99 protein-coding genes, 2 tRNA genes and 1 riboswitch (1 of these 102 running past the window's edge) are annotated in these 115,343 nt (G+C 62.9%); of the genes, 60 read left to right on the top strand and 41 right to left on the bottom strand.

What is annotated here, in order from left to right; translation table 11 throughout:
* Positions 1 to 276 carry the 3' portion of a diguanylate cyclase gene (locus tag PXK01_RS12425; RefSeq protein ID WP_274860290.1) on the top strand. It extends 1,122 nt beyond the left edge of the window, so 276 of the gene's 1,398 nt are visible here — the last part of the coding sequence; its start codon lies beyond the left edge, outside the window; it ends in the stop codon at positions 274 to 276.
* Positions 277 to 382: 106 nt separating this feature from the next.
* Here the strand turns inward: PXK01_RS12425 and PXK01_RS12420 are convergent, their stop codons facing one another.
* The 4 genes from PXK01_RS12420 to PXK01_RS12405 all read right to left on the bottom strand — a co-directional run bounded on the left by PXK01_RS12420 (position 383) and on the right by PXK01_RS12405 (position 2,459).
* Positions 383 to 925, bottom strand: coding sequence for a periplasmic heavy metal sensor (locus PXK01_RS12420; protein ID WP_274848578.1), 543 nt, complete (start codon positions 923 to 925; stop codon positions 383 to 385).
* Entirely contained in the window at positions 922 to 1,326 is a 405-nt protein-coding gene (locus tag PXK01_RS12415; RefSeq protein ID WP_274848576.1) for a hypothetical protein, read from the bottom strand. Before PXK01_RS12415 ends, PXK01_RS12420 begins: the two co-directional genes overlap by 4 nt.
* Positions 1,319 to 1,900, bottom strand: coding sequence for an RNA polymerase sigma factor (locus PXK01_RS12410; protein WP_274848575.1), 582 nt, complete (start codon positions 1,898 to 1,900; stop codon positions 1,319 to 1,321). The genes PXK01_RS12415 and PXK01_RS12410 overlap by 8 nt, the downstream gene beginning before the upstream one ends.
* 67 nt (positions 1,901 to 1,967) lie before the next feature.
* Positions 1,968 to 2,459 (bottom strand): EF-hand domain-containing protein, encoded by a 492-nt coding sequence (locus PXK01_RS12405; protein WP_274860289.1) that lies wholly within the window; start codon positions 2,457 to 2,459, stop codon positions 1,968 to 1,970.
* Between the two features lie 197 nt (positions 2,460 to 2,656).
* Here PXK01_RS12405 and PXK01_RS12400 point away from each other — a divergent pair, with 197 nt between their 5' ends.
* Positions 2,657 to 3,076 carry a DUF983 domain-containing protein gene (locus PXK01_RS12400; RefSeq protein WP_274860287.1) on the top strand — a complete coding sequence of 140 codons (420 nt, stop codon included), beginning with the start codon at positions 2,657 to 2,659 and terminating at the stop codon, positions 3,074 to 3,076.
* A gap of 30 nt (positions 3,077 to 3,106) precedes the next feature.
* Positions 3,107 to 3,838 carry an NUDIX hydrolase gene (locus PXK01_RS12395; protein ID WP_274848572.1) on the top strand — a complete coding sequence of 244 codons (732 nt, stop codon included), beginning with the start codon at positions 3,107 to 3,109 and terminating at the stop codon, positions 3,836 to 3,838.
* Positions 3,839 to 3,848: 10 nt separating this feature from the next.
* Here PXK01_RS12395 and PXK01_RS12390 read toward each other — a convergent pair whose 3' ends face one another.
* Genes PXK01_RS12390 through PXK01_RS12380 form a run of 3 tightly spaced genes read right to left on the bottom strand, consistent with a single transcriptional unit; the run spans position 3,849 to position 5,892 of the window.
* Positions 3,849 to 4,751 carry a DMT family transporter gene (locus tag PXK01_RS12390; RefSeq protein ID WP_274860285.1) on the bottom strand — a complete coding sequence of 301 codons (903 nt, stop codon included), beginning with the start codon at positions 4,749 to 4,751 and terminating at the stop codon, positions 3,849 to 3,851.
* Between the two features lie 18 nt (positions 4,752 to 4,769).
* Positions 4,770 to 5,693, bottom strand: coding sequence for a fatty acid desaturase (locus PXK01_RS12385; RefSeq protein WP_274860284.1), 924 nt, complete (start codon positions 5,691 to 5,693; stop codon positions 4,770 to 4,772).
* Positions 5,686 to 5,892 carry a DUF2061 domain-containing protein gene (locus tag PXK01_RS12380; RefSeq protein ID WP_274860283.1) on the bottom strand — a complete coding sequence of 69 codons (207 nt, stop codon included), beginning with the start codon at positions 5,890 to 5,892 and terminating at the stop codon, positions 5,686 to 5,688. The genes PXK01_RS12385 and PXK01_RS12380 overlap by 8 nt, the downstream gene beginning before the upstream one ends.
* 147 nt (positions 5,893 to 6,039) lie before the next feature.
* Here PXK01_RS12380 and PXK01_RS12375 point away from each other — a divergent pair, with 147 nt between their 5' ends.
* Positions 6,040 to 6,900, top strand: a complete 861-nt coding sequence (locus PXK01_RS12375; RefSeq protein ID WP_274860282.1) for a helix-turn-helix domain-containing protein — start codon at positions 6,040 to 6,042, stop codon at positions 6,898 to 6,900.
* Here the strand turns inward: PXK01_RS12375 and PXK01_RS12370 are convergent.
* The 4 genes from PXK01_RS12370 to PXK01_RS12355 are packed head-to-tail and all read right to left on the bottom strand — an operon-like array spanning position 6,897 to position 10,423.
* Positions 6,897 to 7,604, bottom strand: a complete 708-nt coding sequence (locus PXK01_RS12370) for an SDR family oxidoreductase (RefSeq protein ID WP_446728449.1) — start codon at positions 7,602 to 7,604, stop codon at positions 6,897 to 6,899. The two genes, PXK01_RS12375 and PXK01_RS12370, sit on opposite strands and share 4 nt — an antisense overlap.
* 55 nt (positions 7,605 to 7,659) lie before the next feature.
* Positions 7,660 to 9,132: a carnitine 3-dehydrogenase gene (locus tag PXK01_RS12365; protein WP_274848566.1), complete on the bottom strand. Its 1,473-nt coding sequence runs from the start codon at positions 9,130 to 9,132 to the stop codon at positions 7,660 to 7,662.
* A complete protein-coding gene (locus PXK01_RS12360; RefSeq protein ID WP_274860280.1) occupies positions 9,129 to 9,509 on the bottom strand; it encodes a hypothetical protein in 381 nt (126 codons plus the stop codon). Before PXK01_RS12360 ends, PXK01_RS12365 begins: the two co-directional genes overlap by 4 nt.
* On the bottom strand, positions 9,506 to 10,423 hold the full coding sequence (locus PXK01_RS12355) for a 3-keto-5-aminohexanoate cleavage protein (protein ID WP_274848563.1): 918 nt from the start codon (positions 10,421 to 10,423) through the stop codon (positions 9,506 to 9,508). Before PXK01_RS12355 ends, PXK01_RS12360 begins: the two co-directional genes overlap by 4 nt.
* Positions 10,424 to 10,558: 135 nt before the next feature.
* Here PXK01_RS12355 and PXK01_RS12350 point away from each other — a divergent pair, with 135 nt between their 5' ends.
* Entirely contained in the window at positions 10,559 to 11,593 is a 1,035-nt protein-coding gene (locus PXK01_RS12350) for a GlxA family transcriptional regulator (RefSeq protein WP_274860279.1), read from the top strand.
* A gap of 228 nt (positions 11,594 to 11,821) precedes the next feature.
* Here PXK01_RS12350 and PXK01_RS12345 read toward each other — a convergent pair whose 3' ends face one another.
* On the bottom strand, positions 11,822 to 12,865 hold the full coding sequence (locus PXK01_RS12345) for an aldo/keto reductase (protein ID WP_274860278.1): 1,044 nt from the start codon (positions 12,863 to 12,865) through the stop codon (positions 11,822 to 11,824).
* A gap of 207 nt (positions 12,866 to 13,072) precedes the next feature.
* Between PXK01_RS12345 and PXK01_RS12340 the strand changes: the two genes are divergently transcribed.
* The 4 genes from PXK01_RS12340 (at position 13,073) to PXK01_RS12325 (ending at position 16,310) form a co-directional block, all read left to right on the top strand.
* Complete coding sequence (locus tag PXK01_RS12340; protein ID WP_274860276.1) at positions 13,073 to 13,474, top strand: rhodanese-like domain-containing protein; 402 nt, start codon at positions 13,073 to 13,075, stop codon at positions 13,472 to 13,474.
* 178 nt (positions 13,475 to 13,652) lie between these two features.
* A complete protein-coding gene (locus tag PXK01_RS12335) occupies positions 13,653 to 14,054 on the top strand; it encodes a rhodanese-like domain-containing protein (RefSeq protein ID WP_274860275.1) in 402 nt (133 codons plus the stop codon).
* 104 nt (positions 14,055 to 14,158) lie between these two features.
* Entirely contained in the window at positions 14,159 to 15,022 is an 864-nt protein-coding gene (locus PXK01_RS12330; protein ID WP_274860273.1) for an ImuA family protein, read from the top strand.
* Positions 15,023 to 15,086: 64 nt separating this feature from the next.
* A complete protein-coding gene (locus tag PXK01_RS12325; protein ID WP_274848555.1) occupies positions 15,087 to 16,310 on the top strand; it encodes an MFS transporter in 1,224 nt (407 codons plus the stop codon).
* Positions 16,311 to 16,371: 61 nt separating this feature from the next.
* Here the strand turns inward: PXK01_RS12325 and PXK01_RS12320 are convergent, their stop codons facing one another.
* Positions 16,372 to 18,084 (bottom strand): flotillin family protein, encoded by a 1,713-nt coding sequence (locus tag PXK01_RS12320; RefSeq protein ID WP_274848554.1) that lies wholly within the window; start codon positions 18,082 to 18,084, stop codon positions 16,372 to 16,374.
* Positions 18,085 to 18,130: 46 nt separating this feature from the next.
* Positions 18,131 to 18,889, bottom strand: coding sequence for an OB-fold-containig protein (locus tag PXK01_RS12315; protein WP_274860271.1), 759 nt, complete (start codon positions 18,887 to 18,889; stop codon positions 18,131 to 18,133).
* Between the two features lie 255 nt (positions 18,890 to 19,144).
* Between PXK01_RS12315 and metG the strand changes: the two genes are divergently transcribed.
* Positions 19,145 to 20,863, top strand: a complete 1,719-nt coding sequence (gene metG, locus PXK01_RS12310) for a methionine--tRNA ligase (RefSeq protein ID WP_274860270.1) — start codon at positions 19,145 to 19,147, stop codon at positions 20,861 to 20,863.
* A 20-nt stretch (positions 20,864 to 20,883) separates the two neighbouring features.
* On the opposite strand, the gene PXK01_RS12305 is transcribed toward metG, so the two are convergent.
* On the bottom strand, positions 20,884 to 21,246 hold the full coding sequence (locus PXK01_RS12305; RefSeq protein WP_274848550.1) for a hypothetical protein: 363 nt from the start codon (positions 21,244 to 21,246) through the stop codon (positions 20,884 to 20,886).
* 188 nt (positions 21,247 to 21,434) lie between these two features.
* Here PXK01_RS12305 and hemP point away from each other — a divergent pair, with 188 nt between their 5' ends.
* The 10 genes from hemP to glpD all read left to right on the top strand — a co-directional run bounded on the left by hemP (position 21,435) and on the right by glpD (position 31,352).
* Positions 21,435 to 21,605 (top strand): hemin uptake protein HemP, encoded by a 171-nt coding sequence (gene hemP, locus PXK01_RS12300; RefSeq protein WP_274848549.1) that lies wholly within the window; start codon positions 21,435 to 21,437, stop codon positions 21,603 to 21,605.
* A gap of 98 nt (positions 21,606 to 21,703) precedes the next feature.
* Positions 21,704 to 22,984: an imelysin family protein gene (locus PXK01_RS12295; protein WP_274848547.1), complete on the top strand. Its 1,281-nt coding sequence runs from the start codon at positions 21,704 to 21,706 to the stop codon at positions 22,982 to 22,984.
* Between the two features lie 89 nt (positions 22,985 to 23,073).
* Complete coding sequence (locus PXK01_RS12290; protein ID WP_274848546.1) at positions 23,074 to 24,084, top strand: porin; 1,011 nt, start codon at positions 23,074 to 23,076, stop codon at positions 24,082 to 24,084.
* A gap of 262 nt (positions 24,085 to 24,346) precedes the next feature.
* Positions 24,347 to 24,640 (top strand): (2Fe-2S)-binding protein, encoded by a 294-nt coding sequence (locus PXK01_RS12285; protein ID WP_274860268.1) that lies wholly within the window; start codon positions 24,347 to 24,349, stop codon positions 24,638 to 24,640.
* A complete protein-coding gene (gene bfr, locus PXK01_RS12280) occupies positions 24,588 to 25,076 on the top strand; it encodes a bacterioferritin (RefSeq protein ID WP_274848543.1) in 489 nt (162 codons plus the stop codon). Before PXK01_RS12285 ends, bfr begins: the two co-directional genes overlap by 53 nt.
* 55 nt (positions 25,077 to 25,131) lie before the next feature.
* Positions 25,132 to 26,604: a di-heme oxidoreductase family protein gene (locus PXK01_RS12275; protein WP_274848541.1), complete on the top strand. Its 1,473-nt coding sequence runs from the start codon at positions 25,132 to 25,134 to the stop codon at positions 26,602 to 26,604.
* A complete protein-coding gene (locus tag PXK01_RS12270; protein ID WP_274848540.1) occupies positions 26,601 to 27,653 on the top strand; it encodes an imelysin family protein in 1,053 nt (350 codons plus the stop codon). Before PXK01_RS12275 ends, PXK01_RS12270 begins: the two co-directional genes overlap by 4 nt.
* A gap of 17 nt (positions 27,654 to 27,670) precedes the next feature.
* Complete coding sequence (locus PXK01_RS12265; RefSeq protein ID WP_274860267.1) at positions 27,671 to 28,750, top strand: DUF1513 domain-containing protein; 1,080 nt, start codon at positions 27,671 to 27,673, stop codon at positions 28,748 to 28,750.
* Between the two features lie 186 nt (positions 28,751 to 28,936).
* The gene (locus PXK01_RS12260) at positions 28,937 to 29,734 is read left to right on the top strand and encodes a DeoR/GlpR family DNA-binding transcription regulator (RefSeq protein ID WP_274860266.1); all 798 of its coding nucleotides are present in this window, start codon (positions 28,937 to 28,939) and stop codon (positions 29,732 to 29,734) included.
* Entirely contained in the window at positions 29,727 to 31,352 is a 1,626-nt protein-coding gene (gene glpD / locus PXK01_RS12255) for a glycerol-3-phosphate dehydrogenase (RefSeq protein ID WP_274860264.1), read from the top strand. The genes PXK01_RS12260 and glpD overlap by 8 nt, the downstream gene beginning before the upstream one ends.
* Positions 31,353 to 31,398: 46 nt before the next feature.
* Here glpD and cobO read toward each other — a convergent pair whose 3' ends face one another.
* Positions 31,399 to 32,034, bottom strand: a complete 636-nt coding sequence (gene cobO, locus PXK01_RS12250) for a cob(I)yrinic acid a,c-diamide adenosyltransferase (RefSeq protein ID WP_274848535.1) — start codon at positions 32,032 to 32,034, stop codon at positions 31,399 to 31,401.
* Between the two features lie 52 nt (positions 32,035 to 32,086).
* A riboswitch (cobalamin riboswitch) is annotated at positions 32,087 to 32,302 on the top strand.
* 105 nt (positions 32,303 to 32,407) lie between these two features.
* On the opposite strand from cobO, the gene PXK01_RS12245 reads away from it, so the two are divergent.
* The 7 genes from PXK01_RS12245 (at position 32,408) to cobJ (ending at position 40,528) form a co-directional block, all read left to right on the top strand.
* On the top strand, positions 32,408 to 32,830 hold the full coding sequence (locus PXK01_RS12245) for a DUF1636 domain-containing protein (RefSeq protein WP_274848533.1): 423 nt from the start codon (positions 32,408 to 32,410) through the stop codon (positions 32,828 to 32,830).
* Positions 32,831 to 32,833: 3 nt separating this feature from the next.
* On the top strand, positions 32,834 to 33,868 hold the full coding sequence (gene cobW, locus PXK01_RS12240; protein ID WP_274860262.1) for a cobalamin biosynthesis protein CobW: 1,035 nt from the start codon (positions 32,834 to 32,836) through the stop codon (positions 33,866 to 33,868).
* Positions 33,869 to 34,011: 143 nt separating this feature from the next.
* The gene (gene cobN, locus PXK01_RS12235; protein WP_274860261.1) at positions 34,012 to 37,260 is read left to right on the top strand and encodes a cobaltochelatase subunit CobN; all 3,249 of its coding nucleotides are present in this window, start codon (positions 34,012 to 34,014) and stop codon (positions 37,258 to 37,260) included.
* A complete protein-coding gene (gene cobG / locus PXK01_RS12230) occupies positions 37,257 to 38,417 on the top strand; it encodes a precorrin-3B synthase (protein WP_274860260.1) in 1,161 nt (386 codons plus the stop codon). The genes cobN and cobG overlap by 4 nt, the downstream gene beginning before the upstream one ends.
* Before the next feature lies 1 nt (position 38,418).
* On the top strand, positions 38,419 to 39,048 hold the full coding sequence (locus tag PXK01_RS12225; RefSeq protein ID WP_274860259.1) for a precorrin-8X methylmutase: 630 nt from the start codon (positions 38,419 to 38,421) through the stop codon (positions 39,046 to 39,048).
* A 2-nt stretch (positions 39,049 to 39,050) separates the two neighbouring features.
* Positions 39,051 to 39,767, top strand: a complete 717-nt coding sequence (gene cobI / locus PXK01_RS12220) for a precorrin-2 C(20)-methyltransferase (protein ID WP_274860257.1) — start codon at positions 39,051 to 39,053, stop codon at positions 39,765 to 39,767.
* Positions 39,764 to 40,528 (top strand): precorrin-3B C(17)-methyltransferase, encoded by a 765-nt coding sequence (gene cobJ / locus PXK01_RS12215; protein ID WP_274860255.1) that lies wholly within the window; start codon positions 39,764 to 39,766, stop codon positions 40,526 to 40,528. Before cobI ends, cobJ begins: the two co-directional genes overlap by 4 nt.
* Here the strand turns inward: cobJ and PXK01_RS12210 are convergent.
* Entirely contained in the window at positions 40,492 to 41,265 is a 774-nt protein-coding gene (locus tag PXK01_RS12210; RefSeq protein WP_274860253.1) for a cobalt-precorrin-6A reductase, read from the bottom strand. The genes cobJ and PXK01_RS12210 overlap by 37 nt on opposite strands.
* On the opposite strand from PXK01_RS12210, the gene cbiE reads away from it, so the two are divergent.
* From cbiE to PXK01_RS12175, 7 genes are all read left to right on the top strand, one after another.
* Positions 41,264 to 42,463, top strand: a complete 1,200-nt coding sequence (gene cbiE / locus PXK01_RS12205) for a precorrin-6y C5,15-methyltransferase (decarboxylating) subunit CbiE (protein WP_274860251.1) — start codon at positions 41,264 to 41,266, stop codon at positions 42,461 to 42,463. The genes PXK01_RS12210 and cbiE overlap by 2 nt on opposite strands.
* Positions 42,460 to 42,837 carry a cobalamin biosynthesis protein gene (locus PXK01_RS12200; RefSeq protein ID WP_274860250.1) on the top strand — a complete coding sequence of 126 codons (378 nt, stop codon included), beginning with the start codon at positions 42,460 to 42,462 and terminating at the stop codon, positions 42,835 to 42,837. The genes cbiE and PXK01_RS12200 overlap by 4 nt, the downstream gene beginning before the upstream one ends.
* Positions 42,834 to 43,628: a precorrin-4 C(11)-methyltransferase gene (gene cobM / locus PXK01_RS12195; protein WP_274848522.1), complete on the top strand. Its 795-nt coding sequence runs from the start codon at positions 42,834 to 42,836 to the stop codon at positions 43,626 to 43,628. The genes PXK01_RS12200 and cobM overlap by 4 nt, the downstream gene beginning before the upstream one ends.
* Positions 43,621 to 44,955: a cobyrinate a,c-diamide synthase gene (locus PXK01_RS12190; protein WP_274860248.1), complete on the top strand. Its 1,335-nt coding sequence runs from the start codon at positions 43,621 to 43,623 to the stop codon at positions 44,953 to 44,955. The genes cobM and PXK01_RS12190 overlap by 8 nt, the downstream gene beginning before the upstream one ends.
* A complete protein-coding gene (gene cobA, locus PXK01_RS12185; protein ID WP_274860247.1) occupies positions 44,952 to 45,683 on the top strand; it encodes a uroporphyrinogen-III C-methyltransferase in 732 nt (243 codons plus the stop codon). Before PXK01_RS12190 ends, cobA (PXK01_RS12185) begins: the two co-directional genes overlap by 4 nt.
* Before the next feature lie 52 nt (positions 45,684 to 45,735).
* Positions 45,736 to 46,494, top strand: coding sequence for a precorrin-6A synthase (deacetylating) (gene cobF / locus PXK01_RS12180; RefSeq protein WP_274860246.1), 759 nt, complete (start codon positions 45,736 to 45,738; stop codon positions 46,492 to 46,494).
* Between the two features lie 195 nt (positions 46,495 to 46,689).
* A tRNA-Leu gene (locus tag PXK01_RS12175) sits at positions 46,690 to 46,775 on the top strand.
* A 1,067-nt stretch (positions 46,776 to 47,842) separates the two neighbouring features.
* On the opposite strand, the gene PXK01_RS21985 is transcribed toward PXK01_RS12175, so the two are convergent.
* The 7 genes from PXK01_RS21985 to PXK01_RS12145 all read right to left on the bottom strand — a co-directional run bounded on the left by PXK01_RS21985 (position 47,843) and on the right by PXK01_RS12145 (position 52,147).
* Complete coding sequence (locus PXK01_RS21985) at positions 47,843 to 48,364, bottom strand: HGGxSTG domain-containing protein (RefSeq protein WP_446728448.1); 522 nt, start codon at positions 48,362 to 48,364, stop codon at positions 47,843 to 47,845.
* Positions 48,365 to 48,437: 73 nt separating this feature from the next.
* The gene (locus PXK01_RS12170) at positions 48,438 to 48,929 is read right to left on the bottom strand and encodes a hypothetical protein (RefSeq protein WP_274860245.1); all 492 of its coding nucleotides are present in this window, start codon (positions 48,927 to 48,929) and stop codon (positions 48,438 to 48,440) included.
* On the bottom strand, positions 48,926 to 49,090 hold the full coding sequence (locus tag PXK01_RS12165; RefSeq protein ID WP_274860244.1) for a hypothetical protein: 165 nt from the start codon (positions 49,088 to 49,090) through the stop codon (positions 48,926 to 48,928). Before PXK01_RS12165 ends, PXK01_RS12170 begins: the two co-directional genes overlap by 4 nt.
* A 123-nt stretch (positions 49,091 to 49,213) precedes the next feature.
* Complete coding sequence (locus PXK01_RS12160) at positions 49,214 to 49,498, bottom strand: hypothetical protein (protein WP_274860243.1); 285 nt, start codon at positions 49,496 to 49,498, stop codon at positions 49,214 to 49,216.
* 108 nt (positions 49,499 to 49,606) lie between these two features.
* Positions 49,607 to 49,786, bottom strand: coding sequence for a helix-turn-helix transcriptional regulator (locus tag PXK01_RS12155; protein WP_274860242.1), 180 nt, complete (start codon positions 49,784 to 49,786; stop codon positions 49,607 to 49,609).
* Positions 49,787 to 49,922: 136 nt separating this feature from the next.
* On the bottom strand, positions 49,923 to 50,963 hold the full coding sequence (locus PXK01_RS12150; RefSeq protein WP_274860241.1) for a hypothetical protein: 1,041 nt from the start codon (positions 50,961 to 50,963) through the stop codon (positions 49,923 to 49,925).
* Positions 50,963 to 52,147: a tyrosine-type recombinase/integrase gene (locus PXK01_RS12145; RefSeq protein WP_274860240.1), complete on the bottom strand. Its 1,185-nt coding sequence runs from the start codon at positions 52,145 to 52,147 to the stop codon at positions 50,963 to 50,965. Before PXK01_RS12145 ends, PXK01_RS12150 begins: the two co-directional genes overlap by 1 nt.
* A gap of 719 nt (positions 52,148 to 52,866) precedes the next feature.
* Between PXK01_RS12145 and PXK01_RS12140 the strand changes: the two genes are divergently transcribed.
* Both PXK01_RS12140 and PXK01_RS12135 read left to right on the top strand, forming a co-directional pair.
* Positions 52,867 to 54,291 (top strand): alginate export family protein, encoded by a 1,425-nt coding sequence (locus PXK01_RS12140; RefSeq protein ID WP_274860238.1) that lies wholly within the window; start codon positions 52,867 to 52,869, stop codon positions 54,289 to 54,291.
* Complete coding sequence (locus PXK01_RS12135; RefSeq protein WP_274860236.1) at positions 54,272 to 55,612, top strand: serine hydrolase domain-containing protein; 1,341 nt, start codon at positions 54,272 to 54,274, stop codon at positions 55,610 to 55,612. Before PXK01_RS12140 ends, PXK01_RS12135 begins: the two co-directional genes overlap by 20 nt.
* Positions 55,613 to 55,823: 211 nt before the next feature.
* On the opposite strand, the gene PXK01_RS12130 is transcribed toward PXK01_RS12135, so the two are convergent.
* The 4 genes from PXK01_RS12130 to PXK01_RS12115 form a co-directional block, all read right to left on the bottom strand.
* Positions 55,824 to 57,923 carry a TonB-dependent siderophore receptor gene (locus PXK01_RS12130; protein WP_274860235.1) on the bottom strand — a complete coding sequence of 700 codons (2,100 nt, stop codon included), beginning with the start codon at positions 57,921 to 57,923 and terminating at the stop codon, positions 55,824 to 55,826.
* A 237-nt stretch (positions 57,924 to 58,160) separates the two neighbouring features.
* Positions 58,161 to 59,354: a 50S ribosomal protein L11 methyltransferase gene (locus PXK01_RS12125; RefSeq protein WP_274860234.1), complete on the bottom strand. Its 1,194-nt coding sequence runs from the start codon at positions 59,352 to 59,354 to the stop codon at positions 58,161 to 58,163.
* Between the two features lie 373 nt (positions 59,355 to 59,727).
* Positions 59,728 to 59,814, bottom strand: a tRNA-Leu gene (locus tag PXK01_RS12120).
* 171 nt (positions 59,815 to 59,985) lie between these two features.
* Positions 59,986 to 61,611, bottom strand: coding sequence for a peptidoglycan-binding domain-containing protein (locus tag PXK01_RS12115; protein ID WP_274860233.1), 1,626 nt, complete (start codon positions 61,609 to 61,611; stop codon positions 59,986 to 59,988).
* Positions 61,612 to 61,745: 134 nt separating this feature from the next.
* Between PXK01_RS12115 and lipB the strand changes: the two genes are divergently transcribed.
* Positions 61,746 to 62,417: a lipoyl(octanoyl) transferase LipB gene (gene lipB / locus PXK01_RS12110; protein WP_274848511.1), complete on the top strand. Its 672-nt coding sequence runs from the start codon at positions 61,746 to 61,748 to the stop codon at positions 62,415 to 62,417.
* On the opposite strand, the gene PXK01_RS12105 is transcribed toward lipB, so the two are convergent.
* On the bottom strand, positions 62,378 to 63,448 hold the full coding sequence (locus PXK01_RS12105) for an alpha/beta hydrolase (protein ID WP_274860232.1): 1,071 nt from the start codon (positions 63,446 to 63,448) through the stop codon (positions 62,378 to 62,380). The genes lipB and PXK01_RS12105 overlap by 40 nt on opposite strands.
* 1,030 nt (positions 63,449 to 64,478) lie before the next feature.
* The gene (locus tag PXK01_RS12100; RefSeq protein ID WP_274860231.1) at positions 64,479 to 64,901 is read right to left on the bottom strand and encodes an HIT family protein; all 423 of its coding nucleotides are present in this window, start codon (positions 64,899 to 64,901) and stop codon (positions 64,479 to 64,481) included.
* A gap of 255 nt (positions 64,902 to 65,156) precedes the next feature.
* Here PXK01_RS12100 and ctaD point away from each other — a divergent pair, with 255 nt between their 5' ends.
* From ctaD to PXK01_RS12080, 4 genes are all read left to right on the top strand, one after another.
* Entirely contained in the window at positions 65,157 to 66,860 is a 1,704-nt protein-coding gene (gene ctaD, locus PXK01_RS12095) for a cytochrome c oxidase subunit I (protein WP_274848507.1), read from the top strand.
* Between the two features lie 207 nt (positions 66,861 to 67,067).
* Entirely contained in the window at positions 67,068 to 69,122 is a 2,055-nt protein-coding gene (locus PXK01_RS12090; RefSeq protein ID WP_274860230.1) for a choice-of-anchor I family protein, read from the top strand.
* Positions 69,123 to 69,267: 145 nt separating this feature from the next.
* Complete coding sequence (locus PXK01_RS12085) at positions 69,268 to 69,762, top strand: DUF2244 domain-containing protein (protein WP_274860228.1); 495 nt, start codon at positions 69,268 to 69,270, stop codon at positions 69,760 to 69,762.
* 208 nt (positions 69,763 to 69,970) lie between these two features.
* Positions 69,971 to 70,717: a prephenate dehydrogenase gene (locus tag PXK01_RS12080; protein WP_274848503.1), complete on the top strand. Its 747-nt coding sequence runs from the start codon at positions 69,971 to 69,973 to the stop codon at positions 70,715 to 70,717.
* 76 nt (positions 70,718 to 70,793) lie between these two features.
* On the opposite strand, the gene PXK01_RS12075 is transcribed toward PXK01_RS12080, so the two are convergent.
* Positions 70,794 to 71,267: a GatB/YqeY domain-containing protein gene (locus PXK01_RS12075; RefSeq protein WP_274848502.1), complete on the bottom strand. Its 474-nt coding sequence runs from the start codon at positions 71,265 to 71,267 to the stop codon at positions 70,794 to 70,796.
* Between the two features lie 183 nt (positions 71,268 to 71,450).
* Here PXK01_RS12075 and carA point away from each other — a divergent pair, with 183 nt between their 5' ends.
* Both carA and PXK01_RS12065 read left to right on the top strand, forming a co-directional pair.
* Positions 71,451 to 72,614 carry a glutamine-hydrolyzing carbamoyl-phosphate synthase small subunit gene (gene carA / locus PXK01_RS12070; protein WP_274848501.1) on the top strand — a complete coding sequence of 388 codons (1,164 nt, stop codon included), beginning with the start codon at positions 71,451 to 71,453 and terminating at the stop codon, positions 72,612 to 72,614.
* Between the two features lie 98 nt (positions 72,615 to 72,712).
* Positions 72,713 to 74,758 carry a glycosyltransferase gene (locus tag PXK01_RS12065; RefSeq protein ID WP_274860226.1) on the top strand — a complete coding sequence of 682 codons (2,046 nt, stop codon included), beginning with the start codon at positions 72,713 to 72,715 and terminating at the stop codon, positions 74,756 to 74,758.
* A 25-nt stretch (positions 74,759 to 74,783) separates the two neighbouring features.
* Here PXK01_RS12065 and PXK01_RS12060 read toward each other — a convergent pair whose 3' ends face one another.
* On the bottom strand, positions 74,784 to 75,434 hold the full coding sequence (locus PXK01_RS12060) for a GntR family transcriptional regulator (protein WP_274860225.1): 651 nt from the start codon (positions 75,432 to 75,434) through the stop codon (positions 74,784 to 74,786).
* 157 nt (positions 75,435 to 75,591) lie between these two features.
* Here PXK01_RS12060 and PXK01_RS12055 point away from each other — a divergent pair, with 157 nt between their 5' ends.
* The 5 genes from PXK01_RS12055 to PXK01_RS12035 all read left to right on the top strand — a co-directional run bounded on the left by PXK01_RS12055 (position 75,592) and on the right by PXK01_RS12035 (position 79,717).
* The gene (locus PXK01_RS12055) at positions 75,592 to 76,236 is read left to right on the top strand and encodes a pyrimidine 5'-nucleotidase (protein ID WP_274848497.1); all 645 of its coding nucleotides are present in this window, start codon (positions 75,592 to 75,594) and stop codon (positions 76,234 to 76,236) included.
* 120 nt (positions 76,237 to 76,356) lie between these two features.
* Positions 76,357 to 76,605, top strand: a complete 249-nt coding sequence (locus tag PXK01_RS12050; RefSeq protein WP_274860224.1) for a hypothetical protein — start codon at positions 76,357 to 76,359, stop codon at positions 76,603 to 76,605.
* Positions 76,606 to 76,679: 74 nt separating this feature from the next.
* Complete coding sequence (locus tag PXK01_RS12045) at positions 76,680 to 77,879, top strand: UbiH/UbiF family hydroxylase (protein WP_274860223.1); 1,200 nt, start codon at positions 76,680 to 76,682, stop codon at positions 77,877 to 77,879.
* Positions 77,880 to 78,395: 516 nt separating this feature from the next.
* The gene (locus PXK01_RS12040) at positions 78,396 to 79,406 is read left to right on the top strand and encodes an AraC family transcriptional regulator (RefSeq protein WP_274860222.1); all 1,011 of its coding nucleotides are present in this window, start codon (positions 78,396 to 78,398) and stop codon (positions 79,404 to 79,406) included.
* A 185-nt stretch (positions 79,407 to 79,591) separates the two neighbouring features.
* Positions 79,592 to 79,717, top strand: coding sequence for a hypothetical protein (locus PXK01_RS12035; RefSeq protein WP_274848493.1), 126 nt, complete (start codon positions 79,592 to 79,594; stop codon positions 79,715 to 79,717).
* Between the two features lie 86 nt (positions 79,718 to 79,803).
* Here the strand turns inward: PXK01_RS12035 and PXK01_RS12030 are convergent, their stop codons facing one another.
* Positions 79,804 to 80,658 (bottom strand): DMT family transporter, encoded by an 855-nt coding sequence (locus PXK01_RS12030; RefSeq protein ID WP_274860221.1) that lies wholly within the window; start codon positions 80,656 to 80,658, stop codon positions 79,804 to 79,806.
* 494 nt (positions 80,659 to 81,152) lie between these two features.
* Here PXK01_RS12030 and PXK01_RS12025 point away from each other — a divergent pair, with 494 nt between their 5' ends.
* The 10 genes from PXK01_RS12025 to cobA (PXK01_RS11980) all read left to right on the top strand — a co-directional run bounded on the left by PXK01_RS12025 (position 81,153) and on the right by cobA (PXK01_RS11980) (position 94,738).
* Positions 81,153 to 81,737 (top strand): ANTAR domain-containing response regulator, encoded by a 585-nt coding sequence (locus PXK01_RS12025; RefSeq protein WP_274860219.1) that lies wholly within the window; start codon positions 81,153 to 81,155, stop codon positions 81,735 to 81,737.
* Positions 81,734 to 82,909: an ABC transporter substrate-binding protein gene (locus PXK01_RS12020; protein ID WP_274860218.1), complete on the top strand. Its 1,176-nt coding sequence runs from the start codon at positions 81,734 to 81,736 to the stop codon at positions 82,907 to 82,909. Before PXK01_RS12025 ends, PXK01_RS12020 begins: the two co-directional genes overlap by 4 nt.
* 297 nt (positions 82,910 to 83,206) lie before the next feature.
* Positions 83,207 to 84,574: a CmpA/NrtA family ABC transporter substrate-binding protein gene (locus tag PXK01_RS12015; RefSeq protein ID WP_274860217.1), complete on the top strand. Its 1,368-nt coding sequence runs from the start codon at positions 83,207 to 83,209 to the stop codon at positions 84,572 to 84,574.
* A gap of 84 nt (positions 84,575 to 84,658) precedes the next feature.
* Positions 84,659 to 85,741: an ABC transporter permease gene (locus PXK01_RS12010; protein ID WP_274848488.1), complete on the top strand. Its 1,083-nt coding sequence runs from the start codon at positions 84,659 to 84,661 to the stop codon at positions 85,739 to 85,741.
* Positions 85,742 to 85,746: 5 nt separating this feature from the next.
* A complete protein-coding gene (locus tag PXK01_RS12005; protein WP_274860216.1) occupies positions 85,747 to 87,426 on the top strand; it encodes an ABC transporter ATP-binding protein in 1,680 nt (559 codons plus the stop codon).
* Between the two features lie 5 nt (positions 87,427 to 87,431).
* The gene (nirB, locus tag PXK01_RS12000; RefSeq protein WP_274860215.1) at positions 87,432 to 89,876 is read left to right on the top strand and encodes a nitrite reductase large subunit NirB; all 2,445 of its coding nucleotides are present in this window, start codon (positions 87,432 to 87,434) and stop codon (positions 89,874 to 89,876) included.
* Positions 89,873 to 90,205: a nitrite reductase small subunit NirD gene (gene nirD, locus PXK01_RS11995; protein WP_274848485.1), complete on the top strand. Its 333-nt coding sequence runs from the start codon at positions 89,873 to 89,875 to the stop codon at positions 90,203 to 90,205. The genes nirB and nirD overlap by 4 nt, the downstream gene beginning before the upstream one ends.
* Complete coding sequence (locus PXK01_RS11990) at positions 90,202 to 92,826, top strand: nitrate reductase (RefSeq protein ID WP_274848484.1); 2,625 nt, start codon at positions 90,202 to 90,204, stop codon at positions 92,824 to 92,826. The genes nirD and PXK01_RS11990 overlap by 4 nt, the downstream gene beginning before the upstream one ends.
* Positions 92,823 to 93,782 carry a glycosyl transferase family protein gene (locus PXK01_RS11985; RefSeq protein ID WP_274860213.1) on the top strand — a complete coding sequence of 320 codons (960 nt, stop codon included), beginning with the start codon at positions 92,823 to 92,825 and terminating at the stop codon, positions 93,780 to 93,782. The genes PXK01_RS11990 and PXK01_RS11985 overlap by 4 nt, the downstream gene beginning before the upstream one ends.
* Before the next feature lie 11 nt (positions 93,783 to 93,793).
* Entirely contained in the window at positions 93,794 to 94,738 is a 945-nt protein-coding gene (cobA, locus tag PXK01_RS11980) for a uroporphyrinogen-III C-methyltransferase (protein ID WP_274860211.1), read from the top strand.
* 12 nt (positions 94,739 to 94,750) lie between these two features.
* Here the strand turns inward: cobA (PXK01_RS11980) and PXK01_RS11975 are convergent, their stop codons facing one another.
* The 5 genes from PXK01_RS11975 to PXK01_RS11955 all read right to left on the bottom strand — a co-directional run bounded on the left by PXK01_RS11975 (position 94,751) and on the right by PXK01_RS11955 (position 100,380).
* Positions 94,751 to 95,599, bottom strand: coding sequence for an SAM-dependent methyltransferase (locus tag PXK01_RS11975; protein WP_274860209.1), 849 nt, complete (start codon positions 95,597 to 95,599; stop codon positions 94,751 to 94,753).
* Between the two features lie 9 nt (positions 95,600 to 95,608).
* Complete coding sequence (locus PXK01_RS11970; protein WP_274860208.1) at positions 95,609 to 96,943, bottom strand: aromatic ring-hydroxylating dioxygenase subunit alpha; 1,335 nt, start codon at positions 96,941 to 96,943, stop codon at positions 95,609 to 95,611.
* A 67-nt stretch (positions 96,944 to 97,010) separates the two neighbouring features.
* Positions 97,011 to 98,069 (bottom strand): hypothetical protein, encoded by a 1,059-nt coding sequence (locus PXK01_RS11965; protein ID WP_274848478.1) that lies wholly within the window; start codon positions 98,067 to 98,069, stop codon positions 97,011 to 97,013.
* 16 nt (positions 98,070 to 98,085) lie between these two features.
* A complete protein-coding gene (locus PXK01_RS11960; protein ID WP_274860206.1) occupies positions 98,086 to 99,921 on the bottom strand; it encodes a carbamoyltransferase family protein in 1,836 nt (611 codons plus the stop codon).
* Between the two features lie 276 nt (positions 99,922 to 100,197).
* Entirely contained in the window at positions 100,198 to 100,380 is a 183-nt protein-coding gene (locus tag PXK01_RS11955) for a hypothetical protein (protein WP_274860205.1), read from the bottom strand.
* A gap of 673 nt (positions 100,381 to 101,053) precedes the next feature.
* On the opposite strand from PXK01_RS11955, the gene PXK01_RS11950 reads away from it, so the two are divergent.
* On the top strand, positions 101,054 to 103,918 hold the full coding sequence (locus PXK01_RS11950) for a LamG-like jellyroll fold domain-containing protein (RefSeq protein ID WP_274860203.1): 2,865 nt from the start codon (positions 101,054 to 101,056) through the stop codon (positions 103,916 to 103,918).
* A gap of 90 nt (positions 103,919 to 104,008) precedes the next feature.
* Here the strand turns inward: PXK01_RS11950 and PXK01_RS11945 are convergent, their stop codons facing one another.
* The 3 genes from PXK01_RS11945 to PXK01_RS11935 all read right to left on the bottom strand — a co-directional run bounded on the left by PXK01_RS11945 (position 104,009) and on the right by PXK01_RS11935 (position 106,361).
* A complete protein-coding gene (locus tag PXK01_RS11945) occupies positions 104,009 to 105,136 on the bottom strand; it encodes a S8 family serine peptidase (RefSeq protein ID WP_274860202.1) in 1,128 nt (375 codons plus the stop codon).
* A gap of 3 nt (positions 105,137 to 105,139) precedes the next feature.
* Positions 105,140 to 105,718 (bottom strand): hypothetical protein, encoded by a 579-nt coding sequence (locus PXK01_RS11940; RefSeq protein ID WP_274860201.1) that lies wholly within the window; start codon positions 105,716 to 105,718, stop codon positions 105,140 to 105,142.
* A 67-nt stretch (positions 105,719 to 105,785) separates the two neighbouring features.
* Positions 105,786 to 106,361, bottom strand: coding sequence for an RNA polymerase sigma factor (locus tag PXK01_RS11935; protein ID WP_274860199.1), 576 nt, complete (start codon positions 106,359 to 106,361; stop codon positions 105,786 to 105,788).
* Positions 106,362 to 106,675: 314 nt separating this feature from the next.
* Between PXK01_RS11935 and PXK01_RS11930 the strand changes: the two genes are divergently transcribed.
* Positions 106,676 to 115,048, top strand: a complete 8,373-nt coding sequence (locus PXK01_RS11930) for a PA14 domain-containing protein (RefSeq protein WP_274860197.1) — start codon at positions 106,676 to 106,678, stop codon at positions 115,046 to 115,048.
* Positions 115,049 to 115,343: the final 295 nt, after the last annotated feature.

The raw sequence follows: 115,343 nt of genomic DNA, 5'->3' as shown, positions 1-115,343 counted from the left end.
GAATTCATGATCGTCCTGCCCGGCGCCAGCGAGTTCGAAGCGGGCCTTGCCGCCGTCGAGCTCTGCAATGCCATCAACAGCAAGCCCTTTCATGTGCCGGGCATCGATCAGCCGATTTCGGTGACCATCAGCATCGGCGCGGTGATTGGCGGCGGCACGACCGAGAGCATCAAGGTCACCGAGCTGATCGCCAAGGCCGACCAGGCGCTCTATGACGCCAAGAATGCCGGCCGCAATCAGGTGACCATGTCCCCGGCCAGCGCCGCGGTCGCCTGACCCCGCCCCCAATTGCAAAGGCAAGATCTAACCAGGCAAAGACGGCTGAACAAAGCCGTCATCTGCCCTGGCGTTCTGTGACCACGGGGATCAAAATCCGGAGGGGTCAGTGACCGGGCGGTCTGGGCGGGCCGTCGTCGCCATGTCTCTTGAACCGCTCCTGCATCTTCTGCGCATAGCGTTTGCGATCCTCCGCTGCCATGGCCTCAAGCTGCGCAACCCAGGCCTCCTGGACCGAGATATAGAAGGCATGTCGGCTTTCCGCCTGCTGCCTGAGCAACGTGGCCAAGGCCTCTGCCTGGAACGGATCACCCATCAGGATCGCGATGACGGCGTCTCCTTCGGCGCGGCGGCGCGCGATGTGGCTGCCGTGTTCCCCTTCGGCACGATTGTGCAGGGCGCGCCGGGTGTCGCGGTCCAGATCGCGAAAGATCATCGCCCCAACCGAGGGCGGCCGCCGTCCCGGATGATCTCCGTCGCGCCAGCGCACCGCGGCCCCGACAGCCAGGCCCGCAACCGCCAGGTTCGCCGCGAGAGAGACCGCCAGCAGCGCCTTCAACCAGGGCCGCATGCCGCTGCGGGTTTTCAGCTCATCGCCGTCCGGCGCTGTTTTCGGCGCCTGATCCGGGTTTTGTCCTTCGGTGGTCATTGCGTCTCCTCGTCCAGCAGCATCGCCAGATCGTAGTTTTCATATGGCAGGTTCGTCGACTCGCTTGTGCCCTGAACCAGTGCAACCGGGTCGGGCAGGAAACTGGGAGGCGCCAGACCGATCCAAAGCCCCGCCGCCGTGGCCGCAACCATGCCGCCCATCGCAGGCCAGCCGCCAACCGCGCGCCGGAACTGCTGCCACAGGCCAAAGGCTACGTCGGCAAGGCGATCCGGTGGTGTCCCGTTTGCTTGGGCCTGAAGCGTGGCCCGGTGGTCTGCCTGGCAGCTGGCCGCATCGGCAAGGATGCGCGCGGTCAAAGCCTCGGGCATGGCCGGGCGGGCCTGCCGGGCATCGTCGAACAGGCTGTCCAGCCGTTTCAGATCGTCTTCGGTCTCAGCCATCGTCATACCCCAATTCTTCGCGTCGCTTGGCCAGGATCCCGGCCAGTGCCCTTTTGCCCCGGGCGGTCAGGCTTTCAACCGCCTCGACGCTGATATCCATGATCGCGGCAATCTCCGGGTTTGCCAGCTCTTCCAGGTGACGCAGCACGACCGCCTGACGCTGCCGCTCCGGCAGATGCATCAATGCGGCCTGCAGCGCATCCTGGCGGGCCGCCTCCTGCAACTGCTCTGGCGCGCCCTTTGCCGGGTCGGGCGGCTCGGGCACCGCATCCAGATCCAGATGCCCGCCACGCTGACGCCGCTTCAGATCGATGCAGAGGTTCATCACCACCCGATAGAGCCAGGTCGAGACCTGCGCCTCGCCCGGGCGCCAGTCGGGCGCCATGCGCCACAGACGCAACATCGCCTCCTGGGTCACATCCTCGGCCTCGGCCCGGTTGCCGAGAACACGCATCGCCACCCCAAAGGCACGCGGCCCCAACCGGTCGGTCAAGAGGGTCGCCGCACGCCCGTCACCGGCCACGAAACGCGCAAGCAGCGCATCGTCTTCCAACGACTGAGGTTGCGCGCTCACCTTGGGCGGGCCTTCCTTGGAAGCCCCGCCCGGCGGTATGTCGGTTTTCTGCAGCACGCCTGAGAGATCAGTTCTGCTCCATTCCCTGGCCCGGCTTCTGGCCACAGTCGCGGCCCTTGTGATGCTTGCCACGCTTGTGCATGCGCATCTCTTCGAACTCCGCCTTGGAGATGGCGCCGCTGCCATCGCTGTCCAAGCGTGAGAACATATCACCATGCTTGCCTGGCATGGGCAACTCTTCCTGGCTCAGGGCACCATCGCCATCGCTGTCGTGCCGCTCGATCATCTGGGCGGCGCGTTTCTCAGCGCGTTTGTGGCCCTCGGCAATGATCTCTTCTGCCGACAGCTTGCCATCGCCATCGGTATCCGTCGCGGCAAAGCGGGCGGTGCGGTGGGCGTCCATTTCGGCCTTGCTCACCTCGCCATTGCCATCGGCGTCCAGCTCTTCGAAGGTCACGCGCGGTCCGTGATGACCCGCTCCCGGCTGGGCCAATGCAGCCGATGCCCCGGCAAGACCGGCAACAGCAACGATCGCGGCCATGAAGTGCGAGTGTTTCATATCATCTTTCCTTCTGTTCGCAGCAGCCCCGTGCTGCTTGATGCATGGAAGAAACGCAGGGGACCCGGCTTTCCGTCGCAAAAAAGTGAATTAGCTAAACCCCGCAATTCTTGCGGCATCGGGCCGCAGAGCTTGTATCGCCCCCTTTTCCTCGGGCAAGAAGCAGGCAAACATGGCTACGCAACACAGGATTTTCCATGACCGAGTCTCACGCCGCGCCGACGCCCGAAGCACTGGCCGCTGACATTGAAGCCGACCGCCCCACCATGCCCGCACTGCTGAAGGGCTGGCGTCGCAAATGCCCCGACTGCGGCAAGGGCGACATTCTGCATTCCTATCTCAAGGTGAACGACAGCTGCGGCAACTGCGGCTTGGATCTGTCCGGGCATCGCGCCGACGATGGGCCCGCCTATCTGACCATTCTGATCGTCGGCCACCTGATGGCACCGATCCTGCATGTGGTCTATTTCGCCTACCGACCGGAACCTCTTGTCACCTTTACGGTTTTCTCGATTGGATGTCTGGCCTCGTCGCTGTATCTTCTGCCCAGACTGAAGGGTGTCGTCGTGGCCTATCAATGGGCGCGACGCATGCACGGGTTCGACAACAAGAACTGATCCCTTCGCAATACCTTTAGGGAGGGGTAGATGAGCACAGCAGAAGTACAGGGCGTCACCAGCCAGGATAAATCGGCGATCCGCAATGCAGCGACGGTAATCGCCGTGCGTGACCGGATGGCCGAAGACCCGCAGGTCCTGATGGGGCAGCGCGGCGCCAAGGCGGCCTTCATGCCCAACAAGTTCGTCTTCCCCGGCGGTGCGGTCGATCCCGCCGATGCCGCCGTTCCCCTGGCCGATCCCCTGCCCGAGGTCTGCCGCAACCGGCTGGCCGAACAGGCGCCCGAGGATCTGCATCACGCGCTTGCCGCCGCCGCCATCCGCGAATTGTGGGAAGAAACCGGACTGCTGCTTGGCACCCCCGGGGAATGGTCCGGCGCGGTGCCGGATGATTGGCAGGCCTTTGCCGACAGCGGGCACCTGCCCTCGGCGCGCGCGCTGCAATTCGTGTTCCGTGCCCTCACCCCTCCGGGTCGGCCGCGCCGGTTTGATGCGCGTTTCTTCCTGATCGATGCCGATGAGATCCTGGGCGATCTCGACGATTTCTCGCAGGCCTCGGACGAGCTGTCGCATCTGCAGTGGATCCCGCTGAGCGAGGTGCGCACCTTCGACCTGCCCTTCATCACCGAGGTGGTGCTGGCCGAGGTCACCGGCCGCATCCGCGATACCAGCCCGCCGGGCAGCGTGCCCTATTTCCGCAACGATGATGAAACCAGCCTGTTCCTGCGCCTCAAGGGCTATCCGATGCCGGACAGCCATTAAGGCGCCCTAGTCAGAGCGCCAGCACCAGCGCCAGGATCGACAGGCCCAAGAGCCCCATGCCAAGGATCTCGCGCCCGGTGATCTTTTCGCGGAAGAACAGGACCGAGGCCAGCAGCGACAGCACCAGTTCGATCTGGCCCAGCGCCTTTACGTAGGCGGCGTTTTGCAGGGTAAAGGCCCAGAACCAGCAAAACGAGCCTGCCATGCTGGTCAGCCCCACCCAGACCGCGACCCGGCGCGCCTGCCAGACGCGGGTGATCTCGCCCTTTTCGCGTGAAGCCAGCCAGACCAGCATGAACAGGGTCTGCAAGGACACCACCGCCGCCAGGGTGATCCCGGCCCGGAACATCGGATCCAGATCCGCCAGTTGCAAAGACGCGCCGCGGTAGCTGACGGCGGAAAAGGCAAAGAGAACGCCCGATCCCAGCCCCAGCAGCGAGGCCTTGTTGGTCAGGTGCTGCCACCAGGCGCCCTGCACATCAGGGGTTTTCGACAGCACCATCACCGCCGACAGGCCGATCAGGATCGCGGCCCAGCCCCAGGGGCTGATCCCATCCCCCAGCACCACAAGCCCGACGATGGCGGTCTGGATGACTTCGGTCTTCTTGAAGGTGATGCCCACGGCAAAATTGCGCTGCTTGAACAGCGCCACGACGCAGACGGTCGCCAGGATCTGCGCGGTGCCACCGATGGCCGCAAAGCCCCAGAACCGCGCGCTCAGCTCGGGCAGGCTTTGCCCGGTCACCGCCAGATAGCTCGCCAGCGCCGCCAGGATGATCGGCGCCGAATAGGCAAAGCGTGCAAAGGTCGCCCCACCCGGTGACAGGGTGACGCTGCTCAATACCTTTTGCAGCATGAAGCGCACGGTCTGAAAGCTCGCGGCGGCGATGGAGACGGGAATCCAGGTCAACATGCCTTCGCTTATGGGCGCTTATCCGTTCTTTTGCCAGAGCGGATGCGGCACCGGATCCTTGGTTCGCAATAGATAGTGCCAGAAAACCTGCAAGTAGGAGCGATAGACATAGGCCTCATTCGCCTCTTTGTAGGCCGGTTCGTGAAGGCGATAGAGACGCGGCAGCGCATGCCAGGGCACGCCCGGATGCATGTGATGTACGATATGCAGGTTGTTGTTCAGGAACAGAAACGCCAGCGGGCCGCGATCCTCGACCAGAACGGTACGGGCATGGGGATCCTCATGGGCGCGATGTTCCAGAAAGGTGCGGATTTTGAGCAGAGCAAGGCCGAGGTACACCGCCAGCGCATAGGCCCAAAGCGGCATAGGAGACAGCCAGACCAGCCAGATCACCACCACCACGCCCGCGACATGCAGCAGCCAGTCGAGGATCACCTGCCGTTCCCCTTCCCGGATCATTCGCCAGTCTCCGTGCATGAAACAGACCTGGGAGATCAGCGGCCCCAGCAGCATCCGCCCCAGCAGCGTGTTATTTGCCCGCAACAGCAGTTGTTGCCATTTGGGCAGCCCGCCCCAGACCTTGGGACACAGGTAATTGCTTTCGGGATCGTCAAAAGGATCGGTCAGCCGTTCATCCCGATGGTGCGCCAGATGGGTATCTCGGAAGCGGCCGTAGGGGATCACCAGGTTCAAGGGCAGCGCCATCAGCGCCTCATTCAGGGCCCGGGTCCGAAAGGGATGCCCATGCAGCGCCTCGTGGCAGAGCGACGCATGAAGCGCAATCAGCAGCGCGCTCACCACGATCGCGAGCCAGATGCCGATCTCCGGCAGCCAGACAATACCCGCCAGCCATGCGCCATAGCAGGCCAGGATCAGCGCAAGCGTTCCCCATTCCACCCCGCGCGGCATGCATTCCGCGGGCACCTTCGGCATCTCAGACATGCACCCGCCCCCAGGAAATACCCGCCCAGACCCGCTCGTAGATCAGATAGGTCACGAACCCGAGCCCGGTATTCACCAGCGCCATCACGCCTCCGACGCTGGCTGAACCAGTGGCGAGGAAACCGACCAGCGTCATCACCGAAAAGCCGATTGCGTTCCATATCACGGCCTTTACGACCGACCGCCTGCGCGTCTCCATTCCGCCTCCTTTTCAAGGGCATGCTGACCCTTTTTGGTTGCTGCCCATGGGGATGGCAGCCGTTCACGGACAGATTACGAGCGCCTTCTGATGTGCGGAATTCCGAATATGATTAACAAATCTCAGCGACTGTGATATTTATCACCAATGGAGATAGATATCGACAAGCGCCTGCGCGCCAAACAGTTCCGCGAGCGCCTGAGCCGGGCCATGAGCAGCCGCGGGATCAGCCAAAGCGCCCTTGCCCGCCAGACCGGCGTGGATCGCTCCACCATTTCGCAGCTTCTGACCGACCAAGGCGCGCGGTTGCCCAATGCCCATGTGGTGGGCTCCTGTGCCTCGGCGCTGGGAGTTTCGGCGGATTGGCTCCTGAGCCTGTCGGAACGTCCCGAAAATGCGGCCGAACTTCTGGCCTCCAGCATGGCGGTGAGCGCAGCACCGCGCGCCCTGGTGGATGAGCAGATCTTTGACTGGCACCGGGAGGCTGCGGGCTACAAGATCCGCCATGTTCCTGCGGCCCTGCCCGACATGCTGAAGACCCGCGCGCTTCTGGAATGGGAATATGCGCCGCACCTGGGCCGCTCGGCCGACCAGGCCATCGGCGCATCAGAGGACCGCCTCGCCTGGATGCGGCAGGCGCAGTCCGACTATGAAATCGCCATGCCCACCTATGAACTCGAAAGCTTTGCCCAGGCCACAGGCTATTACGAAGGCCTGCCGCTGGAGATCCGCCTGGAGCAGCTGGACCATTTCGAACAGATCTGCACCCAGCTCTATCCGCGACTCCGGGTCTATCTCTTTGATGCCAAACGGTTGTTTTCCTCACCGCTGACGATCTTCGGCCCGCTCCTGTGCGTCTTTTATGCAGGCAGCCACTACATGGCCTTCCGCGACCGCGAGCGGGTAGAGACCTTCACCACTCACTTCGACCGGCTGGTACGCGAGGCCGACCTGACCGCCCGCCAGTTCCCCGAGAAACTGCGCGCCTACAAGGAGTATCCGCTTTAGACCTTGGGGTCTGGATTCTCGGTGTGGCCATCCACCGCAATCACCTGGCCTGACACCAGCCGCGCCCCATCTGAGCCGAGGAACACCGCCATATTGGCCACATCCTCGGCCCGAACCCAGGAGCGCATGGAGGTGCCCGCGGCATAGCCCTGATAGACCGCATCGCGGCTCATGCCCTTGAGCGCCGCTTCGCGTTCCAGCACGCCCTCCATGCGCGGCCCCTCGACGGCGCCGGGACAGATCGCATTGGCGCGGATCCCGTGCGGCCCCAACTCCATCGCCAGCGTCTTCATCAGCCCGATGACCGCCCATTTCGCCGCCGAATAGGGCGCGCGGTTGGGGTAGCCATAGATCCCGGCGGTAGATGAGGTCAGGATGATCGCCCCCCGCCCTGCGGATTTCATCAGGGGCGTCGCGTATTTCGCCGCCAGAAAGGCGCCCTCCAGATTGACGCTGACGCAAGCGCGCCAGTCCTCAAGGTTGATGTCCTCGACCTGTGCGGTTGGCCCGGCGATCCCGGCATTGGCGCAAAGCACATCCAGCCCGCCCGCTGCGGCGATCTCATCAAAGACCGCGTGCATCTGGACCTCATCCGCCGCATTGGCCAGGTGGGTCTGCCATGTGTGCGGCAGCTTCCCCAGCGCCGAGGCATCCAGATCGGTGACCCAGACCTCGGCGCCCGCAGCGGCAAAGGCTTCACCCATGGCCCGCCCGATGCCGGAGGCGCCCGCCGTGATCAGAACCCGCACAGCGCCGGACCTAACGCGGTGCGCCGATGGCTCGGCCCAGCCCCTCGGGCGCGGGCAGTTCCGCATGGGCGCGTGCCAGCGTGGCAAGGTTTTCGGCCAGATGCGGCGCAGGCGGGGCAGAGCGGCGGGTGCTCAGGTCCACATGCAACAACATATGCTCCCCGGTCGCCAAAAGGCGCTCGCCCTCGTACATCTCATGCCACAGGTGCATCTTCTTGCCCTCGGCCATGATGACGCGGGTCTTCACCTGAATGGGATGGCCTGCGTGCACCTCGTCGATATGGCGAATGTGCGTCTCGGCAGTGAAGAAACTGCCACCCGAGGCGATATAGTCCGCATCGCAGCCGATGATCGCCATCAGCCGGTCGGTGGACTGGGCAAAGGCATCCAGGTAGCGGCTTTCGGTCATATGGCCGTTGTAGTCGGTCCAATCCAGCGGCACGACACGATTGAGCGTCAGCACCGGCTGCGAGGGATCGCTGATCTCTGCCACGGTATTGGCAAGACCCATGGCGCCTTCGCGCGCCTTGTCATGGGCGTTCTGAAGCGCGCCCGCCCCCCAGTTGGTATTGCCCAGCGCCCGCATCATGCCGACCAGGTTGTCATCGCGGATCCGTTCCAGCTCGCGAATGGAGTGCTTGCCCGACTGCGCATCGGACTGGCCCGCGATCAGATCGACAAGCTCGTCATTGAATTCGGGCACATCCATCAGCTTGGTCCAGGGCCAGGTGAGGCACGGCCCGAACTGGGCCAGGAAGTGCTTCATGCCCGCTTCGCCGCCCGCCACCCGGTAGGTCTCGAACAGGCCCATCTGCGCCCAGCGGATGCCAAAGCCATAGCGGATCGCGTTGTCGATTTCCTCGGTGGTGGCGATGCCGTCCTTGACCAGCCACAGCGCCTCGCGCCAAACGGCTTCAAGGAAGCGATCCGCCACATGGGCGTCGATTTCCTTTTTCAGATGCAGGGGATACATGCCGATGCCAGAGATGATCTCCTTGGCCTTGTCGATCACCTCGGGGGTGTTCGCCTCAGTGGTGACCACCTCGACCAGCGGCAGCAGGTAGACCGGGTTGAAGGGATGCGCGACAACGATCTGCGCGGCGTTCGTGAAACCGTCCTGCAATTGCGAGGGCTTGTAGCCCGAGGTGGAGGATCCGATCACCGCGCCGCGCGCCACGTGATCCTGCAGCTCGGCGTAGACCTTCTGCTTCAAATCCAGGCGTTCCGGCACGCTTTCCTGCACCCAAGATGCGCCCGCCACCGCCTCGGCAATGGTGGGGTGGAAAGACAGCGCGCCTTCGGCGGGCAGTGCGACATTCCCCAGCCCCGGCAGAGACCGGCGCGCGTTACCCAGAACCTCGGCAATCTTGCGCTCAGCCTCGGGATCGGGATCAAAGACCCGTACGTTCCAGCCGTTCAACAAGAACCGCGCGGCCCATCCGCCACCGATGACGCCACCGCCGATGATTGCTGCTGTTTTCATTCTGTTTTCTCCAATTTCATACAGCGCACCAGGTTCGCCATGACACCGGTCTCACCGATCACCAGCAGGCGATCCTCCGGTGTCACCAGAAATATCTGCGCGTCACTGTACGCATATCCGGCACCCAGACACTGCAACTGCAAGGACCAGCTGTTGCCCACGCCCACTGCCTCGACCGCCTTGATGTCACAGCTCCACTCCAATCCGAACAGCCCATCGCGGCCATACCAATCGGGGGTGCCCTCCCCGACCTCTCCGGCCTTGGCGCACCAGGCGGCATTGCGCGCCCAATAGCCCTCCCAGAGGGGGGCTTCCTGCGCATTTACTGCGAAGGGGGCGCCGATCAGAGCGGCTATGGCCAGGGCTTTGCGGATCACTTCGCCACCGGTGCGCGTTTCACCAGGCCGAGCTGCTCACGCACCTCGGCGGCGCCGATCACCCGGGCGCCCATATTTTCGATGATGGTGCCTGCGCGTTCCACCAGCTGCCAGTTTTCGGCCAGAACGCCTTTTTCCAGCCAGAGGTTATCCTCAAGGCCGACGCGCACATTGCCGCCCGCCAGGACCGAGGCCGCCACATAGGCCATCTGATCGCGCCCGAGCGAGAAGGCCGACCAGTCCCAATCACCGGGCACGTTGTTCACCATCGCCATGAAGGTGTTGAGATCATTGGGCGCGCCCCAGGGCACCCCCATGCAGAGCTGCACCAGTGCGGGGCTGGTCAGGATGCCTTCTTTTACCAGCTCTTTGGCGAACCAAAGATGGCCGGTGTCAAAGGCTTCGATCTCGGGCTTCACGCCCAGGTCCGTCATCATCTGCCCCATGGCGCGCAGCATGCCGGGGGTGTTGGTCATCACGTAATCGGCCTCGGCAAAGTTCATGGTGCCACAGTCGAGCGTACAGATCTCGGGCAGGCACTCGGCCACATGGGCCATGCGGGCGGTGGCGCCGATCATGTCGGTCCCGGCCTCCTTGACCGGCAGCGGGTTTTCCACGTCGCCGAAGACGATATCGCCGCCCATGCCTGCAGTCAGGTTCAGGACCACATCGGTGTCGCTGTCGCGGATCCGGTCGGTGACTTCTCGGTAAAGCCCCAGATCGCGGCTGGGCGCGCCGGTTTCGGGATCGCGCACATGGCAGTGCACCACGGCAGCGCCCGCCTTGGCCGCCGCGATGGCGCTTTCGGCGATCTGCTCAGGCGAGCGGGGCACATGCGGACTGCGGTCCTGGGTGCCGCCCGATCCGGTGACGGCGCAGGTGATGAAGACGTCGCGGTTCATGGTCAGAGGCATGTTTTTGTTTTCCCCTCGATGTACAGGGTTTTGCCTTGGGTTATCCCCAGACTCCCCCCCAGATTCCTGTTTGCCTTGGCCTCTACTGTGCCTCAGCCTGTGAGCCAACAGTTGACGCAAAGCGAATCCCACTTGATGAAATCCGCGAAAAACATCCTACAGCCCGAGCATCGCCCGCTGAAATGCGCGGTCGTGGTGCTGGACGAATGCAACACGCTCTCCTTCGCGGCGGCGGTCGATCCGATGCGGGCGGCCAACCGGCTGGCCGGGCGCTGCGCCTTTGACTGGGACTATATCAGCGCAACCGGCGAGGCGCCGATGCTGACCAGCGGCCTGACAGTGCCGACGACGCCGCTGTCGCGCCTTGAGGGCTGCGATCTGTTGATCGTTGTGGCGGGCTTCCAGCTGGCGCGCCACGCCACCCCCAGCCTGCTGGCGGGGCTGCGCCGGATCGCGGCCACCGGCGCCACCATTGCGGGCATTGACGGTGGCCCCTGGCTGATGGCCGAGGCAGGGCTGCTGGACGATCACCCCGCCACCACCCATTGGGAGGATCTGGAGAATTTCTCGGCCCGTTTTCCCGATGTGGATTGCCGCAGCGATCGCTTCACCGTCTCTGACGGGCGGCTCACCTCGGGCGGCGCCACCCCTGCGATCGAGATGATGCTGCATATCATCAGCGCCCGCCACGGCGCCGGATTTGCCGCCCGCGTGGCCGGGCTGTTCCTCTATGATGGTCCGAGCAGCGCGCCACGTCCGCAAAGCCGCCTGGGCGGGCACAAGCACAATGCGATCACCGCCAAGGCCAATGCCCTGATGGAGGCGGCCCTCGACGAGCCGATGCCCCTGGCCCGGATCGCCGAAACCCTTGGCACCAGCCCGCGCAGCCTGCAGCAACAGTTCCGCTTGCGCCTCAACACGACGCCACAGGATCACTACCTGCAGTTGCGTCTGGCCGAAGCGCGCCGCCTGGTGACAGATACGGATCTGCCGCTGATGGATGTGGCCATGGCAACGGGCTTCACCTCGCAGTCAAGCTTTGCCCGCGCGTTCCGGCTGGCCCATGGCACCTCTGCCCGCGATCTGCGCATGGCGCGCAATGACGCGCAGTCGGCCAGCTATTCTGCACAAGGCACTGGCAGTGAAAGCCACCGTCCAATCGCGCATTGAGGCAGATCCGCTCCGTCAAGCGTGACGGATGTATCGCCCGGCGAAATGTAGCTCCAGCCATGAGCCGTCGCGCTCCCGCGCAGCCTTGTCACATGTGTCATGCGACATCGGCCCCTTGGGCCAGGCTCGGCGCCTGGGCGCCGAGCCTGGCCCAAGGCCGCCAAGGGGTATCGGCATCAGCCGATGCACCTGCGGGCGCGGGAGCACTCGCCTGCTGGTTCCGGCACGTCAGTAAGGCATCGGATGCGCCCGGTGGGCTGCGTCGATCTCTTCCAGGATGTCCGGGGTCAGCGTGACCTCAACCGAGCGCAACGCATGTTCCAGCTGCGGCACGGTGGTCGCCCCGAAAATGGCAGAGGCCATGAAGGGGCGCGTGCGGCACCAGGCCAGCGCCATGTGCACCGGATCCAGCCCGTGTTTGCGCGCGATCGCAAGGTAGGCATCCACAGCCGTATAGACGCGCGGCGAATGGCGCCCGCCCAGGTCCGGGTTCAGCGTCTTGCGCGATCCCTCAGGCACTGCGCCGTTCTGATACTTGCCGGTGAGCAAGCCCGTCGCCAGGGGCGAAAACGCCATCAGCCCCACATTCTCGTTCACGCTGAGTTCGGCCAGATCCGTGTCATACATCCGGCACAGGAGCGAATACTCGTTCTGGATCGAGGCCACCCGCGGATGGCCCTTTTCCTCGGAAAGCCGCAGCCATTGCGCAGTGCCCCAGGCGCTTTCGTTGCTAAGGCCAAAAGCGCGGATATTGCCCTTGTCCACCTGGGCCTGCAGCGCCTCCAGGCAGTCCTCCATATTGGCTAGGGTCTCTTCCCGGTTCTGCCCGGAAGGGTCATAGGTCCAGTTCTTGCGGAACATGTAGCTGCCGCGGTTGGGCCAGTGGAACTGGTAAAGGTCGATGTAGTCGGTCTTGAGACGCTTCAGTGAGCCTTCAATCGTCGGCGCGATGGTCTTTGACGAGATCGCCTCCCCGTCACGCACCGCCGCCAGCCCCTCGCCTGAATGTTTGGTGGCCAGGATGTAGTCGCTGCGCCGCCCGGTCTTTTCGTTCCAGTTGCCGATGATCGCCTCGCTGTCGCCCACCGTCTCCTTGCTGACCGGGTTTACCGGGTACATTTCGGCGGTATCGACAAAATTGACGCCTGCCGCCAGCGCCATGTCGATCTGGGCATGGGCATCGGCCTCACTGGTCTGGGTGCCAAAGGTCATGGTACCCAGACACAATTCGGAGACCATCATACCGGTACGGCCCAAAGGGTTCATTTTCATATCGCGCAATCCCTGTTTGTCATTTCCCGAAAGAACCTACTCCTGACCCAAAGGAGTGCAACCCTATGCCAAGGTGTCCTTTACGCATCGCCATGCGTGCCGCCATGATGATGACGCGAACACAGATCCAAGTCCAAGACCGAAGTCACAGAAAGGACACGTTTAAGGACCCCGACAACTGCAACATCAGCACGGAAGGAGCCCGTTATGACATTCACTACCAAAAAGAGTTTCAAGGTTCTTGTCGCCGAATCCAATGCCGTGGTTCAACATGTCGATATCGAGGAAGCGCAGGCGCTTCTGAGCCAGAGCCACACGCAATTCGTCGATCTGCGCGACATTCGTGAGCTTTACCGGACTGGTGTCATCCCCGGCGCATTCTCCTGCCCGCGCGGCATGCTGGAATTCTGGATCGACCCCGAGAGCCCCTATTACAAGGAGGTCTTCGGCAGCGAAAAACTGTTCGTCTTCTATTGCGACAACGGTTGGCGTTCTGCCCTGGCGGCCAAGGCAGCACTCGACATGGGCCTGCCCGAAGTGCGCCACCTGGAGGGTGGACTGGATGCCTGGATGCAAGGCGGCGGTGCACTTTCTCCGGTGAAATGGTGAACCCGCCCGCAAGGCGCACCTAGCGCCCCTGATCCATCGGTCTTCCGCCCCGGCCTTCCTTGGACAGCCGGGGCTTTTTGCTGCAACCGACCAGCCCTGCGCCATCTTCCCCTTCGTGGCCTTGCCGAAGCCGCAAAAATAGAAGAGCCTCCCGCAAAACCGATACCGGGAGAGCCTCATGCCGCAGACCATCACCAAGGGCATCAAAGCCCTGCTCGCCGAAGCCAATGCCGTGGTTGACACCATGTCCGTGGCAGAGGCCAAGGAAAAGGCCCAGGACGAGGCCTATGTCTTCGTGGACCTGCGCGACATCCGTGAGCTGCAACGCTCCGGCATGATCCCCGGCGCCTTCTCCTGCCCGCGTGGCATGCTGGAGTTCTGGATCGACCCCGAAAGCCCCTACCACAAACCGGTCTTCAATCAGGACAAGACCTATGTCTTCTACTGCGCCAGCGCCTGGCGGTCGGCGCTGAGCGCCCGCGCAGCCACGGAGATGGGGCTGGCCCCGGTCCTGCATCTGGAAGGCGGCTTCACCAAATGGGTCGAAGAGGGCGGCCCCGTGGTGCCCCGCGACAGCTAATTTGCATTTCGGACTGGGCAGCAGAGCCGGTCAGGTGCAGCTGCCCACCCCAAGCAACACTCAAGCATCATTGAGAACAAATAGCGAATATGCTAACTTGCCTCATGTCGATTCATCCCAATTCCTCCCGCCTTCTGGCAGCCGGTCACCCCCTATCCCTGCCCCGCCAACGGCAGCACTCGGGCAGCCTGACCCTGCTGAAATCCATCTCCCTGCTGCGGGGACGGGCGCATGAAGCCTGCGGGCGGGCGCGGTGCAGTTTTGCCCTATGGCTCGCTGGTGTGACACAGGGACCCGTGGTGTGGATCGCCTCCCCGCAGGAGCGCGCCCATCTGAACCCCGACGGGATCTGCGACTTCGCAGATCCGGCCCGGTTCCTGTGGATTACCCCGTCCCGAGGCGACGATGTCCTATGGGTCATGGAAGAGGCCCTGCGCAGCGGCGGCGCGCCGCTTGTGGTGGCCGAACTCCCTGCCCCTCCAGCGATCACCCCGGTCCGCCGCCTGCATCTGGCCGCAGCGGCAGGTGCTGCCCCGGCCCTGGACGGGTTGCCGCCACTGGGTCTCTTGCTGACACCGGGCGACGGCGGCGCCCAGGGGATCGAAAGCCGCTGGTCCATGCAGCCTGCCCATCATGGAGGCCATCGGTGTTGGCAGCTAGGACGATTGCGCGCCCGCGCCCAGCCGCCGCGCCAGTGGCAGATCACGCAGCCCGCGCCGCGCGCACCCTTGGTCGAGGGTTCGGCACAGAATGCCGACCGCCACAGGGTCGGCGCAGCCCCCGACAACATGCCGCGAGGGCTCCCGCGCCTGCGGGATGCAGCGGCTGCGCCCCTGCCCCCTGACAGCCTTGGGCCCAGCGCCGGGCAAAGCCCGGCGCTGGGCCCAAGGGGCGAAGGCCATCGCAAGAGGATCGCCGCCGCGCGGGAGCGCCCGGTTTCTGACACAGAAACCCAGTTCATGGTTTGAATACGACCATAAATGGCGCTAAGCGCTAGGCATCCTGCGCCATTGCCGCCAAGGTCACCCCATCATGCGCCTGATCCTATCCTTTGCCGCCCTGTTTCTATCCGTCATTCTGCTGCAACTTTCGGCAGGCGGTGTCGGCCCGCTTGATGCGATCTCGGGCCTCACGATGGGATTTGACAAACAGGAAATCGGCCTTCTTGGCTCGGCGCATTTCCTGGGCTTTTTCATCGGCTGCTGGTGGGCACCCCGATTGATGGGAACAGTGGGACATTCGCGCGCCTTTGCCGTCTGCACCGCCCTTGGCGCCATGGGATTGCTCGGACATACATTGACCGAGGCCCCCCTGGCCTGGGCCACCATGCGCATCGCCTCGGGCCTATCGGTGGCCGGCTGCTATACGGTGATCGAGGCCTGGATGAACGCCAAGGTCACCAATGAAAGCCGCGGGCGGGCGATGGGCAGCTACCGGCTGGCCGACCTCACGGCCTCTCTCGCCGCGCAGCTGATGATCGCCGTTCTGCCGCCTGCCTCCTATGTCTCCTACAACCTCTTGGCCCTTCTGTGCTGCGCCGCCCTGCTGCCGCTCACCCTGACCCGCAACAGCCAGCCCGCGACCCCCGCCGCACCGCGCCTGCGGCCCGGCCTTGCCTGGCGCTGTTCGCCGCTGGCGGTCGTGGGCGTCATCGTTTCCGCCGTCGGCTCCGCCTCTTTCCGCATGGTTGGCCCGATCTACGGCACCGAAGTGGGGCTGCATTTGAACCAGATCGCCTTTTTCCTTGCCGCTTTCGTGCTGGGCGGGGCGCTGGCGCAATACCCGGTGGGCTGGCTTGCGGACAAAATCGACCGCCGCTGGGTGCTGATCTGGCTCTCGGTCGCCGCCATCCTGTCCTGCGCCTTGACCATCATGATCTCTGGCCTCAGCACCGAAGCCACCATGCTGATGGCCTGCCTGTTCGGCCTCTCCGCCTTTCCGGTTTTCTCCGTCTCTTCCGCCCATGCCAATGATTTTGCCACATCGGAAGAACGGGTCGAGCTGGCCGCCGCCTTGATGTTCTTTTATGCCCTTGGCGCGATTGCGGCCCCCTATGTCGCCTCCACTCTGATCGAAGGCTTCGGACCAAAAGCCCTGTTCGTCTTCATCGCGCTTGGACACCTGGCCTTGATCCTTTTCGGCCTGTCACGCATGCGCTCGCGCCCGACCCCGGAAGAGCGCACCAATTACGTCTATGCGCCGCGGACCTCCTTCACCATCGGGCGCCTGACCAAAGGCTCGCGCGAGAATCGCTAGAGCCCAAAGAAAAGGGCCGGAGGAAACCGGCCCTTTCATCCCTCATCCTGTCACCCCCGGCTTATGCCTTGGAGGTATCGACCTCCTCCACTTCTTCAAGGACCGGGGGCTCGATCCGTCCCGCATCCTCGATGACTTCAGGAGAGACCCCCAAGGCACCGCTGGTGATCCCGGCAACACCGTCCTCCATCGACAGGCCCAGTTCTTCGCCCAGTTTCTTGAGCGCGGGCATCTGCACCGCCATGCCCATGATGGAATCCAGCGCCTGGTTGACGACGGGCTTTTCTCCGCCGCCCGCAGAGGCCGCAACAGTCCCCGCGCCGCCCGCGCCAGCCCCCATGCCGCCGACCTGATGGATCTTGATCGAATCGATCTTTTCCGCAGGTTTCACCATTTCGGCGACGATGGAGGGCATCGCCTCGATCCGGGCCAGATCCACCTTGAAACGGATCTGTGCCTCCGAAAGGACATTGTCCGCCTCGACGATGGCGCGTTTACCTTCGGCTTCGGCCAGCATGTCATTCTTCTTGGCCTCGGCGCGGATGTTGAGCGCGTCGGCCTCGGCCTGCGCCTCTTCGCGGCGGGCTTCGGCGCGGTCGGCGGCGGCTTCCTTCTCGGCCTGGGCTGCCAGTCGAATGCCAGTGGCCTGACGCTCCGCTTCGCGCGTGGCTTCGATCAGCACGATCTGCTTCTGACGCTCGGCCTCGGCCACCTGGCGGGCGGTTGCCACCGCTTCGGTCGCCTTGGTGGCTTCGGCGCGGGCCAGATCGGCCGAGGCACGGGCGCGGCTTTCCTCTTCGGATTTCTGCGCGATGATGATCTGCCGTTCCTGTTCGGCCACTTCCAGCTCGCGCTCTTTCGAGATTTCGGCCTCGCGAATCTTGCGCTCCCGCTCGATATCGGCGGCGCGAATGGCCTCTTCCCGCGCGATCCGGGCGCGTTCGGTCTCGCGCACGCTATCCTCGGTACGGGCGGCGATCTCGGCCTCTTGTGCCACGCGCAGGGTTTCCACCTTCTGTTTCTGCTCGATCCGGGCCTGTTCCTCGTCCTGTTCGATCAACAGCTTCTGACGCTCGGCCTCCATCGCGGCGCGGCGCACGGCGACATCCGCCTCCGCATCGATCTGGGCGCGTTCCTTCTTTGAAACCGCGATCACCTCGGCCAGCCTGCGCATACCCACCGCGTTAAAGGCGTTGTTTTCATCCAGCGCCTCAAACGGGGTCTGATCCAGCGCCGTCAAAGAGACGGATTCCAGCGACAGACCGTTCTTCAACAGATCCTCGGAGACCGCATTCTGCACCTCCTGAACAAAGTCGGCGCGGTTCTCATGCAGCCCGTCCATGGTCATCTGGGCGGCCACGGCACGCAGACCGTCGATCAGCTTGCCTTCGATCATCTCGCGCAGCTGCTCCACATCGAAGGTGCGGCTGCCCAGGGTCTGGGCCGCGCGGGCGATCCCCTCGGCCGTGGCCATGACCGAGACATAGAATTCGACCCCCACATCGACGCGCATGCGGTCCTGGGTGATCAGCGCCGCCTCGCCGTCGCGCTTTACCTCAAGGCGCAGGGTCTTCATGTTGACCGGGCTGACCTCATGCAGCAGCGGCACCACGATCGTGCCCCCATCCATGATCACGCGTTTGCCGCCAGCCCCTGTCTTAACAAGGCTGATCTCGCGAGTGGAGCGCCGGTAAAGTCGGCCAAGAACAAGCCCGAACAGCGCCAAGAAAACCAGAATACCAACTACAACAATCAACAGAAACTCAAACTCCATTGAGAAACCTCCCTTTGGGTGAAAAGTTAGAATTTTATCGTCAAGCTTATTCGGAGACGGCAACAAGCACGTAACTCCCCTTGCGCCGATCCCGGATCACCAGAACCTCGGTGCCCTGGGCGATGGTCTCGCCCTCTGTCAGGGGTTCGGCGCGCAGGTAGTGGGCATTGCCGTAGCCATCGATGACGCGCACTTCGGCCGGGCGGCCCCTGGCGGCGGTGCCTTGGGTGACCACGCCGCGGCGGCGACCCAGGTTGCGTTCTGACAGAACCTCGGTCTCGGTCTGGGGCAGGAGCCGTGCAAAACCCGCGCCAAAGATGCGCGCGAACCAGAAGGCAAACGCGCCAGCAGGAAGGACCGCGACCCAGGCCGGAGCCGTCAGGCCGAAGGAAGAGGACAGTGCCACCTGCAGCCCCATGCCCGACAGGCCAAAGCCCAGCAGCACAGCGCCGAGCCAGATCACCATCGGCATGCGGCCCAGCCCGAGCCAACCAGCCAAGCCCGCCGGTGCCGAAACACCTGCGTCCACTGGCGTATCCGGGCCAAGCTCCAGATCCAGGTCCACATCCGGCAGCTCCAGGTCGGCAGCGTCAATGCCCTCAACCCCGCCAAGATCCGCGCCATCAAGGTCAAGATCGAAATCACCGACCTCTCCTGCGCCGACATCCAGATCCGCATCTCCATCAGCGCCGATCAGACTGCCCCCAAGCAGCAAGGCCACCAGTTCCAGCACCATCAGGCCGGTCAGCAGCGCAAGCGCAAGGGTAAAGGGGGCAAAGGCGCCCTCAAGCAGAAATTGCAGCATCTAGATACGGACCTCTCAACTCGGATTCGAATAGGTATGCGATAGTATACAATTCATATGGGAAGGCTTTGCGCCCGTTTCAACCCCCGCACCTGTACAACCCTAGGGCAAGATGGCCGGGAGAGCATTGATAGACAAGAGAAAACTCCGCCCCGTGATGGAAAGACCGGTTTTCCAAGGAAAGCCACGGGCGGGGTTCCCGCCGCCCCCGCCATGCGTTAGACGGTCAGGCAAAGCGACATGTGGATGGATGGTATGGAACGCATTCTGATTACCTCGGCGATCCCTTACATCAACGGGATCAAACATCTGGGCAACCTCGTGGGCAGCCAGCTGCCTGCCGACCTTTACGCGCGCTATCAGCGTGGCCGCGGCAATGAGGTGATGTTCCTCTGCGCCACAGATGAACACGGCACCCCGGCCGAGCTGGCCGCCGCCAAGGCGGGCAAGCCGGTCGCAGAATACTGCGCCGAGATGCACGAGGTCCAGGCCGGGATCGCCAAGGGATTCTGCCTCAGCTTTGACCACTTCGGGCGCTCCTCCAGCCCGCAGAACCACGCGCTGACACAGCATTTCGCAGGCAAACTGGCCGAGGCCGGGCTGATCCGAGAAGTGGTGGAGAAACAGGTCTATTCCAATGCCGACGGCCGCTTCCTGCCGGACCGCTATATCGAGGGCACCTGCCCCAACTGCGGCTTCGAGAAGGCACGCGGCGACCAGTGCGAGGAATGCACCAAGCAGCTGGATCCCACCGACCTGATCAACCCGCGCTCGGCCATCTCCGGCTCGACCGATCTGGAAGTGCGCGAGACCAAGCACCTGTACCTGTGCCAGTCCGCCATGAAGGATCAGCTGGATGCCTGGATCGACAGCAAGGCCGACTGGCCCGTCCTGACCACCTCGATTGCCAAGAAATGGCTGCACGATGGTGACGGCTTGCAGGATCGCGGCATCACCCGCGATCTGGACTGGGGCATCCCGGTCAAGAAGGGCGCGGACGACTGGCCCGGCATGGAAGGCAAGGTCTTCTACGTCTGGTTCGACGCGCCCATCGAATACATCGCCTGCGCCAAGGAATGGGCCGATGCCAACGGCAAGGCGGATGCCGACTGGGAGCGCTGGTGGCGCACCGACAAGGGCGCCGAGGATGTGAAATACGTGCAGTTCATGGGCAAGGACAACGTGCCCTTTCACACCCTGTCCTTCCCGGCGACCATTCTGGGATCAGGCGAGCCGTGGAAGCTGGTCGATCACCTGAAGTCGTTCAACTACCTGAACTATGACGGCGGCCAGTTCTCCACCAGCCAGGGGCGCGGCGTCTTCATGGATCAGGCGCTGGAGATCCTGCCCGCCGATTACTGGCGCTGGTGGCTGCTGAGCCATGCGCCCGAAAGCAGCGATTCTGAATTCACCTGGGAGAATTTCCAGCAATCGGTGAACAAGGATCTGGCCGATGTCCTGGGCAACTTCGTATCCCGCATCACCAAGTTCTGTCGCTCCAAGTTCGGCGAAGAGGTGCCCACGGGCGGCGCCAACGGCGAACAGGAAACGGCCCTGATCGAAGAGCTGACCACCCGCCTGCGCGCCTATGAGCAGCACATGGAGGCGATGGAGGTGCGGAAATCGGCGCAGGAGCTGCGCGCGATCTGGGTTGCCGGCAACGAATATCTGCAATCGGCCGCGCCCTGGTCGGTCTTCAAGGAAGACCCGGAACGGGCCGCCGCGCAGGTGCGCCTGGGTCTGAACCTGATCCGCTTCTACGCGGTGCTGAGCGCGCCCTTCATCCCACAGGCCAGCGCCAAGCTGATGGAGGCGCTGAACAGCAGCGACGACAGCTGGCCCTCGGACGTGGCGGCAGCCCTTTCCGCCCTGCCAGCAGGCCATGGCTTCACCGTGCCGGAGGTGCTGTTTGCCAAGATCACCGACGAGCAGCGCGAAGACTGGCAGACGCGTTTTTCCGGCACCCGCGACTGATCAAAAACCATGCACACCGTTCAAAGGCCGCCCATTGGGCGGCCTTTTCTGTTTTTGGCCTTCATGGCCAGCCAACATATCCGGGCCCCTTGCCGCCTGTTGATCCGCCGCGCGCCTGCGTCCGCTGCGCCCGTGCTACAATAGCCTTTGATTGCAGAGCCTTGCACGCGCTCCGCCGCCCCTTCGATCACTGTTGCGACCCAATGAACAATTGCGCCGAAATGTGGCGTTTCTCCGCGACCGAGCAGACAATTCTCTACGGAAAACCTTATTCCGACTAAAAAAGTCAGATTGACTTTGCTGAGTAAATAAATCAGGTATAGCCCAATCCAGCCAGCCTGACGGATTTCAGGTGAGCCCGAGAGAATCGAGACACTCAACATTGCGTCATCATGTCGAACCCCGCAGCCAGCCCCCGTCAGCGCTCCAGTGAGCCACAGCTTCAGGATGCCCTGAGCCCGATACTGCCCGGGATCTTTGCGCGCTCCGGCACATTGAGCGGCTTTTGCCTGGAATGGCTTCTGGACCGGGCCGAGTTCGACAGGGCGGATTACAGAAATGGGCACCCCTTATGAACCAGATCGCATCAGAACCGGTGGCGACCACCGCCACGACCGAAGTATTCCCGACCTACAACGCTGAAGACCTGACACGGGGCGGCATCCAGGCCCGCATCCTGCTGAACGGCCAGATCTACAGCCTGCGCATCACCCGCGCCGGGAAGCTGATCCTCACCAAATAGGGCATGGCGCGACAGTGCTGCCAGACTTGCCAGGTGCCGGACCCTCTACCCCGTTTTCAATTCAGACCTACAACCAACCCAAGCAAGGATACTCCCTGATGAAGTCTCTGTTTCTCTCCGGAACCGCCCTGGCGGGCATGATCCTGAGCGGCACCGCAGCCCTGGCCGCGGGCGCAGCACCCGAAAAGGGCGCCGTGCTGACCACCTATGCCAATATCGCTCAGGCCAAATACGAAGACAGCCTGGCCACCGCACAAGAGCTGCAAAGCGCCGTCGAGGCCCTGATTGCCTCCCCCTCGGCCGAAGCGCTGCAGGCCGCCCGCGCCGCCTGGCTGGCCGCCCGCGTGCCTTATCAGCAGTCCGAGGTGTTCCGGTTCGGCAATGCCATCGTCGATGACTGGGAAGGCAAGGTGAATGCCTGGCCGCTGGATGAAGGCCTGATCGATTATGTGGACGCCTCCTATGGTGGCCCGTCGGATGAAAACGCCCTGGCCGCGCTGAACGTCATCGCCAATCCTTCGTTCGAACTTTCCGGCAAGACCATCGACACCAGCGACATCACACCCGCGCTGCTGGAAGAGACCCTGCACGAGGCGGACGGCATCGAAGCCAATGTGGCAACCGGCTATCACGCCATCGAATTCCTGCTGTGGGGTCAGGATCTGAACGGCACCGATCACGGCGCAGGCAACCGTCCCTGGACCGACTACGCCGCGGGCGACGCCTGCACCGGCGGCAACTGCGACCGTCGCGGCGCCTATTTGAAGGCCGCAACCGACCTCCTGGTCTCCGACCTGGAATGGATGAGCGCGCAATGGGCCGAAGGCGGTGAGGCACGCGGAACTCTGATGGCCGATGAAGGCGCAGGCATCGTCGCCATGCTGACCGGCATGGGATCGCTGTCCTACGGCGAACAGGCCGGTGAGCGGATGCGCCTGGGCCTGATGCTGAACGATCCGGAGGAAGAGCACGATTGCTTCTCCGACAACACCCACAACAGCCATTACTATGACGGCTTGGGCGTTCAGAACGTCTACCTTGGCGAATATGTGCGCGTGAACGGTGAACTGGTCTCCGGTCCGTCCCTCTCCGATCTGGTGGCAGCCGCTGATGCGGAACTTGACACCGAGCTGCGCGGCAAGCTGTCCACCACCATGCTGGCCCTTGGCCGCATCAAGACCGCAGCCGAAGCAGGCTTCTCCTATGACCAGATGCTGGAGCAGGGAAATGCCGCGGGCGAAGTGCTGGTCATGGGCGGCGTCAACGGGCTGATCGACCAGACCCGCTCGATCGAGCGCGCTGTTACAGCCCTGAAACTGAGCAGCATCGCATTCGAAGGATCCGACAGCCTTGACAATCCCTCGGCTGTCTTCGAATAAGTCACAGTGACGTAATAACATAACATCACAAGCCTGTGGTCTGGCCTGTCCGCCCTTGGCGGTCAGGCTGTTCTGAAGAAAGAAAACCTATGAAAATCAACTCCTCCCTCGCGCCTGTCCTGGGCGTACCCGCCCTTCTATGCGCAACCGCTGCACATGCCGAATTCTCCTGGGAAGGCGAAATCGAACTTGGCAATGAACAGGTCGTCTCCTCGGATGTGGCGGCCAACGAAATCCGCGACACCTACCTGGTTGTCACCGCCACCGGCACCTATTCCTTCGGCAACGGCGTTGAGTTCTTCTCGACCCTGACCGCCGAAAGCGTGATCGATCCGGTTGCAGACCGTACCTTCGAAGACATCGGTCTTTATGTCGAAGAGATCGGCTTCAGCTTTGGCATCGGCGAGGCGACCACCGTCACCATTGGTAAACTGCACCCGGTCTTCGGCACCGCCTGGGACGATGCTGCGGGCTTCTTCGGCAGCAGCCTGGCCGAAGACTATGAGCTGGCGGAACAGATCGGTGTCCTGGCCGATGTGGAACTGGAGGGCGCAGGCACCCTGTCCTTTGGCCTGTTCTATGCAGATGACACCGGCCTCAGCCGCTCCTGGGGCGAGGACCGCGGTCGCAATCGTGCCTCCGCTGGCGGCGCCGGCAACACCGGCGAGCTGGACAACTTCGCAATCCAATGGGCCTACAACGTCGGCGAGACCCGTTTCCACATCGGTGCGCGCCACCTCAGCGCCAGCGTTGGCGACGTGGATGACGAGCAGGGCATCGTGGCTGGTATCGGCCATTCCTTCGCAGGCGGTGTCGACGTCTTTGCAGAGGTCGCCTCGTTCTCGAACTTCGGCGGTGGCGTCGATGACGCGACCTTCGTCACCCTGAATGCCGCCTATGGCACCGGCCCCTGGAGCTTCTCCGGCACCCTGGCCCAGCGCGATCTGGAAACCGCTGGCGAAACCGATCTGGTCTCCATCGGCGTGGACTATGAGTTCCAAAGCGGCGTCGCCCTTTCCGGCGCCCTGGCCCGGGTCGAAGACACCGGCGTGGAAGACACCATTCTGGGTCTGAGCGTGGTCATCCCCCTGGGTGGCTGACTGGGTGGCTGACAAGCCCATGAATTTCCCTCGGTTTTGAATGGAGACATCCAGATAGACCGAACTGGGCCGCAGGTTCTGCGGCCCTTTTTTATGGCGGAAACCTCTGGCTGAACGCTCAAAATCCGGTGATCGACGCAAATTCCGATAGAAACACTCAGCATTTTGACTTGCTTGATGACTGTTTTTGTCGGATATTTACACCCACCACCGAAGCCGCTCTGACCGGCCTCTCTGTCTGCCCCCTGCATGGACTGCGCGCATGATTGTCTGCCACTGCACCCAGATCACCGATCACGACATTCATGCCGCCATTGACTGGATGCGCACCAGCGATCCACAGACCATCATCACGCCTGGCAAGATCTATCACGCCCTTGGAAAAGCCGCCGACTGCGGCGGCTGCATGCCACTCTTCCTCGACACCATGCGTGGCAATGCTAAGGTGAATGTGCCTGCGCAGCTGCAGAATCTACGCACGCCACATAGACAGGAGAAAAGCCATGAAGGGCGACCCAACAGTCATCGAATATCTCAACAAGGCCTTGCGCCATGAACTGACCGCAGTCAGCCAGTATTGGCTGCATTACCGGATGCAAGACGACTGGGGTCTTGGCAGCATGGCCAAGAAAAGCCGCGAAGAAAGCATCGAAGAGATGGAACACGCGGACAAGCTGATCGAGCGGATCCTGTTCCTGGGCGGTCATCCCAACCTGCAAAAGCTCGACCCGCTGCGCATCGGCCAGACGCCCAAGGAAACCCTGGAATGCGATCTGGCGGCGGAAATCAGCGCCCGCGCGCTTTACAAGGAAGCCCGCGAAGCCTGCGATAAGGCGGGCGACTATGTCACCATGAAGCTGTTTGAGGCATTGATGGCCGATGAAGAAGGTCATATCGATTTCCTCGAAACCCAGCTGGAACTCCACGACCGCATCGGCGCCGAAAACTATGCACAACTCAACGCCACCAAGATGGAAGAGGCGGACGAATAACCTCTGTCTGGCTGCGATCCTGTTCGCAGCCAGCATCGCCGCCCCTGCCGGGGCGATGGACCTTGATCCGCTTTCCCTGGGCGATCCGCATCTGGACGTGATCCCCCGTACCGACGCCGAAACCGCCCGTATCCGGGAGGCCATTGCACCGCCAAGGGATTTCACCGCAGCAGAACCCTACGAAGACCGCCCTGCCGGGGCCGCAACCGTGCGCGCCCGCGGCGATGACGAGGCCTTTTCCCAACACTCCGCCAACCTCTCTTTCGAGCAGGAGCTCGAGTTCAAACTCGGCAATGGTCTGTTCAAGAAGATCTGGGTGTTCTCTCCGGCCTCCACCCGCGCCTCGGACGGGCTCGGCCCGCTCTATAATGCCCGGTCCTGCCAACGCTGCCATATCAAGGACGGGCGCGGCCATGTGCCAGAGGGACCGGAATATCGCTCTGCCGCCATGTTCCTGCGCATCTCGGTGCCGGGGCCGGTCCCCTCCGAACTGCAGGCGATCCGGGACTATATCGGCACCGCTCCCGATCCCACCTATGGCCGCCAGTTGCAGGATTTCTCTGCCCCCGGCATCGCTCCGGAATACCGGCTGGCCATCCAATACGAGGAGATCCCGGTCACGCTGAACGGCGGTGACACCGTGACCCTGCGCAAGCCCAGCTATCAGGCCACGCAATTGGGCTATGGCCCGCTGCACCCTCAGGCAAGACTGTCGCCACGGCTGGCGCCATCGATGATCGGCCTGGGCCTGTTGGAGGCCATCCCCACGGCCGATATCCTCGCCGCTGCCGACCCCGAGGACGCGGACGGCGACGGTATTTCCGGCCGCGCCAATCTGGTCTGGTCGCGGGAGTTTCAGCAGATCATGTTGGGGCGCTTTGGTCTCAAAGCCGGCATGGCCACGGTGCACGAACAATCCGCCGCCGCCTTTTCCGGCGATATCGGGATTTCGACGCCGCTTTTTCCCGCGGCCTGGGGCGACTGCACCGACCAGCAACACGACTGCCGCAGCGCTCCGCACGGAGATGGCGATGCGCGCGGCAGCGAGATCGACCAGCCGAACATGGATCTGGTCACCTTCTATGCCCGCAACCTGGCCGTGCCTGCCCGCCGCGCGCCTGAGGATCCACAGGTGCTGCGCGGAAAGTGGATCTTCCACGACAGCGGTTGCGCCAGCTGTCACAGACCGAAATTCGTCACCCATCGCCTGAACGACCGCCCCGAGCACAGTTTCCAGCTGATCTGGCCCTATAGCGATCTGCTGCTGCATGACATGGGCGATGGTCTGGCCGATCACAGCCCCGAGGCGCGCGCCACAGGGCGGGAATGGCGCACGCCGCCACTCTGGGGGATCGGGCTGACGCAGCAGGTCTCTGCCCGCGCCACCTTCCTGCACGATGGGCGTGCCCGCACCCTGCTGGAGGCGATCCTCTGGCATGGTGGCGAGGCCGAAGCCGCACGCGACCGCGTGATATCCCTAGCGCCCGATGCCCGGGCCGATCTTTTGCGTTTCCTGGAGAGCCTATGATGCGTCCCCCCCTGCCCCAGATCTCCCTGCCTCGGATGCCCGTGGCCCGCCTGCTCGTTGCGGCCCTGTCTGCTGCTCTGCTGCTGCCGCCCTCGATCTTGCGCGCCGACGTGGTCGCACAGGCGATCGATCAGCATATCCTGCCCGGATATGGCGCCCTGGTGGACACATCGGAGCAGTTGAGCGAAAGCGCAGCGCAAGACTGCGATCCGAACTCGGAACCGCTGCGCGCGGCCTATGGCGCCGCCTTTGATGCCTGGGTCCGCGTCAGCCACCTGCGCTTCGGCCCCAGCGAGACGGACAACCGTGCCTTTGCCCTGGCCTTCTGGCCCGACAGCCGTGGCAAGACCCCCAAGGCGCTTTATGCCCTGATCCGCGCAAACGACCCGATTGTGGCCGACCCCGATGCCTATTCCACCGTCTCGATCGCGGCGCGCGGCTTTTACGCGCTGGAGTTTCTTCTGTTCGACGCGGACATGCAGCAAACCGAAAGCGCCGCGTTCCGCTGCCAGCTGACCCGCGCCATCGCCCAAGACATCGCCGCAACCAGCCGCGCCATCCAGGAGGGTTGGATCGCTGACTATGCCGACAAGATGCGCAGCCCCCAGGATCGCTACCGCAGCGAGATCGAAGTCAAACAGGAGCTTTTCAAGGCCGTGAACACCGGCCTGGAGATCCTAATCGACATGCGCCTGGGCCGCCCGCTGGGCAGCTTTGACAAACCCCGCCCCAAACGCGCCGAGGCCTATCGCTCGGGCCGGTCCCTGCGCCATGTCCAGCTGTCCCTGCAGGCGCTGGAGGAATTGACGCTGATCCTGGCCCAGGAGGATCCGGAGCTGCAGGCGCAGCTTGCGACGAGCTTCACCAAGGTCCGCGCCCAGGCCGACCGGCTGGAGGATCCGGTCTTTGCCGGGGTGACGCAACCGGGGCCCAGACTGCGTATCGAGGCCCTGCAGCAAAGCATCCGCAACCTGCGCGAAACCGTCGGGCTGGAGCTTGGCCCGGCGCTGGGTGTCGAGGCGGGCTTCAATTCGCTCGACGGCGACTAAGCACAGGAGTACCCGCAATGCCTTCACGACGTGGATTTCTGGCAGGACTTCTGGCGGCGGGCATGGCACCTGCGGCCAGTTGGGCCGATCTTGGCTCACCAGCCTATCTTTCGGCCGGGAAAACTGCCGATGGACGCCACCTTCTGGCAGGCCTCGCCGAGGACGGAGAGATCCTGTTCACCCGCCCGCTGCCCGCCCGCGGCCATGCGGCGACAGCCCATCCCCACCGCCCCGAAGCGGTCGGCTTTGCCCGCCGTCCCGGTCGCTTTGCCGATGTGATCGACTGCCGCACCGGTGAACAGCTGTCGCGGCTGGAACCTCCGGCAGGTCATCATTTCTATGGGCACGGGGTGTTTACCGCCGATGGCAGCCTGCTGATGACCACCGAAAACGACTATGAGGCCGGGCGGGGCATCATCGGCATTTGGGACGCCACCGATAACTATCGGCGCATCGGCAGTTTTGCCTCTGGCGGCACCGGGCCGCATGACATGCTGCTCAAGGCAGATGGCAGCGGGCTGGTGGTGGCCAATGGCGGCATCGAGACCCACCCCGACAGCGGAAGGGCCAAGCTGAACATTCCCACCATGCGCCCCAACCTCAGCTATCTGGATTTCGACGGAGAGATCACCGAGCAGGTCGAACTGGAACCGGAGCTGCACAAGAATTCGATCCGTCACCTGGCCATTCGGGCGGATGGCACGGTGGGGTTTGCCATGCAGTGGCAGGGGGATCTGGGCGCGGATGTGCCCATCGTCGGCCTGCATCGCCCGGGCACCCCCCCCCGCCTGATGGCCGAAGATGATCCGCGCCTGCGCAATCTCAACGGCTATGGCGGCTCGATCGCCTTTACCCCGGACGGGCGCCAGGTGGCGGTGACCTCGCCACGGGGCAGCGTGATGCAGGTGTTCGACTGCGAAAGCGGCGAGATGAACGGCGAATACGGGCTGGCGGATGTCTGTGGCTTGGCGCAATCACGCGCGGGCCTGATTGCCAGTTCCGGCACCGGAAAGGTTGTCGAGCTTGTCCAGGGCCAGCTCAGACCGTTGCGCAGCGCCGCCCTGCGCTGGGACAATCACCTGATCCGGCTCAACTGACACGGCCACACTCCGATCACGCCAATCCTTGCCGCGCCGCTCCAAAACACCTTTGGGGCGGCGCCTTCCCCTTGCGTCGGCAAAATGGGAAAAACGCATAGCAATCATCAAAACGAAGTTTTTCGAAAATAAAGTGATGACATTTCGAAAGTGAATCACTAAGTGGCACCCATGAAAGGAAAGCCCATGGATGCCACAACGCGCCAAAGTGAAATTGTCGACCTGTTGAACGAACAAGATCGCGTCGAGGTCGATGACCTTGCCCGGCGCTTTGGCGTCTCGGCGCAGACCGTGCGCGCGGATCTGCGGGATCTTTCGACCCGCGGAGCGCTGTCCCGCATCCACGGCGGCGCGGTTCGGATCAGCGCCGCCGCCAACCGTGCCTATGGTGACCGGCGCAAGCTCAATGCCGAGGGAAAGCAGGCCATGGCCGCCATCGCCGCAGAGGTAATCCCGGAAAACTGCTCGGTAACGCTGAATATCGGCACCTCCACAGAACAGGTGGCGCGCGCCCTGTCCGGCCATCGCGGCCTTACGGTTATATCCAACAATATCAATATTATAAACATGATGATGGGCGGCGAAAGCCGGGAGTTGATCCTGGTCGGCGGGGCGGTGCGGCAAAGCGATGGCGCCATCGTGGGCGAAGACGCGGTGGAATTCATCTCCCGCTACAAGGTGGATTTCGCGGTGATCGGCGCCTCGGCCATGGACGAGGACGGTGCCATCCTCGACCACGACGCCCGCGAGGTCTCCGTGGCCCGCGCAATCCTGAAAAATGCCCGCACCCGCGTCTTGGTCTGCGATCACGGCAAGTTCCAGCGCTCTGCCCCGGTGCGGATCTGCGATGTGGCGGATCTGGACCTCGTCATCACCGACGCCCCGGTCCCCGATGCCTTTGCCGAGGCCGCGCGCATGGCGGGAACCCGCATCCTGATCGCCGGCCAAAGCGAAACCGAAAACGAAAGCGACGAAAATGACTGATGACAAGATCACCGACCTGTTCATCATCGGCGGCGGCATCAACGGCTGCGGCATCGCGCGCGATGCGGCCGGTCGCGGGCTCACGGTCAGCCTTGCGGAAATGAACGACCTGGCCTCGGCCACCTCCTCGGCCTCGACCAAGCTGTTTCACGGGGGCTTGCGCTATCTTGAGTATTTCGAGTTTCGCCTGGTGCGCGAAGCCCTGATCGAACGCGAAGTCCTGTTGAAGGCGATGCCGCATATCTCCTGGCCGATGCGCTTTGTCCTGCCGTTTCACAGGGATATGCGCTTTGACAGCGAAACCCCCACTTCGCGGCTGCTGACCCTGGCGATGCCCTGGATGAAGGGCCGCCGCCCGGCCTGGCTGATCCGGCTGGGCCTGTTTCTCTATGATTCCTTGGGCAAGCGCGGCATCCTGCCGGGTACGGCCAAGCTGGACCTGACCCGCGACGCGGCGGGCCTGCCGCTGAAGGACAAGTTCAAAACCGCTTTTGAATATTCCGATTGCTGGGTGGAGGACACCCGTCTGGTGGTGCTGAACGCCCGTGATGCCCTGACGCGCGGCGCCGAGATCATGACCCGCACCGAGGTTCTGGTGGCCGAACGCGCCGAAGATCACTGGGTCATCCATCTGAAGAACCACACCACCGGCGAGGTCTTCATCCGGCGCGCCAAGATGCTGGTCAATGCGGCAGGGCCCTGGGTTGCCGATGTGCTGAAACAGAAACTGGGACAGAACAGCCGCGAAGGGGTGCGCCTGGTGCGCGGCAGCCATATCGTGGTGCCAAAGCTTTATGAGCACAATCGCTGCTACTTCTTCCAGGGCACCGACGGGCGGATCATCTTTGCCATCCCCTATGAAGAGGATTTCACCCTGATCGGCACCACCGACGCCGATCACCCCGATCCCTGCACCGCGCCCAGCTGCACCCCCGAGGAACAGGACTACCTGATCGACTTTGCCTCGCAGTACTTCGAAAAACCGCTGCAGCGCGCGGATATCGTCTGGACCTATTCCGGCGTGCGCCCCCTTTATGATGATGGCGCCAGCTCGGCGACGGCGGCCACGCGGGAATATGTGCTGACGCTGGAAAAGGGCGCTGCACCGCTGCTGAACGTCTTTGGCGGCAAGATCACCACCTATCGCAAACTGGCCGAATCCGCGCTGAAAAAGATCGGTGAAGCCCTGCCCGGCGTGGGCCACAACTGGACGGCGGGGATCCCGCTGCCGGGCGGCGATTTCCCGGTTGGCGATGTTGTGAAACTGCAGGACCAGCTGAAAGCGGATTACCCCTTCCTGACCGCATATTGGGCGCGCCGCCTGATCCGTGCCTATGGCACCGAGGCGCGGCTGATCCTCGGCAATGCCAAGACGGCCGCCGCCCTGGGGCAGGATTTCGGCGCCACCATCACCGCGCGGGAGTTGGACTGGTCCATCGCCAACGAATGGACCCGAAGCGGCGAGGATTTCCTCTGGCGCCGCACCAAACTGGGCCTGCGCCTGGGCGAGTCCCAGCGCGCCGCAGTGGACGCCTACATCAAAGAGAAAACCGCGCCGCAGACAGACCCCGCACAGGCGGCAGATCCGGCGCGCGGGGACAGAACCGCTCTTGCATAGGCATCCGGGGCCGCGGCGACCAAGCTATTGAAACAGCTTACTTCTGTCAGAACTCCACCCCCTTCTGCGCCTTGATCCCGGCGCGGAAGGGGTGCTTGACCTGGCCCATCTCGGTGACCAGATCGGCGATCTCTATCAGCGCATCCTTGGCGTTGCGCCCGGTCAGCACCACATGGGTCATCGGCGGCTTCTGCTCGACCAGGAATGTCAGCACCTCGTCGAGGTCCAGATACTCATAGCGCAGCGCGATGTTAATCTCATCCAGCAGCACCATGGTATTGCGCTCATCCAGGATCATCTCCTTGGCCTTGTCCCAGCCTGCGCGGGCGGCGGCGATATCACGCGCCTTGTCCTGGGTTTCCCAGGTAAAGCCCTCACCCATGGCGTAGAACTGGCAGAGATCACCGAAATGCTCTTCGATCAATGTGCGCTCGCCGGTCTGCCAGCCCCCCTTGATGAACTGCACCACGGCGCAGGGCATCTGATGGGCGATGCACCGCATGATCATGCCGAATCCCGAGCTGGATTTGCCTTTTCCGGGGCCGGTATGGACGATGATCAGCCCCTTTTCGCCCTCCTTGGTGGCCATCATGCGGTCGCGGGCCGCCTTGATCTTGGCCATCTTTGACGCGTGCCGTGCCGCTTCCTCTTCGGAAATGCCGTTATCGGACTTTTGGCTCACCGGGTGCCCTCCTGCTCTGTGGCCCCATGTCTTGACAAGGAAGCCCCCAATAGCGCAAGGGGATTTTGTTGGTTCCTGCGCAAGCAGGCGAAGAGGGAATGTGACACGGCCATCTGGCCCAAGCACAGCCGCCCCCGCGACCGTGACCGGAGAGGTCTCCATGCCACTGGGTAAAACCGGGAAGGCCGGAGCACCGAAAAGGCCCCGCACATCTGTGTCGGCCTTGAGATCCGCAAGCCGGGAGACCTGCCAACGAATTTGATCAACGGGCGGACGGGGTGTTTCCGCGACCGGTTGAGAGCCGATGCAGCAGTGCGGCTCCCTTCTGGCCCTTCCCCGTCTGTCGAACGGACCGCGAAGGAGCCGCCGGACCATGGCCAAGGATACTTCAGACTGCCCCTCCCCGGCACAGGCACCGGTGCTCTTGACCGTCTGCACCACCTGCAGGCGCGACGGCGTCGATCCGGAAGCCCCCCGCCCCGGCGCCCTGTTGCTGCAGGCCCTGAGCGGCACCGACCTGCCCCAGGGTGTTTCGGTGCGCGGCGTCGAATGCCTGTCGGCCTGCAAGCGCGGCTGCGCGATGATCCTGAGCGGCGGCGCGACCCGCTGGAGCTACATCTACGGCGATCTGGACCCCGATCAGCATCTTGCCGAAATCCTTGAAGGCGCTGCCGCCTATGCCGCGACCGAGGATGGCCTGGTGCCCTGGCGTGAGCGCCCGCAGGTCTTTCGCAAACAATCCATTGCCCGCATTCCCCCGGCGCCCCTGCCGGACGACAGCCCCTCGCAGGAGTAACCGATGAGCGATCTGAGCAAAATTCCCGTCACCGTGATCACCGGCTTTCTGGGCGCAGGCAAGACCACGCTGATCCGCCACCTGATGCAGAACCCGCAGGGCAAGCGTCTGGCGGTGCTGGTCAATGAATTCGGCACCGCCGGGGTGGATGGCGAGATCCTGAAATCCTGCGCCGATGAAAACTGTCCCGAAAACAACATCGTGGAACTGGCCAACGGCTGCATCTGCTGCACCGTGGCCGATGATTTCATCCCCACCATCGAGGCGCTGATGGCCCTGCCGGAAACGCCCGAGCATATCCTCATCGAAACCTCCGGTCTCGCGCTGCCGAAACCTCTGCTCAAGGCCTTTGACTGGCCCGCGATCCGCTCCCGCATCACCGTGGACGGGGTGATTGCCCTCGCGGATGCCGAGGCCGTCGCCGCAGGCCTGTTCGCCCCGGATCTGGCCGCGGTGCAGGCCCAGCGCGAGGCGGACGACAGCCTCGATCACGAAACGCCCCTGTCGGAGGTCTTCGAGGATCAGATTGCCTGTGCCGATATCGTGCTGCTCTCCAAGGCGGATCTGGCCGGAGAAGTCGGCCTGGCCAAGGCCCGCGCCGTGATCGAGGCCGAAGCCCCCCGCAGCCTGCCGATCCTGCCGATGAGCGAAGGGGTGATCGATCCCCGCGTCATTCTGGGGCTCGGCGCCGCCGCCGAGGATGATCTTGATGCCCGCCCCAGCCACCACGACGGGCACCATGACCACGAACATGACGATTTTCACTCCATCGTGGTTGAACTGGGTGAAGTCTCCGATCCCCAGGACCTGCAGGATCGCATCGTCAACATGGCCCGCAGCCGAAAGATCCTGCGCGTGAAGGGCTATGTCGCGGTAGAGGGAAAGCCGATGCGCATGCTGGTGCAGGCCGTGGGCGAACGCCTGCGCGCCCAATACGATCAGCCCTGGGGCGCCCAGCCGCGCAAGACCCAGCTGGTGGTCATCGCCGAACACGACGCTATCGACGTCGCGGGCATCCATGCAGATCTCGGAGCCTGACCACTATGCGAGAGAGCTCCGGCATTCACAGGGACATGTCCCGGCTGACAGGCCGGGACACGCCCGACCTCCCCCCCGGGAGGGCGCATGACGCCCCCCCGAGGCCGGTCGCGCCCCCTAGTGCTTTGGCACGGAGCTGACCCATGCATGTCGTCTTTCGCGAAAGCCACGGGCTGGAGGAAACCGATACACCCTTTGATGTCGGGCAGGATCCGGCGGATCTGATCGTCCTGTCTTTTTCCGACAGCGACCTTGGCGCCTTTGCCGCAGGCTGGCACCGGGCCAAGGGCAAACTGCCCTCCTGCCGCCTGGCCAATCTGGTGGCGCTGAAACACCCCCTTTCGGTGGACACCTACACCGAGAAAACGCTGCAAGGCGCCAAGGGCATTCTGGTGCGCCTCATCGGTGGCGAAAGCTACTGGTCCTACGGTCTAGCCACCCTGCAGGATCTGGCCCGGCGCAAGGGCATCGCGCTTGCCATCCTGCCCGCCGATGGGCGCGAAGATCCGCGCCTGGACGAGCTGTCGACCCTGCCGGTTTCCACGCTGCGGCGGTTGCAGGCGCTATGTGATGCCGGTGGCGCCGTCGCCGCCCAGGCCGCCCTGGCGCAGCTCGCGCTGGCGGCGGGGCTTTATGCGGCTCCAGTTCCCGGTCTCAAGACCACACCGGAATATGGATATTACGACCCCGCGCGCGGGGTGATCGCAGAGCTGCCGCAAGACGACAAACCATTGGTCCTTGTCAGCTTCTACCGCTCCTACCTGACGGCCGCAGACACTGCGCCAGTCGATGCGCTGCTCACCGAGCTGCGCAAGCGCGGCTATGCCGCTTACGGCGCCTTTGCCACCAGCCTCAAGACCGCAGCGGCAGCGGATTGGCTGCGTGAGGCACTCCCCCGCCTCTCTCCTGCTGCCATCCTCAACGCCACCGCCTTTTCGGCGCAAGGGTCCGATGGCCGCCCCTCGCCGCTCAGCGTGACGGGCTGCCCGGTGTTCCAGGTGGCGCTGTCCACCGCCCGGCGCAAGGACTGGGCCGAGGCCGCCCGCGGTCTCTCGCCTGCCGACCTTGCGATGCATGTGGTCTTGCCCGAGGTGGATGGCCGCGTCATGGCCGGTGTCATCAGCTTCAAGGCCCCGGCCAAGAAGGATCCTGACCTCCAGTATTCCCGCTTTGCCCATCGCGCCGATCCCGATCGCATCCGCGCCGCCGTGGATCGGGTCGACGGCTGGCTGCGCCTTTCACGCTTGCCGGATCAGGACAAACGGCTGGCGCTGGTGCTCTCCACCTATCCGGGCCGCGACTACAATATCGCCCATGCCGTCGGCCTTGATGCGCTGGCCTCGTGCGAGACACTGCTGGGCGCGCTGGCCGATCAGGGCTACGATGTGACGCCCCAACGAAACCTTGGTGCCCGCCTCGGGGTAGAGCGGCTTTCCCTGCCGCTGGAAGACTACCAGGCTGCGCTGCGGGCGCTTCCCGAAGAGCTGCAAGACGATCTTTTGTCCGCCTGGGGCGCCCCCGAGGAGGATCCGGATTTCAGCGGCAATGCCTTCCATTTCAAGGCCCTCACCGCAGGCAAGGCGATCGTCGCCCTGCAGCCCGAACGGGGCGAGGTCAGGACCCGCGTCGATGACTACCACGATCTGGACCGCACGCCGCGCCATGCTTATGTGGCCTTCTATCTCTGGCTTCAGCAGCAGGCGGATGCCCTGGTCCATATCGGCGCCCATGGCACGCTGGAATGGCTGCCCGGCAAGGCGGTTGCGCTTTCGGGTACCTGCTGGCCCGAGGCCCTGACCGGTGCCCTTCCAGTGATCTACCCCTTCATCGTCAACGACCCCGGTGAGGCAGCACAGGCCAAGCGGCGCATCAGCGGCGTGACCATCGGCCACCTGCCTCCGCCGCTGGCTGAGACCACCCTGCCCGCAGGCATGGCGCGGCTCGAAAGCCTGCTTGATGAATACTCCACCGCCGACGGGCTCGATCCCGCCCGCCGCGACCGGCTGATCGAGGATATCCGCGCCGAGGCGCAAGGCACCGGCGTCGAGGCCGACCTTGGCCTCACGCCCGATTGTTCCGCTGCCGAGGCGATTACCCGCATCGACGCCTTCGTCTGTGACATCAAGGAAAGCCAGTACGGCGAGGGCCTGCATGTCTTTGGCACCGGCCAATGCGGCCCGCAGGAAATTGCCGGGGTGATGGGCGCGCTCTCGGGGCGGCTGGTGGCGCCCGGTCCCTCTGGCTCTCCGTTTCGCGGGCGCTCGGACGTGATCCCCACGGGGCGCAACCTCTTTACCACCGATCCACGGGCGGTGCCCTCGCGGGCGGCGCATGCGCAAGGGGTCAAGCTGGCGGAAGAGCTGCTGCGCCGCCATCTTCAGGACCACGGCGACTGGCCAAAGGGGCTGGTGATCGATCTCTGGGGGTCGGCCACCATGCGCACCGCGGGCGAGGAATTCGCCATGGCACTGCACCTGGCGGGATTGGCGCCGAAATGGGACGAAGGATCGGACCGGATCTCGGGGTTTGAGGTGCTGCCGCTCTCACTGCTGAACCGCCCGCGCATCGATGTGACCTTACGCGTCTCGGGCCTGTTCCGCGACGTGTTTCCCGGCCTTGCACAGATGTTCGAAGCCGCTGCCGCCGCCCTGGCCAAGCGGGAGGAGACTGCCGCCGACAACCCCTACCTGGCCGCTACCCCGCGCGTCTTCGGACCCAAGCCCGGCCAATATGGCCTCTCCATGGGCGCGCATCTGGATGACTATTCGCAAGATGCCCGCATGGCGGCAGGCGAGGCTTGGCTCAATGCCTCCTCCCATGCCATCGACGCCAAGGGCGAGATTGCCGAGGCCCGCGAGGCCCTTGAACACCGCCTGAAGGGCGCCGACAGTTTTGTGCATCTTCAGGATCTGCCGGAAACCGATCTTCTGATCGCATCAGATTACGCCGCGCATGAGGCGGGCTTTGCCGCCGCCATGGCAAGGCTCGGCCAGACGGCGCCTGCCCTCTATCATCTGGACGCCACCCGCCCCGATGCGCCCAAGGCGCGCTCGCTTGGTGAGGAAATCGCCCGCGTCACCCGTGCCCGCGCCGCCAACCCGGATTGGGCCACGTCGATGATGCGCCATGGCTTTCGCGGCGGTGCCGAGATTGCCGCAACGCTGGATCACATGGCCGCCTTTGCCCATCTGGCACAGGCGGTTCCTCCGCATCTGTTTGACCTCTACTTCGAGGCCACTCTGGGCCGTGAAGATCTCGTGGAGTTTCTGCGGCGCGAAAACCCGGCGGCCCTTGTCGCCCTGCAGGACCGCTTCCGCGCCCTGGCAGAGACCGGCCTCTGGCTCACCCGCCGCAACTCGATCCTCGCCGCGCTGGAGAGTGGCGTGACATGAGCGGTGCGCCCAAAACATACGGGTGGTGCCCCGGTGCCCTGCGCCCGATGATGTCGGGCGATGGGTTGGTGGTCCGCCTGCGTGCCCCCATGGGACGCCTCAGCCCCGAACAGGCACGCGGCGTGGCCGACCTCTCCGAAAGCCACGGCAACGGGCTCTTGGATCTGTCGACCCGCGCCAATCTGCAGATGCGCGGCATCCGGGAGGAAGGCCACGCGGCCCTGCTTGACGGCCTGCGCGATCTGAAGCTGCTGGACCGGGACGAGGCGGCAGAGTCGCGGCGCAATATCATGCTCACGCCCTTCTGGAGCGGGGGCGACAGCAGCGCGCGCATTGCCCGTGATCTGGAAAAGGCACTGACCCGGGCAACAGATCTGAAACTGCCCGGAAAATTCGGCTTCGCCGTGGACTGCGGCCCCACTCCGGTCCTGCGTGACGCTGCCGCCGACATCCGCATCGAACGAGGGCCGTCCGGACTGTTCCTGCGCCCGGATGGTGCCGCATCCGGCCTGCCGGTGTGCCAGGAGACAGCCGCAACCGAAGCCCTGAAACTGGCGCACTGGTTCCTGGAGACGGGCGGCGCCCCGAATGGGCGCGGGCGCATGAAGGCGCATCTGGCCAAGGGCACAGCACTGCCACAGGGCTACCGGGAAAGCCCCCTGGGCACCGGGCCTCACCCAGCCCCCGGAGCAACGTCCCGAGGATATATGGTCGCCTTTGAGTTCGGTCAGATCTCGGCATCCAGCTTGAAACAGCTGGCCGACCAGGGCGCCCTGCGCCTCACCCCCTGGCGTATGCTGCTGGTGGAAGGCGCCTCTCAGATGGCGCCCCTGCCCGGCCTGATCCTGGAGGCCACGGATCCGCGCCTGCGGGTCTCTGCCTGCACCGGCGCGCCCGGGTGCCTGCAGGCGCTCTCCGCCACCCGCGATCTGGCCCGCGATCTGGCGCCGCATGTGCCGGAAGGCGCACACCTCCATGTCTCGGGTTGTGCCAAGGGCTGCGCCCATCCCGGCCCTGCGCCCCTCACCCTCACCGCAACCGGCCGTGACGCATTCACCCTGATCCGCAACGGCACCGCCGCGGATCAACCGCTAGAACCCCCACTGAGCGCCCGCAGCCTGCGCACCGCTCCCGAACGTCTGACAGAGGGCAACTGACATGCTCCACGCTTACGAAACCGACGGCGCCAAGATCTATGCCGAAAGCTTTGCCACCATCCGCGCCGAGGCCGATCTCGACCGGTTCACCCGCGATGAGGAAAGCGTCGCAGTGCGCATGATCCACGCCGCCGGTATGGTCGGCCTCGAAGAGCATATCCGCTTTTCCCCCGGCATGGCCGAAACCGCCCGTGCGGCGCTGGCAGCAGGGGCACCGATCCTCTGTGATGCCTATATGGTCAGCGAGGGCATCACCCGCCCGCGCCTGCCCGCAAACAACGCGGTGATCTGCACCCTGCGCGACCCCAAGGTGCCGGACATGGCCAGGGAGATGGGCAACACCCGCTCCGCCGCCGCGCTGGAACTGTGGCGGCCGAGCCTTGACGGCGCGCTGGTCGCCATCGGCAATGCCCCGACCGCGCTGTTTCACCTTCTCAACATGCTGAAGGATCCCGCCTGCCCCCGCCCTGCCGCCATCATCGGCTGCCCGGTGGGGTTTGTCGGGGCCATGGAATCGAAGGAGGCGCTGATGCAGGACCTGCCGGTGCCATCGATGATCGTGCGGGGGCGGCTTGGCGGCTCTGCCATCACCGTGGCCGCGGTCAACGCGCTTGCCAGCTGGAAAGAGTGATCATGGGCAAGGTTATCTGCGCAGGGCTGGGCCCCGGCGATCCCGATCTGATGAGCGTGAAATCGCTCCGGGCCATCTCAGGCGCCCGCCACATCGCCTATTTCCGCAAGGCTGGCCGCAGGGGCCAGGCTCGCGCCATCGTCGATGACCTGCTGCCCGATGGTGTGCAGGAACACGCGATGGAATATCCGGTCACGACTGAAATCCATTTCTCCGACCCCGAATACAACCGCATCCTCTCCGCTTTCTACGATGACTGGGCCGACCGGCTGGAAGAGATCACCCGCAGCGATGACGTGGTCGTGCTCTGCGAGGGCGACCCCTTCCTATACGGCTCTTTCATGCACCTGCACAGCCGCCTTCAGACCCGCGCCGAGGTGGAGATCATTCCCGGCATCACCGGCATGTCCGGCTGTTGGACCGCCACCGATCAGCCGATCACCTGGGGTGATGACGTGCTGACCGTCGCCATGGCCACCCTCAGCGAAGAAGAGCTGACGGAACGCGCCCGCGGAACCGATGCGCTGGTGGTGATGAAGATAGGTCGCAACCTGCCGAAACTGCGCCGCGCGCTGGCAGCGGCGGGCAAGCTCGACGCCGCCTGGCTGGTGGAACGCGGCACCATGGTCGGCCAAAGCGTGCAGAAGCTGACGGATGTGACCGGTGATGTTCCCTATTTCTCCATCGTTCTGGTGCACGGACAGGGGCGCCGCCCATGACCGATCAAGCGAAGACCGGATGGGTGGTGATTGCAGGCCTTGGCCCCGGTGACGAGGCTCTGGTCACGCAGGAAGTGCGGGACGCCATCAACGGCGCGACAGATATCGTCGGCTACATCCCGTACGTGAAACGCATCGCACCGCGCGAGGGCCTCACCCTTCATGCTTCCGATAACCGGGTCGAATTGGACCGCGCCTCCCATGCGCTGGAGATGGCCGCTGCGGGGCGGCGCGTTGTTGTGGTCTCCTCGGGCGATCCCGGCGTCTTTGCCATGGCCTCGGCCGTGTTCGAGGCGCTGGAGGCGGGACCCAAGGATTACCTGGATCTGGATATCCGCGTCCTGCCCGGCATCACCGCCATGCTGGCCGCCGCGGCCCAGATCGGCGCGCCCCTTGGGCATGATTTCGCGGCGATCAACCTTTCCGACAACCTCAAACCCTGGTCGCTGATCGAAACCCGCCTGCGCGCGGCAGGCGAAGCGGGCTTTGCCATGGCGTTCTACAATCCGCGCTCCAAATCGCGCCCGCATCAGTTCGCCCGCGCGCTGGACATCCTGCGCGAGGCCTGCGGCGGCGACACGCTGATCAGCTTTGCCCGCGACGTGACCAAGCCGACGCAGGAGATCACCACCGTGGCCCTGAAGGAGGCAACGCCCGAGATGGCAGATATGCGCACCATGGTGATCGTCGGCAATCGCGACACACGCGCCATCGGGCGGTTTGTCTACACGCCCCGTTCCGCAGCAGGGGCCACCTCGTGATGAGCACCGCCCCGAAGCCAGCTCATGACCTCGGCCACCGTGGCCAGCACCCGGCGCTGCGGCACCTCGGGGCGTGCGATCATGATCACCGGCAGGCCAAGGTCGCGGGCCGCCTCCACCTTGGCGGCCGCACCGCTGCCGCCGGCGTTCTTGGACACCACATGGGTGATGCCATGGGCCTGCATCAGCGCCCTGTCGCCCGCCGCATCAAAAGGTCCGCGCGCGATCTCCACGCTTGTATCCGGCAGGGGCAGCGCAGCCTCGGGCGGGTCCACCAGCCGCAGCAAATAGTGGTTTTCGGGTTTCCCGGCAAAGGCCGCCAGGTTCTGCTTGCCGATCGCCAGGAACACCCGCGCGCCTGCATCCGGCAGCGCCGCGGCGGCCTCGGCCAGGCTGTCCACATGGCGCCAGTCATCGCCCGCCTGCGCCTGCCAAGCGGGGCGTTCCAGCGCACAGAGATCCACCCCGGCCAGATCACAGGCGTAGACCGCATTGGCGCTCATCTGCGCGGCAAAGGGATGGGTTGCATCGATCACATGGGTGATCCCCTCGGATTGAAGATAGCCCGCCAGGCCCTCCGCCCCGCCGAAGCCGCCAACGCGCAGGGGCAGTGGCTGGGCAATGGGCCGCGCCGTGCGCCCCGCGTAGGAAAACACCGCCTCGAGGTCAGCCTCGGCAAGAGCCATGGCAAGCCGCGAGGCTTCGGTTGTGCCGCCCAGCAGCAGGATGCGCATCATGTCTGATCCCCAAATGATCCCCTGGCTGACGCTTGTCGGCCTTGGGGAAGATGGCCCGGCCGGGCTGAGGGATGCAAGCCGGAAAGCCTTGGCAGAGGCGGAGGTGATCTTTGGCGGTCCCCGCCATCTGGAACTGGTTCAGGCGCGGGCACGCGGAGCGCCCTGGCCGGTGCCGTTTTCGGTTGAACCTGTGCTGGCGGCGCGCGGGCGGCGCGTGGTGGTTCTCGCCTCGGGCGATCCTTTCTGGCATGGCGCGGGCGGATCGCTGGTGGCGCATCTGCGCCCCGGTGAATGGGTCTCTCACCCCGCGCCTTCGTGCTTTGCCCTTGCCGCCAATATCCTTGGCTGGAAGCTGGAAGAGACGCTTTGCCTTGGCCTGCATGCGGCGCCCTTCGAAAGGCTCACACCGGTTCTGTCCAAAGACGCCCGCATCATCTGCACCCTGCGCGATGGCGCGGCCCCGGCTGCCCTGGCCGAATGGCTCACAGGCCAGGGGTTCGGCGCATCAGAGATCACGGTGATGGAGGCCCTGGGCGGCCCCCGGCAGCGCATCCGCAGTCATCGCGCCGAGGCCTTTGATCTGAGTGACATCTCGGCTCCGGTGGTTGCTGCGCTGACGGTTGCAGGCACCAAGGGCCTGCCCCGCGCCAGCGGCTTGCCCGACGATCTGTTCCACAGCGACGGGCAGATCACCAAACGCCCCATCCGCGCCCTGACCCTGTCGGCTCTGGCCCCGCGTGCGGGGGAGCTGCTCTGGGACATCGGCGGCGGCTCCGGCTCCGTCTCTGTCGAATGGTGCCTTGCCGCGCCCGGCACCCGCGCCCTCACCTTTGAGCCCCGCGCGGACCGGATCGCCAATATCCGCGCCAATGCCGAGTGTTTCGGGATCGAGCATCGGTTGAAACCGGTTCCGGGCCGCGCGCCGGATGTGCTGGATGGGTGTGACCTGCCCGATTGCGTCTTCATTGGCGGTGGTGGCTCGCAAGCGTTGCTGGATCACCTCTGGGCCTTGCTGCCGAAGGGCACGCGCATCGTCGCCAATGGCGTGACGCTGGAAACCGAGGCGCTGTTGATGCAAGCCCATGCCACACGCGGCGGCCATCTTCTGAAGTCCGAAATCGCCGAGGCCGCGCCGCTTGGGTCCATGCGCGGCTGGGAGCGCGCCCGCCCGGTCATCCAGTGGAGCGTGACGCGATGAAGGTGGTCGGCTTCGGATTTCGCCAAGAGGCCACCGTCGCAAACCTGCGCGCTGCGCTGGCATTGACCGGCCAGCGCCCCGATGCGCTCGCCTCGATCACCGCCAAGGCCAATGCGCCTGCCCTGCGCACCCTGGCTGCCGAGATGAACCTGCCCGTGATCGCCCTGCCCGAAGTGGCCCTGCACGGCACTCCGACCCTCACCCACTCCCCCCGCATCCAGGACCGTTTTGGCACCGGATCGCTGGCCGAAGCCGCCGCCCTTCAGGGCGCATGCCACGGCAGCGAAAGTGCTACCGCGCGCCTATTGGCCCCCCGTGTTGTCACCGCAGATGGGATCGCCACTGCGGCCATAGCTGAAAGACTGACCCCATGACCGTTCACTTCATTGGCGCAGGCCCCGGTGCCGCCGATCTCATTACCCTGCGCGGGCGCGACCTGATCGCCGCCTGTCCCGTCTGCCTCTATGCCGGCTCGCTGGTGCCCGAGGCGCTGCTGCAGCACTGCCCGGAGGGCGCCAGGATCGTCAACACCGCCTCCCTGTCGCTGGACGAGATCATGGCCGAGATCAAAGCCGCCCATGCGGCCGGTCACGATGTGGCGCGGCTCCATTCCGGCGACCTGTCGGTCTGGTCCGCCATGGGGGAGCAGCTGCGCCGCCTGCGCGATATGGGCATTCCCTATGATGTGACTCCGGGCGTGCCCGCCTTTGCCGCCAGCGCCGCCGCCCTTGGCGCCGAGCTGACCCTGCCGGGGGTTGCGCAATCGCTGGTGCTGACGCGCACCTCGGGGCGGGCGTCTTCGATGCCCGAGGGGGAAACGCTGGAGAATTTCGCCCGTACCGGGGCAACCCTGGCCATTCACCTGTCGGTGCATGTGCTCGACGACGTGGTGGCCCGGCTGACCCCTGCCTATGGTGCTGATTGCCCGGTGGCCGTGGTTTGGCGCGCGTCATGGCCGGATCAGAAGATCATCAAGGCGACCCTTGGCACATTGATCGACGCCACCGATGGCGCGCGCGGGCGCACCGCACTGATCCTTGTGGGGCACGCCCTTGGCGCCGAGGATTTTGACGAAAGCTGCCTCTATGCGCAGGATTATGATCGGCGTTACCGCCCCCAAAGTGCCGACAGCCAATGGGCCGGATGGAGCGAAGGCGATGACTGAAACAGGCCAGACCGGATCCTATCCGCCGGGATTGATGATTTCGGCGCCCGCCTCTGGCACCGGCAAGACCACTGTGATGCTGGGTCTGTTGCGCGCATTGGCCGAGGATGGCCTTGCGGTGCAACCCTTCAAGAGCGGCCCGGACTACATCGATCCCGCCTTTCATCGGGCCGCCGCCGGGCGCGCCTCTTTCAACCTCGATACATGGGCGATGGACGGCGGCCTTTTGGATGCCGTGGCCGGGCAGGCAAGCGATGCGCAGATCTGCATCGGTGAAGGGTCCATGGGGCTTTACGATGGTGTGGCGACAGGCGGGCAAAGCGGCTTTGGCTCCTCCGCCGAAACCGCAAAACGCATGGGCTGGCCGGTGGTGCTGGTTGTCGATGTGGGCGGTCAGGCGCAATCGGCAGCGGCCACCGCGCTGGGGTTTCGCGCCTACGATCCCGATCTGCCCTTTGCCGGTGTGATCCTGAACCGCGTTGCCAGCCCGCGCCACGAAAGGCTCACCCGGCTGGGGATGGAGCGCGCAGGGATACCGGTTCTCGGCTGCCTGCCTCGGCGTGGCGACCTGATCCTGCCCGAGCGCCATCTGGGTCTCATTCAGGCGGTGGAACACCCTGATCTGGAAGCCGCGATTGCAGGCTATGCCGCCTTCCTGCGCGAAAACGTCGATCTTGAGGCGATCAAATCCGCCGCCCACGCGGGGGCTGCGCCCGCCCCGGCGAACCTGCCGAAACCGCCGACCCAGCGCATTGCGCTCGCACGGGATGCGGCGTTCTCCTTTGCCTATCCGCATCTTCTGGAAGGCTGGCGCAGGGCGGGGGCCGAGATCCTGCCGTTTTCGCCGCTCGCCGATGAAGCCCCTGCGGCGGATGCCGATCTGGTCTGGCTGCCGGGTGGCTACCCCGAGCTGCACGGCGGCACACTGGCCGCGGCTGAGACCTTCCGTGCGGCCCTGCGCAAACACGCCGAGACCCGCCCCGTGCATGGGGAGTGCGGCGGCTACATGGCCCTGGGTGAGGCGCTGATCGACAAGGACGGCACCCGTCACCAGATGGCGGGGCTGCTGGGGCTGGTGACGTCTTATGAGACGCGCAAGTTCCACCTCGGCTATCGCCGCGCCATTCTTCAGGCGCCGATGCCGGGGTTTGCGACCGGAACCGCCCTGCGCGGGCACGAGTTCCACTACTCCACCATCTTAGAGGATCCCGACGCGCCGCTGGCCAATGTGATGGATGCCGATGGCAATGCGGTGGCGGAAACCGGATCGGTGCGCGGTCATGTGACCGGCACCTTCTTCCACCTGATCACCGGAGAACAGCCATGAGCGGATTTGTCAGTTTCGTCTCCTCCGGCCCCGGCGACCCCGAGCTGCTGACCGTCAAGGCGGTGAACCGCTTGCAGGCGGCGGATGCGGTGTTGTTCGACGATCTCTCCTCGGGGCCGATCCTGACCCATGCCCGCAAGGACGCCGATCTGGTGGGCGTCGGCAAGCGCGCCGGGCGCCCCTCCCCGCGGCAGGACCATGTGAGCCAGCTTCTGGTGGACTATGCCTCCACCGGTGCCCATGTGGTGCGGCTGAAATCCGGAGATTGCGGCATCTTTGGACGGCTGGAGGAGGAGATCACCGCCCTGCGGCAGGCCGGTATCGGCTTTGAGATCGTGCCCGGCGTGACCGCTGCCTCGGCTGCGGCAGCCGCTGCCAGCATCCCCCTGACCCGGCGCCTGACCGCGCGGCGCCTGCAGTTCATCACCGGCCATGACGTGACAGGCGGCCTGCCCGAAGACCTGAACATGGCTGCCCTCGCCGACCCCGAAGCGACCACGGTGGTCTATATGGGCAAACGCACCTTCGCCGCCCTGGCCGAACGCCTGCTGGAGGCCGGGCTGCCGCCGGACACCCATGCATTGGTGGCGCTTGGCGTCTCCACGCCCGAGCAATACCTGGCCTGTCATACCTTGGGTGAACTGCCCGAAGCCCTGCGCAAGATGGACACGAAGGCCCCCGTTCTGATCCTCTACGGGCCGCTTGCGGATGAGGATCTATCCCGATGACAACCGCCTGCCTCCCCTTCGGCGCGGCGATCACATCTTCCGAGGTCCCAGAATGATTGATCTGACCCTTGTCGGCATCGGCACCGGCAATCCCAAGCACCTGACCATCGAGGCGATTGAGGCGCTGAATGGGCTGGACCTGATCCTGATCCCCAACAAGGGGGCGGGAAAGGACGATCTGGCCGCGCTGCGCCATGCGATCTGCGATCAGATGATCCGCCAACCGGGACCACGCCTTGCCGAATTCGATCTGCCCCGTCGCGACGCGCAGAATCCGGATTATCGGCAGGGTGTGGAGGACTGGCACGATGCCATAGCCCGGGTCTGGGAAGAGAGTATTCGCAGCCAGCTGCCACGGGGCGGAAAGGCCGGCTTCCTGGTCTGGGGCGATCCCTCGCTTTACGACAGCACCATGCGCATCGCGGGCCGATTGCAAGCCCGCACCCAGGTTGCCCTGCGTATCATTCCAGGCATCACCTCGATCCAGGCGCTGACCGCGGCCCATGGCATTCCGCTGAACCAGATCGGCGCCCCGGTCAGCATCACCACCGGACGACAACTGCGCGCCACAGGCTGGCCGGACAGCGCCGATACGCTGGTGATCATGCTGGACGGAGACTGCAGCTTCCAGAGCATCGACCCCAAGGGCGTACACATCTGGTGGTCCGCCTATGTCGGCATGGAGAATGAAATCTCCATGTCGGGTGAACTGGAGGAAATCGCCGGGCAGATCATCGAGACCCGCGCCAAGGCCCGTGCCGCTCATGGCTGGATCATGGACATCTACATCCTGCGGCGACCCGCGCGTTAGCACCCCCCTTTGAGCGAGCGCAGGCGGTTTACCTCTGGCACCAATCCCTTTTACCTCAACAAAGAGCCGCTGATTGGCTGCTCTTTGCCCGCCAATGCCCTTGTGTCTGCGCGAAATTCTTTCTACCACTCAATGTGTTGCAACCCGCCGCAACTTCCAGTTTGACGGAAATGCGGCTGCGCGACAACGCCGGATGCGGGCGTGATGGAATGGTAGACATATCAGACTTAAAATCTGAAGGGCCTATGCCCGTGTGGGTTCGAGTCCCACCGCCCGCACCAATTTTAAAAATAAAATTCATTAAAATCATATGCTTAAGGGCAATCAGCAGCTTTCAGCCCCACTAAACGCCCCACTTCCGATTTTCGATACCTTGGCATTCCGTTACTTCCCGGGGTGGCCCGCCTCCGGTTTCCTACCGCCCCATGAAAGAGAAAGCCCCGCGCTGGGCGAGGCGTCTTTCAGCGCTTGGGATACCCCCCGGTTTGCTGACAGGATATTGCACACACAAGGCTAACTATTGCTTGCCGGAGAACCTGATAAAACCTGACATTGAGGCCGGAGCAGGACGTTGGCAAATGCTGACATCGGCACCGCGTTTCTGGCGGTTATGGTCGGCTTCCTGTTGAAAAATGTTGAAACCGGACGGCGGCACAGTGGCGAGCGGGGCATTGAGGTTTGTTAAGGTTGGCGCGACCTATGGACAGGCCCTGCACCCTCCAGCAAACTTGAAAAACAATCAACGGAAATCAAGCCGCAGAAGGTTTTCTCGGGGTCATCACGCGCGGAGGGAAAGGGCTGCCCTAAGATTACCCTAAGCTCAACGGGATTGAGTGATGAGCATTCAAAACTCCGCCGCTCAGAAGTAATGGCCGTGCCCGCGCTCACAGAGCTTCCCAGAACCGGGCAGCAAAGCAGAAACGCTCCCCCACCCCGGTTTGTAAATCGGTGCCTGTGAAAGTGAAGCAGGGGCGCGGGTCTACTGTTGCCCCGCCTACAGGGTTTCAGCCTGCCCCTGTGATGGATTAGGCCTAATCCTGAATCGTCCTAGCGGCTCTGCGCGCGCGAGCTGATTTCTTGCGGCAGCTCGCACAGCAATACCGGGCGTCGGCTCTGCGCCAGTCTGGCAGGTCGTCGCCGCACCAGCGGCAAAACCAGTCCCGCCGTTGCCATCGCCTCAGAATGGCTATGGCGCGTGCTTGCCGGTGTCCGGCGTTCCCAGTCCAGAAATAGGCCTCAAAGGTTGCAGTAACCCTGCGTTCGTGCCGTTCTAGCCATACGGCGTTTGGATCTGGTCCAGGCATCCCGGTATCCTCGCAACTTTCTTGCCACCCATAGGCGGGTTAACTCATTCATTTGAGGTCGCTTTTGCCTGGCGCCCCAAATCTGCAGGTGCGTCCGAAGCGACAAATCGCTTGCCACGACAGAGCGCCCAGCGCTTCCTCTGCGCCTCCGCGATTCTGTTTCGTCCCGCCTGCGTCTTCGGGCCGGAGGAAAGCCCCCCATGAAACCGGCAGCGCCTCTTGCCAGGGATGGGCCTGGAGCGGCAAGCCGTGCCCTTGCGGGTACGTGCTCCGCATTGCTTAGAAAAGGTTTGGGCGCCAGCGGAGCCTAAGACCCCACCCCGCGCGCGTGTAGTGGTCGCAAAATGGTCCCATCTCATTCCCGGCCTTTTAAAGATTTGGGGCCGTTTGGGCACCTCTAACCCCATTGCCAGGAGCAGCCGCGCAGGCGCGTGGCCGCAAATGCGAGTCTCCCCTTTCCGTTCCCAGTATTTGACCGACGACGGATGCAGCCCGGCCAAAGCCGCCAAGGCGGGGCGCGACAAGCCGCTGCGCAAGCGGTGCTGTTTCAGTTCATCTCCTGTCATTCGCTTTGTTCCTGCCTCATGGCTAGATGTAGATATGTCCTACTTTCTGTGACGCGGCATTTCGCAATCCCGTTCAGCCCGACACAATTTTCAGGACGGGAGACTTGGCAGGCAGCGTGGTTTCGTCCTCCCCGTCAGCCTTACTGTGACGCCGATGCACTGTTTTTGTGCGGGGGTTCTCCGTTTCATGCCAGCGCATGAAAGCCTTTCGGGCCGGTTTCCCGTCTTGGGTCGGCAATTCATCAAGCGCCCAGTGCGCGGCCTCTCCGATACCGGAAGGGCCAAGGCAATGCCCACGCGTGGCATGGATGAAGCCGCGCTCTTCCAGGGCATCAAACCAGCCGCCTACGGTGTTGCGGTGCGCGCTCAATGCCTTGGCGGCGTCCCGGTAGCTGAGAATGATTGCGCCATTATTGGAGCCATTAAATCGCCGCTTCAGTTCGATGTAGAGGGCGCGGGGGCCGGGTTTGAGGCTCCCCCATGCGGGGGAAGCCTGTAACCATTCGTGAAGCTGCACATGGCGGCCAGCGCCCCGCTTGTGTCTCTTGTACGGTTTGCGGCTCATGGGGCGACCTCCTGCTGCGCTATCGCCTCTGCCACCCGGCCCGCAATCCGCAGGCTCTTGCAGGTGCCCAGGTGCAGCCAAACGCGCTGGGTGTCCGGCGCCTGCCGCTGCGCCCAGACAATCCACAGGCCGCCGCAGGGCGTGAGTTTAGCCTTTGACATGGATACACCCTCCAAAGTGAAGCTCTGCGTACAAGGCGGCGCGTGCGCGGCTCAAACCAAACCGGGTTTGCAAGCGCCGGATCTGCGTTTCGCGCGGGACGGGGCGGTTGATGCGGGCGCTTGTCATGCCGCGTCCTCATCCAGGAGGTGCGCGGCGCTGGGCGGGTAACGGAGTTTCTGCGGATCTGTGCCGGGGCGCAGCCAATAGTGTTTGATATTGTCCTTGCCCCGGTATTGGTCCTCGATGGGCCAATGATAATCCGCCCGCAGCTTGTGGATGACGGCGGCCAGTCGCCAGCCGTTCACTTCGCGAATTTCGGTTTTATGGGTCAGGGTCCGACCTGCCACTAGGTTCTTGCACACCCAGAAAACCTGACTGGGGTTGCTGTGCCAGTGATTGCTGCTCATGTGATTGCCTTTGCTGTTGTGGGGCAAAGGGCGTATGCTGTCCGGGCCTCCAAGCCTCAGAGCCAAATACATACAGCCCGCTCCCCGATGCCTTCGGGGGCGGGTTTCTTATGCGGCCTCGCGGCTGCTCAGCCATTCGGTGATTGCGCTTTCCGGCCATGCCACGGCCTTGCGGGTCAGGCGCACGGGGCGTGGAAACTCCCCCTTGCTCATCATCGCGTAAATCGTGGTGCGGCTCAGGCCGGTGATTTCTTCAACTTCGGGGCGGCGGTAATGCTTCTCTACCATCGTGGCTTGCTCCTGCATCTGTGGGTCGATGCAGGAACGTTCAGAGATACTCCCCTTTATTTCAAATACATGCTAGCCCATCGAAAGGCGAAAGCAGCCCATTTCTTTGCCCATTTACACCCCGGCTGTTGGGCGGTTACTTCTGGGCAAGAGCAGATTCAATTTGGGCGTTTAACGGCTCAAGGTATCTCTGCGCTGTTGAGCGAGAAATCTCTTCCTCGAAGGTTTTCGAAACCCAGCCTATGCAGTCCTGAACTAGGCTTTCGCGGTTTTGCGGCCTGTGGCCGCCTTTCAATCGGCGCTGGAACTCGTTCCTAACAGCCGTTCGAATGGCGTTCCCGGCCTTTGCGGATCTTCTTGCAGCGCCTTTGGAGGTCGGCGGGGTGGCCTCAAGTGCGGCATCCCCATCGGAAACCAAACAGCCGCCGTAGTTCTTCACGGATGCAGCTTGTATTTCGATGTTGGGAGAAGGAAACAGGGTCACAAGCTCTTTGAAGGGAACCTGCACGCCTACCCAGGCTTCCATTCTGCCCCTCAGTTCATCATCATCCGCCAGTTCGCCAAGGTTGGCGTTGTCCCAGTCTACGTCACTCATCCTCCAAGCCGTGTGCGGGATGCTTTCGAATTCACCAGTGATGATGTCGCCTTCAAGCCTAGGGTTGATACCCCTTGATGTGATTGCCCCCTCTGCAAGGGCGGCGAATAGTTTAGAGCGTGCAATTTCCACTAGGTGGTTTAGGGCGTCTATAGTGGGAGAAATAGCACGAGCGGCTTCTAGTTCAGCTTGATATTCGGCAACCTCTTGTCGGTGACGCCTATCCTCGCGCTCCCAGTGTTCTGCGCCTAGTTCGTCTTTGGCGGGAACTACATACTTCCTGTGAATATCTTCCAGCCGTTGCATGCCATCAAGAATTTCCGCTTCTGCCCTCCCGAGGCACGCATTCAGCTTTTCCGAAAATTCGCGCGATGGCGCGCCATCGACAAATTGGCCTACCACTGGCGCAATTGCAAAGAAGTGAGGCTCTTGCGGCGCGCACATGTGGTCCAAATGTGCGCTGATGCTCTCTTGGGTGTCAAAGCTATCGAATCCCACTGGCGGTATTGCAAAGGCAATCCAGTGGGTGGCCTCATGTATGTAGCAGAATTCCGGGACTTCCGCTCTTACATAGATTTCCATCACCCAATCCTCACAATATCGGCCTGTTTCTTGGTCACGAAATCCGCCCATCGCGCCATGAGAACCCGGCGCTGTTCCAGGTGGTCCGTGCGGCGGTAGGCACGCTCAACGCTGCCCCCGACAACGTGGCCCAGCGCGGTTTCTGAAACTTCAAAGGGCGTGCTGGTGGTTTCAGCCACCCAATCGCGAAAGCTGGACCGGAACCCGTGCGGGCGGGCTTCCATCTGCCTGCGCTCCATCAGCCGGGCCATGGTGGCATCACTGATGACGCCCTTGCGCACGCTGGGGAAAAGAAAGCCGTCGCGCTGATGCTCCTTCGCCGCCTCGATGACTGCCAGCGCCTCCTGGCTGAGAGGGACGCGAAATTCTGACGTTGCATTCCTGCGGCCCTTCACGGTCTCTGCCGGGATGGTCCAAACGTCACCGTCGATCTGGTCAACATGCATGAAGCGCAGAGGCCTGGACCGAACCGCCGTTAGGATAAGCAGGCGCAGGGCGTTGTGTGTTACGGTGCCTTCGTCCAAGCTATCATAGAAGGCGGGCACCTCGGCCCATGGCAGCGCGGGAATGTGCTTTGTTTTGTGGCGCTGCTTGCCCAGCAAAGCATGGGCCTTTTCGACCGCCTGCAAATCCACATCCAACCCCAGCGCGGCGGCATGTTTAAGGCAGATCCCCAGTCGGCTCATCGCTTTGCGGGCCGTTTCGGCTTTGTCATGCCAGATGGGTGCCAGCGTGTCCCGAATGTCGATCTGGTCAATGTCGGCTACGGGCACAGCGCCCAGGCGGGGCAGGATGTGAATTTCCAATGGGGAGAACCAGCGGCCCGCCTTGCCGTCGCCTTTCAGTTCGGCCTTGCGTGCCTCGAAAGCATCAGCGGCAATGTCTCGCAGCAGGTGCATGTTGCGCTCTGCCTGCCTGCGCTCCTTCTGGCGTTCCTTGATGGGGTCCAGCCCCTGCCGGGCTACGGTGCGCCATTTGGCGGCTTCCTCGCGGGCCTCTTTGAGGGAAACTTCAGGGTAGCTGCCCAGCCCCATTTCCCGGCGACGGCCATGCACGGTTACAAAAAGCAGCCACTTGCCACGCTCCGGGCTGCGCTTGTGAAGCCAGAGATTGCCGCCATCACCATGCTTGCCAGCTTCAGCGGCCTTGACCTTGGCTGCGCTGAGCTTGTTGGTTTCTCTCATTGGCCCTGAGCATCCATGATTTATCAGCCCCACTTACAGCCCCATCTCTATATCTTGTACACATAGGAGCGTAGCGGAACAAGACGGAACAACACAGCGCCGTTAATCCATTGAAATTACGCGATATTGATACTTCTGCGGAATATCTGGGAACTACTCAGAATGACGGCTCAATGCCCACCGCCCGCACCAACTATCGACCGATTTCCCAATGAAAACAACGATCGAATAAATCTGAGTATTCTCTGTCCCCCCAATGTGTCCCCCAAGCGTATCACATACCCCGGATTCGGTTTCCCAAAGGAGTTTCCAGACCCGGGACAGCATGATCCCCCCCTGCGTCCATGGCATGTGTTCTGATCGACAGTGTTTTCAGGCACGGCCAAATCACCAATTTTGAGATCGTTGAAATGCGAGACCCAATCGGTCAGCAGAAGGCCACTCCCCAGCCCAAGGCGGACACACAGTTCTTGGTTCGAGCAGCATCCGATGCCGAACCTTCCCTCCTTGCGTTGCGGATTCGAAGTCAATGGACATCCTGTTCAATCTCTGAACGTGCAGCGATAGCGGTTTTGAATGTTTGAGACCTAAACTGATCTCGATACCGACCGTGGCAGAGGCGTTTCACGAAGCATTCGAGGGTCGATCATAAATGCTGGCCATGGACGTATTCCGCACTATCGTTTGACTAGGGGATTTCTTCTCAAGGGGGGGGGCTTATGAGATCCTATTGCAAGGTTTGCATCACTGCTGCCACTTTCTGCGTTGCGATGGCGGCATCAGCGGAAGAACGTGATCCACTGCTGCTCTACGATAACGGAACTCTCAAGGCGCGCGGGCACATGCAATTCGGTCTCAACGCAGTCGCCGAAAACAACCTGTTTTGGGATCTCGCTGCGACCACCGCTCCGGGCAGTGGCTTCAACCCCGACACTGACTGGCTTGAAGGCTACATCAAGCCCGGTCTCAGCTTCGCGTACCAAACCGACAGTGGCGCGGTTTTCTACGGCAAGCTGTCGGCGGTGGCGTCTTACACTTGGGGAACCGATGCCTTTGACAGGGGCAACATCGGTGCCACGACACTTGAGGAAGCATACCTCGCCTTTCGAGGAAGCTTCGGGACGGGGGGAAGCTATGATCTGTCTCTTGGAGCACGTGAGCTGACCCTTGGCACGGGGATGTTGATCGCAAATGGCGCGACGAGCGGATTTGAACGGGGGGCGCTGAAGTTCGGTCCACGCAAGGCCTGGGAAAGGGCCGCAATCGGACGGCTCTCCAATGGCCGCATGACCGGGATACTGTTCTTTCTCGATCCGAACGAACTTCCGTCGACAGATGGGGACAACGCACTGGCGGGTTTCGACCTGCGCTACGATGATCCGGCGGGCGGCTTTATCGGCGCGACATATGTTGATGTGCTGCGCTCCAACTCCCCATACCCGCAGGCCGCCCCGGGTGGCATAGGGCCACCGAGCGTGACACCCGGTGCTCGCGAGGGAACCCGAACCCTCGGCTTCTACGGGAAAACGAATCCATTCACCGGCGGTTTTGAAAACTGGAATTTCACCGGTGACGTCGCATACCAATGGAACGAAAGGATAGACCTGAACGCCTGGGCAGGACGCGTAACGGCCGGATATAGTTTTAAAAACCTGCCATGGTCACCGTCCCTTACCTTGGGCTACCAGAGCTTTTCTGGCGACGATCCGAACACGACAAAACTCGAGCGGTTCGATCCGCTCTACTATCAAGGCAGCCCAAGCGCCTGGGCAACGGGATCGAAGTCCGCATCAACCTTTATCAATTCGAACGTGAATGCTGTCACAGTAACGTTTCAGGTCAAGCCGAGGCAGCAGGATACCTGGACGTTTCGATATGCGCATATTCGGGCAAATGAGTTGAATAGCCCCATCCAGTTTGGGCAAGCCACGCGAGTGGATGTAAACGGAAACGTTGTGTCCGGTGTCACTGACAGTCACCTCGCCGATGACCTGTTTGTCGAATACAGCCGCATCATCAACCGCAACACGTTTTTAACAGCAGGGGTATCGGTGTCATTCCCCGGCGCAGGGATCGACAAGGTCATCGGCGCCAGCGCAGGCCCATGGACAGGAGGTTTTATCAATGTCGTCGTCAATTTCTAAACTCTTGGCAGCGGTTACACGGGGAGCCATCGTCCTTGGAATGGCAACAGGCGCGCAGGCACAATCCGCGCCGCTTTCAGCACAGGAGACAGACCCAAATGTGATGGGGTGGATGCAAGGCTTCCCACCGCCCGCCGAGAAAGTGATCACCCAGCCTGATAGCGTCTATTTCAGTTTCCCGCGGCTGCGCTGGTCGGTTTGCCATTTGCGGGAATTTCTGCCCACCGAAGAGATTAGCCGCGGCATCGGGGCACCTGCCCCCCTGGACTATCCGTCCCCGTCCAGTTTCGCCGAGCTCAGGGAGCAGATTGACGCGATTACCTTCACTCCACAAAACAGCGACGCCAAGATGACCTGGGAAGAGTCGCTTTATGCCAACTACACTGACGGCATGTTGATTCTACACAGGGGCAAGGTCGTTTACGAACGCTACTTCGGCTGTCTCAAGGAGGACGGCAAGCATGCGATCATGTCGATGACCAAGTCTTTCACGGGCCTCTTGGCAGAGATCATGGTGGTCGAAGGAACGCTCGACGACACCGCTTTGGTGCGCGACATCATTCCCGAAATCGGCGATAGCGCCTTTGCGACGGCCACCGTTCGGCAGGTCATGGACATGACCACGGGCGTGAAATACTCCGAGAACTACTCTGATCCCAACGCCGATATCTGGCTCTATTCCGCCGCCGCCAGCCCCCTGCCCAAGCCTGCCGACTACCAGGGCCCGAACGGGTATTGGGAGTATCTTCAGCAGGTCAAGCCAGAGGGTATCCACGGCGAGGCGTTCCACTACAAGACCATCAATTCAGACATGCTCGGGTGGATCATCAGCCGTGTGTCGGGGAAGTCGGTGACCGAGCTTGCCTCCGATCGCCTGTGGCGCCGCATGGGGGCGGAACAGGATGCATACCAAACTGTCGACGGCAAGGGAGTGCCGTTCGCGGGGGGAGGCATCACCGCAGGCCTTCGCGATCTTGCGCGTTTGGGGCAACTGATGCTGAACGAAGGCGAACTGAATGGGCAACGTCTGTTCCCGGCCGAAGTTGTCGAGAGGATCAGCGCCGGAGGAGACCGATCCAAGTTCGGCGATGGTTTCCCCACCTTTGGAGCGGGCAGCTACACGAGCCAATGGTGGGTTCTTCACAATGACCACGGTGCCTATGCGGCCCGAGGGGTCCATGGTCAGACGATATATGTCGATCCGACTGCCGAAATGGTGCTGGTGCGACTGGCGTCCTTCCCCAAGGCACAGAACGGCTTTATCGATCCGACATCGCTGCCCGCCTATCAAGCAGTGGCGGAGTACCTGTTGGCAAGATAGTCGCCACCGCGCGTCCAGATCACAGCGAAACGTGTCGCCATCCACCAATCGCTTCAAGGAGCAAATCCGGTGGCCGGATATCGATGGGCCCTGGTTCACTCCGGGCTTGGCTCCCATGGGCCAGTCCCCGAACGAAGACCCCCAGGACAATGCTGCCCTGGGGGATGTGACCTCAACCTCTTGGCGAAGTTGAGGACAAAGGCCGTATCACTCAGAAGCGATAGGAGATGTTGAAGGTGCCCGTACGACCGTCGGAGCGGTAGCAGTAGCCCGCGCTGCAGGTCTGGTCAGTGTTGTCAAAGGCGTTCCTTACATTCATCTGCAGGCTCAGGCCGTCAAAGCCGACCTGCCCCAGGTCATAGGAGACGGCCAGATCTGTGTAGGTTTGTGCGTCGTTTCGGAAGGTGTTCTGATCGTCCCCCCAGCTTTTTCCGACATAGCGCACACCGGCACCGAAGCCCCAGCCCTTGAGCGGGCCGGATTGGGGTTCGTAAAAGCCCCAGATCGCCGCCGTATGCTCGGGCGTTGACGACAGCTGCTTGCCAATGGTGCCCGCTGCCCCGCGTTCGATCTCCATATCGACATAGGTATATGAGCTCGTCAGCCGCAGGTCGTTGGCAAAGTTGAACTGGCCCTCGACCTCGACCCCGCGCGAGCGCAGATCGTAGGGAACCTGCACCTGATAGAGCCCCCCAAAGACCGCCGGATCCACCGTCTGGAACACCACGCCGTCCTTTTGCCGAATATCAAACAGCGATGCGGTGATCAGGCTTTCGGTGCCAGGTAACTGGTACTTGAGGCCAATTTCCTTCTGGAAGGCCACGGTGGGATCCGCCGCGCGGCTGCTGGCCGGGTTGGTCGGATCGTCATAGACAAGCCCCGTGGTCGGCACGAAGCTGCTGGAGAGGTTGCCATAGACCGACAGGTCGGCATTGACCGCATAGCTCAGGCCGATCCGGCCGGAGAAGCTGTCATGCGATGTATCGCTGCCCAGCCGTGCGGCGTCAAAGGTGGTGATGTCGACCCAATCGTAGCGGCCGCTCAGGAAGGTGGTCCAGCGTCCGCTGGTCAGCTGATCATGCAGGAACACGCCATATTGGTCGATCTCCTGCCCGCCGGAATAGGGCTGCGCCGCCGCATCCACAGCCGCTGCAGAGACATAGCCAACACCCCCATAGAAGGCATCATAGGAGGATTTGCCGAAATCGACGCCTGCAACCAGAGTATGGTCGACGGTGCCAGTGGCGAAATTCGCCTCCAGCGTGGCATCCATCATCAGGTTCTCGGCGTCCTCAAGATAGTGCCCCCAGTAGCGGCCAAAGCCTGCACCCGAGGCATAGATGCCGCTGAATTCAAGATCGGCATCCACCTTTGAATATCGCAGATTGTGCCGCAGGGTGATGGCGCCGGTGAGTTCATGCTCGACCTCGTACCCGATGCGCCACTGGTCGTTGACAAAGTCGTTATACTCCGGATCGCCAACGTAGGTTTCCGAGGCCACCCCATAGGATGAGTTGAAATAGGACGCGGTGCCGCCGCGCGTGGCAGAGGCGTATTCACCAAGAACGGTGACCTTTGTCCGGTCGGTCAGCTGGTAGGTCAGCGACGGTGCGATCATGCTCAGATCATTGCTATAGCCGGGCAGCGGCGTATCGGCGTCCCGCGCCACCCCGGTCAGGCGATAGCTGAGGCGCCCATCTCCCACCGGGCCGGTGAAGTCAAACGCCAGTTCCTTGTGGTTGTCGGTGCCAAATGTCAGCTGCAGCTCGTTGAAGGCCTCGTCCTTGGGACGCTTGGAGACCACGTTGACAATACCGCCTGCGCCGCTGACGCCATACAGGGAGGAGGACGGCCCCTTGAGCAGCGACACTGCCTCGAAACTGTAGGGGTGGTTCTGATACCATGCCGAGGGCCCGTTTACCTGACGCAGATCGTCCCGGAACAAGCCATTGTAATAAGATGCAAAACCGCGCAGGTAGATCGCATCGTAGCGGCTGTCATAACCGAAATTGTTGACGCTGGCGCCGGATGTGTAGCTCAAGGCCTCCAACAGGGTACGAGGCTGCTGATCCTCGATCTGGTCCTGACCGACCGTGCTGATCGCCTGCGGGATATCGCGGATCGCCGTATCAACGCGGGTCGTCTGACGACCGCTTTCGGCGACATATCCGTTTTGCACCAGGGTTTCGTCGCTTTCCGATTCAAGGATCAGCGTGCCGAGATCGACGGCATCAATGTTCTGAGCATGGGCTGCCGACAGGGCTGCAACAGAGGTGAGCCCTGCAAGCAGGGCGAGGCGAGAAACGTGCATTTGGGTCTCCGGGTGTTAGCCCCGGCTACCCATCGTTGGCTCAGGCATTGTCTTGTGGTTCGCGGTATCCGAGTTCTTTTGTCGGATTTCGAATCTGCCGTTAAGGCCGAGTTACAGTCTCGCTTAAGGTGTGTTGCAAAAATACATCGCCTCACTCACCCAGGCGAGAGATCACGCCTTTGTGTAGCCTGCAGCCCGGTACCGGTTCGCGCGCCCGGGCTGCAAGCAAGGGGGGCCTTACAGGCCGACCGCGTCGGCACCGCGCCAGGCGGGTTGTGCGATTGCCGCCGGATGCCCGTTGCCCTGCAGGTGCGCGCGGGCCTGCTGCGCACGCTCCATCCAGACGGCAGCCAGATCGGCATCCTCCTGTGAGGACGGCAGATCATGCACCGAAAGGCTCAGCTGCGAGGAGTCATGCTGGGCAGTTACCCGCATGAAGTCGCCAGCCCTGGCGATCATCGGACTGTCCAGCAAGAAGGCCGTGCGCCCCCAATGCCCCTCCGACGTCAGGTCATTGGTCACCCGAATGCCTGCGGCCAGCTCCATCTCAAAGCTGACAAAGACCGCGTGAACGGTACCGGCAGCGGTACAGAACAGATCTTCGGTGGCCCGCGCCGGGTTGAGGTTCGGCCGGGTGAAGTCAAACTGGAACAGCTCTGTCGTTGGCCCCAGCGGTTTCATCCCGCAGGCGGCAAAATCGTTGGGGGTGATCTGCGCGATCCGCGCGAAGTGGTGAAACGCGCTCAGGTCAAAGCCCTCGGCCTGTTGCGGGCGCCAGAGATCAACCAGCTTGTCGCTTTCCACCAGTTGCGCCATCAGCGTTCCGCGCTCGGGCACGGCGCGGGCGTCCGGCTTGGCCAGTGCGGCCATGGCATGGGTGAGCGTCGCCAGCGCGCCCTCGCCCAGGAGAACCGTATCGACGATTTCGGAAATCACCACATCCGCCGGTTCGGGAATATCCACGCCCACCACCACATCATGCGACCATTTCGGGATCACCGTGATCCGGTCACTGAGTCCATTGTCCGCGATCACCCGGGTCGCGGCCTCGGCGATCATCGGTTGCTGCTCGCAGGTATAGACGTGTTTGGCCCCGGCCCGCGCCGCCAGCATCGCCGTCAAACCCGCCCCGCAGCCGATATCCAGCACCACATCGCCGGGCTTCACTTTCGCTGCGATCGCCTTGGCATAGGCCTGATTGCGCGCCGTGTCCGCCAGCATCGGGAAATGCCAACGCGGGACAAACATCTGATGCAACCGGTCCTGCAACACCTGTGCTTCGTGATTGTGAGGATCAATTGCAAGCGCCTGCGTCAGAATCTGCGCTGTGCGCAGCCCGCCATCGGTCAAGGGTGCGGTTTTTGCCAGCTCCAGAAGTGTTCCTGCATCTTGCACATCTTCGAGGCTGCCCTGCTGCGAGGCCTCAGACATCTGATTTTCAAGCAATTCTTGTTTTTCCCTTATTTGAAGAAAATGCCACTCTTCGCCATATTCACCCTGTCCGGATAAGATTTGGTAAAGGCACAAGCAGAGCGCCGACATGCCCACTCAGCGGGCACTCCGCAGGAACAAGGCGGTCTGCCTGTGTCAGATCCCGGACCCGATCTCCGTGTCCTTTGGCGGACCGGCAATGGGGCACGAAGACGGGCGCCACCGGTTACACTCCACCACCCTGTCGCGCCGGGCATAGCCCTACAGGGGGATGGCAGAACTGCCGATCACCGGCCTGCGAAAAGGCCTGATCTACGAATAAGTCGTGGTATTTCGGGGGCTTTCGGGGGGGGGATTGCCAAAGGCAAGATGATGGTGCGGTCGAGAAGACTCGAACTTCCACGGGAGTTACCCCACAGCGACCTCAACGCTGCGCGTCTACCAATTCCGCCACGACCGCACTGTCTAGGCTTGGTGTAGGGGCGTATAGACGAGCCGCGAATGGATGTGAAGAGGCAAAATGCCCATTTTCGAGCCTTGCCTCTTCGGAAATTCGTCACACGGCGGACAGCGTCAAAACAGCGGCATAGCCAGCCCGGTCAAACCCGGGGAATACCGCTGTTTTTCGCCATCAATCCGTCGAAAAGCTGGGCAGGGACAATGCCGTCCCCGAGGCCGGAACCGGCTGCGCCGCGCCCGCTGCCCCCAGTTGCGCGGAGGCTGCCTTGATCAGGGCCGCACGTTCCGGCTGGCCGGGCGAAAAGGCCGCTTCGGCACCGTTCTCCAAGGCTGAAATCGCCACTGCGTACCAGTCCTGCGCGGCAGAAACGGTCTTGGGCGCCCCAAAGCCCTGGGACAGGTGGTGCCCGATCAGCTCTGCGTAGGGCCGCTTGCCGATGGCGGCCATGATCAGGGCCGATCCCATTGCAATATCCAGCTTGTCGCGACGGTAGCCCGAGAACATGCAGACGGTCGCCGTATTGGCCAGTTGGTCCAGCGACATATTTGTCTGAAGCACGAACTTCTGCACATCCGCCAGCACCGCCTGACTGCTATCCGTGCCAAGACGCCCCAGGAAGGGCTGAATTGCGGGGCCGAATCCGTCGCATTGGCCATCGACCTGCGCCGGGGTCACATTGGCCAGTGTCGCCACCACGGCCTCCCCGGCATTCATGGCATAGGAGCGCGCAATGCAGAATTGCTCTCCCAGGGCCAGCTCCGGGTCGGTCATGGTGGACACCGTCATATAGCCACCATTCGAGTTGGTGAGCAGGCTGACCTTGCTGCAATGGCTGGCAAGCGAAGCCGTGGGCGCAGCCGGTTGCGGCGCGCTGAAGGTCGGGATCGCCGCCGCGATCTGCCCACCTGCCGAGGCCATGACGGTCCCGCCCTGCTGCGCTCCGGCCGGAGGCGCCACCGGGGTCACGGGGGCAACGGGGGTCGGGGCGGTCGCCGCGGCCTGAACCGGTTCATTATGTCTGCAAACGCCCTGATGGCAGGAGAAGCTGGCCGGTGTCACGCCGCGGGCCATGAAATCGTTGCGCTGATAGCCCTGCGGGGTGGAGGCAAAGACCATCACCGAACAATGGGAGGCGCCACACCAGAAGGAGCTGCCCGACACCGAGGTGTCGATCACATAGTCGTTCTTGCCGTCCCCGTTGAGATCGGCCAGTTGCATGAAGCCCGAGCGCTGCAACAGCTGCTCTGCACTCGGCTCGGCAGAGGCGGCGATTTCATCCACCGCGTCGCTGACCTCGATCGGCAGCCCCGGATAGCCGCCGCTGCCCGCACTGCGCACGCCGGCAGCTTCGTCACGCCAAGTGTGCAACAGCCCCCGCACGCCGTTGGGGCCCTGCATGGCCTTGATGACCTGCGGCCCGCCCACCTGCGCACGATTGTAGGAGGACACCAGGAAGTCCCGCTCATATGTGGTCAGCTGCCCGGTTGCCGGAAAGCCCATGTGGACCTGATAGTTCGCAATCGCCGCACGGGACTTGCGCCCCATGACACCATCCGGTGTGCCGGCAGGAAAACCGAAGTAATTCAGCGCCGCCTGCGTCTCGCGATTCTGGCTGCGGGCAACAGAATACCCCGAACCGGTGCTGCGCTTCTTGTTCCTGTTCACCTCATTGATGATCGCACCACCGACGATTCCGCCCAGCAGGGCGGCGCCCAGGTTGTCTGCGGCACTCGGGCCGGCGGCACTGGTTAGGAACAGGGAGGCCACCAGGGCGGGCTTAATCGTATTTCGTACCATTGAAACGGGTCCTCTATTGAAACAAAAAAAGAATCATTGCAGGTAGGGTAACCCGGATCCGGCGTTTCAAGGCAGAAAATTCACCGCTGTATTGGAACTGCATTTTCGCAAACTTAGACAAAGGCTTGGATGCAATGGTTGAATGGATCACCTCGGACGGTCTGGTGGACTACGACACCGCCACGGCGTTCATGGAAACCCGTGCGGCCTCGATCGCGGCGGGCACGGCCGAAGAATGCATCTGGCTGCTGGAGCATCCGCCGCTATATACGGCCGGCACCTCGGCAAAGCCCGAAGACCTGACCGATCCTGACCGGTTTCCGGTCTACCCCTCCAAACGGGGCGGCCAATACACCTACCACGGCCCCGGTCAACGCGTGGTCTATGTGATGCTGGATGTGGGAAAGCGCGGCCATGATGTGCGCCGCTTCGTGCAACAGCTGGAGGACTGGGTGATCCGCGCCCTGGCCGAGTTCAACCTGACCGGCCACATCCGCTGCGGCCGGGTCGGCGTCTGGATCGAGCGCCCGGAGAAACCCCGGACCGCCAGCGGCGGCCTCGCCGAGGACAAGATCGCTGCCATCGGTATCCGCTTGCGCAAATGGGTCAGCTTCCACGGCATCTCGATCAACGTGGAACCGGATCTGGAGCACTTCGGCGGCATCGTGCCCTGCGGCATCACCGACTATGGCGTCACCAGCCTTGTCGATATGGGGCTGCCGGTCACGATGGCGGATGTGGACCTGGCACTGCGGCGCAGCTTTGATCAGGTCTTTGGCCCGTTGGCCGCCCCCGAGGACGCCTGAGCCTTGGTGCCTCTTCGGCTCTGCGCAATGTCGCTGAGCGCCGCCAGGATCAGTTCAGGCCTTGTATAGAGCAGGGTTCCGTCGGCGCCTTCGCATAGACGGTATTGGACATCTTGCCCGCTATGGGTGGCGCCGCCCCGTGCCCCGGATTGAACGGCGGGATCCTGGCTGCCGTAGAGATAGACCAGAGGACCGCCCCCTGCCCGCCCCGTCACCAGCGGTCGCCAGTCGCGCAGGACCAGGTCGATATCGGCAATGAAGCCAGCGCCTCCCTGTTGCATCGCAAAATCATGGCTGTGACGCAGCAGCGGCGCGAGGTTCATGTTTGCAACCCGCTCGGCCTCAAGACTGCCCGGAGTGGACTGCCTTGAGATCAACACCTCGACCCCTGCCTTGCGGACGCTGCGCGACCAGCCCCGCATCAACAACGGCAAGAGCGGACGCGCACAGACCGAACAAATGGCAAAGACCTTCTGGTAGCCCCGCAGGGTGGCAAAGTCCCTGATTGTTTTCAGAGGGCCGGACGCAGACACCGCGACAATCCCGGCGATACGATCCCGCCAGCGCACGGCAACCGCCTGGGCAAAGACCATCCCGCCCCGATGCGCCAGGAGGATCGGCCGCTGCAGGTTTTCCTGCTGCAGCAGGGCGTCGAACTGTTCGCAGAACGCCTCAAGATGCCGACGCCGCGGCGGCACCGGACCGGAGGCGCCATATCCGTTTCGCAGCGGAACATATACCTTGAACCCCAATTGCCGGAGTTGCGGCTGCAGCCGCAGGATGCCCGCCACGCAATCCAGCAGCCCGTGAATGAAAATCACCGGTTGGCCGGTGTCTGCACCGAGACGGATATATTGCATCCGCCCGCCATCGCAGCAGGACAGGGAGCCCGACGGGGGCAGTTTGCTGCCGTCGGCGATCGCCAGATCCGAGGCGTGTTCCTTCAGCAGGAAGGCCGCAAGCCGAACCAGCTCTGCCCCTCCCGGCGCGCCTGCCTTGGCGATGACCTGCGCCAGGGTATCCCTTGGCAAATCCGCAAGCGCCCCCCCCCCGCAGGAGATCAGCAAGAACCTTGATCTGCCCCCCGTCCAATCCGAATCCATTGCGCAGGAACTCCAGGGTCTGCGGGATCAAGGGGGCTTCCAATGCCTCGATCATCGCCACAGCCGGCTCCGAGGTGATTGCTCCGGCGCTGACAGGCCGACACAGGAGGCAGAGATCAGGACGCGCAGTTTTCAGAACAAGAAAGTCATCATGAGAAAGCTCTCCCGCGGCGAGGCGACTGGAGAACTCCGCCCATGCCCTGCGTTCCGGCAGGGTTTCCACCTCGAATGCCTGCAAGACGTCATGCGGCAGGAAACCGATCTGCTGTCGCGCGCGGCGCGAACAGCGCAACGCGCGCCCATCGCAGGTGGCGACCACCCAGGTCCCGCCACCGTCTGCATAGATATAGGCCGGATCCGGGCGGTTTTTCCGGATCCATTGATCGCGCAGAAGCTCATTGGCACGGGCGAAATGGGATGCGAACTCAGGTGCAACCGCCGCCGGTTTTGCCATCCCCGATTTCACCAGTGCCGGGCAGCCAGTGCCGGGCGTGGCTTTAAGGCGGGTTTCGCTTTGCGAGAATCGGTCGAAAAGCTGCGGGCTTACAACGGTTTCATAGATTGCATCGATGATCTGCTCCTTGGAGGGCACATACGAGCGAGACGCCGTATTCGGACACCCTTCAAATCCCATGACCCATCCCCATCACGACACAGGCATCGAAATGCCAATACCTTTCCACAATCCCCAAGACCGGTCACGGCGGCGGCCACGCGAAGGGACCTGCCGACACCGACCCAATAAAACCCGAAACGGCACGGGCGCAGAAATGGCGCCCATTGCCCCCGGCAAGCCCAACAGTCGCCGTGACCGGATGCGGCAGCGCACAATCCAAGGCTGCAATGGTCGCCAGCGGTCGCAACAAGGCTGCGTGAATGATTTACAAATTTAGTCTCAAAATTCAACTAAATTCAAAGATCGCTACGGGCAGCGTTTTACTTTAGCAACAATTCCGACTCAGCCTGGAATTGCATCGCGGATCTGCGCGGCGTGGCCTTGAAGGACCTCCATATCCCCCATCTTGCCCGGCGGACGCAGGCGATCCCCCTCCTTGCGGGGCAGAACATGGAAATGCAGATGGAAGACTTCCTGGCCGCCGGCCGCCTCGTTGAACTGCTGGATCGTCACACCGTCGGCGCCAAAGGCGGCCATCACCGCATGGCCCATCTTCTGGACGGTCGCCATCACCGCGGCAAGCTGCGCCGGGCTGGCATCCAGCACATTGCGGCAGGGGGTTTTCGGGATCACCAGCAAATGGCCATCCGCGCGCGGCATGATATCCATGAAGGCCAGCGTCTCGGCGTCTTCATAGACCGGCATCGAGGGGATCTCACCGCGCAGGATTTTGGCAAAGATGTTTTCCGGATCGTAGGCGGGCATGGGGGCGTCTCCGTGTTTGGCTCCTATCCGGTTGTGCTTGGCGTCCGGGCCAAGGTCAAGCACCACCAAAGCCCTCGGGAAGGCAGGCCTTAGGAAGAGAGCCGTGAAATGTCACCCCCCGCGACAATTATTCTTGATCCAGATCAAACTCCGCCATTGAAGGCCCCCGCAGGGCAATCTAAAACCACTGATGAGTCTTAGGCCGCCCGGACACGTTTCCTGTGGCCTTTCGTTATGCAACAGGAGGCACCTTAAATGGCAGACGCAGCCATTCATGGTCACGGCCATGAGGACGAGCGGGGGTTCTTTACCCGCTGGTTCATGAGCACGAACCATAAGGATATCGGCATTCTCTACCTGATCGTTTCGGCGCTTGCAGGTTTCATTTCCGTCGCGTTCACCGTATTCATGCGGATGGAGCTGATGGACCCCGGCGTTCAGTACATGTGCATGGAGCACCTGGACAAAGGCTTCATCAGCGGGTTCCTGAGCTCGATGGCGGCATCTGTTCCGGGTGAATGTACCCCGAACGGTCACCTCTGGAACGTGATGATCACCGCCCACGGCATCCTGATGATGTTCTTCGTGGTGATTCCGGCACTGTTCGGCGGTTTCGGCAACTACTTCATGCCGCTGCAGATCGGCGCGCCGGACATGGCGTTCCCGCGGATGAACAACCTCAGCTTCTGGCTCTATGTGGCCGGTACCTCGCTGGCGGTTGCCTCGGTGCTGGCACCGGGCGGCAACGACCAGATGGGCTCGGGCGTGGGCTGGGTTCTCTACCCGCCGCTGTCCACCAATGAGGGCGGCTTCTCGATGGACCTGGCGATCTTCGCCGTCCACGTCTCGGGTGCCTCGTCGATCCTGGGTGCGATCAACATGATCACCACCTTCCTGAACATGCGTGCCCCCGGCATGACCCTGTTCAAGGTGCCGCTGTTCTCCTGGTCGATCTTCGTCACCTCCTGGCTGATCCTGCTGTCCCTGCCGGTTCTGGCGGGCGCCATCACCATGCTGCTGATGGACCGCAACTTCGGCTTCACCTTCTTCGATCCCGCAGGCGGTGGTGACCCGATCCTGTATCAGCACATCCTGTGGTTCTTCGGCCACCCGGAAGTCTACATCGTGATCCTGCCCGGTTTCGGCATCATCTCTCACGTGATCGCCACCTTCGCGCGCAAGCCGGTCTTCGGCTACCTGCCGATGGTCTGGGCCATCATCGCGATCGGTGTTCTGGGCTTCGTCGTCTGGGCGCACCACATGTACACCGTCGGCATGTCGCTGAACCAGCAGGCCTACTTCATGCTGGCCACCATGGTGATCGCGGTTCCGACCGGCGTTAAGGTCTTCTCGTGGATCGCCACCATGTGGGGCGGCTCGATCGAGTTCAAGGCGCCGATGATGTTCGCCTTCGGCTTCCTGTTCCTGTTCACCGTCGGTGGTGTGACCGGTGTGGTTCTGTCCCAGGCGGCCGTGGACCGTGCCTATCACGACACCTACTATGTGGTTGCTCACTTCCACTATGTGATGAGCCTGGGCGCCGTCTTCGCGATCTTCGCCGGTATCTACTTCTACTTCGGCAAGATGACCGGTCGTCAGTACTCCGAACTGGGCGCACAGATTCACTTCTGGCTGTTCTTCATCGGTGCAAACATCACCTTCTTCCCCCAGCACTTCCTGGGTCGTCAGGGTATGCCGCGCCGTTACATCGACTATCCCGAAGGCTTTGCCTACTGGAACAAGATCTCGTCCTATGGCGCGTTCATTTCCTTCGCATCCTTCGTGTTCTTCTTCGGTGTGGTGATCTACTCGCTGCTGCGCGGCGCACGTGTCACCCAGAACAACTACTGGAACGAATATGCGGATACGCTGGAGTGGACCCTGCCCTCTCCGCCGCCCGAGCACACCTTTGAAATCCTGCCCAAGCAGGAAGACTGGGACAAATCCCACTCTCACTAAAAGGTGGTTCGCCATCACGATCAAAAAGGCCCCGGAGATACCTCTCCGGGGCCTTTCCTATTGGTTTCATGCCGCCACCGCCTGCCATGAAACCGTAGCGAAACTGTCTTTTGGGTTTTACATTCACCCCCTACCCCGCTGGCATCTCGCCCGCGCCGCCAGGTCGCGGGCAACCGGACTGATTTCGTGTTGCCGAAAGGGGAATTCATGACCACCGCAACCTATCCCAACATCAACGCCCAACTGGTGACCCGCTTTGACAGCGGCATTGGCGAAGGCGGCTCCGAAGTTGTTTCGCATCACGGCGACCGCCTTTATGTGACCAATGGCGAACAGGACCGCATCGACATCTTCGATCTTGTGGACAATGCCCTGGTCCGATCCCTCGACCTCACCGAGATCACCGGCTACGGCGGCATGAATTCCGTCAGCGTGTCCGATGCGGGCATTGCCGTTGCGATCGAAAATGACGACGCGGACGAAAACGGCTTTGTCGTTCTCTATGATCTGGACGATCTCGACGCGGCCCCCACGGTCCATGAGGCGGGCAACCTTCCTGACATGGTCACCTTCTCGGATGATGGCGCCTATATCTTTGTCGCCAACGAAGGCGAACGGACCGAAGATGGCGATCCGGCGGGCTCGATCTCGATCATCAATGTCGCCACCGGTGACGTCGAAACCTTCGGTTTTGAGGCCTTTGATTCCCAGGTTGACGATTTGCGTGACGCAGGTGTGCGGATCTTCCCCGATACCCTGCCCTCCACCGACTTCGAACCCGAATACATAGCCCAGGGCGCGGACGGGAACCTCTACGTGACCCTTCAGGAAGCCAACGCGGTTGCCGTCTTCAACCTGGAGACCATGTCCTGGAGTGAAATCCTGCCACTCGGCACCTCGGACCATTCCGTCGACGGGTTTGGCCTGGATGCATCTGACGAGGACAACGCCATCAACATCCAGACCTGGACCGTCCAGGGCCTGCGCATGCCCGATGCGATTGCCACGGCGGAAATCGGCGGCCAGACCTATTTCCTGACCGCCAATGAAGGCGACGACCGCGGCGATTTCGACGAGGGCGGTGAAGCGGCGCGCGTCGGCGATATCCTTGATGGCGAGGTGGATGGGGTTTCGATCGACGCCTCCGTGGACACCGACGGGCTGGAGCGTCTGAATGTCTCGATCATCGATGGCGACACCGATGGCGACGGCGATATCGACGTGCTGCACTCCTACGGGTCGCGTTCCTTCACCATCTTCGATGCAGAGGGCAATGTGGTCTTCGACAGCGGCAATGAGTTCGAAACCCTGATCTCGCAGCTGCGCCCGGCCAACGCCTTTAACAACGATGACTACCCCTCCGATGAGGACGATGTGATCGATGAGAACCGTTCGGACAACAAGGGCCCCGAACCGGAAGCCATCACCGTTGGCGAAATCGACGGGCGCACCCTGGCCTTCATCGGGCTGGAACGCGACAGCGGCATCATGATCTACGATATCACCGATCCCGCCGAAGCCCGGTTCCTCGATTACATCGAAGGTCAAGGCGACGGCAATGTCTCGCCTGAGGTGATCACCTTCATCGAGGCCGCCGACAGCGAAACCGGTCGTCCGCAGATCGCGGTGTCCTATGAGATCTCGGGCACCACCGCCCTGTTCGATCTGGCGCTGGGAGCCGAGATTGTCGGAACCGAGGATGACGATACGCTCGCGGGCGGCTTTGGCGATGATCTGATCCGGGGGCGCGCAGGCGACGACCAGTTGAGCGGGCGTGGCGGCGATGACCTGATCCGCGGCGGCGAGGGGAATGACATCCTGTCCGGCGACAAGGGCGATGACCGGTTGCGCGGCGGCCACGGCAATGACGCGCTCTCTGGCGGGTTCGGAGCCGACAGCCTGCGCGGCGGCTTTGGCGATGACACGCTGTCCGGCGACACGGGCGCAGACTGGATGCGCGGCGGCAGCGGCTCGGATGAGCTGACCATTGCAGGTGCGGACACCGTGTTTGGTGGCGATGACGCCGACCTCTTCGTCTTTGAAGGCGGCAACGCCGTGATCCGCGATTTTGATGCCAGCGACGACGCCGACCAGATCGACCTGTCTGCCATCGCAGGCATCAGTGATTTTGGCGACCTGACAACCGGCGGACACCTGAGCCAGCGTGGCAACAGCGTTCTGATCGACGACCTGAGCGGCAATACGCTGATCCTTCGCGGCGTGGACCTAGCGGATCTGGGAGCTGACGACTTCCTGTTCTGATTGCCCGTTTGGGGTTCAACATTCAAATCGGATCGGCCCCGTTGCACCGCTGCGGGGCCTTTTCTTTGCGACAAAGCGCGCCTTGAAAACGCCCGCCTCCACCCCATAGTTCAAGGCATAGTCCGAAGCCACCGATCACACCCCCATGCCCTACAACTGGACGTCAGACACCGCTTCCCCGGACAGCACCGCCCCGCGTGAGCTGCATCTGTGGCCGCACCAGTCGCTGCCGCCCGAAGGATATGTGAAGTTTCTCGCCGTCACCGCGGTGCTGATCGTGATCCCGCTGTTTCCCCTGCTTGGCTCCTTTGTACTTTGGGGGATCTTGCCCTTCCTGCTGGTGGCCCTGTTCGGCATGAAATGGGCGCTGGACCGCAGCCGCCGCGACCGTCAGATCCTGGAGGTGCTGACCATCGGCCCCGAAGAGGCCCGGCTGGAGCGCACAGGCCCCCGTGGCGGTCACCAAAGCTGGCACTGCAACCGCTATTGGACCACCGTGCAGCTGCATCCCCATGAAGGCCCCGTCCCGAACTACGTCACCCTGCGCGGCGGTGGGCGCGAGGTGGAGATCGGCGCCTTCCTGTCCGAGGATGAGCGCAAGGCCCTGTTTGACGATCTGCAAAGGGCGCTGCGCCCGTGACCCCGGCATGAAACCCGGTTTTGACTTTGCCTGTCACACGGGCTAAGCCGATGCCATGTGTAAAACGACGCCTCTTTTCAGCACCGTTTATTACCGCCCGTTTCCATAACGGCGGTCGCATTTCCCTTTCCTGATGTTCAACCGCCGCGATCCGGCGGTCAAAACCAGAACAGACACCCCTCCGGCATCGTGGCAAGCCGGAGTTCCCATGACCCCACCTTCGCATATTCCTTCCGTCGGTCTCTTTGGCTTTGGCGCCTTTGGCCGACTGATCGCCCGGCATCTGGCCAGCCATGTGCCACTGATCGTCTGTGATCCGGCCCTGAGCGGCGGCCCCGACCTGGCACCGCCCCTGCGCCGTGGCAGCCTGGCAGAGGCCGCGCGCTGCCCGCTGGTGATCCTCGCGGTGCCGGTGCAGGCCATGCACGCCCTCTGCCAGGAGATCCGGCCGTATCTTTCTCCCGGTGCAATCGTTGCGGATGTCGGCTCGGTCAAGCTGGAGCCCTGCCGGATCATGCGCCGCGAACTGCCGGACCATGTGGAGCTGGTCGGCACCCATCCGCTGTTCGGCCCGCAGAGCGCGGCCCGTGGCATTGCCGGGCACAAGATCGCCCTGTGCAACATTCGCGGGCGGTCCCATCTGGCCCTGGCCGCCTTCCTGCGCCGCAGCCTGGGGCTGCACGTCATCCTGACCTCGCCAGAAGATCATGACCGCGAGGCGGCGACGGTGCAGGGGTTGACCCATCTGATCGCCCGCACCCTTGCCGACATGGGGCCCTTGCCCGCCCGCATGACAACCGCCAGTTTCGATCTCCTGGTAGAAGCCGCCCAGATGGTTCAGGGCGATCCGCCGGGCGTCTTCTCGGCCATTGCAGAGGCGAACCCTTTTGCGGCCCATGTGCGCGAGGAGTTCCTGCGCCGGGCCAGCGCGCTGGTTCCACCCGCAGATCCGTAAGCCGGACACGAAAAAGCCCGCAACCTGGCGGGCCTTTTAGTCGTTCGTCGAAAACGGCTTGAAACTGACAGGGGGCTCAGCAGCCCCCCTCGGAGCACAGCTCGTCCTTGACCATGGGACCGACACGGCCGAAATCCATCTGGCCTGTGTATTTGGCTTTCAGAACCCCCATCACCTTGCCCATATCGCGGATCGAGTCGGCGCCGACCTCGCCGACGGCGGATTTGACAGCCTGGCGGATCTCTTCCTCGTCCAGCTGCTTGGGCAGGAATTCTTCGATGATGGCGATCTCCGCCAATTCGCGTTCTGCCAGATCAAGACGGCCGCCTTCCTCGTAGGCGCGCGCACTTTCGTTGCGCTGCTTGGTCATCTTGCCGAGGATTCCAAGGATATCGGCATCATCGATGCTGGCATCCTCGCCCTCGCCGCGTGCGGCGATTTCCCGGTCCTTGATGGCGGCGTTGATCAGACGAAGCGTGGCCAGCCGGGCGGCGGCCTTATCCTTCATCGCCTGTTTCAAGGCTTGATTGACCCGTGTACGCGTATCCATTTGGTATCTACCCATCCCCATGGCATCGGAATTCGGAGCTTTAACCAATTGGATTGCGCATTTCAAGCGCGGGCTCAAAACCGCCCGATCGGCCTGCATTGCCGCAGGCATGAAGGCCGCCCTTGACCCGCCATGCCCCTGCCCCTACAAGCCCTTGAATTTCACCTCATGGAGAGTCGTGTCATGGCCGATACCGCACCGTCCAAGCCAACCGCATGCCTGGCGCTTGCCGATGGAACCGTCTTTTACGGAATTGGGTTCGGCGCCACCGGACGATGCGTGGCAGAGCTGTGTTTCAACACCGCGATGACCGGCTATCAGGAGATCATGACCGATCCTTCCTATGCGGGGCAGATCGTGACCTTCACCTTCCCCCATATCGGCAATACCGGTGTCACCCCCGAGGATGACGAGACCGGCGATCCCGTCGCGGCCGGCATGGTGGTGAAATGGGATCCGACGCTGGCCTCCAACTGGCGCGCGACCGAAGAGCTGAAAGCCTGGCTCACCCGCACCGGCCGCATCGCCATCGGCGGTATCGACACCCGCCGCCTGACCCGCGCGATCCGCCAGCAGGGTGCGCCCCACGCCGCACTGGCCCATGACCCGGACGGCAATTTCGACGTGGAGGCGCTGGTCGCCTCGGCGCGCGAATGGTCCGGCCTTGAAGGTCTGGACCTGGCCAAGGACGTCACCTGCGCGCAAAGCTACCGCTGGGATGAGATGCGGTGGGCCTGGCCCGATGGTTACAGCCGTCAGGAGGCCCCCAAGCACAAAGTGGTCGCCGTCGATTATGGTGCCAAGCGCAACATCCTGCGCTGCCTAGCCAGCGCTGGCTGCGATGTGACCGTGCTGCCCGCGACCGCCACGGCCGAAGAGGTGCTGGCCCATAATCCCGATGGCGTGTTCCTCTCCAACGGTCCGGGCGACCCGGCCGCCACCGGCGCATATGCCGTGCCGATGATCAAGACGATCCTGGACACCACCGATCTGCCGATGTTCGGGATCTGCCTTGGCCACCAGATGCTGGCACTGGCGCTTGGCGGCAAGACCGTAAAGATGAACCACGGCCACCATGGCGCCAACCACCCCGTCAAGGAACATGCCACCGGCAAGGTGGAGATCACCTCGATGAACCACGGGTTCGCGGTGGATGCCCAGTCCCTGCCCGAGGGCGTGGAGGAGACTCACGTCTCGCTGTTTGACGGCTCCAACTGTGGAATCGCCGTCAAGGGCCGCCCGATCTATTCGGTGCAGCACCACCCCGAGGCCAGCCCGGGACCGCAGGACAGCTTTTACCTTTTCGAACGTTTTGCGGACGCCATGGCCGCACGAAAAGAAGCGTAAAAACACATCTTCAACAACGCCCTCCCGCCAGCGGTTAACTTTCTGTTAACCTTTGACGGGAAACGCTTACCCAAGTTGCCACCTAGGATTGTTTCAACATGGGTAAGTACACGCGGGGATTTCGCCCCCCCGTCATGCCGTCCTTTCGGCCTCTTTTGGCCCGCAAAGGCGCCGCGCAACGGCCCAGCGGGCGCACGCATCAGGACATATTCCTAGCCCGTCCGCCGCAGGGTGCCGCGGACCCGGTTTCACTTCTGCGGGCGAAGAGCAGTCATGCGCAGCCAGACACGGCGCTGCGCGCACTGACCCTGCGCCGACATGGCAAGACCCTTCCACAGGGCCCGGCGGCGCAGCCGCCCGGCAACCGTGTTTCTGGCGGCCCTGCCCTCCGCGAGGCCAGACCCACGACCGGGGATCACGGCCGGTTCCGCTATGTCGACCTCGACCAGACCACGATAGACAAGAGTTTCCTAGACCGGATGCCGCCGGGGTTCTGGCTGCGAAACGCCGTGCTGCCCCTGGCGAAACTGGGAGATGCGGTTGTCGTCGCCATGGCGGACCTCAGCAAAGCGCAGGTGATCCAGGGCTCCCTGCGAAGCCAGTTCGGCACCGTCATTCCAGTGCACGCCAGAGAAGGTCAGATTCTCGAGCTCTTGGACAGGCATCTGCAAAACGGGATGGCGCGGCACGCCAGTATCAGCGTGCCCTTCGCCCTGAGCAGCCGCTTCCTGTCCAAGACCGACCGGCATACAGGTCTTGCGATCATTGCAGGGCTGCTATTCAGCCTGACACTGGTTTTCCCGCTCACGGTATTTACCGCCTTTTGCGTCCTGAGCCTGGTGCTCCTTCTCTTGTTCACGGGCTTTCGCCTGGTGGGCATTGCAGGTTCCCTGCGACCGCAACCTGAGCCCGTTCTGCCCCGCCGGAAACAGCGGACAGACAAGGATCTGCCGCCGATTTCGGTCCTGGTGCCGCTTTACAAGGAGGCCGAAATCAGCTGCGACCTGCTGCGGCGTCTCAGGAAGCTGCGCTATCCGCACCATCTTCTGGAAGTCTTCCTGGTTCTGGAAGAAGACGACAGCGTGACCTGGGCTGCGGTACAGGCGGCAGAGCTGCCCAAGTGGATCAAGACGGTGAAGGTCCCCGAATACGGCGATCTGAAGACCAAACCGCGCGCCTTGAACTATGCGCTGAACCACTGCCGGGGCGACATCATCGGGGTCTGGGATGCCGAGGACGCCCCGGTGCCCGATCAACTCTATCGGGTGGCAGATGGCTTTGCCACGGCCACGCCTGATGTCGCCTGCCTGCAGGGGGTGCTGGATTACTACAACCCGCGCGCCACCTGGATCTCACGCTGCTTCACCCTGGAATACGCCAGCTGGTTCCGCATTATCCTGCAGGGCATCGCCCGCATGGGATTGGTTGTGCCGCTGGGCGGGACAACCATGTTCGTGCGCCGCGAAATCCTGGAGCAGATCGGGGGCTGGGATGCGCATAACGTCACCGAGGATGCGGACCTGGGCGTGCGCCTGTGCCGGGCGGGGTATCGAACGCAAATGCTGGCCTCCACCACCTATGAGGAGGCAAATGCGCGGCCCTGGCCCTGGATCAAGCAGCGCTCACGGTGGCTCAAAGGCTTCATGGTGACCTATCTCGTCCACATGCGGTCGCCCGTTCAATTGCTCCGCGATCTGGGCTGGCGGCAATTCTGCGGCTTCCAGATCTTCTTTCTCTGTTCCGTCGGGCAGTTTCTGCTTGCCCCGTTTCTGTGGAGTTTCTGGCTTGTAGCCCTCGGCCTGCCCCACCCCAGCGAAGGCAACGTGCCGGGCCTGTGGCTGTCGTTGGCGGCGGCCAGCCTGGTGTTCTTTGAGCTCCTGAACCAGGTCACCGCCGTGGTTGCGGCCTTTATCACAGGGCGGCGATGGCTTGCGCTATGGGCGCCCTCCCTTCTGCTCTACTATCCGATGGGAGCGATTGCCGCCTATAAGGCGCTTTATGAACTGGTGGCGCGTCCCTTCTTCTGGGAGAAGACCGATCACGGCATCCATGCACCGGACCCTATCCCCACCGGGCCTACCTCCCGCACCCGGTCATCGGCAACCGACACCAGAAGTGCTCGAAATCGGCGCGAACCAACCTGACCGCCGTCAGGCGGGGCTAATTGGATCAGCTCTTGCTGCGGGCGCCTGCGTCCTGTTTCAGCCGGGTCATGAAGGCGACCGAGATGTGATCCTTCAACGCCTTGGAGGCGGCGTCGGCATCGCGCCTGCTGATCGCATCCACGATGCCCTTGTGCTCGGACTGGGCAATCTTACCCCGCCCCTCTGCAGCCAGGGACGTCGTCGCCATCAACGCCATCGTTCGATGCACCAGATCCAGCTGCTGCACCAGATAGCGGTTGTGCGAGGCCAGGTGGATCTGCTCGTGAAAACGCCGGTTCGCTCTTGCCAGTTCGGACGGGGCATCGACGAGTTCATCATCCGACCGCACCATTTCCTGAAGAACGCGGATTTCCTCTTCGGTGGCATGCTGGGCCGCAAGCCCCGCTGCCAGGCCCTCCAGTTCCCGCCGTACCACGTAAAGCTCTGCCATCTGGTTGTGATCCAGGGAGGCGATGATCAGCGACCTGCCGTCCCGTTCCAGCAGCGATTGCGTCTCTAGCCGCTGCAACGCCTCGCGGATGGGGGTGCGCGACACACCAAAGCGTTCGGCCAGGTCGCTTTCCACCAAGCGGTCACCGGGCTTGAAGATGCCGCTATCGATGGCTTCTAGGATCAGCGAATAGGCATCGTTCTGGCTGCTGCGCGTCTGGCTCATGATCTTTCCACTATGGTGCATCCGCTCTTTTCTACAGCCCGGACCCCACCGATCAAGCCTCTTGCGCGAATTGCAACGAAATCACGCACCCGAGGGCGCAGCGACTGCTCCCGCGATCGGCATTGCAAACCCGGCGGCAGGGACGTAATCCAAGGGCATGCCCAAAGCTCAGTTTTCCCATGTCCGCCATTGGGTCTTTGACCTGGACAACACGCTTTACCCGCCTTCGGCCCGGCTGTTCGATCAGATCGAGGTCAAGATGACGCATTACGTCATGGATGCGCTTGGCGTCGATCAGGCCGAAGCCGACCGGCTGCGCAAACACTACTGGCGCGAACATGGCACCACCCTGGCCGGGTTGATGCAAGAGCATGGCGTCGATCCCGATCCCTATCTGGTTGCGGTTCACGACATCTCCTTTGCCCCGCTGGAGCCCGACGCCGAACTCGCCGCCAGGATCCGGGATCTGCCAGGCAAGCGGATCGTCTACACGAATGGCAGCGCCCCCTATGCCGAGCGGGTGCTGGAAGCGCGCGGTCTGTCCGGGCTGTTCGATGGCATCTATGGGGTCGAGCACGCAGGCTACAGACCAAAACCCGAACGGCAGGCCTTTGATACGGTGTTTGCAGAGGCCGATATCAACCCCGAAATTGCAGCCATGTTCGAGGATGACCCGCGCAACCTTGCGGCCCCGCATGCCATGGGGATGCGCACGGTCCATGTGGCGCCCGATCCCCATGATCAGGACCACATTCATCATCACACCGACGATCTGTCCGCCTTTCTGGCGCGGCTTTTGTAGATCAGGCGGATCATTGGAACCGTAGGTTGGACGGCGCGGCCACCTGCGACGAAAACGCGCCTGCAAAAGTCATCACTTCTTACCTAAATCACCGGCAGAAACACATCAAGGAAACGCGATATGACTGCCTACACCCTCCCCGAACGCCTGTCCCTCTGGCAACGCCTGCTGTTTGCGATCCCGCTGTTGGGTCGCATCGCCAAAGAGGTCGCCTATGGTGGCAAGGACAACATCTACTATGCGCTTGGAACCTTCGTCAGCCTCTGGGGCTGCTCGGTGGTTCTGTTCGGCATTCCAGGGCTCTATATCCCCGCGCTGTGCCTAGTTCCGGTGATGTTCCTGCTGCTGGTGCTGATCAGCCGCGGATAGGGACCATATGCCGCTTGTCATTCCCGCATCCTGAGGCATATCTCAGGAGCAAGCGACGATGAAAGGCGGCAGCCATGACCCAAACCACCAGCGACATCCTGATTTCCGGCGGCGGTATCGCCGGGCTGACCGCAGCCGCCGCCTTTGGATCCGCCGGGTTCCGGGTCATCTGTGTCGATCCGGCCCCGCCCATCACCGAACGGGATGTGGATGGATCGGACCTGCGCACCACGGCCATCCTGCAGCCTGCCCGCGATCTGCTGGAGCGCACCGGGTTGTGGGCGCGGCTTGCGGATCACGCCGCTCCGCTGCAGGTGATGCGCATTGTCGATGCCGGTGGAGAACAACCAGAACCCCGTGTGGTCAAGGATTTCAACGCCGCCGATATTTCCGACCGGCCCTTTGGCTGGAACCTGCCCAACTGGCTGTTGCGGCGCGAGTTGCTCGCCGCCCTTTCGGATCTGCCCAATGTGGATTTCCGTCCCGGCGTCGGCACCACCCATCTGTTCACCCGCCTGAACGAGGCGCGCGTCACCCTGACCGATGGCAGCCAGGAGCGCACCCGGCTGGTGATTGCCTGCGATGGTCGCAGCTCTCCCATGCGCGAGGCCGCGGGCATTCCGGTCAAGACCATTCGCTATGGGCAAAAGGCGCTGGCCTTTGCCGTCACCCATCCGCTGCCACATGAGAACGTCTCGACCGAGATCCACCGCTCGGGCGGTCCCTTCACCCTGGTGCCGCTGCCCGATTACCAGGGGATGCCCTCTTCGGCGGTGGTCTGGATGGAACGCGGCCCACGGGCGACGGAACTGTTGCAGATGGATGTGCCCGCCTTTGAGGCTGAAATGACCCGGCGCAGCTGCGGGCTGTTCGGCGATCTGACCCTGGCCTCGCGCCGCACCATCTGGCCGATCATCAGCCAATCCGCCGAGCGGCTGAGTGGCGAACGGCTAGCCCTGATGGCAGAGGCGGCCCATGTGGTGCCCCCGATCGGCGCGCAGGGGCTGAACATGTCGCTCAGCGATCTGCGCTGCCTGCTGGAGCTGGCCGAGGCACGGCCCGAGGGATTGGGCGATGCCGCCATGCTGGAGGCCTATCACAAGGCCCGCCACCACGACATCCAGCTGCGCGTCAAGGGCATCGATCTGCTCAACCGCACCTCCATGCTGGCGCCGCGCCCGCTGCGTGATCTGCGCGCCTTTGGGCTCAACGCGCTCTATTCCATGGAGCCGGTACGCAAAACCCTGATGCAGATGGGTCTGGGCGTCAAATAGACGGCCGGCCCCGCGCCTTTCCCGCCGACGGGCACAGTCCATCCGCAGCAGCATGGCAATCTAGACGCTTTGCGACGTCACAACCAGAAGTATAATTTTCACCACCCCCGCAATTCGGGTCATGAAAGCCTGAAAAGGTGTACCGATCTGTACGCGGCAATTTCACTCTCACCCCCGGGGAGTGACTGGCATCCACATGTTTTTAAATAACTTAATTTAGACCTCTTGCTCCCTTATCGACCGGGACCCAGATTGACATTGACATAATCAGTACCGGTCAGTACACCAATTACACAAATAGGTGATCCGCACTCCGCTGCGGAATGATTGATTGAAAGTCAGACCGATGTTGCATTTCCAAGCCAGATGTTTGCCGGCGAACCAATATCCCCTTTCGCCGTCTGCACGCACCGCCCGGACAGCATCCCCCCTGCAAGCGCCATCAACGGGCCGCGGTCGCTCTGGCGACCTTCCCGGTGGCCCGGCTCGCGCCCTCCCGACGGCAGGAGATCAGCCATGGCGACGGTGACCGCTACATTTGTCAATGTCATGACACGCGCTGCCGGATTGACCCTGTCGGAGGAGGGAAACCTCCTTCACGGCGATACCATCATCCATCGGCTGCGCAAGACCTCGGATGATGCGATACTCGATCAGGATTACTTCGACGCCCTGGATAGTATCCGCCGCTTTCACGGCGATGATCTCTCCCTCATGCGTACATATTCAGCCCTGATCAAGATGGACGATCTGGGTGTGCTGGGCCTTGCCATCAAAACCGCCCCGGATCTGCGCGCCGCGCTCTTGGTGATCCAGAGATACTTCGCCCTGGTGACCGACAACGTGGCCTACCGTTTCGAAGAGACCGAAACCCAGGCCAGCCTATCCATCGAAGAACAGATCGGCGTTCATCCGGCGCTGCAGTTTCGCAACGAATGCGCCCTGGCCAGCTTTGCCCATAACATGCGCAACCTGACCCAGGATGAGCTGCAGTTCGATCATGTCGCCTTCCGCCACCCCTGCCACGGCAAACCCGCGGCCTATGCCGATCTATTCGGCTGCGAAGTCCGCTTTGACGCCGGGCGCGATGCCCTTGTCATGCCGCTTGCGGCGCTGGACCAGCCGATCCGGCTTGGCGACAATGCGGTCAGCTCGTTTCTGGTGACGCATCTCGATGAACAAATCGATCAACTGCAGCGCACCCCATCCCTGGTGAAGGAGTTGCTGCAGAGGGTGACCAAGGTTCTGCACCACGGGTTGCCCCAGGCCAGTGAGATCGCAGCCGCCATGGGGATGAGCGAACGGACCCTTTATCGCCGCCTTGCCGAAGAGGGGCTGACCTATCGCGAGATCCTGCAGCAGGCGCAAACGCAGCTTGCGCATGAGCTGCTCACCTCCAGTGATCGCCCGATTGCCGAGATCGCCTTCCTGACCGGTTTTGCCGAGCAAAGCGCCTTCAGCCGCGCCTTCAAGCGCTGGGTCGGCCGGGCTCCGGCCCAATACCGCCAGGAAATGGGAAACATGTGATCCTTAGGCTCAGGACCCATTTATCCTACGGATCGGGCAGCTGGCAGAAACGGACACAAGCTTGGCAGAACGCGCCAATACACAGGCTGTCAAATCGCTGTAATCCTATCGACAGAAGACGGACACCCACACTGAAACGCCAGAGCACACGACACCACTGGCCGGTCATCTGAAGGAACACGCCAATGAAAGAAATGTCCTCCCTTGTCATTCTTGCCCTGGCCGCAGCCATGGCCACCGGCCTGGTCTTGCTGCCGATTACGATGCCGCGCGCGGTCACCGTCGCCTCGCCCTTCACGCTGTCCAGCTGACACAACAGTGGCGGTCTTGCCAACAAAGCCTTCTGGCAAGGGTCGCCGCCGGTCGCTCTGGATCGGCAGTGCGAGCCGGGCAGGCCCTAGCGGTTTCGCAAAGTCTCGCGATACCAGACATAGAGCCCCGCGCATGTGATCAGCACACTGCCGACGATGGTCCAGAAATCCGGTATCTCATCGAAGAACACCAGTCCCCAAATGGCTGCGAACGCCAGCCCGGAATAGGAGAAGGGCGCCAGCATTGATGCTTCGCCTTGCGAAAACGCCTGGATCAGGGCCATTTGCCCCACCGTTCCGGCCAACGCGATCAGCCCCATCAGGTAGACATCCCCCATTTCCGGCGTCTGCCACTGAAAGGGAACCGCAAGGCTCAACAAGACCGTGCCGACCAGACCGGTGTAGAACAATGAGGTCCAGACGTCCTCATCCGACCCGACACGCCGCGTCAGCAGGGCATAGCCAGAATAGCATACCGCCGCCGCCAGCGGGAACATGGCCGCCGGGCTGAACACATCGCTGCCCGGCCGCATGATGATCATCGCCCCGACCAATGCCACCGCGATGCCAACAATGCGGCGCAGCCCCAGGGATTCACCAAGGAACAGCGCCGCTCCAAGGGTAATGAGAACCGGATTGGTCGACATCAGGGCCGCCGCATCGGTCAACGGGATAAGGCTGAGCCCGGTAAAGAAGAACCCCGTCGCGCTCATCAGCAATATGGAACGCAGGAACTGCAGAACCGGGTATTTGGTGCGCACCACCTGTCTCAGCCTGGGCAGCACGATGAAGAAGACCAGCAGCATCTGCCCCGAATAGCGCGCCCAAAGCGAGGGCAGCACGCCAATGCTGGGCGTCAACGCCTTGACCGCCGCATCCATCACCGTGAAGCTGAAGATCGCGCCGATCATCAGCGCAATTGCACGATTTTGTCCGCTCATGAGGCACCGCCTGCACAACGCCCGGCGCCCGAGGTCTGGCGCGGTACGCGCGAGCGGATCACGTTTTTCTTTGCCAGCAAGAGTTCAGCACCTTTTCAAGAAGAGGCAGAGGGAAAACACGACACTAGAAAGGGATCTGCAAAAGATAGGACCTGCAAAAACGGGACGGCCACGGCTGCGCGGCCTTCCCCACCCGATGTGCCTAGCGGTGATGGCAGGGCAAAGCAATAGAACCGGCGACATTCTCCGCATGATCTGATCCGGACCCGGTGCCTCTCCCGGGCCCTGAAGAGCACTGCGCAGGGCGGCCCAGCGCGACCGCTATCGCCTGAAAATCAGGGGCTCACATACCGCCCAATAAGTGACCCCAACGGGATTTCACGCCCATAATCTGGGCAAATCTATCGGATGTGCGGCGCTTTCCCACCCTGACCCCGGTCCGTTTTTGCCGCGCCTTCTTGCCAGCCGGGCCGCAGCACATCTTTGCTGTGGCCATGAGTACCCCCCTCTCCATCGTGGTTGTTGAAGAAGACCGAGACCGTGCGATCGCCATCTGCGACGCCCTGCGCAGCAGCGGCGACTGCGAGGTGCATGTGATTGTCGATACCTCGGGACTGGCCCGAAAGATCGCCGCCCATGCGCCGGATATCGTGCTGATCGACTATGACAACCCCACCCGCGACATGCTGGAAGAGCTGACCCTTGCCTCTGGCCCGCTGGAACGCCCGGTCGCCATGTTCGTCTCCGGCGCGGCCGGCGGATTGGCACAGGCCGCGGTCGAGGCGGGTGTCTCGGCCTATGTCGTCGATGGGCTGCGGCCCGAGCGGATCAAACCGGTGATCGACACCGCGGTGGCGCGGTTTCAGATGGTGCGGCAGATGCGCACCGAACTGGCCGAAACCCGCCGCGCCCTGGAAGAGCGCAAGGTCATAGACCGCGCCAAGGGGCTGATCATGAAGGCCAAGGGCCTCAACGAGGAACAGGCCTATATGCTGTTGCGCAAGACCGCCATGGATCAGGGGCGCCGGGTCGCCGATGTCGCCGAGGCGCTGGTCACGGCCTCGGGGCTGTTGTCATGAAGACACTCTCGATCTCTGTCGCCTATATGCCGCTGGTCGATGCCCTGCCGCTGATCGCGGCACAGGAACTGGGTTTTGCCGAGGCGGAAGGCATCGCGCTGGACCTTGTTGCGGCCCCCTCCTGGTCATCGGTGCGCGACATGCTCAGCTTTGGTCGGGTCGATGCCGCGCATCTCCTGTCTCCCATGCCCGTGGCCATGGCCCTGGGTCTAGGCAGCGTCACCACGCCGCTTGCGGCGGTTTCGGTCCTGTCGGCCAACGGCAACATGATCGGCGTCAGTCGCACGGTCGAACAGAGGCTGCGCGATCAGGGATATGGATTCGACTTCGGCGATGCCCGGGCCGCGGCACAGGCCCTGGCCAAGGCGACCGAAGGAACCCTGACCATTGGCGTTCCCTTCCCGTTTTCCATGCATGTGGAGTTGCTGAACTACTGGCTCGACTCCACCGGCCTGTCTGATCCGGGCATTGAAATCCGCACCGTCCCCCCGCCATTGATGGCGCAGGCGCTGGAGGAGGGCAGTATCGATGCCTTCTGTGTCGGCGAGCCCTGGGGCTCGGTCGCGGTGGAGCAGGAAGTCGGCGCGCTGCTGTTACCCGGCAAGGCGATCTGGTCCTTTGCTCCGGAAAAGGTCCTGGCGGTGCGCAGCGGCTGGGCCGAAACCGAACCGGAGCTGTTGATGCGCATGATGCGGGCCGTCTGGCGCGCCGCACGCTGGGCCGCCCGCCCCGAAAGCCGCACCGCCGCCGCCGAGATGCTGTCACGCCCCGGCTATCTGGATGTGCCTGCGGAATTGATCGACCGGGCGCTGACCGGGCAATTCATCATTTCCGGGCGCGGCGATCAACGCAGCACCGATGGCCATGTGGATTTCTTCGACGGGGCCGCGAACTTCCCATGGCGCAGCCAGGCAAAGTGGATCGGATCACGGCTGGCGCATCGCTTTGGTCTGGATCAGCGACAGGCCCAGGCCACCGCCGCGGGCGTGTTCCGCAGCGATCTGTTCCGCGCCGCCCTGCAGAACACCGGTGCAGATCTGCCCGGCGCCTCGCAGAAACTGGAGGGCGCGATTCGTCATCCCACGGCCGTTGCCTCGCTGAAAGGCGGGCTGATTCTGAAGCCGGACACGTTTTTTGACGGGCAGGTTTTTGAGCCACTTGACGAGAAGTGATGCTTTTTTGGGCAAAAACACCCCCGCGGTTGCTGCAATGCAGCAAAAACGCCGGAAACCAAATATTAACCAAGGACAGCGCCCCGGAAACACCGCAGACTTGGTTCAGGTAGGCAACGGTGCCCACCGAACGACATTCGGCCCACAGTCCGGGCCATCACTGAGCAAAGCCGCTCGACCCTTCGCCCCCCCTCCTCCTTCAGGGCGATTGTGTCGGCGGCTTTTTTCTTTGCCCAGATCGCATCGGGCATGCGCGGCCAGCTGGGTCTCCAGCGGGCGAAAACAAAGGATAGATCGATGAAAAAGCTTCTCCTCAGCCTGGCTGCCAGCACGGCGCTTGTCTCCCCGGCGCTGGCGGCTTCTCTTGCGCTGGAAAAGGACGAACTCACCTTCGGCTTCATCAAGCTCACGGATATGGCGCCCTTGGCAGTCGCCTATGAACAGGGGTATTTCCTGGACGAAGGCCTGTTCGTCACGCTGGAGGCACAGGCCAACTGGAAGGTTCTGCTGGATGGCGTGATCGGCGGCCAGCTGGACGGCGCCCATATGCTGGCGGGTCAGCCGCTGGCTGCAACCATCGGCTTTGGCACCGAGGCGCATATCATCACGCCCTTCTCGATGGATCTGAACGGCAACGGCATCACCGTCTCCAATGAAGTCTGGGAGATGATGAAGCCGAATATTCCCACCATGGATGACGGCCGCCCGCAGCACCCCATTTCGGCCGAGGCGCTGGCGCCGGTGGTCGAACAGTACAAATCCGAAGGCAAGCCCTTCAACATGGGCATGGTCTTCCCGGTCTCCACGCACAACTACGAACTGCGCTACTGGCTGGCGGCCGGCGGGCTGCACCCCGGCTATTACAGCCCGGAGAACGTCTCGGGCCAGATCGGCGCCGATGTCTTCCTGTCGGTGACCCCGCCGCCGCAGATGCCCGCCACGCTGGAAGCCGGCACCATCAACGGCTACTGCGTGGGCGAGCCCTGGAACCAGCAGGCGGTATTCAAGGGCATCGGCGTTCCGGTGATCACCGATTACGAGCTGTGGAAGAACAACCCGGAAAAGGTCTTTGGCATCACCGCCGAGTTCGCCGAACAGTACCCCAACACCACCCGCGCCGTGACCAAGGCGCTGATCCGCGCCGCCATCTGGCTGGATGAGAACGACAACGCCAACCGCCCGGAAGCGGTCGAGATACTGAGCCGCCCGGAATATGTCGGCGCCGATTATGACGTCATCGCCAACTCGATGACCGGCACCTTCGAATACGAAAAGGGCGACAAGCGCGAAGTACCGGATTTCAACGTCTTCTTCCGCTACAACGCCACCTACCCCTTCTATTCCGATGCGGTCTGGTACCTGACTCAGATGCGCCGCTGGGGTCAGATCGCCGAGGCAAAATCCGACAGCTGGTATGACGAGGTCGCCAAATCGGTCTACCGCCCGGACATCTACCTGGAAGCGGCCAAGATGCTGGTGGACGAAGGCCTGGCGGACAGTGCCGACTTCCCCTGGGACAGCGACGGCTACAAGGCCGCAACCCCGGCCGAGGACATCATCGACGGCATCGCCTTTGATGGCCGCACGCCCAACGCCTACCTGGAAAGCCTGCCGATCGGCCTGAAGGGCGAACAGGTCGTCGTCGGTGCCGGTGTCGAAGGCTGACCTGACCCAATCCGGGAGCGTGCCAACCGGCGCGCTCCCCCTCTCCTCTCCCCGTTATAGTTCCGGTTTCGAAAGGCTCCCCCGATGACCACGACCGACCCCGATTTTGCCGCCGCCGAGGCCCGGGAAGCCCGGCGCGCCCGGCTGTTCACAAAAATCAACACCGCCGACAAATGGTTCCAGGTCCTGGGTCTTGCCTGGGTGACGCCGATCCTGAAAGCCGTGGCCGGTGACAACCCGCAGGCCCAGGTCAAGGAAATCTGGCGCCTTCTGGCGGTGCCGCTGATCGCAATCGCCGCCTTCCTGCTGCTTTGGGGCACATTGGCGCCGAAGGTGCAGACCTCGCTTGGCGCTGTTCCCGGTCCGGCACAGGTCTGGACCGAGGTGGTCAACCTGCACGAGGATGCGCAGGCCAAGGCCGCCAAGCGCGAAAAATTCGAAACCATGGTGGCCAAGCGCAACGAGAAACTGATCGCCGCAGGCCGCGCCGATGAGGTCAAGACCGTCGCCTATACCGGCGCGCCCAGCTATTATCAGCAGATCTGGACCTCGATCCGCACGGTGTTCTTCGGCTTCCTGATCGCCACCGTCGTCGCTGTGCCGCTGGGCATCGCCGCAGGCCTGTCGCCGACCGCCAATGCCGCCATCAACCCGCTGGTGCAGATATTCAAGCCCGTCTCGCCCTTGGCCTGGCTGCCGATCGTCACCATGATCGTCTCGGCCGTCTATGCGACCAATGACGGGCTGTTCTCCAAGAGCTTCCTGATCTCGGCGATCACCGTGACGCTGTGTTCGCTCTGGCCGACGCTGATCAACACCGCCCTGGGCGTTGCCTCGATCGACAAGGATCTGGTGAACGTCTCCAAGGTCCTGAAAATGAACACCTGGACCAAGATCACCCGTCTGGTGCTGCCCTCGGCGCTGCCGCTGATCTTTACCGGGCTGCGCCTGTCCCTGGGTGTGGGCTGGATGGTGCTGATCGCCGCTGAAATGCTGGCGCAGAACCCCGGCCTTGGCAAATTCGTCTGGGATGAATTCCAGAACGGCTCCTCCAGCTCGCTCGCGAAGATCATGGTGGCCGTCTTCACCATCGGCATCATCGGCTTCCTTCTGGATCGGGTGATGTATGCGCTGCAGTCCCTGTTCACCTTCACGAACAACCGGTGATCACCATGGCCATCCTGACATTCGACAACGTCTCCAAAAGCTTTGGCACCGGCACCAGCGAAACGCATGTGCTGAAGAACATCAACCTTGAGGTCGAAGAGGGCGAATTCCTGGTGCTTCTCGGATTTTCCGGCACCGGCAAGACCACCCTGATCAACCTGATGGCGGGCCTGGACAAGCCCAGCCGCGGCAAGGTGAGCTTTCGCGGCAAGACCATCGAAGGCCCCGGCCCGGAACGCGGCGTGATCTTCCAGAGCTATTCGCTGATGCCCTGGCTGACGGTGGCAGGCAACGTCCGCCTTGCCGTCGATACGGTCTATCCGAAGATGCCCAAGGCCGAGAAGGACGCCAAGGTCGCGCATTACATCCAGATGGTGGGCCTGTCCCACGCGGCCAGCCGCCGCCCGGCGGAACTGTCGGGGGGCATGCGCCAGCGGGTCAACGTGGCCCGTGCGCTCGCCATGTCGCCCGAGGTCCTGCTCCTGGATGAGCCGCTTTCGGCGCTGGATGCGCTGACCCGCGCCAACCTGGCGGATGAGATCGAGGCGATCTGGGAGGCGGACAAGAAGACCTGCGTCCTCATTACCAATGACGTGGACGAGGCAATCCTCTTGGCAGACCGTATCATTGCCCTCAATCCCGATGGCACCCTGGGCGAGGAATTCCGCGTCACCATCCCCCGCCCGCGCGACCGGGTGGAGATGAACCACCACGAGGGGTTCAAGAGCCTGCGCAGCCAGGTCACCTCCTACCTGATGGAGGTCGGTATCGAGGCCAAGGTGGAAGGCACCCGCCTGCTGCCGGATGTGACCCCGATCCATGGCCTTCCGTCTGCGGTGGCCAAGGCGCAGGAAAGCGCGACCGAGGAACGCTTCCTCGACTTCTCGCAGCTGCACAAGATCTACCCCACGCCGAAGGGGCCGCTCACCGTGGTCGAGGATTTCAACCTCAAGATCAACAAGGGCGAGTTCATCTCTCTGATCGGCCATTCGGGCTGCGGCAAATCCACGGTTCTGACCATGGCCGCCGGTCTGAACCCGATTTCCAAGGGCGCGATCAAGCTGGACCGGCGCCACGTGGAGGGCGCAGACCCGGAGCGGGCCGTGGTGTTCCAGTCGCCGAACCTGTTTCCATGGCTAACCGCGCGGGAAAACTGCGCCATCGGGGTCGATAAGGTCTACCCGGGCGCCAGCCGCGCCGAGCGGCAGGATGTGGTGGAATACTACCTGGAACGCGTCGGCCTGGCCGATGCCATGGACCGCCCGGCCAGCGACATGTCCAACGGCATGCAGCAGCGGGTCGGCATCGCGCGGGCCTTTGCCCTGTCGCCGAAACTGCTGCTGCTGGATGAACCCTTCGGCATGCTGGACAGCCTGACCCGCTGGGAGCTGCAGGAGGTGCTGATGGAGGTCTGGTCGCGGACCAAGGTCACCGCCATCTGCGTCACCCACGATGTGGACGAGGCGATCCTGCTGGCCGACCGGGTGGTGATGATGACCAACGGCCCGCAGGCCACCATCGGCAAGATCACCGAGGTGAACCTGCCCCGCCCACGCACCCGCAAGGCGCTGCTCGAACACCCGGATTACTACAGCTACCGGCAGGAGGTGCTCGATTTCCTTGAGGAATACGAGCACGGCGCGAAACCGAAGAAACCGGCGCTCAAAGCCGTCGCCGCGGAGTAAGGACCATGACACAGAAACTCGTTGTTATCGGGGCAGGCATGGCCTCGGGACGGATGCTGGAACACCTGCTGAACGCGGATCCGAAAGCCTATGAGATCACCCTGTTCAATGCGGAGCCGCGCGGCAACTACAACCGGCTGATGCTGTCGCCGGTCTTGTCGGGGGAAAAGACCTACGCCGAGATCGTCACCCATGACGAAGACTGGTACGCCGAGCATGGCATCATCTGCCGGTTTGGTGAAAATGTCATCGCCATCGATCCCGCGCAGAAAGTCGTGCGCGGCGAAAAGGGCGATGTTGCCTACGACAAGCTGGTGATCGCCACCGGGTCGAACCCCTTCATGATCCCGCTCCCGGGCCATGATCTGGCGGGCGTGATCCCCTACCGCGATCTGGAAGACACCGAGGCAATGATGGCCTTGGGCGACCGCCCCGGCACAAAGGCGGTCGTGATCGGCGGCGGCCTGTTGGGGCTGGAAGCGGCCGCAGGCATGGCAGCGCGTGGCGTCGATGTCACCGTCGTCCATATCATGGGTCACCTGATGGAGCGTCAGCTGGACGAGGCCGCGGGATACCTCTTGCGCAAATCTCTGGTTGAGAAGGGGATCAAGGTTCTGTGCCAGGCGAACTCCAAGGAGATCCTGGATGACGGCACTGGCCATGTGAAGGCCCTGCGGCTGGAGGATGGCACCGAACTGCCCTGCGATCTTCTGGTGATGGCCGTGGGCATTCGCCCCAATATGGCACTGGCAGAGGCAACGGGGCTGACCTGCAACCGGGGTGTGATCGTGGATGATCACATGGTGACGTCAGATCCCGATATCCTGGCGCTTGGCGAATGCGTCGAACACGATGGCGCGCTCTTCGGTCTTGTGGCGCCGCTTTACGATCAGGCCAAGGTGCTGGCGCAGACCCTCTTGAGGCAGGAGGCGCGGTTTGTGAACAAAGAGGTCTCGACCAAGCTGAAGGTCACCGGATGTGACCTGTTCAGCGCCGGAGATTTCGCCGATGGCGAAGGGCGCGAGGACATCGTCTTTCGCGACCCCGCGCGCGGCGTCTACAAGCGGCTGGTGCTGGAGGGCGACCGGCTGATTGGCGCGGTGATGTACGGCGATACCGCCGATGGTGCCTGGTTCTACAGCCACATCAAGGACGGCAGCGATGTCAGCGAGATGCGCGATACGCTGATCTTTGGTCCGGCCTATCAGGGGGGCGCCTCTGCGGACCCTTTGTCAGCCGTTGCAGCCTTGCCGGATGATGCGGAAATCTGCGGCTGCAACGGCGTTTGCAAGGGCGATATCGTCTCGGCGATCCACGATGGCGCCACCGATCTGGGCGCATTGCGGGCCTGCACCAAGGCGTCTGCCTCCTGCGGGACCTGCACGGGACTGGTGGAACAGGTGCTGGCCGTCACCCTGGGCGATGACTACGCCGCCCCAACGGCGCAGCCGATCTGCGGCTGCTGTGATCTCACGCATGAGGACGTGCGCCGCCTGATCAAGGCGCAGGAGCTGAAATCCCAGGCCGCCGTCTGGCAGGAACTGGGATGGAAGACCCCCAATGGCTGCCATGTCTGCCGCCCGGCGGTGAACTTCTACCTCTTGGCCGATTGGCCGGTGGAATATCAGGACGACCCGCAAAGCCGTTTCGTCAACGAACGCAAACACGCCAATATCCAGAAGGACGGCACCTTCTCGGTGGTGCCGCGCATGTGGGGCGGCATGACCACCCCGGACGAGCTGCGCGCCATCGCCGATGCAGCCGAAAAATACAACGTGCCCACTGTGCATGTGACCGGCGGCCAGCGCATCGACCTTCTGGGCGTCAAGGGCGAGGATCTGCCGCATATCTGGGCCGATCTCAACAAGGCGGGCATGGTCTCGGGCCACGCCTATGCCAAGGGGCTGCGCACGGTGAAGACCTGCGTCGGCAAGGATCACTGCCGCTTTGGCACGCAGGACAGCACAGGTCTGGGAATCAAGCTGGAAAAGCGCCTTTGGGGGTCGTGGACGCCGCATAAGGTGAAACTGGCCGTCTCGGGCTGTCCGCGCAACTGCGCCGAGGCCACCTGCAAGGACATCGGCGTCGTCTGCGTCGACAGCGGTTACCAGATCGGTGTCGCGGGAGCTGCCGGCATGGATGTGAAGGAAACCGAACGGCTGGCCGATGTCGCAACCGAGGAAGAGGCGCTCGACCTCGCCACCGCCTTCATGCAGCTTTATCGCGAGAACGCCAAATACCTGGACCGCCCCTACAAATGGGTCGCCAAGGTCGGCCTTGATTGGGTGAAGGCCCGCGTCGTCGATGACCTGACCGAACGCCAGCGCCTGGTCGACGCGTTTGAACTGTCGCAAACCATCTACCGCAAGGACCCTTGGGCCAAGGAAGTGGAGGAGAAATCCGCCTCTTATGCCCCCCTTGCCGATCTCACCCTGGAGGCCGCGGAATGAGCTGGATCGATATCGGACATATTGACGAGGTGCCCCTGCGCGGCGCGCGGCTTTTGAAAACCCCGATGGGCTGTATCGCGGTTTTTCGCACCGCCGAGGCCGAGGTCTTTGCCGCCTCCAACAGCTGCCCGCACAAGGGCGGCCCCCTGTCCGAAGGCATCGTGCATGGGCAATCGGTGACCTGCCCGCTGCACAACTGGGTCTTTGATCTCAACACCGGAGAGGCGCAGGGTGCCGATGAGGGGCGGATCGAGACCTACCCCTTGCGCCTGGACGGCAGCCGCATGCTGATCGACGCCAGCGCCCTTGCCGGGCAGAACGCCGCATGAGCGCGCCCGGCGGGATCCGCTCCACCTGCCCCTATTGCGGGGTGGGCTGCGGGGTTTTATTGTCCCCGGATGGCGAGGGCGGTCTTGCCGTGCGCGGCGATCCGGACCACCCGGCCAACTTCGGGCGGCTGTGTTCGAAAGGCTCGGCCCTGGGTGAAACCCTGGGACTGGACAATCGCCTTCTGGCGCCCAAGGTGGACGGTCAGGACAGCGATTGGGACACGGCGCTCGATCTGGTCGCCGACCGGTTTTCCCAGACGATCCGCGATCACGGCCCGGACAGCGTCGCCTTCTATGTCTCCGGCCAGTTACTGACCGAGGACTACTACGTCGCCAACAAGCTGATGAAGGGCTTCATCGGCTCGGCCAATATCGACACCAATTCGCGGCTCTGCATGGCCTCCAGCGTGGCGGGGCACAAGCGCGCCTTTGGCAGCGATACCGTGCCCGGCACCTATGAGGATCTGGACGAGGCCGATCTGGTGGTGCTGGTGGGATCGAACCTCGCCTGGTGTCATCCGGTTCTCTACCAGCGCCTGCTGGCGGCGAGAAAGGAACGCGGAACGAAAATCGTGGTGGTGGATCCGCGCCGCACCGCCAGTTGCGACGGGGCGGACCTGCATCTGGCGCTTGAACCGGGCAGCGACGTGGCCCTGTTCAACCACCTGCTCACGCAGATTAGCGCACGTGGCGCGATTGACCCGGATTTCCTGAACCACACCAACGGGTTCGAGGCAGCACTCGAAGCGGCCCGGCTTGACAGCCTGTCCCCGACCGGCCTGAGTGACCAAGAGGTCAGTGCCTTCTGCGACATGTGGATCGGCACCGAAAAGACCGTCACCATCTACAGCCAGGGCGTCAATCAATCGACCAGCGGCAGCGACAAGGTGAACGCCATCCTGAACTGCCATCTGGCCACCGGGCGCATCGGCAGGCCCGGTATGGGGCCGCTGTCGGTGACTGGCCAGCCCAATGCCATGGGCGGACGCGAGGTCGGTGGGCTGGCGAACATGCTGGCCTGTCATCTGGACCTGGAAAATCCCGATCACCGCCAGGCGGTACGCGACTTCTGGCAAGCGCCGCAAATGCCAGAGGCACCGGGGTTGAAGGCGGTGGACATGTTCCGTGCCGTGGCCGACGGGCGGATCAAGGCGCTCTGGGTCATTCACACCAACCCCGCCGTATCCATGCCCGACGCCGCCGCCGTGCGCGCCGCGATCAAGGCCTGCCCCTTTACCGTGGTCAGCGACATCACCGAACAGACCGACACCGCGCGGCTGGCGCGGGTGCTGCTGCCTGCCAGCGCCTGGGGCGAAAAGGACGGCACCGTCACCAATTCCGACCGCACCATCAGCCGCCAGCGCGCCGCCCTGCCCGCCCCCGGTCAGGCGCGTCCCGACTGGCAGATCCTCTGCGAGGTGGGTAAGCGCATGGGATGGGCCGCCGCCTTTGACTATGAATCCCCGGTCGAGATCTTCCGTGAATATGCCGCCCTTTCCGGGATCGCGGGGCAGTTCGGGCGCGACTTCGATATCTCGGGCCTCGCCGGGCTCGACAGGGCAGATTACGACACCCTTGCCCCCACCCGCTGGCCCGTCAGCGCCCAGCGCAGCGGGGGCCGCTTCTTTGCCGATGGCGCGTTCTATCACGGGGACGGAAAGGCGCGGCTGCTGCCTTTGCGCTATCGCCCGCCCGCGGCCAGGACGGGGCCGAAATATCCCTTCCGGCTCAATACCGGGCGGCTGCGCGATCAGTGGCACACGATGACACGCACAGGGCTTTCACCGCGTCTTGGCGCCCATATGCCCGAACCCTTCCTTGAGCTGCACCCCGAGGACGCCACCGCCCTGAACATCGCTCCGGCAGATCTGGTGGAACTGCGCAGCCCCAGGGGCAGCGGCATCCTGCGCGCGCGGATCAGCGACGCGGTGCAGCCCGGGCAGGTCTTTGCGCCGATCCACTGGACCGGGGAAACGGCGCCCTCAGGCCGGATCGACGATCTGGTCGCCGCGGAAACGGACCCGGTGTCGGGCCAGCCTGAAAGCAAGGCCAGCGTCGTTGCAGTCGAAAAAATGCAGGCCGCATGGTATGGTTTCGCCGTCTCCACCAGCCCCATGCGCCCCCACGCCGATTACTGGGCGCTGGCGCCCACCCGCGCGGGCTATCGCGCCGAGCTGGCCGGATATGCACCCGCTTCCGATTGGGAAGAGGAAGCCCGCCGCCTGTTCGACCTGCCACGCGCCGAAGCCGCCACGATCCTCGACCCCGCACGCGGCACAGCCCGCATTGCTCTGTTTGACCAGGGGCGCCTGCTTGCAGCCCTGTTTGTGGATCGCGAACCGGTGGCGGCGGTGCGGGACTATCTTGCCACTGTACCCAGCGATGCAGGCACCGCCGTTCTGACCGGCCGCCCCCCGGCGGATGTGCCGGATCCGGGGCCGGTGATCTGCTCCTGCTTCGGGGTTGGTGTCAACACCATCGTCACCGCCATCGAAACCCGCAACTTGATGAGCGTCGAGGCGATCGGCATCGCCCTTGAGGCGGGCACGAATTGCGGCTCCTGCCGCCCGGAACTGGCCGCGATCCTGGCCAGCACCCAAAGGCGGGAGGCTGCGGAATGAGCCTGGCCGATCATGTGCGCAGCCTGGGCCGGGGGCCTGGCCGCTCCCGTTCCCTGACCCAAGATGAAGCGCAGGATGCCATGGCCCTGATGCTGCAAGGTGATGCGGCGCCGGAGGCCATCGGTGCCCTGTTGATGCTCATGCGCATGAAGGGGGAGACGGCGGAAGAGATCGCCGGTTTTGCCGCCGCAGCGCAAGCCCACGTGCCGACACTGCCGCAGGTGGATCTGGATTGGCCGTCCTATGCGGCGGGTCGCACCCGCGGGCTGCCCTGGTTTCTGGTCTCGGCGCTGATGGTGGCGCAAAGCGGCAAACGAGTGATGCTGCATGGCTGGAACGGCGCGGACCCGACCGTGCGAAACGGTCTGGCGACCCTCGGCATCCCGCTGGCCCGGACCGCTGCAGAAGCCGAGGCCGCCCTGAATGCGGGCAATATCGTCTATATGCCGCTGGAGGATCTCTGCCCGCCTCTGTTGCGCTTGCTCTCGCTGCGCGAGGTTCTGGGCCTGCGCTCCTGCGTCAACACGGTGTGCCGGATGCTGAACCCCGCGCGGGCGGCCGCCAGCGTTCAGGGCGTCTTTCATCCCTCCTACCGGCTGCTGCAGGCCGATGCCGCCCAGCGCCTGGGCTGGCATGCGCTGACCGTGATCAAGGGCGGCGGCGGTGAGTTCGAACGCCACCCGGCCAAGGCGATCGAGGCCTTTGGACTGCGGAATGGAGCGCCATGGCAGGACACCGAGGCCGCGCGCCTGGCACAAACCCGGCGGCTGGCGGATAGCGCGGGCCATATCAACTCCCTGAAGGTGGCGCTCAGCTCTGCCGCCCTGCCGCGCTTTGAGACCGAGGTGATCCTCGGCACTGCACAACTGGCCCTTGATACCCTGGGCTGTTCGCACAGCCCCTTGCACTTTCCCGACGGCAGCCCGGCGCCGACGGCGCTTTCCCTCACAGCCTGAAAGGACATCCCATGACATTGCTGCAAAGGCTGTTTCACATCACGACCGCGCCGCTTGGCACCGCACAGGCGCCATCTGTTGCGACCGGCCCCGGCCTTGGGATCCTTCCGCTGGTACTGGCCCGCCTGAGTACAGCGGCGCATCGGCTTGCCGCGCGTCCGATGACCCCCGCAACACCGCAGGAGAAAGACCAGACCAAGGGCCATATCGCCCTGGTCGGTGCCGGTCCCGGCGCGCGGGACCTACTGACCCTGCGCGCGGTGCAGCGCATTCAGGCCGCAGATGTCGTGTTCTATGATCGGCTGGTGGAGCCGGAGGTCGTTGCCCTGGCATCGCCCAAGGCAAAACGGGTCTTTGTTGGCAAACATGTGGGAGCGCACAGCTGGCCGCAGGAGCGGATCAATGCCGCCATCGTCTCGACCGCGAAACAGGGGTTGAGGGTCGTGCGGCTGAAATCGGGCGATCCCAGCATCTTTGGCCGGGCGGGCGAAGAATTGAACGCCGCCCGCCAGGAGAACATCGAGGTGGAGATCGTACCCGGAGTGACCTCTGCCTCGGCGGCGGCGGCTGAACTGGGACAAAGCCTGACCGAACGCGGCATTGCCGATACGCTGATCCTGACCACCGGCATGAGCCGGGCGGGCGCAGCGCTGCCTGACAGCGCGCGGTTTTCGGGACCAGGCACAACGACCGCCTTTTACATGTCCGTGGCACAGGCCGGACGCATTCGCGATGCCCTGCTGGCGCGGGGCCTGCCCGCGGATGCGCCGGTCAACATTGCCGTGGATGTCTCGAAACAGGGGCAACGGCTTCTCAGCGGGCGCCTGGAGGCGCTGGAAAACCTGCTGTCCAGCAATCAGGTCAAAGGCTGTGCGATGATACTGGTGACCTGGCCGACGGGTGTTTGCGCCAAGGCACCATCCCGCGCCCTCCTGGACGCGCATGCCACGCCCTAAGGCCCGGAGCGATCACGCCTCGTCCCGCTGGGCCAGAATGGTGAAGAACCCCGGATAATAGCTGTTTTCATCGCGGTTGCGTTGCCAGGATATGGCTTCGCATCTCTTTTCCAGCTCTTCGAGCGCCGGTCTGTCGTCCACGTCCTGGTATTGATTGATACTGGTCGACACCAGCGATAGCCCCTCTTCATCCAGCCAGTTCCAGACCTCTGCCAGGGTATGCTGGGTTTCATGCGGGTGCAACACCTGATCGCGAAACCAGGAACGCTGGTGTGTCTCATCGCTCAAGGTGCTGGCGCAGCTGCGAAACCTCTCAAAGGCGGCCTCTTCCCCCTCACGGGCATGAATGCCCTGAAACAGCTCCAGAAACGGGCGGCGGCCAAAGAGATGGTACAGGCCGACAAACAGGAAGCCGCCGGGCGCCACGAACTGCGCGGCATGGGCAAAGGCCGCGCGGCAATCGCGGGTATGATGCAGCACCCCGACGCTGACCACCAGATCGAAGCTGTCGGGGGACTGGAACTCGAAAAGGTCGCTTTCGACGAACCGGACCTGATCCGTGGTTCCAAGACGCCCCGAGACATCGCGCGCACGCGCCAAGGCCGCAGCGGTGAAATCCACAGCTGTCACGGATTTCCCATAGTGTTTCGCCATCGAATTGGAGGCCCAGCCCGCGCCGCAGCCCAGTTCAAGCACGGTTTCGATCTCGTCCTCTTCCAACAGCGCGTCCAGATCCGGGTAATCCGCGATCGGGTTGCGGGCCACGCTGTCCGCTGCCAGCCCGGCATCCGAGTAGTAGTTGAACGGCATGTCGCGATAAAAATCCCGAACCGCATGGGTAACCGTAGAAGCGTCAGTCATCTCGTCCTCTTATAGATAGGTCCGGGCACGGCGCAGCCCGGCGATGGCGAGCAGGCCCATGAGCGCCAGCACGATCAGGCTGGTCTGCCCGGTGCCGCCGTCGCTGAGAATGGCCAGGACCGTCGCCACCGCGACCAGTCCGATCAGCGCCTTGATGCCAAGATTGATCCTGCGCAGGACCCGCTGGCAGGTGGAACAGATCTCGGTGTGCAGCCGGTGCCGATCATGGGGTATATTGGCCTCCTCGGGCACCAGACCGCTGTTCTTGGCCGTGGTGAAGCCGCGATAAAACGGCAGGTTAGCGCCGTGGCGATCCAGCCAGCGGCGGTATTCCACCACCAGCCGGTCCGAGGTCTTGATGGGCAGCCAGGCCTTGCTCAGCGGTTGGTCGGCGGTCTCGATCTCGCGGTGCTGCCCGACCACCACGCCCATGTCCTGTTCCAGGATCAACACCTGCGATTGATGTTCCAGCCAGCGCGGCTTGAGACGCTCCAACAGGCCGTTGAAGTTGCTGTATTTCCGATACAAGAGCCGACAATGCCCCTTGCCCATCGGCAAGGAGAACAGCTCAAGACCGGCGATCAGATCGTTGTCGGCATACTCCGACCGATAGCGGATCAGGTTCGGCGCGACGAATTCCACATGGGCCGCTCCCATTTCGGGGGCGTCCTCTTCCCGTTCCAACCCGATATGGCGAAAGGTAGCCCGGATACCATCCAGGCCACTGTGCACGATGTCGAACTTGAGCGGGCTGGCCGCCTCTCGCAGCCCGCCGCCGCGCACGCCATCATGGGCAATGTGGATATGGGCAACGTCGATGACATTCTCGACCAGGTAGCTTTGATCATAGGGCAGATCCATCTGGAAGGTGACCGCCTTGATCTCTGGCGATTGTGGCGCATGGCTGACCGGGATCAGCGTCTTGTCCGCCTCCGCGGCGTCGCCGGCCCAGACCCAGACGATGCCATCCACGATCTCCAACGGGTAACGCTGCACGCAGGAGCGGATCGGATAGTCCTTGCCCTCGATCATCTGCGGGATGAGCTGGCAATCGCCTGCGCCGTCGAATTGCCAGCCATGATAAAGGCACTCCAGCCGACCATCGACGATCTGCCCGTCGGACAGGCGCGCCAGCCGGTGCGGGCACAGATCGCGCAGACAGTTGAGCTGCCCGGCGCCGTCAAAGAACAGCACCAGACCGGTATCATAAATCGATACCCGGCTGGGCTTGTCGCGGGGAAGATCCTCCAGAAAGGACACCGGGTACCAGCATCGTTCCCAGTCAAAAGCCTCGTGTAGCGGACGGGCGGTATCTGTTTCGGTTTCCAAGATCTGCTCATTCATGATCAGCTTCCCTGTGTCTCCGTGGCGTGCCGGTCTGGCTGCTGCGGGCCTGCGCCCTCTGGTCCCGTCACCGTCGATGGGCCTGCCGCACAAAAGCCCAATCCGGGCTTTCGGACTTGAGCCGTTCGACATGGGCCGACAGCCTGCCACCCCAGTCTTCCTGCCCATCGGCCGATAGCAATGCGGCATAGCGTGTCAGCATCCGGATCGCCAAGGCTTCATGGGTGCGCTTGCCCGCATGCATGCCATCGGCGGCCAGATCGGCCCGCTTCTCAAAAAACCTGTGCAGCAAGAGCCGACCTTGATCCAGTTGCTCATAGACCGGAGACAGGATCGCCGTCTGATAGTTCTTCGGGCGCAGCACTTCAGATACGAGGATGCTCTCGATCCCGCGCAAGCGGCAGATCGACTGCATCAGAAGCGCGTTCTTGGCGAGGTTCATCCGGCCGAAATGAACGTTGTAGAGATCGATGAACCCCTGCACCGGGATTGGCGCGTTCTCGATCTCCTCGATATCTATGTCGGAGACCTTGTAGTTCTTGGCCTGTTTGGCGGTGTAGTCTTCTATGCGGTCAGCCACCGGCAGCAGGCCCAGGACCAGATCCGGGGCGACACCATCGATCTGGCGCAGCAATGTTCGGGCACAGTAGTCCGCCGACGCCCCACCGACAGAGAGGTTGATCACGTTGATCGCCGCCTCCGGCCAGTTCAGCGCCTGGGCCAGGTGGTGTTTGAACCGCTGGCCGAGACTGCACTCGAAGGGCACACCATTGCCCAGGGCGTGGCTCTCCCCCACGATCAGGATGCGCAGCTTTGCGCCCGGATCCAATTCCTCACTGCGGTAGCCGGCCGAATTGAAGCGGTATTCCACGGTTTCACTTGTGTCGCTGCCATAGCTTTTCTTGATCTCCCCCGGCGCATGCAGCATCGAGCGGGTGTCGCAGGGCAGCAAGCTGGCCCCAGGTTTCGGGCCCGCGCGGGCGGTCACGGCAGGCGCCAGGGCCGTGACATCGTCGTGATCCGCTGCCGCGTGACGACGGGCGACACGCTGTGCGACCAGCCCGCCCAGGCCCATCGCCGAAAGCAGGGAGACGACCGTCGCCTTGGTTCTTGTCGAGATGCTCATGAGGGACGCTCCACGTTCAATCCGGTTCCAGGGCGCTTTTGTAATCCAGCCGCAACGCCGGATCCTGCGCCTCCTTTTCCAGGATGCAGTTTCCTGCGACCAGCACATCGATCTCGGTGCCCATGAAACATCGGAACGCATCCTCCGGTGTGCAGACGATCGGCTCTCCGCGCACGTTGAAGCTGGTATTGACCAGCACCGGGCAGCCGGTCCGGTGCTTGAAGGCGCTCAACAGCCGGTGCAGGGCCGGGTTGGTGCGCAGGCTCACGGTCTGAAGCCGTGCCGAATAATCCACATGAGTCACCGCCGGTATGGTCGACCGCACTTGATTCAGCCGGGTCATCAGGTCTTCACCGGCATCACCGGGCGCCCCCCGGCGTTGCGACTGGTGCACCGGAGCGGTGATCAGCATATAGGGGCTCTCTCCCTGGTGCTCGAACCAGTCCGAGGCGTCTTCCTCCAGAACCACCGGCGCAAAAGGGCGAAAGCTTTCCCGGTTCTTGACCTTCAGGTTCAGGACCTTCTGCATCGCCTCTGACCGGGCATCGGCCAGGATCGAGCGTGCCCCAAGTGCGCGCGGGCCGAACTCCATCCGCCCCTGGAACCAGCCCACCGCCTTGCCTGCCTCCAGCGCCTCGGCCACGCGGGCGATGGTCGCCTCGTCGTCCAGGGCTTCAAAAGAGGCGCCGACAGCCGTAAGCCGGTCTTCGATCTCGGACTGCGCATAATCCGGCCCCAGATAGGCCCCCTGCATGGCGTCCCGGCCCGTGGCCACCACCCGTGGCTGCCCCAGATGCTGATGATGCGCGGCCAGTGCCGCCCCCAGGGCGCAGCCGGCATCGCCTGCCGCGGGCTGGATCCACAATCCGTCGATGCCGGTTTCCCGCAGGATCCTGCCATTTGCCACGCAGTTCAGCGCGACCCCGCCGGCCAGGCACAGGTTGCGTTGATCGAAGCGCCGCATCAGGCTGCGCACCATGCGCAGAACGATCTCTTCCGTCACCACCTGCAGCGAAGCGGCCACATCCATGTGAAACTGCGTCAGCGGCTCCGCCTCGCCCCGGCGCGCCGGTTGACCGAACAGATCCGAAAGATCATCCGAGATCATGGATTGACCGACACAATAGTCGAAATAGCGCTGATCAAGCGAGAAGCTGCCGTCCTCCTTGAGGTCCACCAGGTGATCGAAGAAGAGATCACGGAACCGCGGCTCCCCATAGGGCGCCAGCCCCATGACCTTGTATTCGCCCGACAGGACCTTGAAGCCCAGATACTGGGTGATCGCGGTATAGAGCAGGCCCAGAGAATTCGGGAAATCAAGCTCCAGTTCGGGCAGAAGATCGCTGCCGCGCCCCAGGCACACCGATCCTGTCGCCCATTCGCCTACTCCGTCCAGCGTCAGCACCAGCGCTTCCTCAAAAGGCGAGGGATAAAAGGCCGATGCGGCATGGCTCTGGTGGTGCTCGGCAAAAAGCAGCTTCCCCGACTGCACGCCAGCCGGGTCGATTGCCGCCAGTTCAGCCAGGATCTGGCGTTTCTGCCATAGCTTGCTGCCCAGCCATAGCGGCATGGCCTGCCGAAACGCCCAAAACCCGCGCGGTGCAAAATCGGCAAAGCTGCGCATCATCCGCTCAAACTTCGCCAGCGGCTTTTCGTGAAAGACAACGTGGTCGATTTCGCTAAGATCGCACCCGGCCCGATCAAGACAGAACCGGATCGCCTGTTTGGGAAAGCCTGGATCGAACTTTTTCCGCGTAAACCGCTCTTCCTGGGCCGCCGCGATGATCTTGCCATCCACAAGCAAGGCCGCAGCGCTGTCGTGATAAAATGCCGAGAGGCCAAGGATCTTCAATTGTCTTTTCCATTTTGCTGCAAGCTGGATGAATGACAAAGGGCGTGTCTTGCGTCAGCGCATCCGGTCCATTCTGCGAAAAGCCCGGGTCTTTCGCTGCCGCCACAGGCTTTGGCGCGCCGCATCGTGGGATGTGATCAACCGCCGCCCCCGCAAGAGCCGATATGCCCCGGCAACCGGCACCCAGATCACGCAGAAGACACAAAACCAGAAAAGAGTTCCAAGAAAGGGCATAAGGATCATTCTGAAAGAAATTGGACGCTAATACTGCGGCTTTCACCACATGGGATAGATGTCGGGGTTTTTGCCCTGCAGCTTGCGCACCTTTTGCTTCAACCGCTCGACCCGCGACAGTTTGCGTCCCGCGGCCTTTTTGCCGGGCGCCTTCTTGGTTGCAGCTTCGGCACCCTCCTTTGCAGCCTCCTCGGGCTCCATTACGCGTTCATCCGTGGTGTTCATTGCATTGTCCTTCCGCATTCATAATTACGCGTCGATCGGCCTCAATTAAGCCCAAAGACATTAAGCCCCGAGACCGCTCCGCCACCCCAATGCTGCAGCGCAGTGCCTCTTCCCCGCTACAGAATGCAAGACCGCCGAAGACCTGTAAACATGTTTAGTGAACGCTGCAAAACAGTGCTGCGCCAGCATGGAGGGACAGAATGACCTCAACAGACCACCAAGATAAAACCAAACAATTACACATTATTTCAAACACTTATATTCCAACCAATTCGACACAGACGCCCCTCTACCAGGCACATCTGGGGAAAAGCGGCCATATATCGCGACAATTCGCGCGCGCATGGCCCCCTCCCTTTCCGGAAGCCGGGCCAGGCTCGGATCACGGGTCATTTGGATGCACATAGTTTCGTCACAGGTATGACGAACAGCCCATCACGTGACACATTTTCGCCTTTGGCGACAAGATTTCGCCACAGTTTCGCCACAGTCTTTAAGTGGTTAACGGCGCGGATTTTGCTATTTCACCTGAATTCAGGCGGTTAGTTAATGGCTACAATTGTTGGCACATTCCCGCCCAGAAAGATGAAAGCCTCTTTGTGGTCATGATTGGCGCTCCATTCGCCGGTAGAGCTTGTACATCCTATTGATGATAGCAAGGAGGACCCTGAGAATGGCAGTACGCATCTCGGATCCGGTATATTCAAATGATGTTGAACGTCTTTATACCGGTGCACAGGACGACATCTTAGAAATCAATCATTCGAACCAATACGCCCTTCGCTCCGCAACAGTCTCGTTGAGCTTTTCGCTGGATCGGTTGCCGGGCGATGTTGCGCTGGTGTCCAAGGATGGCGCCGGAGCCGGGGCGGGAGATTTCACGCTATGGGTCAAGGATGGCGCCCTTGTCCTGACCCAATCCGATGGCGAGGATACCGAATATCTGACCGTGCCGGACTTGGTGCTGTCACCGCATCAGAACTACCACGTTTCGGTCAGTTTCGGCCGTGATGGCCTGATGATCTGGCTCGATGGCAAACTGGTCGCCGCCGAACCCGAGTTCAAGCAGGGGCTGGAGGCGAACGATCATGCGCTGGTGGTGGGCGGCAGCCGATCCTGGCGGTCGGATCAGGAGGATGACGCCCATTCCCTGTTCCAGGGCACCATTGGCGATGTGATGATCTTTGACCGCCAGCTAGACCAGGACAGCCAGATGGCACTGGCCCTGGCCGCTGGTTCGGATATGGCGACGCACGTGCAGATGCATGCCGCGATGGAGGATCTGGCCCCGGTCTTTGCGCAGTTGCACGGCGCCAGCGACACCTTCCTCGACATTCTTGCCAATTATGGCGTGTCACACCACGGCCATGTGTCAAGCGCGCTGAACATGATCACCCGCAACGGCGGCGACAACCGGGTGAGCGGCACCGGGGCCGCGGATGGGATCAATGCGGGCGATGGCGATGACAGGGTCATCGGCAAGGGTGGCGCCGACATCCTGCAGGGTGGCTATGGCAATGACGCCCTGTCGGGCGGCGGCGGCCACGATGTGCTGGACGGCGGCCATGGCGAGGACACGCTGAGAGGCGGCGGCGGCAACGACCTGCTGATCAGCCGTGCGGATGGGCGCGAAGGTGAAATCTACTACGACCCGGACCGGGATGAGGGTGACCCGCTGAACGAGTTGACCGATGGCAAGCTCTACCCGGATCAGCCGATCCCGGGCGATGATCTCCTGATCGGTGGCAGGGGCGCCGATATCTTTTACTTCCAGACGCTGATCAATGCCAAGGAGCGCTTCATCGAGGAACACACCCGCGATGACGGGACCATCAACTGGCACGGGGTCGCGGGCGAGAACGACAATCTGCACGATCACTGGGTCGATGTCCTGGGACATGACGTGGTGCAGGACTACAGCCGCGCCGAGGGCGACCGGCTGGTGATCGAAGGACATACCACGCAGATCGCCTCGATCACCTACGGGGATGCGGATGGCAACGGGGTGATGGATCATTCGGTGATCGCGCTCTATTCGGACCAGGGCAACAATGGCGGCGCCCATAACGACGACCGGCTGGGCACCATCACGGTCTACGGCGATCTGGTGACGCGCGCCGACATCGAACATACCGCCGCCCCGGCCTATGGGATCGTCAGGAGCATCGACGACCTAGAAGAGGCCCTGGCCCCCAGCAGCACCGGAACCGATAGCGGCCCCATCTCGGCCCCGACCGAGTTGATGCCAAATAGCGCAGCCCTGGGCTATGGCCGTTCGGCTCAGCCGGTTTTCGGCATGGTTGGCGACCATGCGTTCTCCTCCTCGGAGCGCGCCGCCTATGTCTTTGATCATTCAAACGACCTGAGCCTTTCCGAAGCGACCATCGCCTTCCGGTTCTCTGTAAACAGCCTGTCGAGCGGTCAGACGCTGTTTTCCAAGGATGCATCCGGAAATGGCGATGGCGGCCACTTGTCCGCCTATATCGATCAAACCGGCAAGCTGGTCGTGCGTCTGCAAGACGACACCGAAACCCACTATTTCTATGCCCGCAATGCCATCAAGGCAGGCAAGACCTACGATCTTGCGCTTGGGTTCGGTGACAGCGGGGTCGAGCTCTATCTGAACGGTGCCAGGATCGCCTATGATACCGATCTTGCGGTGAACTGGGGGCAGAATACCGAAGCGCTGATCGTCGGGGCCTCGGGCTGGAGCAATACCCCCGGAGAGGCCGACAATATCCACAGCTACTTTGATGGCACAATCAGCAATTTCGCGATCTTTGACCAAAGACTGTCGGCCGAGGATCTGTTCGGAGACGCCCCCCGCGACGATTACGCCTATTTCGATGGGGCCATCGATACCTTCGAATTCAGCCGGGGCACCCGGGGCCGCGTCGAAGTCAGCGGCAATGGAACAAGTCTTGAACTCGGCGCGGGCACGGATTTCGCGGATTTCGACGGGACCGTCGTGCGCACCGCGGATATTCAGCTCGGCTCACGCGGCGATGATGATCGGCGCGGCGGCGATGGCGTCGATGTGATTGTCGGCAACGGCGGCGATGATCGCCTCTCGGGCATGGGCAATGACGACCTCCTGCTGGGCGGCAGAGGAGACGACACCCTCTATGGCGGTGATGGGAACGACACCCTGATCGGCGAAAATGGTGATGACAAGCTGCTCGGATCGGACGGACGCGACCTGCTGCAGGGCGGTTCCGGCCATGACACGCTCTATGGCGAAAGCGGCAATGACGTGCTCTATGGCGGGCTTGGCGATGACGTGATCTACGGCAACGTTTGGAACGACAGCGGCAGGGACAGTCGGGATCGGGCGATCTTTGATGGCAACCTTGCCGATTTCACCTTCGAGAGTGAGACATATTACGACTCCAATCGGGGTGAGACCGTGACACGGCTGGTGGTGACGGATGCAGCCAGCGGTGGGGTCGATGGGTATTACGAGGGGCGCGACCTCCTGATCGATATCGATTTCCTGCAGTTCGCCGATCAGACGGTCGCCTTCACCGACCTGCTGTAGCCCCCATGGCAAACCGGCGGGGCCGCTGCCTTGAAGCGGTCCCGCCGATCCTCGGCTGATCCTCGGCATGGGCCGCAGATGCAAGCTTGCTCAGCAGCCCTCTGACGAACGCAGCAGGCCCAGGCCAAAGGTTTTGTCGCGCCCCGGCGCGCCCAGATCCACTGCGCGGCGCGCGAGTTCCCGCCGGAGCGCATCGATGTTCAACCCGGCCAGCCCCGGTTCCGTCGCAAGGATGCCGGTCACGAAGGGCGCTGCCAGGGATGTGCCGCTGGAGACCTTCAGCCGCCCCTGCGCGGAGACGAGAATATCGACACCCGGCGCGGCAATATCGACATGCGTCCCCCGGATCGCGTCGCGGTAGATCTTGCCGTCCCGATCCACGGCCGTCACGGCCAGCGCAAAGGGAAAGGCGGCCGGAAACTGCGGTGGATGCCGGGGACCAAGGTTGCCGACGGCGGCGACAAGGATCATGCCGTCAGCCGCCGCCTGGCCAAGCGCGCGGTTCAAGAGCTTGTTGCGCGGCCCCGCGAGGCTGATATTGACGATATCCACCCCCTTGGCAGCCAGCCAGTCCACGCCGCGCAGGATGGCGACGACCCCGGCGGCATCTCCGGCTCCCAAGGCGGGATCGATCACATTCGCACTGTAAACCGTTGTGCCACGCAGTCGGTTCGGCCCCACAAGCAGCTCCGCCATCACCGTTCCGTGATCGGTTGCCGGTGCCGTCGCGGTGCCGGTGAAACTGCGCTGTTCGACCCGCCCGTCGGCAAGACCGGGGTGATCGGGCGCAACCCCGGCGTCGATCAGACCGACGCGCGCCCGCGCCCTGCAGCCCGCGGGCGGCCAGTTGATCATCTGCGCCGCGTAACGCCGGTCCGAGCGCGTGTCGGCCTGCAATCTATAGACGTGATGCGCCCCGGCGGTGGTGCCCGGCACGGCCCGTTCGATCTCTTCGATGGCCTCGGGGATGGTGGTTCCCTCCGGTATGCGGAGGACCACCAGCGTATCCTCCAGTTCGGCCAGCGGATGAACATCGCGCAAGACGTATCCCCGTTCCTGGGCCCGGGCGACCAGGACGGCGGGGTCCTTGGCCGTCAGCACAATCAGCTCCTCCGGATCGACCAGGGTTGGCGCCCCTCCGGCGGGTGCCTCGGCTTGCGGCGCAAGAGTGGGCACACAGGCCGCAAGGGCAAGACAGAGTATCAGGGCAATGCGCATTTCTTAATCCTCGGCAACCAGATCGACGAGTGGAGACAGTTGCAGCAGCTCCCGTGCCTTGGCACGCGCCGCCTCCGTCTCGAAAGCGAGGCGGTAGATCCCGAGGCTTCCGGGGCCATCCACGATCCGCGCGCCGGTCTCGCGCAGCAGGGTCTGAACCTCTCCGATCTTGGCAGTGGCCACGAAACCGACGCCCAGCCCGAAGGCCACGCTGTCCTCTGACACCGTGCGGTACGCGGGCGCCTCCGCACTCGGAGCAAGCGCGATATATGCCCCCTGCCCGACCACGAGCGCGCCAAGCAGGACAGCGGCGACCCGCCAGAGACCCTGCCGCGGAACCGGTGCAACCTGCGCGGTGCGGCTGATCTCCGCCTCCAGCTTCTTCCAGCCGAATGTGCGTGCATCGGGGCCGTCGCTTGCGGCGGCAAGGGCCGGTTTCAACCCGGACATCAGCGCCAGTTCGGCGCGCAGCCCGTCATCGGTCGAGGCCGCTTTCTCGATGTGGGCGGTCTGCTCGGGCGTCGTCTCGCCACGCAGGTATGCCAGAAGCTCATCATCGGTCGGTCCGTTGGACTGGGGCATGGTTACCTCCGCAGACGTGTTGAATGCATGTGCTCATTGGTCGGTTGAGCGGCCAAACGGTTCAAAATCATTTCAAGCCCCCCTTCGACAGACACCGCATCAGCATCTGTTTGGCATGGTGGATCCGGCTTTTCACCGTCCCCACCGGCACGGCTTCGACCTCGGCGACCTCGCTCAGCGGCAAGTCCTCGAAGAAGGCCAGATGGATCACGGCGCGCTGCCGCTCTGGCAGTGCCCCGACGCAGGCCCGCATGCGCGCGGCATCCTGAGAGGCCGCGAGAACCGCCTCGGGATCGGGATCGCCATCGGGAATATCCTCGTCCGGCGCCGCGAATGTCATGCGCGACTGTTTGCGGATATGGTCCACCACCTTGTTGCGCGCGATGGACAGGATCCAGGACCGGACGTTCGCGCGCCCCTGAAACCCCGCGGCACCTTGCCAGACGCTAAGCATCGTGTCGTGCACAATGTCGGCAGCCTCCGCATCATCCCGCACCCGCGCGCGCACGAAGCGCGTCGCCGCATCTGCATGCGCCATATAGAGCGCCTTCATCGCCACCATGTCGCCCTGCGCAACGCGGGCCAGCAGCGTCGTGTCATATGTTTCGTCGGAACCGGGGCGTTTCAATGATGCATCAATCATGCGGCGAACCTGCGCCGGGCGGCGGGACCGGCAAAAGAAATTGAGAGTAATAATCGGCGAATACCGGACCGGAACCATCTGAATACGTGCTGCAGCTTGCGGCACAACCATAACGGATGGTTAACGCATTAACCGCCCATGCGGCAAGTCGCAAGGGCCCTGCCACGGGGTCGATCCGACCTCAACAGACCCGATTTTGAGCACGCAAAGGCTGAAGAAAATTTCTTCGCCGTTTTTTTGAACCTCACCCGGTGCCCGTTCGACCAAAGGACAATCTCAAAGACACTGAGCATATTTTGGAAGGAATTGATCTCATGGACGCACGTACCGAAGAAGGAACCGAAGGCGCGCTGAACTCCCTGGTCGAGAGCCTCGATCTCTTTATCGAAGGCAATGACACCCAAGGCCTGGGGCATGTGTTGCAGGACATTCGCGACGCCAAGGCCCTGATCCAGACCATCAGCGATGTGCTGGGCACGATCGGCAGCCTGAGTGAAGCCGCAGAACAGGTCGAAACCATTGCAGGCAGCCTGCAGTCGGTGCTCACGGTCGTTGCCAAGCTGGGCGGGGTGCTGGGGGCAACCTTCCGCGGCGCGGTCCGCTCCGTCAACGAAGGCCTTGAGAGCATCGAGGAAGGCGCCGAGCGTCTGGCCGAACGCACCGAGGACGTCAGTGAATTCGCAGGCCAGATGCAGGAGGTGATCGAAACGGTCGTCGGTGTCATCGAACGGGCGTTCGAGCCGCCGCTGCTGGAGATGATGGCAGAGGCCAGCGCAACGCGGGATGTCATCGTCTTGGGGGAAGAAGCTGTCCAGACGATCTTTCGCGCGCAGGACAATGCCGAATTCATCACTGTCACACCCGAGCAGGCCGCGGCGCTGCGGGCGCGGCTTGACCAAGCCGCGGCGCAAATCGCTGACTATGCAGAGAACCGGGCCACCGCGCTGGATGAGGCCTCGCAAAGCGACGAGCTGCCCGGCGCGGCCTTCACCGATGCGATTGCGCCGCTTACCGGCGCGGATGCGCTGCAGGATACGTTGCGGGTCATCAATGCCGCCAATGACGCCGTGCAAACCGTGATCTCCACCATCGGTTTTCTGTCTAATCCGCTGGAGGTGATGGCCACTGTGGTCAAGCCCATTGAACCCTTGCTCAACGCCTCGGGCCTGATCTTCAAGTTCACGGTCGAGCCGGTCATCAATTCGATCCTCAGGGCCACCGGGATCAACAAGATCTTCGACAAGTTCACCGCTCTGCTGACCGATCTGACCCCGGACCCCGAGGGGATCGAGTTCCTGGGCACGCAGGTCACGGTTCTTCTGGACCTGTTCCGCGAGGCCATCGAGGGCGAAGCGGTGCGCGGCACGGTGCAGGAAGGCGATGAACAGGGCGGCGTTCCCGGCGTGGGTGGCGAGCCGCAGTCGAACCAGGAAACCAGCGAGGCCTTGCAGGCGCTGAGTGGCGCCCTGACCAATGAGGTTCTTGAGCGGGTGGCACAGGCGGTTGCAGAGGGCATCCTGGATCGCAGCTTCTTTGAAGAGGTCATGGGAGATCTGCGCAGCCACGATCTGGGGGCGGGCAACGGCACCGTCTTTGTGGCCGATGAAGCCGCCGTTGGGGAGACCATCGAAGGGACCGAAGAAGACGACGTCTTCCTGGATGGCGACAGCTCCAGCCACCTGCAAGGCGACGGCGGCGATGATGTCTTCCTGATCCATGCCGGTAACGACACGGTCGATGGCGGCGACGGCGACACCGACATCGCGGTTCTGAACTACAATCTCACCGATTTCCGCTTTGCCCCGCAGGAAGACGGCTCGCTGGTGCTCTATCACTTCAACCCGGAGGACGCCACGGACTACCAGGGCCGCAACATCTTCGAAAACGTCGAACTGTTCCGCTTCCGCGAGGCTGACTTCAACGAAGCATCGATCGCCGCCGCCGTGCAGCTTGGCCCCGATCGGCTGAACTTCACCGCAGGCAACGGCAAGGACATCGTGCTTGGTGACAGGAATGCAAACCTGATCGAAACCGGTGAGGACAGCGACTTCATCAATTCCGGTGGCGGCCGCGATACCATCCGCGCCGGTGCGGATAACGATATTGTCGTGGTGACGGCAGCCACCGGCCTGGCCGATGGCGGTGACGGCGTCGATGTGCTGTCCTTTGCCGGCCAGACCGATGAGTTTAACGTGAACCTGGCCACCGGTACGCAGTTCACCAATTTCGAATATGTGATTGGCGGCGACGGCGCGGATACGATTACCGGCGGCGGTGAGGCGAACTCCTTCCTGGGCAATTCCGGCAACGACCGGCTGGAGGGCAATGGCGGCAACGACACCGTGAACGGCAATGCCGGCAACGACACGCTGATCGGTGGTTCCGGCCAGGACATGCTGATCGGCGGCAGCGGCAACGACCTGTTCCTCGATTACGAGGCGGGCGAGAATGCCGATGGCGGCGCTGGCGAGGACACGCTGAATATCTCCGGCACCACGGTTGCGGAAAACTTCGAACTGGATTTCACCGGTGACAACCTGACCGGTTTCGAGCATGTGCGCACCGGCAATGGCCCCCACACCGTTACCTTTGGTGCGGATATGCAAAGCGTGGTGACCCAGAATGGCGCCGATACCATTCACGCCGAAGGCGGGGCCGAGGGCCTTGTCATCGAAACCGGCGCTGGCAGAGATGTGGTCAACCTGACCCTCGACAATGGCGTAGAGCGTCTCGATCTGGGTGAAACCAACGACCTTCTCATCGTTACGGGCCAGGTCGGCGACGCGGAAACTGCCGAACTGACCGTCGATAGCGGGCGGCGCCGGGATGCGATCAGCTTCAGGGAGGGTATCACCTTGGACCTGACCGGCGCGAATGACCACATGGTCGGCACCGCCCGCGGCGAAACAAGCGATGGCACGCTCGAAGACGGCACCTCCGCAGTCGACATCACCAACGCAGAGCGACTGTTCCTGTCGGGTGGCGACGACCAGATCGACGGCGTGATCAGCCACGTCTATGAGGTCAGAGGCGGAGGTGGCAACGACCGGATCGACTTCTCGGAACATACAGGCGAGAGCGAGTTCTTGCGCGAAGGCTTTGACGACCGGATTGAAATCCGGGGCGACAATGGCGACGACCAGCTGTTCACCAACGAAAGCATCGACAGCAGGCTGGATGGCGGCAGGGGCGACGATACGCTTGATGCGGCCTCGGGCGTTCAAAGCTCGGACCGCACCATCGTTATGCAGGCGGGCGACGGCGACGATGTGCTGCGCGCCGGGGCCGGGATCAACGTGATCGACGGCGGCGCAGGCATCGACACCCTGTCTTTTGACCAGCATGTCGCGGCGGTTGAGATCGACCTTCAGCGCGGCGAGGCAGTGGACAGCACCGGTCAGACCGACACCTTTGAGAACATCGAGGTGTTTGTCGGCTCTACCTTTGACGACGCCATCACCGGCGATGACGAGGCCAATGTGATCGACGGCGGCGCGGGCAATGACACGATCCGGGGCGGCGTCGGTGACGACAATCTCATCGGTGGCGCTGGCGATGACTCCCTTCTGGGCGGCGAAGGCGATGACGCGCTTGTCGGCGGCGAAGGCAAAGACACCCTGCGCGGCGGCGAAGGCGATGACGCTCTTTATGTCACCTACAGCGACCGTGTGGCTGCGGGGGAAGCCGACCGGATCGACGGCGGCGCAGGCAATGATGGTGTGATTTTTCAGGATGAGGGCGGCAATGCCGAGGGCGTTCTGGTCAACCTGGCAACAGGCCGGGCGCAGGTCATCGACCAGGCGCCGGACATCGCTGTGATGTCCGGGATCGAGAATGTCACCGGCACCTCGCAGGCGGATGAGATCCTTGGCGATGATGGCGACAACGCGCTGAACGGCGGCGGCGGCGATGATTTCATTGTTGGCGGCGCGGGCAACGACGTGCTTGCAGGCGACAGCGGTAACGATCTCTTGTTCGGCGGCGACGGCAACGACGAACTGGTGGTCAGCGGCGGCTTTGATCGGGTCTTCGGCGAGGACGGCCTGGACGCGGCAACGATCTACCTGATCGAGGATGCCGAGACCGGTCAGACATCGGACGTCCGCTATGTCAGCGACGGCGAGAGGCTGACGGTCGAGCATTTCATCCTTGACGGCGACGGCAACAAGACCGTTCTGGGCGTGGCTGAGTTCGGCACCGATGTGGAAGAGGTCAGGATCTTTGCCCCGGTGGAAACCGACGAAGGCAACACCGACACGCCTGCCGAACCGGAGCTGCTTGAGACCCGCTCCACGGCGCAGCTGCTCGCGCGCCACGAAACCGATGAGGTCATCCCCTTCCCGGAGGACGCACCGGCGGCAATCATCCCCGAAGCGCAGGCCAACGAGGACGGATCGCATACGGTAGTCCTGTCGACCGGTGAAACGGCGACGATGACAGTGCCGGACCAACGCAGTTTCACGCTCACCACGCGCGATTTGAATGGTGACATCCTGTTCGAGCAGACCTTCAGCGGATCTGTGAGTTCCCGAGTAGCGGCAATAGAGCCTTTGGAGAACGGTCAATTCGCCTTGTCTTTCGACGTGTTTGACGGACCAACAGAGTTGAAGCTTCAGATCTACGATGCGGAAGGCCTGGTTCGGGAAACTGCCGAGGGCGACGACATTCTTGTAGCTTTCGCAGATCTAAACTGCGCAGATCGCCAGATTGTCGCGCTCCCTGACGGCGGCTTCGTGATCCTCGACGAACGTGGGGGCTTTCAGAGACGGATGAACGCATTGATCCTCGATGAAGACCTGAACCCCGTCGGTTTTGAAAGAGGTCTCATCAACCAATCAACCACGTCGGGGTCGAACACTCTGCTCCCTGCGGCCGATGTGCTGGAAAATGGCAACATTGTCATCACGATCGCCGACAAGGACGGGCGCGACTCGGATCTGCGGTTCCACATCTTCGATATCTCCAGCGGCGAGTTCGAGCTGGTGGCGAGCAGATTTGTCTCGGGCTCCAACGTCGGCAACACGGTGCGGCAGAACGATGTCGTGGCGCTGGATGATGGCGGGTTTGCCATTGTCTGGAACGACACCCACATTAGCAACCGGATGTTCGTGGAACGCTTTGATGCGGATGGCAATAGCCTGAGCGGCAGACAGAGACTGCCCGTCGACGGGCGCCCCGAGGACATCAAGCTGACCAACCTGGGCGGCGACGGCATTCGCCTGTCGGGGGACGGGATCGCGGATATCGACATCGACCTGAGCCAGACCCAGCATCGCTTTGACAATAGTTCCGAGCTGATCGAAGGCGGCGCGGCCAACAGCTTTTTCAATGCTCTGGGCGGCCATGACACCGTCCTGTCCGGTGGTGGCGATGACCTGGTGATTGCGGGCGACGGCAATGACAGTGTTGTGGCCGGTGCGGGCGACGATATCGTGACCGGCGGCACTGGTGTCGATACCTTGCGCGGACAGTCCGGCGACGATGAACTGTCGGGCGATAACGGGAATGACACCCTGATCGGCGGCGGTGGCGATGACACGCTGGACGGCGGCGCGGACCGCGACCTGCTGAGGGGCGGCACCGGCAATGACAGCCTGAATGGTGGTCGCGGCAGTGACAGCCTGCTGGGCGGTGACGGCGACGACACCCTGAACGGCGGCACCGGCCTTGACACCCTGAATGGCGGCACCGGCGACGATCTGTTGATCGACGGGTTGAACCAGACCAACTTTGTCTTCTCGACCGAACGGGCGCTGAACGACGGCTCGGGCGTCGAGATCGGCCAGACCCTGGGCTATGGCGATGACACGATCGATGGCTTTTCCTTCGATCTTGACCGTATCGACCTGCGTGGGGTCGAGGGTATCGACAGCTTTGACGATCTGACCATCACCCAGGACGGCGGCGATACCCTGATCGACACCGGCGTCGGCACGATCCGGGTGCTTGATACTGATCACCGCGAATTCGGGGTATTCGATTTCCTTGGCCTGGACGCGCCCACAAGCGGCTCGATCACCGCAAGTCACTTCAACCTTCCGACAACCGGAGACCACCTTCTGGACACGATCGATTTTGACGCCGATCCGGTCTTTGTGGAGCAGCTGACCGAAATCAGAGAAAGCACCAATGGCACGTTCTTCGAAGGCGGGCGGAATAGCTTCTTTGCCGTTGAATACCAGGGGGTCTTTGTTGCCGAACAGGCCGGCAGGTACAGGTTCTTCCTGACCAGCGATGACGGCTCTGAGCTGTTCATCAACGGCACGCGCGTGATCGACAATGACGGCCGCCACAGCGCCCGCGAACGCTCTGCCTCCATCGAGTTGGGCGAAGGCGCCCACCATATCGAGCTGCGGTATTTTGAAGCCCAAGGCCGCGCGACGGTGGATCTTGATGTCGCCCGCCCCTTCGAGGGACGCACGCAGCTGACACTTCAGGATGTCCAAGGCGATGAGACGGAAAACCTGCAAAACGGAAGCAACCGCGCCGAGAGCTTCGAAGGCAACGGTGGCCATGACACGATCAATGCAGGCGGCGGCAATGACACCCTTGATGGTGGGTCCGGCGATGATGTTCTTAACGGTGGCGCGGGCGCCGATGTGGCGGTCTTTGCCGGCAGCCGGGGCGATTATGAGTTGAGCCTTGATGGCGACGAGATCGTGGTCTCGGGCGGCGGTGAAGGGGTCGACCGGCTCCGGAACATCGAGACGCTGCGCTTTGAGGGAGATGGCAACGAAGTCGATGCCGGTGACATCGAGGATCTGGACGTCGCCTTCGCAACGGCCAATGTGGCGCTCACCGGCGCCGCTGTCGCCGATGTCATCTTTGGCACCTTTGGCGACGACACCCTGGACGGGGATGGCGGTGACGACATCCTGATCGGTAGCTTCGGCAATGACACGCTGAACGGCGATAGCGGCGATGACCACCTGAGCGGTGACAGCGGCGATGACCTGCTGAATGGCGGGACGGGCGACGATGTGCTTGAGGGCGGTTCGGGCGATGACAGGACCGTTGGCGGCAACGGCAATGACCGGCTCGATGGCGGCGGCGGCGATGACCGGCTGTTTGGCAGCTCAGGCAACGATATCTATGTCTTCTCCACCGAACGGGTTGCCGATTTCGGCACCGACAGCATCTTCGGTTTCACCTTCGGACAAGATCGGATCGACCTGAGCGGTGTTGCCTCGGTCAAAGGCTTCGAGGATCTGACCATCACCCAGGTCGGCAATGCCGCCGTGATCGACACCGGCGTAGGCACCATCCGGCTGGTGGATGTCGTGGCTGACGACATCCGTCCCTTCGATTTCGTCGGGCTCGACAAGGTCACGCTCAACGGGATGACGGCGCGCTATTTTAACACGCCAAGCGACGTGCAAGTGCTGGAACAGATCGATTTCCGCGCCACGCCGATCTTTGAGGAACAGGTGAGCGCGATCAGCGAAGCCACCACCGGCAGTTTCTTCGAAGGAGGGCCGAGCAACAACTTTGCCGTTCTCTACCACGGAGCCTATCTTGCCGAAGCAGCCGGAACCTATGAGTTCAGCCTGTCCAGCGACGATGGATCCGAACTCTGGATCGACGGCGTTCGGGTCATCGACAATGACGGTGTCAGCACCGGGCGCACGGTGGACGCCCGTGTCGATCTGAGTGCCGGGTCCCATACCATCGAGCTGCGCTATTTCGAGGCGCGCGGCGGGGCATCGGTCGAACTGGGCGTGGTGACGCCGGGTGCCAGCGAAAGCGTGGTGGTTGATTTCACCCCGGTCCTGATCACCGATCCGCTGCTGCTTCAGGGTGGCCCGCTGGGCGACACACTCGAAGGCAGGGACGGCAACGACATCTTGATCGGGGGCGCTGGCGACGACACCCTGGATGGCGGTGCAGGAACCGATGTCGCGGTCTTCTCGGGACGCCTTGATGACTACCTGATTATCCGCGATGGCGACGACGTTCTGATCTCTGGCGGCGGCGACGGGGTCGACCGGCTCCAAAGCGTCGAACGGCTGCGCTTTGAGGAAGACCAAGGCCCGGATGTGGTCCTTGGCTTCTCCGAAGCCGGTGAGCCCGTAATCGGCGCCACTACTGCCGGGATCGTCTTCGGCTCGGACGGCGCCGACGATATCAACGCCCGGGGCGGCGACGATACGCTGCGCGGTGCTGGCGGTGACGACATCCTTGAGGGTGGCTCGGGGGCTGACCTGGTCGTCGGTGGCGCCGGAGATGACACGATGCGCGGCGGTACCGGCAACGACACCCTGCGCGGCAGCCGAGGCGACGACACCATGATTGCAGGACGCGGCAACGACATCCTGCGCGGTGGCCGCGGCGATGACACGCTTTATGGCGGCACTGGCGATGACAGCTTGAGCGGTGGCGAGGGCGACGACATCATGCAGGGGGGCGCAGGTCAGGATCTCTTCGTCTTCAACACCTTCACGGAAGGCAACAGGGACGAGATCATGGATTTCGAGGATGGCATCGATCGGATCCTGCTGCGTGTCACCGATCCCGCAACCGGCGAGCCGGTGCTTGAGAATGGCGGTAACGGCCTTGAGGGGTTTGTCGACGCGCTCGAGATCAGCGATGTCGCGGGTGGCGCGGAGATCAACGTCGATGGCCATCGCCTTCTGATCCACGGTGTCAGCGCCAGTGACCTGACGGTTGACGACTTTCAGTTCGTCTAACCGGTCGTGCACCGACCTTCCGCATAGAGGACCCTGTCACTCATCACGGTCGCGCCTCCGGGCGCGGCCTTTTTGTCAAACAGGAGCCACATCGCACAATGGCTTGTGACAAGGTAAATCATGCATTCAGTGCGACGAACGTGGCGGCCGTTCTGCTTGGTGCGTAGAGGATGAACGGCGCTTGCAGTGTGATGCAGATCGGTTCGATCTGGACCACACTATCGCACTCTATACAGGGATTTTTTGGTTGCGGGAGCAGGATTTGAACCTGCGACCTTCAGGTTATGAGCCTGAC

This window comes from Phaeobacter sp. PT47_59, assembly GCF_028890025.1.
Lineage (GTDB): Bacteria > Pseudomonadota > Alphaproteobacteria > Rhodobacterales > Rhodobacteraceae > Phycobacter.
This window is presented reverse-complemented; position numbering and strand designations above follow the sequence as displayed.

Coding starts and splice junctions, on each gene's coding strand:
- PXK01_RS12420 (WP_274848578.1), bottom strand. CDS start 925: ATGACCACCGAAGGACAAAACCCGGATCAGGCGCCGAAAACAGCGCCG.
- PXK01_RS12415 (WP_274848576.1), bottom strand. CDS start 1,326: ATGGCTGAGACCGAAGACGATCTGAAACGGCTGGACAGCCTGTTCGAC.
- PXK01_RS12405 (WP_274860289.1), bottom strand. CDS start 2,459: ATGAAACACTCGCACTTCATGGCCGCGATCGTTGCTGTTGCCGGTCTT.
- PXK01_RS12400 (WP_274860287.1), top strand. CDS start 2,657: ATGACCGAGTCTCACGCCGCGCCGACGCCCGAAGCACTGGCCGCTGAC.
- PXK01_RS12395 (WP_274848572.1), top strand. CDS start 3,107: ATGAGCACAGCAGAAGTACAGGGCGTCACCAGCCAGGATAAATCGGCG.
- PXK01_RS12390 (WP_274860285.1), bottom strand. CDS start 4,751: ATGTTGACCTGGATTCCCGTCTCCATCGCCGCCGCGAGCTTTCAGACC.
- PXK01_RS12385 (WP_274860284.1), bottom strand. CDS start 5,693: ATGTCTGAGATGCCGAAGGTGCCCGCGGAATGCATGCCGCGCGGGGTG.
- PXK01_RS12380 (WP_274860283.1), bottom strand. CDS start 5,892: ATGGAGACGCGCAGGCGGTCGGTCGTAAAGGCCGTGATATGGAACGCA.
- PXK01_RS12375 (WP_274860282.1), top strand. CDS start 6,040: ATGGAGATAGATATCGACAAGCGCCTGCGCGCCAAACAGTTCCGCGAG.
- PXK01_RS12370 (WP_446728449.1), bottom strand. CDS start 7,604: ATGGGTGAAGCCTTTGCCGCTGCGGGCGCCGAGGTCTGGGTCACCGAT.
- PXK01_RS12365 (WP_274848566.1), bottom strand. CDS start 9,132: ATGAAAACAGCAGCAATCATCGGCGGTGGCGTCATCGGTGGCGGATGG.
- PXK01_RS12355 (WP_274848563.1), bottom strand. CDS start 10,423: ATGCCTCTGACCATGAACCGCGACGTCTTCATCACCTGCGCCGTCACC.
- PXK01_RS12350 (WP_274860279.1), top strand. CDS start 10,559: ATGAAATCCGCGAAAAACATCCTACAGCCCGAGCATCGCCCGCTGAAA.
- PXK01_RS12345 (WP_274860278.1), bottom strand. CDS start 12,865: ATGAAAATGAACCCTTTGGGCCGTACCGGTATGATGGTCTCCGAATTG.
- PXK01_RS12340 (WP_274860276.1), top strand. CDS start 13,073: ATGACATTCACTACCAAAAAGAGTTTCAAGGTTCTTGTCGCCGAATCC.
- PXK01_RS12335 (WP_274860275.1), top strand. CDS start 13,653: ATGCCGCAGACCATCACCAAGGGCATCAAAGCCCTGCTCGCCGAAGCC.
- PXK01_RS12330 (WP_274860273.1), top strand. CDS start 14,159: ATGTCGATTCATCCCAATTCCTCCCGCCTTCTGGCAGCCGGTCACCCC.
- PXK01_RS12325 (WP_274848555.1), top strand. CDS start 15,087: ATGCGCCTGATCCTATCCTTTGCCGCCCTGTTTCTATCCGTCATTCTG.
- PXK01_RS12320 (WP_274848554.1), bottom strand. CDS start 18,084: ATGGAGTTTGAGTTTCTGTTGATTGTTGTAGTTGGTATTCTGGTTTTC.
- PXK01_RS12315 (WP_274860271.1), bottom strand. CDS start 18,889: ATGCTGCAATTTCTGCTTGAGGGCGCCTTTGCCCCCTTTACCCTTGCG.
- metG (WP_274860270.1), top strand. CDS start 19,145: ATGGAACGCATTCTGATTACCTCGGCGATCCCTTACATCAACGGGATC.
- PXK01_RS12305 (WP_274848550.1), bottom strand. CDS start 21,246: ATGTTGAGTGTCTCGATTCTCTCGGGCTCACCTGAAATCCGTCAGGCT.
- hemP (WP_274848549.1), top strand. CDS start 21,435: ATGAACCAGATCGCATCAGAACCGGTGGCGACCACCGCCACGACCGAA.
- PXK01_RS12295 (WP_274848547.1), top strand. CDS start 21,704: ATGAAGTCTCTGTTTCTCTCCGGAACCGCCCTGGCGGGCATGATCCTG.
- PXK01_RS12290 (WP_274848546.1), top strand. CDS start 23,074: ATGAAAATCAACTCCTCCCTCGCGCCTGTCCTGGGCGTACCCGCCCTT.
- PXK01_RS12285 (WP_274860268.1), top strand. CDS start 24,347: ATGATTGTCTGCCACTGCACCCAGATCACCGATCACGACATTCATGCC.
- bfr (WP_274848543.1), top strand. CDS start 24,588: ATGAAGGGCGACCCAACAGTCATCGAATATCTCAACAAGGCCTTGCGC.
- PXK01_RS12275 (WP_274848541.1), top strand. CDS start 25,132: ATGGACCTTGATCCGCTTTCCCTGGGCGATCCGCATCTGGACGTGATC.
- PXK01_RS12270 (WP_274848540.1), top strand. CDS start 26,601: ATGATGCGTCCCCCCCTGCCCCAGATCTCCCTGCCTCGGATGCCCGTG.
- PXK01_RS12265 (WP_274860267.1), top strand. CDS start 27,671: ATGCCTTCACGACGTGGATTTCTGGCAGGACTTCTGGCGGCGGGCATG.
- PXK01_RS12260 (WP_274860266.1), top strand. CDS start 28,937: ATGGATGCCACAACGCGCCAAAGTGAAATTGTCGACCTGTTGAACGAA.
- glpD (WP_274860264.1), top strand. CDS start 29,727: ATGACTGATGACAAGATCACCGACCTGTTCATCATCGGCGGCGGCATC.
- PXK01_RS12245 (WP_274848533.1), top strand. CDS start 32,408: ATGGCCAAGGATACTTCAGACTGCCCCTCCCCGGCACAGGCACCGGTG.
- cobW (WP_274860262.1), top strand. CDS start 32,834: ATGAGCGATCTGAGCAAAATTCCCGTCACCGTGATCACCGGCTTTCTG.
- cobN (WP_274860261.1), top strand. CDS start 34,012: ATGCATGTCGTCTTTCGCGAAAGCCACGGGCTGGAGGAAACCGATACA.
- cobG (WP_274860260.1), top strand. CDS start 37,257: ATGAGCGGTGCGCCCAAAACATACGGGTGGTGCCCCGGTGCCCTGCGC.
- PXK01_RS12225 (WP_274860259.1), top strand. CDS start 38,419: ATGCTCCACGCTTACGAAACCGACGGCGCCAAGATCTATGCCGAAAGC.
- cobI (WP_274860257.1), top strand. CDS start 39,051: ATGGGCAAGGTTATCTGCGCAGGGCTGGGCCCCGGCGATCCCGATCTG.
- cobJ (WP_274860255.1), top strand. CDS start 39,764: ATGACCGATCAAGCGAAGACCGGATGGGTGGTGATTGCAGGCCTTGGC.
- cbiE (WP_274860251.1), top strand. CDS start 41,264: ATGTCTGATCCCCAAATGATCCCCTGGCTGACGCTTGTCGGCCTTGGG.
- PXK01_RS12210 (WP_274860253.1), bottom strand. CDS start 41,265: ATGATGCGCATCCTGCTGCTGGGCGGCACAACCGAAGCCTCGCGGCTT.
- PXK01_RS12200 (WP_274860250.1), top strand. CDS start 42,460: ATGAAGGTGGTCGGCTTCGGATTTCGCCAAGAGGCCACCGTCGCAAAC.
- cobM (WP_274848522.1), top strand. CDS start 42,834: ATGACCGTTCACTTCATTGGCGCAGGCCCCGGTGCCGCCGATCTCATT.
- PXK01_RS12190 (WP_274860248.1), top strand. CDS start 43,621: ATGACTGAAACAGGCCAGACCGGATCCTATCCGCCGGGATTGATGATT.
- cobA (WP_274860247.1), top strand. CDS start 44,952: ATGAGCGGATTTGTCAGTTTCGTCTCCTCCGGCCCCGGCGACCCCGAG.
- cobF (WP_274860246.1), top strand. CDS start 45,736: ATGATTGATCTGACCCTTGTCGGCATCGGCACCGGCAATCCCAAGCAC.
- PXK01_RS21985 (WP_446728448.1), bottom strand. CDS start 48,364: ATGACAGGAGATGAACTGAAACAGCACCGCTTGCGCAGCGGCTTGTCG.
- PXK01_RS12170 (WP_274860245.1), bottom strand. CDS start 48,929: ATGAGCCGCAAACCGTACAAGAGACACAAGCGGGGCGCTGGCCGCCAT.
- PXK01_RS12165 (WP_274860244.1), bottom strand. CDS start 49,090: ATGTCAAAGGCTAAACTCACGCCCTGCGGCGGCCTGTGGATTGTCTGG.
- PXK01_RS12160 (WP_274860243.1), bottom strand. CDS start 49,498: ATGAGCAGCAATCACTGGCACAGCAACCCCAGTCAGGTTTTCTGGGTG.
- PXK01_RS12155 (WP_274860242.1), bottom strand. CDS start 49,786: ATGGTAGAGAAGCATTACCGCCGCCCCGAAGTTGAAGAAATCACCGGC.
- PXK01_RS12150 (WP_274860241.1), bottom strand. CDS start 50,963: ATGGAAATCTATGTAAGAGCGGAAGTCCCGGAATTCTGCTACATACAT.
- PXK01_RS12145 (WP_274860240.1), bottom strand. CDS start 52,147: ATGAGAGAAACCAACAAGCTCAGCGCAGCCAAGGTCAAGGCCGCTGAA.
- PXK01_RS12140 (WP_274860238.1), top strand. CDS start 52,867: ATGAGATCCTATTGCAAGGTTTGCATCACTGCTGCCACTTTCTGCGTT.
- PXK01_RS12135 (WP_274860236.1), top strand. CDS start 54,272: ATGTCGTCGTCAATTTCTAAACTCTTGGCAGCGGTTACACGGGGAGCC.
- PXK01_RS12130 (WP_274860235.1), bottom strand. CDS start 57,923: ATGCACGTTTCTCGCCTCGCCCTGCTTGCAGGGCTCACCTCTGTTGCA.
- PXK01_RS12125 (WP_274860234.1), bottom strand. CDS start 59,354: ATGTCTGAGGCCTCGCAGCAGGGCAGCCTCGAAGATGTGCAAGATGCA.
- PXK01_RS12115 (WP_274860233.1), bottom strand. CDS start 61,611: ATGGTACGAAATACGATTAAGCCCGCCCTGGTGGCCTCCCTGTTCCTA.
- lipB (WP_274848511.1), top strand. CDS start 61,746: ATGGTTGAATGGATCACCTCGGACGGTCTGGTGGACTACGACACCGCC.
- PXK01_RS12100 (WP_274860231.1), bottom strand. CDS start 64,901: ATGCCCGCCTACGATCCGGAAAACATCTTTGCCAAAATCCTGCGCGGT.
- ctaD (WP_274848507.1), top strand. CDS start 65,157: ATGGCAGACGCAGCCATTCATGGTCACGGCCATGAGGACGAGCGGGGG.
- PXK01_RS12090 (WP_274860230.1), top strand. CDS start 67,068: ATGACCACCGCAACCTATCCCAACATCAACGCCCAACTGGTGACCCGC.
- PXK01_RS12085 (WP_274860228.1), top strand. CDS start 69,268: ATGCCCTACAACTGGACGTCAGACACCGCTTCCCCGGACAGCACCGCC.
- PXK01_RS12080 (WP_274848503.1), top strand. CDS start 69,971: ATGACCCCACCTTCGCATATTCCTTCCGTCGGTCTCTTTGGCTTTGGC.
- PXK01_RS12075 (WP_274848502.1), bottom strand. CDS start 71,267: ATGGATACGCGTACACGGGTCAATCAAGCCTTGAAACAGGCGATGAAG.
- carA (WP_274848501.1), top strand. CDS start 71,451: ATGGCCGATACCGCACCGTCCAAGCCAACCGCATGCCTGGCGCTTGCC.
- PXK01_RS12065 (WP_274860226.1), top strand. CDS start 72,713: ATGGGTAAGTACACGCGGGGATTTCGCCCCCCCGTCATGCCGTCCTTT.
- PXK01_RS12060 (WP_274860225.1), bottom strand. CDS start 75,434: ATGAGCCAGACGCGCAGCAGCCAGAACGATGCCTATTCGCTGATCCTA.
- PXK01_RS12055 (WP_274848497.1), top strand. CDS start 75,592: ATGCCCAAAGCTCAGTTTTCCCATGTCCGCCATTGGGTCTTTGACCTG.
- PXK01_RS12050 (WP_274860224.1), top strand. CDS start 76,357: ATGACTGCCTACACCCTCCCCGAACGCCTGTCCCTCTGGCAACGCCTG.
- PXK01_RS12045 (WP_274860223.1), top strand. CDS start 76,680: ATGACCCAAACCACCAGCGACATCCTGATTTCCGGCGGCGGTATCGCC.
- PXK01_RS12040 (WP_274860222.1), top strand. CDS start 78,396: ATGGCGACGGTGACCGCTACATTTGTCAATGTCATGACACGCGCTGCC.
- PXK01_RS12035 (WP_274848493.1), top strand. CDS start 79,592: ATGAAAGAAATGTCCTCCCTTGTCATTCTTGCCCTGGCCGCAGCCATG.
- PXK01_RS12030 (WP_274860221.1), bottom strand. CDS start 80,658: ATGAGCGGACAAAATCGTGCAATTGCGCTGATGATCGGCGCGATCTTC.
- PXK01_RS12025 (WP_274860219.1), top strand. CDS start 81,153: ATGAGTACCCCCCTCTCCATCGTGGTTGTTGAAGAAGACCGAGACCGT.
- PXK01_RS12020 (WP_274860218.1), top strand. CDS start 81,734: ATGAAGACACTCTCGATCTCTGTCGCCTATATGCCGCTGGTCGATGCC.
- PXK01_RS12015 (WP_274860217.1), top strand. CDS start 83,207: ATGAAAAAGCTTCTCCTCAGCCTGGCTGCCAGCACGGCGCTTGTCTCC.
- PXK01_RS12010 (WP_274848488.1), top strand. CDS start 84,659: ATGACCACGACCGACCCCGATTTTGCCGCCGCCGAGGCCCGGGAAGCC.
- PXK01_RS12005 (WP_274860216.1), top strand. CDS start 85,747: ATGGCCATCCTGACATTCGACAACGTCTCCAAAAGCTTTGGCACCGGC.
- nirB (WP_274860215.1), top strand. CDS start 87,432: ATGACACAGAAACTCGTTGTTATCGGGGCAGGCATGGCCTCGGGACGG.
- nirD (WP_274848485.1), top strand. CDS start 89,873: ATGAGCTGGATCGATATCGGACATATTGACGAGGTGCCCCTGCGCGGC.
- PXK01_RS11990 (WP_274848484.1), top strand. CDS start 90,202: ATGAGCGCGCCCGGCGGGATCCGCTCCACCTGCCCCTATTGCGGGGTG.
- PXK01_RS11985 (WP_274860213.1), top strand. CDS start 92,823: ATGAGCCTGGCCGATCATGTGCGCAGCCTGGGCCGGGGGCCTGGCCGC.
- cobA (WP_274860211.1), top strand. CDS start 93,794: ATGACATTGCTGCAAAGGCTGTTTCACATCACGACCGCGCCGCTTGGC.
- PXK01_RS11975 (WP_274860209.1), bottom strand. CDS start 95,599: ATGACTGACGCTTCTACGGTTACCCATGCGGTTCGGGATTTTTATCGC.
- PXK01_RS11970 (WP_274860208.1), bottom strand. CDS start 96,943: ATGAATGAGCAGATCTTGGAAACCGAAACAGATACCGCCCGTCCGCTA.
- PXK01_RS11965 (WP_274848478.1), bottom strand. CDS start 98,069: ATGAGCATCTCGACAAGAACCAAGGCGACGGTCGTCTCCCTGCTTTCG.
- PXK01_RS11955 (WP_274860205.1), bottom strand. CDS start 100,380: ATGAACACCACGGATGAACGCGTAATGGAGCCCGAGGAGGCTGCAAAG.
- PXK01_RS11950 (WP_274860203.1), top strand. CDS start 101,054: ATGGCAGTACGCATCTCGGATCCGGTATATTCAAATGATGTTGAACGT.
- PXK01_RS11945 (WP_274860202.1), bottom strand. CDS start 105,136: ATGCGCATTGCCCTGATACTCTGTCTTGCCCTTGCGGCCTGTGTGCCC.
- PXK01_RS11940 (WP_274860201.1), bottom strand. CDS start 105,718: ATGCCCCAGTCCAACGGACCGACCGATGATGAGCTTCTGGCATACCTG.
- PXK01_RS11935 (WP_274860199.1), bottom strand. CDS start 106,361: ATGATTGATGCATCATTGAAACGCCCCGGTTCCGACGAAACATATGAC.
- PXK01_RS11930 (WP_274860197.1), top strand. CDS start 106,676: ATGGACGCACGTACCGAAGAAGGAACCGAAGGCGCGCTGAACTCCCTG.